Annotated in this window: 99 protein-coding genes, 1 tRNA gene, 1 other RNA gene, 4 pseudogenes and 1 riboswitch (1 of these 106 only partly in view); of the genes and pseudogenes, 59 read left to right on the top strand and 46 right to left on the bottom strand. The window is 58.5% G+C overall.

Annotated features, from left to right (window positions below; genetic code table 11):
- The 3 genes from ACVWZF_RS03960 to nadC form a co-directional block, all read right to left on the bottom strand.
- Positions 1–1,214, bottom strand: partial view of an L-aspartate oxidase gene (locus ACVWZF_RS03960; protein ID WP_457410886.1) — the 5' portion only. Its footprint begins 280 nt before the window's first position; the window shows 1,214 of its 1,494 coding nt (coding positions 1–1,214); the start codon lies at positions 1,212–1,214; the stop codon falls past the left edge of the window.
- 29 nt (positions 1,215–1,243) lie between these two features.
- Positions 1,244–2,332 carry a quinolinate synthase NadA gene (gene nadA / locus ACVWZF_RS03955; RefSeq protein ID WP_011434042.1) on the bottom strand — a complete coding sequence of 363 codons (1,089 nt, stop codon included), beginning with the start codon at positions 2,330–2,332 and terminating at the stop codon, positions 1,244–1,246.
- A 198-nt stretch (positions 2,333–2,530) separates the two neighbouring features.
- Entirely contained in the window at positions 2,531–3,388 is an 858-nt protein-coding gene (nadC, locus tag ACVWZF_RS03950) for a carboxylating nicotinate-nucleotide diphosphorylase (protein ID WP_011434043.1), read from the bottom strand.
- 174 nt (positions 3,389–3,562) lie between these two features.
- On the opposite strand from nadC, the pseudogene ACVWZF_RS03945 reads away from it, so the two are divergent.
- The 7 genes and pseudogenes from ACVWZF_RS03945 (at position 3,563) to ACVWZF_RS03915 (ending at position 9,534) form a co-directional block, all read left to right on the top strand.
- Positions 3,563–4,805, top strand: a pseudogene (locus ACVWZF_RS03945) (RNA-guided endonuclease InsQ/TnpB family protein).
- A gap of 38 nt (positions 4,806–4,843) precedes the next feature.
- On the top strand, positions 4,844–5,701 hold the full coding sequence (locus tag ACVWZF_RS03940) for a hypothetical protein (protein WP_187147238.1): 858 nt from the start codon (positions 4,844–4,846) through the stop codon (positions 5,699–5,701).
- Positions 5,702–5,729: 28 nt separating this feature from the next.
- On the top strand, positions 5,730–6,035 hold the full coding sequence (locus tag ACVWZF_RS03935) for a hypothetical protein (protein ID WP_011434047.1): 306 nt from the start codon (positions 5,730–5,732) through the stop codon (positions 6,033–6,035).
- Between the two features lie 27 nt (positions 6,036–6,062).
- On the top strand, positions 6,063–7,241 hold the full coding sequence (locus ACVWZF_RS03930) for a tetratricopeptide repeat protein (RefSeq protein WP_011434048.1): 1,179 nt from the start codon (positions 6,063–6,065) through the stop codon (positions 7,239–7,241).
- 440 nt (positions 7,242–7,681) lie between these two features.
- The gene (locus tag ACVWZF_RS03925; RefSeq protein ID WP_255344540.1) at positions 7,682–7,816 is read left to right on the top strand and encodes a hypothetical protein; all 135 of its coding nucleotides are present in this window, start codon (positions 7,682–7,684) and stop codon (positions 7,814–7,816) included.
- Entirely contained in the window at positions 7,806–8,573 is a 768-nt protein-coding gene (locus ACVWZF_RS03920; protein WP_041436760.1) for an RNA polymerase sigma factor SigF, read from the top strand. Before ACVWZF_RS03925 ends, ACVWZF_RS03920 begins: the two co-directional genes overlap by 11 nt.
- Positions 8,574–8,940: 367 nt before the next feature.
- A complete protein-coding gene (locus ACVWZF_RS03915) occupies positions 8,941–9,534 on the top strand; it encodes an SAM-dependent methyltransferase (protein WP_457387526.1) in 594 nt (197 codons plus the stop codon).
- On the opposite strand, the gene ACVWZF_RS03910 is transcribed toward ACVWZF_RS03915, so the two are convergent.
- Positions 9,531–9,944, bottom strand: coding sequence for a VOC family protein (locus tag ACVWZF_RS03910; protein ID WP_457410884.1), 414 nt, complete (start codon positions 9,942–9,944; stop codon positions 9,531–9,533). The genes ACVWZF_RS03915 and ACVWZF_RS03910 overlap by 4 nt on opposite strands.
- A gap of 456 nt (positions 9,945–10,400) precedes the next feature.
- On the opposite strand from ACVWZF_RS03910, the gene ACVWZF_RS03905 reads away from it, so the two are divergent.
- The 4 genes from ACVWZF_RS03905 (at position 10,401) to ACVWZF_RS03890 (ending at position 13,487) form a co-directional block, all read left to right on the top strand.
- Positions 10,401–11,429 carry a rod shape-determining protein gene (locus ACVWZF_RS03905; protein ID WP_414419661.1) on the top strand — a complete coding sequence of 343 codons (1,029 nt, stop codon included), beginning with the start codon at positions 10,401–10,403 and terminating at the stop codon, positions 11,427–11,429.
- Between the two features lie 67 nt (positions 11,430–11,496).
- Entirely contained in the window at positions 11,497–12,249 is a 753-nt protein-coding gene (gene mreC, locus ACVWZF_RS03900) for a rod shape-determining protein MreC (protein WP_011434053.1), read from the top strand.
- The gene (mreD, locus tag ACVWZF_RS03895) at positions 12,227–12,871 is read left to right on the top strand and encodes a rod shape-determining protein MreD (RefSeq protein ID WP_011434054.1); all 645 of its coding nucleotides are present in this window, start codon (positions 12,227–12,229) and stop codon (positions 12,869–12,871) included. The genes mreC and mreD overlap by 23 nt, the downstream gene beginning before the upstream one ends.
- Before the next feature lie 388 nt (positions 12,872–13,259).
- The gene (locus ACVWZF_RS03890; protein ID WP_011434056.1) at positions 13,260–13,487 is read left to right on the top strand and encodes an indolepyruvate ferredoxin oxidoreductase subunit alpha; all 228 of its coding nucleotides are present in this window, start codon (positions 13,260–13,262) and stop codon (positions 13,485–13,487) included.
- Positions 13,488–13,685: 198 nt separating this feature from the next.
- On the opposite strand, the gene ACVWZF_RS03885 is transcribed toward ACVWZF_RS03890, so the two are convergent.
- On the bottom strand, positions 13,686–14,210 hold the full coding sequence (locus ACVWZF_RS03885; RefSeq protein ID WP_041436767.1) for a YIP1 family protein: 525 nt from the start codon (positions 14,208–14,210) through the stop codon (positions 13,686–13,688).
- An 86-nt stretch (positions 14,211–14,296) separates the two neighbouring features.
- Between ACVWZF_RS03885 and ssrS the strand changes: the two genes are divergently transcribed.
- Positions 14,297–14,483, top strand: a non-coding RNA gene (ssrS, locus tag ACVWZF_RS03880) — 6S RNA.
- A gap of 65 nt (positions 14,484–14,548) precedes the next feature.
- On the opposite strand, the gene ACVWZF_RS03875 is transcribed toward ssrS, so the two are convergent.
- From ACVWZF_RS03875 to ACVWZF_RS03865, 3 genes are all read right to left on the bottom strand, one after another.
- Positions 14,549–14,743 (bottom strand): IS630 transposase-related protein, encoded by a 195-nt coding sequence (locus ACVWZF_RS03875; RefSeq protein WP_071818172.1) that lies wholly within the window; start codon positions 14,741–14,743, stop codon positions 14,549–14,551.
- A gap of 324 nt (positions 14,744–15,067) precedes the next feature.
- The gene (gene cbiB / locus ACVWZF_RS03870; RefSeq protein WP_457410883.1) at positions 15,068–16,096 is read right to left on the bottom strand and encodes an adenosylcobinamide-phosphate synthase CbiB; all 1,029 of its coding nucleotides are present in this window, start codon (positions 16,094–16,096) and stop codon (positions 15,068–15,070) included.
- Entirely contained in the window at positions 16,086–16,541 is a 456-nt protein-coding gene (locus ACVWZF_RS03865) for an Rrf2 family transcriptional regulator (protein ID WP_011434059.1), read from the bottom strand. The genes cbiB and ACVWZF_RS03865 overlap by 11 nt, the downstream gene beginning before the upstream one ends.
- A gap of 219 nt (positions 16,542–16,760) precedes the next feature.
- On the opposite strand from ACVWZF_RS03865, the gene rsmI reads away from it, so the two are divergent.
- Positions 16,761–17,750: a 16S rRNA (cytidine(1402)-2'-O)-methyltransferase gene (gene rsmI / locus ACVWZF_RS03860; protein ID WP_011434060.1), complete on the top strand. Its 990-nt coding sequence runs from the start codon at positions 16,761–16,763 to the stop codon at positions 17,748–17,750.
- A gap of 28 nt (positions 17,751–17,778) precedes the next feature.
- Complete coding sequence (gene rppA, locus ACVWZF_RS03855) at positions 17,779–18,480, top strand: two-component system response regulator RppA (protein ID WP_011434061.1); 702 nt, start codon at positions 17,779–17,781, stop codon at positions 18,478–18,480.
- 184 nt (positions 18,481–18,664) lie between these two features.
- On the opposite strand, the gene atpD is transcribed toward rppA, so the two are convergent.
- Complete coding sequence (gene atpD, locus ACVWZF_RS03850; protein ID WP_011434062.1) at positions 18,665–20,098, bottom strand: F0F1 ATP synthase subunit beta; 1,434 nt, start codon at positions 20,096–20,098, stop codon at positions 18,665–18,667.
- A gap of 190 nt (positions 20,099–20,288) precedes the next feature.
- Between atpD and ACVWZF_RS03845 the strand changes: the two genes are divergently transcribed.
- The 3 genes from ACVWZF_RS03845 (at position 20,289) to ACVWZF_RS03835 (ending at position 22,847) form a co-directional block, all read left to right on the top strand.
- The gene (locus ACVWZF_RS03845) at positions 20,289–20,951 is read left to right on the top strand and encodes a GerMN domain-containing protein (protein ID WP_457410882.1); all 663 of its coding nucleotides are present in this window, start codon (positions 20,289–20,291) and stop codon (positions 20,949–20,951) included.
- A gap of 10 nt (positions 20,952–20,961) precedes the next feature.
- Positions 20,962–21,729 (top strand): MlaE family lipid ABC transporter permease subunit, encoded by a 768-nt coding sequence (locus ACVWZF_RS03840; protein WP_457410881.1) that lies wholly within the window; start codon positions 20,962–20,964, stop codon positions 21,727–21,729.
- A gap of 86 nt (positions 21,730–21,815) precedes the next feature.
- Complete coding sequence (locus ACVWZF_RS03835; protein WP_457410900.1) at positions 21,816–22,847, top strand: succinate dehydrogenase/fumarate reductase iron-sulfur subunit; 1,032 nt, start codon at positions 21,816–21,818, stop codon at positions 22,845–22,847.
- On the opposite strand, the gene ACVWZF_RS03830 is transcribed toward ACVWZF_RS03835, so the two are convergent.
- Complete coding sequence (locus tag ACVWZF_RS03830; RefSeq protein ID WP_414329706.1) at positions 22,844–23,950, bottom strand: peptidylprolyl isomerase; 1,107 nt, start codon at positions 23,948–23,950, stop codon at positions 22,844–22,846. The two genes, ACVWZF_RS03835 and ACVWZF_RS03830, sit on opposite strands and share 4 nt — an antisense overlap.
- A gap of 891 nt (positions 23,951–24,841) precedes the next feature.
- A complete protein-coding gene (locus ACVWZF_RS03825; RefSeq protein WP_187147239.1) occupies positions 24,842–25,720 on the bottom strand; it encodes a vWA domain-containing protein in 879 nt (292 codons plus the stop codon).
- 447 nt (positions 25,721–26,167) lie between these two features.
- Here ACVWZF_RS03825 and ACVWZF_RS03820 point away from each other — a divergent pair, with 447 nt between their 5' ends.
- A complete protein-coding gene (locus ACVWZF_RS03820; RefSeq protein ID WP_011434070.1) occupies positions 26,168–26,878 on the top strand; it encodes a hypothetical protein in 711 nt (236 codons plus the stop codon).
- Positions 26,879–26,917: 39 nt separating this feature from the next.
- On the opposite strand, the gene tyrS is transcribed toward ACVWZF_RS03820, so the two are convergent.
- Positions 26,918–28,159, bottom strand: a complete 1,242-nt coding sequence (gene tyrS, locus ACVWZF_RS03815) for a tyrosine--tRNA ligase (RefSeq protein ID WP_011434071.1) — start codon at positions 28,157–28,159, stop codon at positions 26,918–26,920.
- 202 nt (positions 28,160–28,361) lie between these two features.
- Between tyrS and ACVWZF_RS03810 the strand changes: the two genes are divergently transcribed.
- The 3 genes from ACVWZF_RS03810 to ACVWZF_RS03800 all read left to right on the top strand — a co-directional run bounded on the left by ACVWZF_RS03810 (position 28,362) and on the right by ACVWZF_RS03800 (position 31,570).
- The gene (locus ACVWZF_RS03810) at positions 28,362–30,350 is read left to right on the top strand and encodes a transglycosylase domain-containing protein (RefSeq protein WP_457410879.1); all 1,989 of its coding nucleotides are present in this window, start codon (positions 28,362–28,364) and stop codon (positions 30,348–30,350) included.
- Entirely contained in the window at positions 30,347–30,706 is a 360-nt protein-coding gene (locus ACVWZF_RS03805) for a hypothetical protein (protein WP_457410878.1), read from the top strand. The genes ACVWZF_RS03810 and ACVWZF_RS03805 overlap by 4 nt, the downstream gene beginning before the upstream one ends.
- 264 nt (positions 30,707–30,970) lie before the next feature.
- Positions 30,971–31,570 (top strand): superoxide dismutase, encoded by a 600-nt coding sequence (locus tag ACVWZF_RS03800; RefSeq protein WP_457392986.1) that lies wholly within the window; start codon positions 30,971–30,973, stop codon positions 31,568–31,570.
- 97 nt (positions 31,571–31,667) lie between these two features.
- On the opposite strand, the gene ACVWZF_RS03795 is transcribed toward ACVWZF_RS03800, so the two are convergent.
- Complete coding sequence (locus ACVWZF_RS03795; protein WP_011434075.1) at positions 31,668–33,311, bottom strand: serine/threonine-protein kinase; 1,644 nt, start codon at positions 33,309–33,311, stop codon at positions 31,668–31,670.
- A 262-nt stretch (positions 33,312–33,573) separates the two neighbouring features.
- Between ACVWZF_RS03795 and ACVWZF_RS03790 the strand changes: the two genes are divergently transcribed.
- Positions 33,574–35,652 (top strand): cation:proton antiporter domain-containing protein, encoded by a 2,079-nt coding sequence (locus ACVWZF_RS03790; protein ID WP_457410876.1) that lies wholly within the window; start codon positions 33,574–33,576, stop codon positions 35,650–35,652.
- 179 nt (positions 35,653–35,831) lie between these two features.
- On the top strand, positions 35,832–38,024 hold the full coding sequence (gene glyS, locus ACVWZF_RS03785; protein WP_457410875.1) for a glycine--tRNA ligase subunit beta: 2,193 nt from the start codon (positions 35,832–35,834) through the stop codon (positions 38,022–38,024).
- Between the two features lie 72 nt (positions 38,025–38,096).
- Here glyS and ACVWZF_RS03780 read toward each other — a convergent pair whose 3' ends face one another.
- From ACVWZF_RS03780 to ACVWZF_RS03770, 3 genes are all read right to left on the bottom strand, one after another.
- The gene (locus tag ACVWZF_RS03780; protein ID WP_457410874.1) at positions 38,097–39,020 is read right to left on the bottom strand and encodes a fructosamine kinase family protein; all 924 of its coding nucleotides are present in this window, start codon (positions 39,018–39,020) and stop codon (positions 38,097–38,099) included.
- Positions 39,021–39,181: 161 nt separating this feature from the next.
- Positions 39,182–39,451 (bottom strand): IS630 transposase-related protein, encoded by a 270-nt coding sequence (locus ACVWZF_RS03775; protein WP_414328998.1) that lies wholly within the window; start codon positions 39,449–39,451, stop codon positions 39,182–39,184.
- A 224-nt stretch (positions 39,452–39,675) separates the two neighbouring features.
- Complete coding sequence (locus ACVWZF_RS03770; protein WP_457410872.1) at positions 39,676–40,968, bottom strand: D-alanyl-D-alanine carboxypeptidase; 1,293 nt, start codon at positions 40,966–40,968, stop codon at positions 39,676–39,678.
- Between the two features lie 629 nt (positions 40,969–41,597).
- Here ACVWZF_RS03770 and ACVWZF_RS03765 point away from each other — a divergent pair.
- The 4 genes from ACVWZF_RS03765 (at position 41,598) to ACVWZF_RS03750 (ending at position 45,428) form a co-directional block, all read left to right on the top strand.
- Positions 41,598–42,095, top strand: a complete 498-nt coding sequence (locus tag ACVWZF_RS03765; protein ID WP_011434080.1) for a MarR family winged helix-turn-helix transcriptional regulator — start codon at positions 41,598–41,600, stop codon at positions 42,093–42,095.
- A 45-nt stretch (positions 42,096–42,140) separates the two neighbouring features.
- Positions 42,141–43,334, top strand: coding sequence for an RNA-guided endonuclease InsQ/TnpB family protein (locus ACVWZF_RS03760; protein ID WP_011434081.1), 1,194 nt, complete (start codon positions 42,141–42,143; stop codon positions 43,332–43,334).
- Positions 43,335–43,435: 101 nt separating this feature from the next.
- A complete protein-coding gene (locus tag ACVWZF_RS03755; protein WP_457410871.1) occupies positions 43,436–44,758 on the top strand; it encodes a dihydroorotase in 1,323 nt (440 codons plus the stop codon).
- Positions 44,759–45,026: 268 nt separating this feature from the next.
- Positions 45,027–45,428, top strand: coding sequence for a SaoD/DsrE family protein (locus ACVWZF_RS03750; RefSeq protein WP_414331634.1), 402 nt, complete (start codon positions 45,027–45,029; stop codon positions 45,426–45,428).
- Between the two features lie 15 nt (positions 45,429–45,443).
- Here ACVWZF_RS03750 and clpB read toward each other — a convergent pair whose 3' ends face one another.
- The 3 genes from clpB to phoU all read right to left on the bottom strand — a co-directional run bounded on the left by clpB (position 45,444) and on the right by phoU (position 51,280).
- On the bottom strand, positions 45,444–48,086 hold the full coding sequence (gene clpB / locus ACVWZF_RS03745; RefSeq protein ID WP_457410869.1) for an ATP-dependent chaperone ClpB: 2,643 nt from the start codon (positions 48,084–48,086) through the stop codon (positions 45,444–45,446).
- A gap of 199 nt (positions 48,087–48,285) precedes the next feature.
- Positions 48,286–50,571: a ribonuclease R family protein gene (locus tag ACVWZF_RS03740; RefSeq protein ID WP_457410868.1), complete on the bottom strand. Its 2,286-nt coding sequence runs from the start codon at positions 50,569–50,571 to the stop codon at positions 48,286–48,288.
- Between the two features lie 67 nt (positions 50,572–50,638).
- Positions 50,639–51,280 (bottom strand): phosphate signaling complex protein PhoU, encoded by a 642-nt coding sequence (phoU, locus tag ACVWZF_RS03735; RefSeq protein WP_414357802.1) that lies wholly within the window; start codon positions 51,278–51,280, stop codon positions 50,639–50,641.
- A 209-nt stretch (positions 51,281–51,489) separates the two neighbouring features.
- Here phoU and ACVWZF_RS03730 point away from each other — a divergent pair, with 209 nt between their 5' ends.
- Both ACVWZF_RS03730 and ACVWZF_RS03725 read left to right on the top strand, forming a co-directional pair.
- On the top strand, positions 51,490–52,812 hold the full coding sequence (locus ACVWZF_RS03730) for a four-carbon acid sugar kinase family protein (protein WP_457410866.1): 1,323 nt from the start codon (positions 51,490–51,492) through the stop codon (positions 52,810–52,812).
- Positions 52,813–52,831: 19 nt separating this feature from the next.
- The gene (locus ACVWZF_RS03725; RefSeq protein WP_011434089.1) at positions 52,832–54,358 is read left to right on the top strand and encodes an NAD(P)/FAD-dependent oxidoreductase; all 1,527 of its coding nucleotides are present in this window, start codon (positions 52,832–52,834) and stop codon (positions 54,356–54,358) included.
- Here the strand turns inward: ACVWZF_RS03725 and treZ are convergent.
- Positions 54,355–56,178 (bottom strand): malto-oligosyltrehalose trehalohydrolase, encoded by a 1,824-nt coding sequence (gene treZ / locus ACVWZF_RS03720; RefSeq protein ID WP_457410899.1) that lies wholly within the window; start codon positions 56,176–56,178, stop codon positions 54,355–54,357. The genes ACVWZF_RS03725 and treZ overlap by 4 nt on opposite strands.
- Positions 56,179–56,330: 152 nt before the next feature.
- On the opposite strand from treZ, the gene ACVWZF_RS03715 reads away from it, so the two are divergent.
- A complete protein-coding gene (locus ACVWZF_RS03715) occupies positions 56,331–58,394 on the top strand; it encodes a prolyl oligopeptidase family serine peptidase (protein ID WP_011434091.1) in 2,064 nt (687 codons plus the stop codon).
- On the opposite strand, the gene eno is transcribed toward ACVWZF_RS03715, so the two are convergent.
- Together eno and ntcA are read right to left on the bottom strand one after the other, a co-directional pair.
- On the bottom strand, positions 58,391–59,674 hold the full coding sequence (eno, locus tag ACVWZF_RS03710; RefSeq protein ID WP_457410865.1) for a phosphopyruvate hydratase: 1,284 nt from the start codon (positions 59,672–59,674) through the stop codon (positions 58,391–58,393). The two genes, ACVWZF_RS03715 and eno, sit on opposite strands and share 4 nt — an antisense overlap.
- Before the next feature lie 238 nt (positions 59,675–59,912).
- Complete coding sequence (ntcA, locus tag ACVWZF_RS03705) at positions 59,913–60,587, bottom strand: global nitrogen regulator NtcA (protein WP_011434093.1); 675 nt, start codon at positions 60,585–60,587, stop codon at positions 59,913–59,915.
- 301 nt (positions 60,588–60,888) lie between these two features.
- Here ntcA and ACVWZF_RS03700 point away from each other — a divergent pair, with 301 nt between their 5' ends.
- On the top strand, positions 60,889–62,760 hold the full coding sequence (locus tag ACVWZF_RS03700; protein WP_457410863.1) for a M61 family metallopeptidase: 1,872 nt from the start codon (positions 60,889–60,891) through the stop codon (positions 62,758–62,760).
- 50 nt (positions 62,761–62,810) lie between these two features.
- The gene (locus tag ACVWZF_RS03695) at positions 62,811–64,139 is read left to right on the top strand and encodes a hypothetical protein (protein WP_414418767.1); all 1,329 of its coding nucleotides are present in this window, start codon (positions 62,811–62,813) and stop codon (positions 64,137–64,139) included.
- A gap of 21 nt (positions 64,140–64,160) precedes the next feature.
- On the opposite strand, the gene ACVWZF_RS03690 is transcribed toward ACVWZF_RS03695, so the two are convergent.
- On the bottom strand, positions 64,161–65,048 hold the full coding sequence (locus tag ACVWZF_RS03690) for a hypothetical protein (RefSeq protein WP_414343577.1): 888 nt from the start codon (positions 65,046–65,048) through the stop codon (positions 64,161–64,163).
- Between the two features lie 330 nt (positions 65,049–65,378).
- Between ACVWZF_RS03690 and psbV the strand changes: the two genes are divergently transcribed.
- A complete protein-coding gene (gene psbV / locus ACVWZF_RS03685; protein WP_457396398.1) occupies positions 65,379–65,921 on the top strand; it encodes a photosystem II cytochrome c-550 in 543 nt (180 codons plus the stop codon).
- A 26-nt stretch (positions 65,922–65,947) separates the two neighbouring features.
- Positions 65,948–66,418: a photosystem II cytochrome PsbV2 gene (gene psbV2 / locus ACVWZF_RS03680; RefSeq protein ID WP_238376794.1), complete on the top strand. Its 471-nt coding sequence runs from the start codon at positions 65,948–65,950 to the stop codon at positions 66,416–66,418.
- Here psbV2 and ACVWZF_RS03675 read toward each other — a convergent pair.
- From ACVWZF_RS03675 to hpf, 3 genes are all read right to left on the bottom strand, one after another.
- Entirely contained in the window at positions 66,390–67,583 is a 1,194-nt protein-coding gene (locus ACVWZF_RS03675) for an RNA-guided endonuclease InsQ/TnpB family protein (protein WP_011434099.1), read from the bottom strand. The two genes, psbV2 and ACVWZF_RS03675, sit on opposite strands and share 29 nt — an antisense overlap.
- Before the next feature lie 134 nt (positions 67,584–67,717).
- Complete coding sequence (locus tag ACVWZF_RS03670; RefSeq protein ID WP_148202769.1) at positions 67,718–68,458, bottom strand: urease accessory protein UreF; 741 nt, start codon at positions 68,456–68,458, stop codon at positions 67,718–67,720.
- A 12-nt stretch (positions 68,459–68,470) separates the two neighbouring features.
- Positions 68,471–69,043, bottom strand: coding sequence for a ribosome hibernation-promoting factor, HPF/YfiA family (gene hpf, locus ACVWZF_RS03665; protein WP_011434101.1), 573 nt, complete (start codon positions 69,041–69,043; stop codon positions 68,471–68,473).
- Positions 69,044–69,988: 945 nt separating this feature from the next.
- On the opposite strand from hpf, the gene ACVWZF_RS03660 reads away from it, so the two are divergent.
- From ACVWZF_RS03660 to ACVWZF_RS03645, 4 genes are all read left to right on the top strand, one after another.
- A complete protein-coding gene (locus ACVWZF_RS03660; RefSeq protein WP_457410897.1) occupies positions 69,989–71,215 on the top strand; it encodes a methionine gamma-lyase family protein in 1,227 nt (408 codons plus the stop codon).
- A 165-nt stretch (positions 71,216–71,380) separates the two neighbouring features.
- Positions 71,381–72,187 carry a PPC domain-containing protein gene (locus ACVWZF_RS03655; protein ID WP_457410862.1) on the top strand — a complete coding sequence of 269 codons (807 nt, stop codon included), beginning with the start codon at positions 71,381–71,383 and terminating at the stop codon, positions 72,185–72,187.
- A 329-nt stretch (positions 72,188–72,516) separates the two neighbouring features.
- Entirely contained in the window at positions 72,517–72,723 is a 207-nt protein-coding gene (locus ACVWZF_RS03650) for a hypothetical protein (protein ID WP_238376795.1), read from the top strand.
- A 27-nt stretch (positions 72,724–72,750) separates the two neighbouring features.
- Entirely contained in the window at positions 72,751–73,068 is a 318-nt protein-coding gene (locus ACVWZF_RS03645) for a TMEM14 family protein (RefSeq protein ID WP_457410861.1), read from the top strand.
- Here the strand turns inward: ACVWZF_RS03645 and hypA are convergent.
- The 3 genes and pseudogenes from hypA to argJ all read right to left on the bottom strand — a co-directional run bounded on the left by hypA (position 73,065) and on the right by argJ (position 75,339).
- Positions 73,065–73,463 carry a hydrogenase maturation nickel metallochaperone HypA gene (gene hypA, locus ACVWZF_RS03640; protein WP_011434106.1) on the bottom strand — a complete coding sequence of 133 codons (399 nt, stop codon included), beginning with the start codon at positions 73,461–73,463 and terminating at the stop codon, positions 73,065–73,067. The genes ACVWZF_RS03645 and hypA overlap by 4 nt on opposite strands.
- 3 nt (positions 73,464–73,466) lie before the next feature.
- A pseudogene (locus tag ACVWZF_RS03635) lies at positions 73,467–73,991 on the bottom strand (arginase family protein); the annotation flags it as partial.
- A gap of 130 nt (positions 73,992–74,121) precedes the next feature.
- The gene (gene argJ / locus ACVWZF_RS03630; RefSeq protein ID WP_457410896.1) at positions 74,122–75,339 is read right to left on the bottom strand and encodes a bifunctional glutamate N-acetyltransferase/amino-acid acetyltransferase ArgJ; all 1,218 of its coding nucleotides are present in this window, start codon (positions 75,337–75,339) and stop codon (positions 74,122–74,124) included.
- A gap of 196 nt (positions 75,340–75,535) precedes the next feature.
- On the opposite strand from argJ, the gene ACVWZF_RS03625 reads away from it, so the two are divergent.
- Positions 75,536–76,354 (top strand): ABC transporter ATP-binding protein, encoded by an 819-nt coding sequence (locus ACVWZF_RS03625; protein WP_011434108.1) that lies wholly within the window; start codon positions 75,536–75,538, stop codon positions 76,352–76,354.
- A gap of 261 nt (positions 76,355–76,615) precedes the next feature.
- Entirely contained in the window at positions 76,616–77,413 is a 798-nt protein-coding gene (locus tag ACVWZF_RS03620; protein ID WP_011434109.1) for an ABC transporter permease, read from the top strand.
- A gap of 258 nt (positions 77,414–77,671) precedes the next feature.
- Here ACVWZF_RS03620 and ACVWZF_RS03615 read toward each other — a convergent pair whose 3' ends face one another.
- Together ACVWZF_RS03615 and ACVWZF_RS03610 are read right to left on the bottom strand one after the other, a co-directional pair.
- Positions 77,672–78,679, bottom strand: coding sequence for a phosphate ABC transporter substrate-binding protein (locus tag ACVWZF_RS03615; RefSeq protein WP_011434110.1), 1,008 nt, complete (start codon positions 78,677–78,679; stop codon positions 77,672–77,674).
- Between the two features lie 103 nt (positions 78,680–78,782).
- Positions 78,783–80,843, bottom strand: coding sequence for a ribonuclease catalytic domain-containing protein (locus ACVWZF_RS03610; protein WP_011434111.1), 2,061 nt, complete (start codon positions 80,841–80,843; stop codon positions 78,783–78,785).
- Positions 80,844–81,360: 517 nt separating this feature from the next.
- Here ACVWZF_RS03610 and ACVWZF_RS03605 point away from each other — a divergent pair.
- Complete coding sequence (locus ACVWZF_RS03605) at positions 81,361–81,999, top strand: response regulator transcription factor (protein ID WP_011434112.1); 639 nt, start codon at positions 81,361–81,363, stop codon at positions 81,997–81,999.
- A gap of 411 nt (positions 82,000–82,410) precedes the next feature.
- On the opposite strand, the gene ACVWZF_RS03600 is transcribed toward ACVWZF_RS03605, so the two are convergent.
- Positions 82,411–83,292, bottom strand: a complete 882-nt coding sequence (locus ACVWZF_RS03600; RefSeq protein WP_011434114.1) for a LysR family transcriptional regulator — start codon at positions 83,290–83,292, stop codon at positions 82,411–82,413.
- 174 nt (positions 83,293–83,466) lie between these two features.
- Here ACVWZF_RS03600 and ACVWZF_RS03595 point away from each other — a divergent pair, with 174 nt between their 5' ends.
- Positions 83,467–83,931, top strand: coding sequence for a hypothetical protein (locus ACVWZF_RS03595; protein ID WP_011434115.1), 465 nt, complete (start codon positions 83,467–83,469; stop codon positions 83,929–83,931).
- An 18-nt stretch (positions 83,932–83,949) separates the two neighbouring features.
- Here the strand turns inward: ACVWZF_RS03595 and ACVWZF_RS03590 are convergent, their stop codons facing one another.
- Positions 83,950–85,167 (bottom strand): RNA-guided endonuclease InsQ/TnpB family protein, encoded by a 1,218-nt coding sequence (locus tag ACVWZF_RS03590; protein WP_457410860.1) that lies wholly within the window; start codon positions 85,165–85,167, stop codon positions 83,950–83,952.
- Positions 85,168–85,279: 112 nt separating this feature from the next.
- Between ACVWZF_RS03590 and deoC the strand changes: the two genes are divergently transcribed.
- The 3 genes from deoC to rpaB all read left to right on the top strand — a co-directional run bounded on the left by deoC (position 85,280) and on the right by rpaB (position 88,032).
- On the top strand, positions 85,280–85,975 hold the full coding sequence (gene deoC, locus ACVWZF_RS03585; RefSeq protein ID WP_457410858.1) for a deoxyribose-phosphate aldolase: 696 nt from the start codon (positions 85,280–85,282) through the stop codon (positions 85,973–85,975).
- Positions 85,972–86,829 (top strand): DNA repair protein RecO, encoded by an 858-nt coding sequence (gene recO / locus ACVWZF_RS03580; RefSeq protein ID WP_457410856.1) that lies wholly within the window; start codon positions 85,972–85,974, stop codon positions 86,827–86,829. The genes deoC and recO overlap by 4 nt, the downstream gene beginning before the upstream one ends.
- 462 nt (positions 86,830–87,291) lie before the next feature.
- Complete coding sequence (gene rpaB / locus ACVWZF_RS03575; RefSeq protein ID WP_011434119.1) at positions 87,292–88,032, top strand: response regulator transcription factor RpaB; 741 nt, start codon at positions 87,292–87,294, stop codon at positions 88,030–88,032.
- Here rpaB and ACVWZF_RS03570 read toward each other — a convergent pair.
- The 3 genes from ACVWZF_RS03570 to ACVWZF_RS03560 form a co-directional block, all read right to left on the bottom strand.
- Entirely contained in the window at positions 88,005–89,825 is a 1,821-nt protein-coding gene (locus ACVWZF_RS03570) for a tetratricopeptide repeat protein (RefSeq protein WP_457410854.1), read from the bottom strand. The genes rpaB and ACVWZF_RS03570 overlap by 28 nt on opposite strands.
- Positions 89,826–89,963: 138 nt before the next feature.
- Complete coding sequence (locus tag ACVWZF_RS03565) at positions 89,964–90,164, bottom strand: DUF2811 domain-containing protein (RefSeq protein WP_041436785.1); 201 nt, start codon at positions 90,162–90,164, stop codon at positions 89,964–89,966.
- Positions 90,165–90,783: 619 nt separating this feature from the next.
- A complete protein-coding gene (locus ACVWZF_RS03560; RefSeq protein ID WP_414399463.1) occupies positions 90,784–91,452 on the bottom strand; it encodes a RibD family protein in 669 nt (222 codons plus the stop codon).
- A 124-nt stretch (positions 91,453–91,576) separates the two neighbouring features.
- Between ACVWZF_RS03560 and ACVWZF_RS03555 the strand changes: the two genes are divergently transcribed.
- From ACVWZF_RS03555 to clpS, 3 genes are all read left to right on the top strand, one after another.
- Positions 91,577–91,972 carry a hypothetical protein gene (locus tag ACVWZF_RS03555; protein WP_457410853.1) on the top strand — a complete coding sequence of 132 codons (396 nt, stop codon included), beginning with the start codon at positions 91,577–91,579 and terminating at the stop codon, positions 91,970–91,972.
- Positions 91,973–92,112: 140 nt separating this feature from the next.
- Positions 92,113–93,954: a hypothetical protein gene (locus ACVWZF_RS03550; RefSeq protein WP_457410852.1), complete on the top strand. Its 1,842-nt coding sequence runs from the start codon at positions 92,113–92,115 to the stop codon at positions 93,952–93,954.
- 177 nt (positions 93,955–94,131) lie between these two features.
- Positions 94,132–94,437 (top strand): ATP-dependent Clp protease adapter ClpS, encoded by a 306-nt coding sequence (clpS, locus tag ACVWZF_RS03545; protein WP_011434126.1) that lies wholly within the window; start codon positions 94,132–94,134, stop codon positions 94,435–94,437.
- Here the strand turns inward: clpS and cobT are convergent.
- A complete protein-coding gene (gene cobT / locus ACVWZF_RS03540; protein ID WP_041436788.1) occupies positions 94,386–95,513 on the bottom strand; it encodes a nicotinate mononucleotide-dependent phosphoribosyltransferase CobT in 1,128 nt (375 codons plus the stop codon). The genes clpS and cobT overlap by 52 nt on opposite strands.
- A gap of 150 nt (positions 95,514–95,663) precedes the next feature.
- On the opposite strand from cobT, the gene ACVWZF_RS03535 reads away from it, so the two are divergent.
- From ACVWZF_RS03535 to ACVWZF_RS03520, 4 genes are all read left to right on the top strand, one after another.
- Positions 95,664–95,987 carry a DUF1825 family protein gene (locus tag ACVWZF_RS03535; RefSeq protein WP_011434128.1) on the top strand — a complete coding sequence of 108 codons (324 nt, stop codon included), beginning with the start codon at positions 95,664–95,666 and terminating at the stop codon, positions 95,985–95,987.
- On the top strand, positions 95,984–96,466 hold the full coding sequence (locus ACVWZF_RS03530) for a Fur family transcriptional regulator (protein WP_457410850.1): 483 nt from the start codon (positions 95,984–95,986) through the stop codon (positions 96,464–96,466). Before ACVWZF_RS03535 ends, ACVWZF_RS03530 begins: the two co-directional genes overlap by 4 nt.
- Positions 96,463–96,966: an AbrB family transcriptional regulator gene (locus ACVWZF_RS03525; protein ID WP_414330730.1), complete on the top strand. Its 504-nt coding sequence runs from the start codon at positions 96,463–96,465 to the stop codon at positions 96,964–96,966. Before ACVWZF_RS03530 ends, ACVWZF_RS03525 begins: the two co-directional genes overlap by 4 nt.
- Positions 96,967–97,098: 132 nt before the next feature.
- A complete protein-coding gene (locus tag ACVWZF_RS03520; protein ID WP_457410848.1) occupies positions 97,099–97,794 on the top strand; it encodes a chorismate pyruvate-lyase family protein in 696 nt (231 codons plus the stop codon).
- A 125-nt stretch (positions 97,795–97,919) separates the two neighbouring features.
- Here ACVWZF_RS03520 and ACVWZF_RS03515 read toward each other — a convergent pair whose 3' ends face one another.
- Positions 97,920–99,491 carry a photosystem II high light acclimation radical SAM protein gene (locus ACVWZF_RS03515; RefSeq protein ID WP_414343837.1) on the bottom strand — a complete coding sequence of 524 codons (1,572 nt, stop codon included), beginning with the start codon at positions 99,489–99,491 and terminating at the stop codon, positions 97,920–97,922.
- 134 nt (positions 99,492–99,625) lie between these two features.
- On the opposite strand from ACVWZF_RS03515, the gene ACVWZF_RS03510 reads away from it, so the two are divergent.
- The 3 genes and pseudogenes from ACVWZF_RS03510 to ACVWZF_RS03500 all read left to right on the top strand — a co-directional run bounded on the left by ACVWZF_RS03510 (position 99,626) and on the right by ACVWZF_RS03500 (position 102,495).
- A complete protein-coding gene (locus ACVWZF_RS03510; RefSeq protein ID WP_457396056.1) occupies positions 99,626–100,990 on the top strand; it encodes a serine/threonine protein kinase in 1,365 nt (454 codons plus the stop codon).
- Positions 100,991–101,088: 98 nt separating this feature from the next.
- Positions 101,089–101,642, top strand: a pseudogene (locus ACVWZF_RS03505) (IS5 family transposase); the annotation flags it as partial.
- A gap of 94 nt (positions 101,643–101,736) precedes the next feature.
- Positions 101,737–102,495, top strand: a complete 759-nt coding sequence (locus ACVWZF_RS03500) for a TIGR00297 family protein (RefSeq protein ID WP_011434135.1) — start codon at positions 101,737–101,739, stop codon at positions 102,493–102,495.
- A 185-nt stretch (positions 102,496–102,680) separates the two neighbouring features.
- Here the strand turns inward: ACVWZF_RS03500 and ACVWZF_RS03495 are convergent, their stop codons facing one another.
- From ACVWZF_RS03495 to clpP, 4 genes are all read right to left on the bottom strand, one after another.
- On the bottom strand, positions 102,681–103,013 hold the full coding sequence (locus ACVWZF_RS03495; RefSeq protein WP_011434136.1) for a ribulose bisphosphate carboxylase small subunit: 333 nt from the start codon (positions 103,011–103,013) through the stop codon (positions 102,681–102,683).
- An 8-nt stretch (positions 103,014–103,021) separates the two neighbouring features.
- Entirely contained in the window at positions 103,022–103,429 is a 408-nt protein-coding gene (gene rcbX / locus ACVWZF_RS03490) for a RuBisCO chaperone RbcX (RefSeq protein ID WP_414349604.1), read from the bottom strand.
- 66 nt (positions 103,430–103,495) lie between these two features.
- Entirely contained in the window at positions 103,496–104,920 is a 1,425-nt protein-coding gene (locus tag ACVWZF_RS03485) for a form I ribulose bisphosphate carboxylase large subunit (protein WP_414355962.1), read from the bottom strand.
- Between the two features lie 508 nt (positions 104,921–105,428).
- Complete coding sequence (gene clpP / locus ACVWZF_RS03480; RefSeq protein ID WP_011434140.1) at positions 105,429–106,031, bottom strand: ATP-dependent Clp endopeptidase proteolytic subunit ClpP; 603 nt, start codon at positions 106,029–106,031, stop codon at positions 105,429–105,431.
- Between the two features lie 390 nt (positions 106,032–106,421).
- Between clpP and ACVWZF_RS03475 the strand changes: the two genes are divergently transcribed.
- Positions 106,422–106,494: transfer RNA gene (locus ACVWZF_RS03475), tRNA-Glu, on the top strand.
- A 310-nt stretch (positions 106,495–106,804) separates the two neighbouring features.
- Here ACVWZF_RS03475 and ACVWZF_RS03470 read toward each other — a convergent pair.
- Positions 106,805–107,152: a DUF1815 family protein gene (locus tag ACVWZF_RS03470; RefSeq protein ID WP_011434143.1), complete on the bottom strand. Its 348-nt coding sequence runs from the start codon at positions 107,150–107,152 to the stop codon at positions 106,805–106,807.
- A 485-nt stretch (positions 107,153–107,637) separates the two neighbouring features.
- On the opposite strand from ACVWZF_RS03470, the gene ACVWZF_RS03465 reads away from it, so the two are divergent.
- Positions 107,638–108,885 (top strand): URC4/urg3 family protein, encoded by a 1,248-nt coding sequence (locus tag ACVWZF_RS03465; RefSeq protein ID WP_457410846.1) that lies wholly within the window; start codon positions 107,638–107,640, stop codon positions 108,883–108,885.
- On the opposite strand, the gene ACVWZF_RS03460 is transcribed toward ACVWZF_RS03465, so the two are convergent.
- Both ACVWZF_RS03460 and cobO read right to left on the bottom strand, forming a co-directional pair.
- On the bottom strand, positions 108,882–110,285 hold the full coding sequence (locus tag ACVWZF_RS03460; RefSeq protein WP_457410845.1) for a cobyrinate a,c-diamide synthase: 1,404 nt from the start codon (positions 110,283–110,285) through the stop codon (positions 108,882–108,884). The genes ACVWZF_RS03465 and ACVWZF_RS03460 overlap by 4 nt on opposite strands.
- A gap of 16 nt (positions 110,286–110,301) precedes the next feature.
- On the bottom strand, positions 110,302–111,036 hold the full coding sequence (gene cobO, locus ACVWZF_RS03455; RefSeq protein WP_414380934.1) for a cob(I)yrinic acid a,c-diamide adenosyltransferase: 735 nt from the start codon (positions 111,034–111,036) through the stop codon (positions 110,302–110,304).
- A gap of 128 nt (positions 111,037–111,164) precedes the next feature.
- Between cobO and ACVWZF_RS03450 the strand changes: the two genes are divergently transcribed.
- Together ACVWZF_RS03450 and metK are read left to right on the top strand one after the other, a co-directional pair.
- Positions 111,165–111,533 carry a hypothetical protein gene (locus tag ACVWZF_RS03450; RefSeq protein ID WP_011434147.1) on the top strand — a complete coding sequence of 123 codons (369 nt, stop codon included), beginning with the start codon at positions 111,165–111,167 and terminating at the stop codon, positions 111,531–111,533.
- 67 nt (positions 111,534–111,600) lie between these two features.
- Positions 111,601–111,712: riboswitch (SAM riboswitch) on the top strand.
- A 297-nt stretch (positions 111,713–112,009) separates the two neighbouring features.
- Positions 112,010–113,269 carry a methionine adenosyltransferase gene (metK, locus tag ACVWZF_RS03445; protein ID WP_041436796.1) on the top strand — a complete coding sequence of 420 codons (1,260 nt, stop codon included), beginning with the start codon at positions 112,010–112,012 and terminating at the stop codon, positions 113,267–113,269.
- 28 nt (positions 113,270–113,297) lie between these two features.
- On the opposite strand, the pseudogene ACVWZF_RS03440 reads toward metK, so the two are convergent.
- Positions 113,298–113,469 (bottom strand): annotated as a pseudogene (locus ACVWZF_RS03440) (IS5-like element ISSoc13 family transposase); the annotation flags it as partial.

Below are 113,469 nucleotides of genomic sequence, written 5' to 3'. Positions count from 1 at the left end.
CCAACTCGATGCCTGAGAGCCGGCAGGATGTCGGGAGACGTCGCCAGAACGGGTAGCCTCTGCAGCTGTCGGGGAAAGCTCACCTCTCCCAAATCTTGCAAGGCAGCCAAGGCGGCCCGCTTGCCCATGACCAGCCCTTCCAAAAGGCTGTTGGAAGCCAAGCGATTGGCTCCGTGCAGACCCGTGGAAGCCACCTCCCCAGCAGCATAAAGGCCCGGCAGGCCGGTGAAGCCGAAAGCGTCCGTTCGGATCCCACCCATCACGTAGTGAGCGGCGGGAACAACCGGGAGCAGATCCTTGGTGGGATCCAGCCCCAAGGCGCGGGCAGAGGCAACAACGGTGGGAAAGCGCTCCTCCAGATGTTCGACGACCCGCAGATCCAGGTAGGTTCCCCCTGTCTGCTGCCGCTCCCAGAAAACGGCTCGAGCTACCACATCCCGCGGCGCCAGCTCTCCCAGCTCCGCATAGCGAGGCATAAAACGCTCCCCCAAGGCGTTGAGGAGAACAGCCCCTTCTCCTCTTACTGCCTCGCTCACCAGCGCTCCATTGGGCAAAGCCGTGGGGTGAAATTGCACAAACTCCAGATCCCTGAGAGTGGCCCCTGCCCGCCAAGCCAGCACCATTCCGTCGCCGGTGGCCCCCGAGGGAGCTGTCGAGACGGGGAAGAGGCTGCCAAATCCTCCCGTAGCCAGGAGAACTGCCCCGGCCCTCACCTCCACCGGCCCTTCAGGGCCAAGCAGCAAGGCCCCCGCCACCCTGTCCCCCGCCAGCAAAAAGCTGAGGGCTGTGTAGCCCTGCAAAGGCAGCCTGTTGAGGCGAGCCAGCAAACCTCTCAGAAGCCACAGTCCGCTCCGATCCCCCCCCAGATGGCGTACCCGCGCTTGGGAGTGGCCCCCTTCCCGGACGGGTTGGGGATGGAAAGGAAGGCCCCAGCGCAAAAGTCTCTCCAGGTGCAAGGGTGCTTCCTCCACAATGGAGCGAGCCACCTTTTCTTCCACCAGGCCGCGGCCCGCTTGCAAGGTGTCTTGGATATGGGCTTCTACGTCCGCCTCATCCGCAGGAAAAGCCACCCCACCCTGCGCCCAAGGGGTAGAGCCAGAGGGAAGGGGATCCTTGCTTACCACCAGAGTTGTCGCCCCCTGGGCTTCGGCCCACAGGGCTGCGTACACCCCCGCCACCCCTGCTCCCAGGATCAACAGGTCTGTTTCTAACAAGGGCGGCGCCCCGTTCTTCCCCTCCACCTCTAGGCTCCGGCGGGCACTGCCAGCATGGCCAGGATGGAACGGCGAGCCTTCTCAGCCACCTCCTGGGGCACCTGGATCACGTAGCGCATCTCCTGCAGGGAGCGGTAAATCTTTTCCAAGGTAATCTTCTTCATGTACTCGCAGACGGCTTCTGCCTTGACAGGGATGAACGTTTTGTCTGGAGCTTCTTTCTTGAGCCGGTGAAGAATGCCCACCTCGGTGGCCACCACAAACTCGCGGCTTTCTGAAGCTTTGGCGTAGCGCACCATGCCCTCGGTAGAGAGCAGCTTGGCATCCGGTTTGAGAAAGAGACAGCTAGAGCCGCAACTGCACTCCGGGTGAATGAGGAACTCTGCTCCAGGGTGCTCTTCCACCATCGCCTTGAGGTGCTCTTCCCGGATGCCAACATGCACGTGGCACTCTCCCGGAAAGAGATCCAGCTCCCTTCCGGTTACTTGAGCAACGTGGGCTCCCAGAAACATATCCGGCACGAAGAAGATGGGGCGATCCGGGGGCAGGCTGGCCACCACTTGAACTGCGTTGGCGCTGGTTACGCAGACATCTGCCAGAGCCTTGATCTCGGCAGCGGTGTTGACGTAGGCCACCACCAAGCCCTCAGGGCAGGCTGCCTTCCACCGCAGCACATCTTCTGGGCGAATGCTGTCGGCCAAGGAACAGCCCGCCTCCAGATCCGGCAGCAGCACCGTCTTTTCCGGGTTAAGGATGGCAGCCGTCTCCGCCATAAAATGCACGCCCGCAAAGACGATCACCTGGGCGCTCGTCTTTTGAGCCTCCCGAGCCAGTCCTAAGGAGTCTCCCACAAAGTCCGCCACCTCTTGAACTTCGGGGAGCTGATACGAATGCGCGAGGATAACTGCCTGCCTTTCCTGTTTGAGCCGGGCAATCTCCTGGACGATTGTGGCAGTGTTGTGTAGCAATGGGGTTTCTCCCTTCATTTTCGACTTCTTGTCGCGACAGCGTTGCGTAGCAATAACGGTTTTGTTCCTCTGGAGGCTGGACACGATCTGAGGACTTTGTCCCGCTAATGCGTTTGCAGGAGCAGCGCGCAGCAATAACGGAAAGCCCATCTCCTGGAGTTGGTCGACTCTGCTTTGGGGGGTATCTGAGCCGGCAAGAGAAGCAACCCCCAACCCAGATGCCCGGCGAAGCCTTTCGCGGCGCCCGGTTGAGCTGGAGCTGGGCTTAGGTTGTCTTCTCAAAGTAGCATCAGTCGCAACAGCGTTGCGTAGCAATAAAGCAGTGTCCAGCGAGGACTTGGCTCAGGGTCACACCACCAGCAAAGAGAGATCCAAAGCCTTGGCCGAGTGGGTGAGCGCCCCGACGCTGACGTAATTCACGCCTGCCTCGGCCACTTGCCTGGCCCGTTCTGGGGTCATGTTGCCGCTGGCCTCCAGGGGAACTCTCCCTCCCACCCGTTGGACGGCGGCCTGGGTTTCTTCCAGGGTGAAGTTGTCCAGAAGGATGAGATCGGCTCCTGCTGCCAAAGCCTCTTCCAGTTCCTGGAGATCCCGCACCTCCACCTCCACCTTGAGGTGGTGGGGAGCACCTTCCTTGGCCCGCTTGACGGCTGCCAAAACGCCTCCCGCGCCGCGGTCGCAACAGCGTTGCGTGGCAATGATGTGGTTTTCCTTGATCAAAATGCCGTCGAACAGCCCAAAGCGGTGGTTTTTGCCGCCCCCTACCCGTACAGCATACTTCTCCAGGGCGCGCAGGCCGGGAGTGGTCTTGCGGGTGTCCAGAAGCTGGGTTGAGGTTCCCCGGAGAGCCTCTACATAGGTGCGGGTGAGGGTGGCAATGCCGGACAGCCTTTGGAGAAGATTGAGCGCCAGCCTCTCCCCCGCCAGAATGCCCTTCAGGGATCCCTTGAGGTGGGCCACCTCTTGACGGACAGCCACCCTGGCCCCTTCCTCCACTCCAGGGATGAACTCCACCTGGGGATCCGCCAGCCGAAAAACCCGCTTGGCAATCTCCAGGCCGGCCAGGATCCCTGTCTCCTTGGCCAGGATTACCGCCTCACCCTCCAGTCCTGGGGGTAGGGTCAGCTCTGTGGTGAGGTCGCCGTGCCCCAGGTCTTCCCACAGCCAAGCGCAAAGGGTCTCCTCTGGTAAGTAAACTTCTTCCATTTTCGGTTTGGTTTTAGCTAGACCGCCGGGAAGCCCCGCCCTCCGTTAGTGACTAGTGGCTGGTCACTATCCACTCACCACTATCCAGGGTGAGGGTCGGGATGAAAGGCGAGGACACAATGCTTCGTCCTTACTGGTGCTATGACCGGCGTAGCAGGATTTTATACCCTCATCATGAGAACTGCTTACCAGTATCGCTTACGCCCTACTTCTAGCCAAGTTGCTCTGATGGACCAATGGCTAGACTTGTTACGGAAGCAGTATAACTATCGCTTGGCAGAGCGCTTTGCGTGGTGGGAACACAATCGCTGTGACATCAATGCTTGTCCCTTAATCTGTCACTTGCCCAAGCTGAAAGACAAGCCCGATTTCTACTCCCAGAAACGGGACTTGGTGAAGACGAAAGCCCTGTTTCCGGAGTACAGAGCAGTCCATTTGCAAGTCCTCCAGAACTGCATAGAGCGAGTGCACAAAGCATTCGACCGCTGGCTGAAGGGGGACGGTAACGGCAAGCGGGCAGGGAAACCCAGATTCAAGGGAGTTGGGCGGTATCGCTCCTTCAGTTTCCCCCAGATGAAACAAGACTGCATTTGCGGGCAGTTTATCCATCTGCCCAAAATCGGTGCTGTTCGCATAATTCAGCACCGTCCTTTGCCTGACGGTTTTGTCATCAAGACTGCTACCATCACCCGCAAGGCAGACGGGTGGTATGTGACCTTGAGCCTGCAAGATTCGTCCGTCCCTGAGTTTACTCCTGAGCCTGCAACACTGGAGAACACGATGGGGATCGACGTGGGACTAGACTCCTTTTTGGTGACCGATGCGGGGGAGTCTGTTCCAGTTCCCCAGTATTACCGCAGAGCCCAAAAGTGGTTAAAGAGACTGCAGCGAGCCTTGTCTCGCGAGAAGAAGGGGTCAAACCGCCTATGGCTAGTGACTAGTGGATAGTGACCAGTAGATAGTGAATAGTGGCTATCCACTAACCACTATCCACTAACCACTATCTCAGCGCAAAGATTTTCATGACAAAACAGCGAACTGGCTGGTAAGCAAGGGCAAACATATTGGGTACGAAGCCCTGAATATCAAAGGTGTTGCTAGAACCCGACTAGCAAAATCTACCTATGATGCTGGGTGGGGACAATTTCTGCGAATTCTGGCAGTCAAGGCTGAAAGAGCTGGGCTGAGGGCGATTGCAGTGAACCCCAACGGCAGCAGTCAAAACTGCTCTCGGTGTGGTCAAAGAGTACCGAAAGCGATTCAAGACAGGTGGCATTCTTGTTCCCATTGTGGGCTAGAACTAGAGCGCGACCACCATGCGGCCATCAACATCAAGCACAGGGCGGTGGGGCATCCCGTTCTTTTCGCGTCAGCGGGACGTAGTCCTCAAGCGCAGGAAACGTCCTTTTCGCGCTAGCGGCGCGGAGCGCTTTGCATCAGCATGAGTGCGGGAGTATGTCACGACGGAAGGTGAGGCAGATGGGGGGCTGGCTCAGGCAAAACTGGCTGTGGCAACTGGGGAGAGCCCTTGTGGCTGTTTGGATCGGCTGGGCGGAGGGGAGCGCTGCCTGGGCGAGGGACATGGCGCCGGCTGCCCCTGGAGTCTCCTCTCCCCCTACTTTGCCCATCCCTTGGGAATGGGTGTACGACTTGCAGGAGCAAGCCCGGCAGCGGCAATGCACATTGGTTGGCCTGTTGCGCAGCGATCCCTTGCCGGCGCCGGATCCCCAGTGGCAGGTGTACACACGGCTAGATTTGGTGGCCACGCCTCAGGCTGGTCGGTTGACCAGTGTGTTGTTTGCCGAGAACACCCGTACTCGGGCCTTGCAGGTTATCTATCAAGCCTCAGGGTCGGTATACGACCCCGTTGAGGCATTGGATTTTGCCATGATCCTGCCTCTAGCCTGGCAGGGGAACACTTTGCTGGCGCGGGAGTACGAAGGCTGGTTCCAGACCGATTTGAGCTGGGATCGGGCGGTGGTCTGGCCTTTGCCCACTGGCTCGACAGGGATCCCACCGGTGCAAATCTGGGATCCGCCGCCGGCGCTGGGGTATGCTGAGCTGCTGGGCTGGGATCCCCAGGCGCGAGAGCGGGTGCTGTTTGCGGTGGCCGATAGCCTTGGAGAGATGCCCCGCTTGGTGAGCGTGGGCCCAGACCGCCAGGTGTTGCTGCGAGCGCCTGCCGTTGCCCTTTCCCCAACTCCCTCTTCTCTACAGGGGTGGCAGGAGATCCGGCCCAAGGGGGGAGAGCCTCTCTGCCACCAAAGCCGTTTTGGGCTGGAGCAGGGAGGGGAAAATGAAAAATTAAACTGAGATGCAGAAGCCTGTGGGAGCGACAACCATGTCCAAACCGGTGGTGCGGCGGGGCTGGCCTCTGGAGGCCTTTGTCGGGGATGTAATCGTCTGTACCCTAGAGGGATCCCATCTGGATCAGGTGACGGAAATCCGAGTCAGCCCGGCGGGTAAAGGGATCCGAGTCAGCTTTGGGGATCCCTTGGGACGCTCTAAGGAACCGGTGCAGGCCAACGCCGAGGCGCTGACGGTTACCTTTGAGATCGATCCCAGCACCTACCCTGGCGAAAAGCGCATTGAGCTGATCTCGCCGGCAGGGCCCAGCGATCCCCTGCCGTTTTTGGTGATGATGTAGAGGCGCGCAGAAAAGAGGAAGTGGGTCATGCCGTTTGTGATTGCCCCGACCGACGTGGGCGTGCTGGTGCTGGGGGCGAGCCTGTTGCTTTTGGCCGGGGGTTGGGCCTGGTGGCTGCGGCGGCAGAAGCGTGCTGCCTCCCCAGAATCTACAGCCGTTTCGCCGGCCCCGGCGGTTGACCCATCTGCCCTTTCGGCGGAACAGGCGGCTCAACTACAGCCCTTCGAGCAGGCGGTGGGAGATCAGCCGCAGGATCCCATTGCCTGGTACAACCGCGCCACCACCCTCGACCACCTGGGGCAAGCCCAAGCTGCCCTGGCCAGCTACGACCGCGCCCTGGAGCTGAAGCCGGACTTCCCCGAAGCCTGGAACAACCGTGGTTCTCTGCTGGACGATCTCGGTCGCCATCAAGAAGCTCTGGCCAGCTATGAGCGGGCTCTGCGGCTGAAACCGGATTTTTTTGAGGCCCGCTTTAACCAGGCCAACACGCTGCGGCAATTGGGCCGCTACGAAGAAGCCCTACGTGCCTACGAACGGGCCCTTGCCCTCAGCCCCGACAGCCCGGAAACGTGGTACCTGCACGGGCTAACCTTAGCCTCTCTGGGACGGTGGCAGGGATCCCTAATCAGCTACGAGAAAGCCCTCGCCATCAACCCCGTCAATGCCCAAGTTTGGCAGAGTCGGGGCCTGGCTCTGTTTCACCTAGAGCGCTACGTCGATGCTCTGGCCAGCTACGAACGAGCCCTGCAACTGGGCTCCGAATCGGCCTCTCTCTGGGCCGGCCATGCCCTTGCCCACCACCGCCTCGGCAACCCGATGGAGGCCCTCAACAGCTATGACCGTGCCCTGGCGCAGGATCCCAAACGCCCTCAGATCTGGGTGCAGCGCGGCCTGGTGCTGATGGACTTGAACCTCTACGAGCTGGCCATCCAGAGTTTTGATCGGGCCCTGCAGATGGATCCCAGCAATGCCGAGGCTCACTACGCCAAAGCCTGCTGCTACGCCTGGGAAGGCCAAGTGCCTCAGGCCCTACAAGCTTTGGAGCAAGCCCTACGCCTGGAGCCGGAACGCTACCGCCCCTTGCTCTCCTCTGAGCCCTATTTCGACCTCATTCGCGAGGAGCCGAGTTTTGCATCCTTTTTGGCAGCCCTTGCCGGCACGGATCCCCCCAAGAACCCCCCGCCGCTGTCACGAACAGCCTCTTGACGTTCTCACCTCCCAGAAGGAGAGGAGAGGCTGGAATGCACAGGCTGTTTCACCGCCAACCTGACCCAATCACCAATAACCACGAGAGCACGCCAACAACAGAAATCCGGCAATTTCGTTGGGTCTTACGGGGGGTCTTACGGGAAAATTGCGCTCTTTTGCCGATGAAACCCGCCGATTTTCCGTGGAGATGCTGTTGCTTGGGTCAAGAAACCTGGTCAAACTAAGAACGTTCCAGCTCTTGGCAAATCTCAACAGTGTCCGGTTGTGCTTCTAACGCCATCCCTGTAGCCCTGTAGCACCTGCTTGCGCAGGGTCTGGCTGGGCAAAAGCGTCTCTTGACTGGATGGGTGTTGGTTATGGGTGGGATCCTCAACCTTTGAATGGTTTTCGAGTTCCTTGAGTGCTTGTTCTACAGTTATTTTCGGCAAATCGGTAAAGTGGTTGTCTATGATAACGGCCCCTCGCCTGACCTCTCCCAAGAACTCCGTCTCCCTGAGGCGACCGGCGGCCCCCCCTCCATTGCCTTTGGCCAAGACCGGATTCCCAGCCGCATGTGGATCTATGGCATCTAGTGAGGATGTTAAAGCCCGAACTGCCGAACTGTTGCGGCTGTACCACCAGAATCGCGATCCAGCCCTGCGCAACCGGCTGGTGGAAATGAACTTGGGCTTGGTGCGCAAAGAGGCCCACCACTGGCGCAACCAATGCAATGAGGGGTACGACGACCTGGTGCAAGTTGGCTGTTTGGGTTTGATTCAAGCTATCGAACGCTTTGACATCAGCCGAGGCCTGGCTTTTAGCTCCTTTGCCCTGCCCTACATTCGCGGAGAAATTCAACACTACCTGCGGGACAAAAGCCCCACCATGCGGATCCCACGCCGCTGGACGACCCTGCAAAGACAAGCCAAGAAGGTGATTGCCCGTCTGCGGCAAGAGTTGGGCCGTTCTCCCTCTGAGGCCGAGGTGAGGGAAGCCCTGCAACTGACGGAGCAGGAATGGCGAGAGCTGGAGCTGGCCCAACAAAACAGCCTTTTGCTCAGCCTGGATGCTCCGATTCAAACTGAGGAAGACAGTGTTGCTCTGGGGGAGGTCGTTCCGGATCAGCGCTACCGCAGTTTTCAACTGGCTGAAGAAGATCGTATTCGCCTACAACATGCCTTGGCTCAGCTGGAGGAACGTACCCGCAAGATTTTGGAATTTGTCTTCTTCTATGACCTCACGCAAAAAGAAACGGCAGAGCGGCTAGGGATCAGTGCCGTTACCGTTTCCCGCCAAGTCAAAAAGGGGCTGGAACGCCTGGCTAAGTTGTTGAATCAAGATATTTTTTGAGATACAGCCCGTTACAAATTAAGGGATATAAAAGGGTATAAAAATCGTGTTTCCGAGGCTTGACCCCAGTGAGGTTTAGAACAAGCAGGTTCATAGTCATTCCAGACTCGATTGAGATACTCCCGCCGCTGCCCAGACGCTCCGCGCCGCTTCCCCCAGCCCCTCCAGAGGGAGAGGGGAGTTAGAGAGCAATGGAACGGAGATGTTTCATTCCTGTTGAAAATGACCATACAGGTGTATCCCATAACCCCTTAGTAGACTGTACTTGAGCCGACGCAATTGGCGGTGACTTTCCACCCAGTAGAACGGCAGGGGCTCTGTACTGCGACAGGTTGATAGACTGATGGGAAATTGATGAGAATATTTGATGAACAGAGAAAACCGCTCTTCTCGGAATCAACCCTTGGTGCCCCGCGGTTTCAAACCTAAGCTGGGTCAGAACTCGGTGGGCAGGGATCCCTTCTTCCAATGCCAGCCCAACCCGCAAAGTCCAGAGGGAATCCGCTTGGCCCCCTATGTGCGCACCTTGCCCTTGGTTGTGGATGCCATGCTGGATTTGGCCCAGGTGGGGAGCGAGGATACTCTCTACGACTTGGGCTGTGGGGATGGCCGCATTCTCATCCGGGCGGCGCAGCGCTTTGGCACACAGGGCATGGGAGTGGATATCGACCCGGAGCGCATCCTGGAAGCCCAACAGCGGGCCCGAGAAGCCCAAGTTCAGGATCGAGTTACTTTTCTCCAGCAGGATCTGCTCACTCTGGACTTAACCCCGGCGACGGTGGTGAGCTGCTATTTGCTGCCCCGCTCCCACCTGCTGATCCGAGACAAGCTGCGCTCCCAGCTTCGGCCCGGCGCTCGTCTGGTCACCCACTCCTTCGACATGGGAGATTGGCTCCCCACCGCCACCACCACTGTATCGGATGTTATCAACACCTACACCATCTATCTCTGGCGAATCTAACCCTGGGGATCCCAGGCCGTCGCTTCCTCAAAAGCAGCAGAGGGCTGGTGCAGCACAATCCGGTTGCCATCGGGATCCCGAAAATCCACCTCCTGTCCATGAAAGGCTTGCCGCAGGGGGGAAATGGAGAGCTGATAAGCTCCCGCCAACCCTTCCAGTGTTGTCAGGGATCCCTGTAAATCCTGCACCTGCAGGCAGAGGCTCACCGCTGCGGCTTGGGCACCACCATCGAGATGACGGCTGCGATAGAGGCCCAGCCGCAACCCTGGCAGACGAAACTCTACGTACACCGGATCCCCCTCTGTCGGGAGCTGGACTTGGGGAGAGATCCCCAAGAGATCCCGATAGAAGCGTTGTAGACGAGGCAAGTCCGGGGTAGCCACGCTAACCAAGGCACCAGAGAGCTGCATCGCAACCGCCAAAAGACCGGGTTGGTCTATCTTAGCTAAACTGCCGAGAAGCCCCGCGCTGTACCCGCAGGGTGAGCGTCGGGAGGATGTCACTCAGCTCCAACACCACGCGAGTCTGGGTGGCGATGTCGGATCCACCGTCTTGCCCTCCGGATCCAGGGCCAATGTGCCCGAGATGTAGAGGGTATTTTGCCCACCTTCACGCCGGGAGAATAGGGGGCGATGGCCGGATAGCCGGCTGGAGCAATGGCAACCTTAGGCACGAGGGATCCCGAATCACAACAGGATTGCACCTTAGCGGCGAATTCGATCTTCCACAGCTGGCTGGGATACAGCCATAGCCGGTTTCTCTGGAGCAGATTCCCACTCTTCGGGGGAGATTCTCTTGCAGAACTAGACTATAGTAGGTACCAAAGCTTGCTGCTTCTTCCCAAATCAAGACTGGAGCGACTTACCGTGGGGTTATTCAGCCGATTTTCCCGTGATATGGGCATTGATTTGGGCACTGCCAACACGCTGGTCTACGTGGCCGGGCGAGGCATTGTCCTGCAAGAGCCCTCTGTGGTCGCCATCGACCAAAACACCAAGCAACCCCTGGCTGTGGGGGAAGATGCCAAAAAAATGTTGGGCCGTACCCCCGGCAACATTGTAGCGGTGCGTCCTCTGCGAGATGGGGTGATTGCCGATTTCGACACGGCGGAGATGATGCTAAAACACTTCATCCACCGCGTACACGAGGGCCGGTACCTGATTGCTCCCCGCATTGTGATTGGGATCCCCAGCGGTGTGACTGGGGTGGAGCGACGGGCGGTGATGGAAGCCGCTCTCCAAGCTGGGTCGCGGGAGGTGTATTTGGTGGATGAGCCGGTGGCAGCAGCAATCGGGGCCGGGCTGCCGGTGCAAGAGCCCACTGGGAACATGATCATCGACATTGGCGGCGGCACCACTGAGGTAGCCGTCCTCAGTTTGCAGGGGATCGTGCTGAGCGAGTCCGTGCGGGTAGCGGGAGATGAGCTGAGCGAGGCCATCGCCCAGTACATGAAAAAGGTTCACAACCTCACCATCGGGGAGCGCACCGCTGAAGAGATCAAGATTCGGATTGGCTCCGCCTACCCAATTCAAGAGGAACTGACCATGGAAGTGCGCGGGTTACACCTGCTCTCGGGTTTACCCCGTACCGTCACGGTGAAGAGCACCGAAATTCGCGAGAGCATGGCCGAGCCCCTCTCGGTGATTGTGGAAGCCATTAAGCGCACCCTGGAGCGCACTCCACCGGAATTGGCTGCCGACATCATCGACCGAGGCATCATGCTGGCCGGGGGAGGAGCCTTGCTCAAGGGTCTGGATGCCCTGATCAGCCATGAAACCGGGATCTTGGTTCACATTGCCCCGGATCCCCTCAGTTGTGTGGTGCTGGGTACAGGGCGAGTTCTAGAGGATTTCAAAACCTTGGGTCGAGTGTTGAGCGGCAGCTTCAAGGGCTAGAGGCGCTTCTCCCTCTCCCTGATTTCCTGATTTGAGGTGTGAGTCGAGTGGGTCGGAGAGGTATTGCTTGAATCGGCTACGCCAATGGTGGAGGCGCTACGGCTTGGGGTTACTCCTGTCTGCTTTGGCGATGGGGGTAGCATTGGGCCTGCGCCAAACCCAGGGATCCCTATTGGTGGAATTGTACAGTTGGATCACTGCTCCAGCCCGTCCGCCTGTGGATCCCGCTGCGGTGCTCAGCCAGGCCGCTAACCGTGAGCTGCAAGCCCTGGTAGCCGAGTTGCAGTACCAAAACCGCGAGCTGAAGCGACTGCTGCAATTTACCGAGCAAATGCCCCAAGCGGGGATCCCGGCAGCCGTGGTGGGTCGCAGCGCCGATCACTGGTGGCAACAGCTCACCCTCAGCCGCGGCAGCCGGCATGGAGTCAGGGTGGGAGATGTAGTCATGGCGCCGGGCGGGTTGATCGGGCGAGTCGAGTCGGTCACGCCCAACACCAGCCGAGTGCTCCTGATCAGCGATCCCACCAGCCGTGTTGGGGTGATGTTGAGTCGCAGCCGACACATGGGCATCCTGAGGGGTACGGGCACCCAGAGCGCCATTTTGGATTTTTTCGACAAGGCTCCCAAAGTAGAGGTGGGGGATGTGGTGGTGACCTCGGGCCTGAGCAGCTTTTACCCAGCCGGGGTGGTGGTGGGAACGGTTCGAGCGGTCAACTTGGATGCCAGCCCTGCCCCCCAAGCCACTGTCGAACTGTCGGCGCCGCTGGGCCTCTTGGAATGGGCCTTGATCTACCGCTATGCTCAACCCTCTGATTCTTAAGCTCAAGTCTCACCTCAACTGGGTGGTGACTGCCCTATCAGGATTGCTGGCAGCAGTGGCCCCTTGGTGGCGCGGGCCGGGCTTGGAGCTGGCAGGCTTAACCCCAGATTGGCCCTTGATCTGGGTGGTGTGCTGGAGTGTGCGGCGTAAAGCTTGGCAGGGAGCTGTTGCCGGGGTCACCCTGGGTTTTCTGCAAGATGCGCTGACCAGCCCTTGTCCTACCCATGCGCTGGGGCTGGCCGTAGTCGGGATCCTCACCGCCAAGTTGCAAAAACAACGCTACATGCAAGAAGACTTTATCTCGGTGGCCTTGATCGTTTTTGGTATGGTGGTGATCGCCGAAACCTTGATGGCACTGCAATGGATGTGGCTCGTGGCCTCGCAGGGATCCGATGACCTGGATCCAGCAGGAACGCAAACCTTGCTGGATGGATTGGAGAACTCCCTTCGGTTTTTCGGCAACATTGGTGGCGATGGCCCCCGTTCTCTGGAGAGCATCTGGTGGAACCATCAACGCAATGCCCTCACGTCTGCTATTTTAAGTAGCCTCTGGGCACCCGCTTTGTATTGGCCCCTCAGCCGTTGGTGGCAGTCTCAAGAGCGGGATCCCAGAGAGATTTAGCCCCTGTTTTATGCCAAATCATCCTATCTTTCGGTTAAAACCCAGGTCACAGCAGAGTATGTCCCTTGCCATTTTTGGCAAGAGAGAACTCTCGAGGCGGTGGGAGCCCATTTGCCGGCTCGCTCCGGCATTCTACTTCTTTTGCATTGGCGCTGCGCTGGTCAGAAAAAGCGACGATCTGGAAAACTTCTCGTCGGGGGGGAGCAATTTTGGCCTAAAATGAACCCCAGGACTGGGATATAAGCCCCATCTTTTTCAGACAGCTTTGGGCTAATGTCGCGCATCTCAATCAAAAAGTCAAAAGCATAGGAAGCGCAGGCGACGTCAAGGCTGACCTTGTGGCAACTGCACTTAGAATTTGACTTAGAGCAATCATTGGGAGGGATCCATGCCGCATACAATTGTCACCGATATCTGTGAAGGTGTGGCCGACTGTGTAGAGGCTTGCCCTGTTGCCTGCATCCACCCCGGCGATACCAAAAATGCCAAAGGCACCGACTACTTTTGGATTGAGTTTTCCACCTGCATCGACTGTGGCATCTGTTTACAGGTCTGCCCCGTAGAGGGCGCTATTCTGCCGGAGGAAAAGCCGCATCTGCAGCGAGTGCCCCGCTAATTCCAGGGAAGCATCCCTGGCCACACGCCGGGATTCAACGAGAATTACAATCATTTCAATTCCAACCAGGACGCTGCACCCACACCTAAAGCCCTGGTCGCATCGTCGCGTCAGCGTTGCGGAGCAACAATACGCAGAACCAGAAGGCTTTTCTTGGTAGCCCAGGCGTCTCACCCTAACCTGAAACAACTATAAGCTTTAGCCCAAGGAAGCCAAAGCAACGACGCTGCTGGTCAGCCAGCTCAGGGCCAAGATCCCCCCCAGGAAAGCCAATGGGATCAGGCCCAGCAGCCGCCACCACTCCAAATCCAGCGCTACAGCTACTGCCCGCACCTGCCAAACCACAAACCACAGCAGAGCTGACAAGCCCAGCAGGGATCCCACCACCCCACCCAACGATTGAGCAGGCCCCAGCAGCAGCCACGGCAAACCGGCAAACCCCGTCAAGCACAGCAGCGCTGAAAAGGAAGGGACAGCCCGACCCAAACAAAAGGCCAGCAATTGCAACACAGCCGCCAAACCCACCCAGCCCAGGGATCCCATCAGCACCGCCAGCACCATGCTCGGCAGGCTTACCCCAGAGCGGCGAATCGCATCCAGGACGTTGAGCAGCCCCACCACCCCAAAGGCTTGCCAGAGAACAGGCTGTTCCCGCAACGCCCGAAAGGTGCGCTCCGGCAGAAACCAAGCGCCGTAGATGTTGTCTAACCAGGAACCAAGCATGGCCAGCAACCCGTCAAGCTGTCTTTTATCCTAGCCCTTGGTGAGCACTTGACGGGCACACCCCAAAAATGGGGTATGATTGGGAGAGGATTCTGCGGCGTTGGTGACTGCCGTTATGTTTTTGCGATCTATACCCTTCGACAATTAGGATGGGAAGTGGATGTGAGAGCAGTAGGCCAAACTTGATTTGGAAACTATCGACAATCATCCCCGGTATCCTATACTGGATTTTCCAGGTCGAAAACCACGGTAAAACGGCGCAACAGTATCCTCAAAAAAGCCCTCGAAAGGGGGCCTTTTTGTTGTTTGGATATTGTCGGATATTGTCAATGCTGCAGTTAATGGGTATTGCTCTGGCGCTGGGCTCCATCCTTTAGTCGAGCTTCTGGGCACTGGTCTACGTCTTGCTGCAGGGCAGCCAAGTCTGTCTTTCGCTTGCGGGTCTTGACTTTTGTTGTCGTGAGGTCTGCTCGGCTCAGCCAGCGATAAACGGTTGCACAAGTGACATAACTCCCGCACTCATGCTGACGCAAAGCGCTCCGCGCCGCTAAAGCGAGAGAGTGCGAGCTTCAAGGACTCCGTCCCGCTGACGCGAAAAGGACGGGATGCCCCACCGCCCTGTGCTTGATATCTGTAGCAGCTGCTGTTTTTATCATCGTTTATTTCAGCGGTTCTAGGTTCACGGCAGGTTGACAGCAGCTACGGTTTTTGTTGCCGCCGATCTAGTTAGCTTTGCTAACTCTACCTCAAGTTCTGGGGGAAGTTGCGCCTGTGGAGATTCCTCTGCCGGGGTTGAGTCAAAAGCTCAGCTAGGTAAGGGTCGTAGAAGCAGGAAGCAACCGGTTGTTTAGTTCATCCTAGGGGGTGAAATAAACGACCATGAGTTGCAGAACGGTCAACAGGAGAGTTGCTCCCACCATCAAACTCCCCCAAATCCATACAACCTGTCGCAGCAGTCCCAAGCTTTCCCGCACCACTTGCGGGGTCAAGGGGCGAGCTGGGATCCCCAATTTGGGTTTCACCTTCGGGATCCCCTGATAGAAATTGGTTCCCCCCAATTGGATCTGCAGCCGCCAGGCAAAAGCCGCTTCGCTCCACCCGGAATTGGGGCTGGGATCCGCTTGCGCGTCCTGACGACACCGCTGCCAGAACCCCCAAGGATCCCGGCTGAGCAGCGCCAGCGTGAGCACCGTCAGGCGGCAGGGCAGCCAAGTCAGCCCATCCTCACAGCGGGCCGGCACCGTGCCCAAATGGGTGAAGGGGGGATGGCGGTAGCCCACCATCGAATCCAGCGTGCTGCTGGCCTTGTAGGCCAAGGCCAAGGGTGCCCCTCCCAAGAAGGCGTAGAACAGAGGGGCAGTTGCTCCGTCGGGAGTATTTTCGGCCACCGTCTCAATCAGCGCCCGCAAAATCTCCGATGCCGTCAGGTGCTCTGTATCCCGCCCCACGTAGCGGCTGAGACGTTGACGGGCCTCCGGCAGATCCTCTTTTTCCAAGGGATCCAACACCTCCAAGGCGGCAAAGCGCAGGCTGCGCCCTCCCAGACAGCTGGCCATCAGGATCACCTGCACGAGGATCCCTGCCCAGGGGTGGATGGTATTGCCGATGGCGACCAGTCCCCAGCCCACGCCGTAGGATCCCCCCACCAAAGTTAGGGTGAGAACTGCCCCGCCCCACTGTTGTGCTCGCGGAGTTGAGCAGTGCTTGAGGATATAGCCTTGCCCCCAGGCAATAACAGCCCCCATCACCCGCACCGGATGAGGCCAACCCCAGGGATCCGCCAGCAGATAATCCAAAGCCAAAGCTGCCGCCAGCACCAGCCCGGCAGTCGGTTGGGCCGGAAAAAACAGCGATGACTCCATCCCGCCAGCAGGCTCAAACCACAAATCCACTCTCCTGATCCTGAGCCGCCTGCCAGCTCCGAACATCAAAATACAGATCTTCCAAGGTGGTTTCCTCCAGCACCTGCTGCACTTGCCGAGCGATCCGCTTCCACAGGGCTTCCGTCACCCAGTCCAGCCGCTCCGCCGAATACACGGCTGTGGCGTCAGAACTCTCCACAAGAGGATCCAAGGATTCTCCCACTGCCGCCAAAATGGCGCTGATCGGGATCCGCCGCGGCGCCCGTGCCAACCGGTAGCCTCCCTGGGCCCCCCGTTGGGAACAAACCAAGCCGGCCTGGCGCAACTCAATCAGCAACTTTTCCAGGTAGGGAGCTGGGATCCCCTGTCGCTGAGCAATGGCCCGCACCGAAGCCATTTGCCCGGAGCCGAGCATCGCCAGATCCAACAAAGCTTTGATGCTATAGGTGGCCCGCGTTGTCAAGCGCACCGGGATCCCTCTCCGCAGCACTTCTCGATCCTGCCATAGGACTCCGTCCCGCTGACGCGAAAGGACTCCGTCCCGCTGACGCGAAAGGACTCCGTCCCGCTACCGCGAAAGGCAGATGCTTGGGTATCGGGGCACCGGCCAAGAGAGGTTAATCTGGGGATCCGAGGTGATCTCCAATTGTTGGCAGCAAGCCCTTGGAGCGGAGAATAGGTTATCGGGATGGAACACCCCACCGCCAGCCTTTATTTGGTGGCTACCCCCATCGGCAACCGCGAAGACATCACCCTGCGGGCGCTGCGGGTTTTGCGGGAAGTGGACTGGGTGGCGGCAGAAGATACTCGCCACTCCGGCCAGCTTCTTAAACATTTTCAAATCTCCGCCCGCCTCATCAGCTATCACGAGCACAACGCTGCCCAACGGATCCCGCAACTCCTGAAGTATCTGTCGGCGGGCCAGTCGGTGGCCCTGATCAGCGATGCCGGCACTCCTGCCATCTCCGATCCGGGAGAAGAGTTGGTGCGCGCCTGCATTCAGGCCGGGATCCCGGTGATCCCTGTGCCGGGGCCGGTAGCTGCTGTTGCCGCCTTGACCGCTTCGGGCCTGCCTACAGGACGATTCGTGTTCGAGGGATTTTTACCTCTTAAACCCAGCCAACGACAAGCCCGCCTGCGGCAGTTGGCCCAAGAAGAGCGCACCGTCGTTCTCTATGAAGCCCCCCATCGCCTGCGCCAAACTCTGCAGGATCTGCTGGATCACTGCGGCCCAGAGCGGCAGATCGTGCTGGCGCGGGAGCTGACCAAGCTGTATGAGTCCTTCTGGCGGGGATCCCTGGCAGCAGCTCTGGAGCACTGCGCTGCTCAGCCGCCCCGAGGGGAGTTCACCCTCTTGCTTGAGGGATATGTGGGTGCCGTTCCCAGCCCTAACCCTGCCAGAGGCGGGACGGAGTCCTTGAATGGGCGGGGAGACAGTGAATCGGAAGCGGAAATTCGTCAAGAAATGGCCCGATTGCTGGCCGAAGGCCTGTCCCGGTCTGCAGCCAGCCGCCGGTTGGCCCAGCGTCTGCAGGGATCCCCCATCTGGACGCGGCGCCGCCTTTACAATCTATCCTTGCAGCTTGAGCCGCTCCCCAGTTCTGGCGGGACGGAGTCCTTTTCTGAGTACGTCAGCGCTCCACATTGTTTCCAAGACAACAGCGAGACCGAGTCCTGAGGTGTTCGCGTTAGCGGGACGGAGTCCTATGGCACGGATTTTATTGGTGGACGATGAAGTGGAGTTGGCCGATTCTCTGGCCCAGCAACTGAGGCGAGAGGGCTACACGGTGGACGTGGCCTACACGGGGGGGCGAGCCTGGGAACTGCTGCAAAAGACGGGATCCCTGCCCTACAATCTGCTGGTCTTGGATTGGATGTTGCCGGAGCTCTCCGGGCTTTCCCTCTGTCAGCGGGTACGGCAGGTGGATTGCACCACCCCTATCCTGTTTCTGACGGCCAAAGATACCCTAGACGACCGGGTGGAAGGGCTGGATGCCGGGGCAGATGATTACTTGGTGAAGCCGTTCGAGCTGCGGGAACTGCTGGCGCGGGTGCGGGCCCTCTTGCGGCGAACCACAGGTACTGGAGAAGGGATCCCTCGCCTACAGATAGGGGATTTGGAGCTGGATCGGGAGAACCAGGTGGCCTACCGGCAGGGGCGGATGATCCACCTCTCCCAAAAAGAGTTTCGCCTGCTGGAGTACTTCATGACCCACCCCGGCCAGTTGCTCACCCACGACCAGATCTACGAGCAGGTGTGGGCCGGAGAGGATCCCCCCAGCAGCAACGTCTTGGCAGCCCAGGTGCGCCTGCTGCGGCGCCGCCTCAGGTTGCCCGGGGCAGCAGAATTGATCCACGCCGTCTACGGCAAGGGCTATCGCTTCGGGCCTGTCGCCGGGGATCCCTAGCAGCCGTCCCACCTGTAGATAAAACCAAGGCTCCCCCGAAAAGAAGGAGCCCTGCCGGGTCTGGGGAGCGCTTTCAGTCAGCAATGCCACCAGGGCGTTCCCCCCTTCAACCCTGGGGAGCCCAGTCGCCGCGCTATCGGCAACTCCCCTCTCCTCCTGTGGGAAAGGGGCTGGGGGTGAGGGATCACTTGGACTTGAGCTTCTCCGCTTTCTCGATGGCCTCTTCGATGGTGCCCACCAAGTAGAAGGCTTGCTCCGGCAGATTGTCCAATTCCCCCGACAAAATGCGCTGGAAGCCCTTGATGGTGTCTGCCAATTTCACATACTTGCCGGGGGAGCCAGTGAATACCTCCGCCACGAAGAACGGCTGGGACAGGAAACGCTCGATGCGGCGGGCGCGGGCCACCACCAGCTTGTCCTCTTCCGACAGCTCGTCCAGCCCCAGGATGGCGATGATATCTTGCAGCTCTTTGTAGCGCTGCAGCGTTTGCTTCACTGCCCGGGCGGTGTTGTAGTGCTCTTCGCCCACAATGTCCGCCTGCAGGATGGTGGAAGAGGAATCCAGGGGATCCACCGCCGGATAGATACCCTTGGCTGCCAAGCTGCGGGACAATACCACCGTCGAGTCAAGGTGGGCAAAGGTGGTTGCTGGGGCCGGATCCGTCAAGTCGTCAGCAGGCACATACACCGCCTGCACCGAGGTGATGGATCCCTGTTTGGTAGAGGTGATGCGCTCTTGCAGGTTGCCCATTTCGGTAGCCAAGGTGGGCTGGTAACCCACCGCCGAGGGCATGCGGCCCAACAGCGCCGACACTTCCGACCCGGCCTGCACAAAGCGGAAGATATTGTCGATGAACAGCAGCACGTCCTGCTTGTTAACGTCGCGGAAGTACTCTGCCATGGTCAGGGCAGTCAGGCCAACCCGCATGCGGGCACCCGGTGGCTCGTTCATCTGGCCATAGACCAGCGCCACTTTGTCCAGCACACCGGATTCTTTCATCTCGTTGTAGAGGTCATTGCCCTCGCGGGTGCGCTCTCCCACGCCCGCAAACACCGATAGGCCAGAGTGCTCCTCAGCGATGTTGTGGATCAGCTCCTGGATGAGCACTGTCTTGCCGACGCCGGCACCGCCAAACAGGCCCACCTTGCCCCCCTTTTTGAAGGGGGCCAGCAGGTCAATCACCTTGATGCCGGTTTCAAAGGGCTCTGGCTTAATCGTCAAATCGACAAGTGGAGGCGCACTGCGGTGGATGGGGGCAAATTCTTGGGCTTGAACGGGCTCTCCTTGGTCAACCGGCTCTCCCAGCACATTGAAAATGCGCCCCAGGGTGGGCTGCCCGACCGGCACAGTAATCGGAGCGCCCGTATCCACCACCGGCATGCCCCGCACCAGGCCGTCGGTCGAGGACATGGCCACCGCACGCACGCGGTTATCCCCCAAAAGCTGCTGCACCTCAAAGGTGACGTTAACCTTCAGGCCGCTTTCGGTTGTGCCCTCCACCTTGAGGGCATTGTAGATTTCGGGCAGCTTGCCGCTGGGAAACTCGGCGTCGATCACAGGCCCAATGACCTGAGTGATGTAGCCAACATTGGTGGCAGTAGCGGTGGCAGTAACCATGATTGAGGCTCAGCTCCTTGTGTGCTCAGTTATCGACTCAGCAATGCCGGGTGTAAATCATTATCATCATACAAATAAAGGGATCCCAGTTGCTGCCGCACTTTTGCCTGTCCAGCCTATGGGGGATCCCCGGCAGAGTGGGCTTTTCTTCGCTACCCTAGAGCTAGGTTAGAGAGGGGGATCGCCAGCGATGAGCCACTACGGAGGCCGTACCGCACAGCTCAGCTCCGTCAGGTTGGGAGGACGGCGTCGCTGCCCACGTCGCGGCCGGGCCCTGCAATTGGGGATCCTTGGCTTCTTGCTGGGGTTAGGGGTGATGGGGGGAGCTTGGTGGTACAGCATCGGGCCCCGGCAAACCCTTTCCCTGTATTGGCTGACCAGTGCTGACAACTCTATTGACTACGTGCAGCAGGAGCGCAGGGTTCGCGCCTTTGACACTCAAGAAGCCATCCGCCTGGCCTTGGAGGAGCTGATTGCCGGCCCCCGGGATCCCCACCTCACCACGGCCATTCCCCCCCAGACGCGGGTGTTGGATGTGCGGGTGGAGGGCGACGATATTTTCCTCAACTTCTCCCCCGAATTCACGCAAGGGGGGGGATCCACGGCGATGATGAGCCGGATTGCGCAGGTGCTCTACACCGCCACCAGCCAAAACCCCGGCGCCCGGGTTTGGATCTCGGTGGAAGGCCGTGCCCTAGAAGTGCTGGGGGGAGAGGGGCTGATCCTGGATCAACCCCTGACACGGGCCTCGTTTGTGCCCGGCTTTCAGCTGCCAGCGGAGCCGGCAACCCCGAAGGACTCCGCCCCGCTAACGGGGTCGCCAAAGCGTCGCCTAGCGATAACGGCCTCTTGAGGCGGAAACCATGAACTGGTTCCAGCGGGTGGGCAGCAGTTTTCTCCTGGCCGGCCAGGTGATTTTGCATCTGATGCGGGGCCGTATCCATCGCCGCAACACCCTGGATCAGTTGGCGGCGGTGGGTCTGGAGTCGCTGCTGATTGTTTTGATTACGGCGGTGGTGATCAGCGGCGTTTTCACCATCCAGTTGGCGCGGGAGTTCATCAACTTTGGCGCTTCCTCCCTAATTGGGGGAGTTTTGGCGATTGCCCTTGCCCGCGAGCTGACACCGGTGGTGACGGCGGTGATCTTGGCCGGACGGGTGGGATCCGCCTTTGCCGCCGAGCTGGGCACCATGAAGGTCACGGAGCAGATCGACGCTCTGCTGTTGTTACGCACCGATCCGGTGGATTATCTGGTGATCCCGCGGGTGCTGGCTGCGGGGCTGATGCTGCCGGTGCTCACCATCCTCTCCCTGCTGACGGGGCTGGTGGGGGGGATGATCATCTGCGCTTCGGCCTACAACATCTCTCCTGCAGTGTTTCTCAACTCGGCGCAAACCCTTCTGAGCTCCTGGGATTTGCTCGTCTGTTGTTTGAAGGCGATGGTGTTCGGGTCTTTGATCGCCATTGTCGGCTCCAACTGGGGCCTTTCCACCAGCGGGGGAGCCAAGGGGGTGGGTCGCTCCACCACCGATGCGGTGGTTACGGCGTTGCTGGGCGTGTTTGTCACCAACTTCCTTATTTCTTGGCTGTTGTTTCAGGGGCCGGGGAGCGCCCTCAGCCGCGCGTTGTAGCCACTTCTGCTGTCCCGTTAGCGTTGCGGAGCAATAGGGAGAGAGCTAGGATGGGATCCCCTTTCCCTTCAGCGGTGCAGAGCACTTTGCGAGTAGAATTTCAGATTTTCCGACAGTTGCCGCCGGAGCCGCCCCGCTGGCAGTCCTTCTGGCTGGAGACATCCCCTGGCGCCACCATTCTCGATTGCCTCAACCAGATCAAGTGGGAGCAGGATGGCAGCTTGGCCTTCCGCAAAAACTGCCGCAACACCATCTGTGGCAGTTGCGCCATGCGCATCAACGGTAGGGCAGCCTTGGCTTGTGGCCGACATGTGGGCGAAGAGCTGGATCCCCGCAGCCCCCAGCCGCAGCCTATTCGCATCGGCCCTCTGGGAAACCTGCCCGTTCTGCGGGATCTGGTGGTGGATATGCAGCCCTTCTGGAACGATCTCAGCCGGGTGGATCCCTTTGTCAGCACGGCGGGGCGACGCATCCCGGAGCGAGAGTTTTTACAGCTGCCTGCCGAACGGGAGCATCTCAACGCTGCCGGTGGCTGTATTCTCTGCGGAGCCTGCTATTCCGATTGCAATGCCAAAGAGGTGAACCCAGAGTTTGTCGGCCCCCATGCTCTGGCCAGAGCCAACCGCCTCGTCCAAGACAGCCGCGACAGCCAACGGGAACAACGCCTGCAGGCTCTGGATAGCTTGGCTGGTGTCTGGGGCTGTACCCGCTGCTGGAACTGCAACAGCGTCTGCCCGATGGGCGTGGCACCTCTGGATCAAATCACCGAACTCAAACAGGGGATCCTCTCCCGCCATGCAGACAAGACCGCTGCTCTGCCCACCGACCGTTCCCGCCAGCACGCTGTTCGCGCTATTCGGACGGAGTCCTTGCCCATAGCCATCCGCCACCGCAAGACTCTGGTGCAACTGGTGCGCTCCGGTGGTTGGATAGATGAGCGCCGCTTTGCCCTGCAGGTGGTGGGCCGGGATCCCAAAGGGCTGCTCAGCTTGGTGCCTTTGGGTCTGCGCCTGTTGGCCAGGGGCAAATTTCCCTTTCGCTTCCAGCCCTCTTCAGGGGCGGCGACGGTACGGCGGCTTATCGACACGGTTAGGCAGGAAGGAAGGGATCCCCTCTAGGCTCCAGTTTTGAGGTTGTCTTGGCCGGAAATCAATCTGGCACTCAAAATCCGATCCCCCACTTTGATGTGGCGCAGCACCTCCGTTCCCTCGGTAACGTAGCCGAACACCGCATAGCGGCCATCCATCAGGTTGAGCCCAGCGGGGGTGAGATCCGGTTCGGCCATGAAGATGAAAAACTGGGAAGAAGCGCTGTTGGGATCGTCGGGATAGCGGGCCATGGCCACCGTCCCTTCGGCAGAAAAAGGCAAGGCCGGCTCCACATCCCACAGGCCCATCTGATCAAAAGTTTGGCCGTAGCGGGGCATCACCTCGCCTTTGGCGCGAATCTCCATGGGGATGGTGCGAACCTTGCCCGTGGCCGGATCCACATAGCCATCGGCAGGGCCAGGGGGATCCCCGGCCTGCGCCAGGAAGAAGGTCTCCACCCGGTCAAAGGTCAGGCCATCGTAGAAGCCCCGCTGCACCAGGTCAGCAAAGTTGCCGGCAGTGATGGGGGCGCTGTAGCCATCTAAGGTGATCACCATGCGCCCGGCAGTGGTGTTTAGCTCCACCTCTGCCCGCCCCAAGAGCTGAGGTTTGTCGGCATACTCAGCAGGCACTGTGTAGGGGAAAGCCCCCACCCAGTTGTTTTCGAGGGATCCCAACTCGTCCACTAGACGGTCGTAGGCAGCGCGGGCCTCTTCTTTGCCTTTGGATTTGCGCTCGCTGGCTTGGCCGATCACCCGCAACTGCTCCCGCAGCGCAGCCATCTGTTCAGAGGCTGGGGTCACCCGATCCGGGGGCAAGCCGGCCAGCAGGGAATCTCCATAGCGATCCAAGAGGTGCTCTACCTGGCGCACATCTCCCCGCACTGCCGACCAGCGGTTGTACTTCAGGTCGGCGTCGATTTTGGAGATGGCCTCATCAATTTCCAGCAGCTTCGTTTCCTGAATAGGCAACGCCCGCCGCAAGAGGGTACGTGGATCGGTAATGGCATCCCCCTGGGGCAGAGCCAAGGCCGGGATCCCCCAGAGCGCCACCCCGCAGAGCAGAGCAGCTACGTAGAGGCCAATCCGGCAAAGGGATCCCCATTGCCAAAATCCTTGGGCACGCTGCGTCATGGTTCCTACCGACTGCAAAACCACTCCTGTCTCAGCCTGACATCCCACCGTCACAGGCGGCAAGCGCTGTCAGACCTCGATTGAGATTTCAACGACTGGCGTGCTCCACCCGGGGGAAAGCCGTCATCGCTACGCAACGCTTTTGCGACCGCAATAGCGGGACCAACTTCTCCAAGGGCATGGCTACACGGCTCTGATACATTCACGCTGAACTCCCCTGAACATGGTTCAGGAAAGAAGCGATCGCATCCTGCCTATCTCTGAGCAGGAAGGCGGTATCCCGCAAAGCCCTGAGGAATACCCCCCGAGCGCTTTCCCCCTTCACTTCCCGGCAACCGTTGCGGTGGACTCAAGGATCAGGGGGAAACTTGGTCTACTATATCCCTCTCAATGACTTTTGCCAAACCGCCTAAAGCTCAGTAAATTCAGCAAAGTTCAGGGTTTTGGGGGTTAGAGGCATGCTCCTACCTAGTTGGTTGGCGTCGGTGTTGGCGTCGGTGTTAGTGTCGGGGTAGAGGCAGGAGTGGGTCGAGGTGTCGGAAAGTCCGTCGGTGCAGGAGGTAGGGGCACCGGAATGCGGAGGCGGCAGGGTTGATCCGATTGATCGCCTTCTGGGGCATAGCAAACGCGAATGAGATCTTCCACAAAGCGAAGCTGATTAAAAGTGACATACTCCCATCACTGACCCTACAGGTACAGCGTGGGCTTCGCGCTTCATCGGGGAGCTACTGCAAGAACCCTCCACGCGCAGACACGGGATGTCCCACCGCGTAGCTGTACCAGATTCCGGCAACGCCGTTTTGTACAGCCATGTTGATTATGGCACAGGATATATACGCCTTTCATCCCGACCCTCCTGCTGTTGCAGAGAGTGCGGGGCTTCCCGGCGGTTTAGCTAAGTTGATCCGCAAACCGTGCCAGCACAAAAGTCCCCTCAGTAGCTGCAGCCAGACGCTGTAACTCCAGAAGATTCAAATCGACCCCCAACCCAACCACATACACGGTGAGTTTTTGTCCTCGCTCTCTGGCCAAAGTTGTCAGCTCCTGAGTAGCTTGGTTGATGGAGCGGGTGCTTTCGTTGTCAATCCCATCGGTGAATACCACCAAGCGGCGGTTGAAACGCTCGGTGGGCCGAAAGTCGCTCAAGAAACGCCCGGCTTCTACCGTGGCATCGTAGAGGGCAGTGTTCCCCCCCGGAACAGCGCGCAAAACGCCTCGTCTCAGCAGCTCTTTGTCGCCGGTGAAGTCCTGCAATAGCTGAGCTGTGCGCAGAGGCTGCCCCAGGGCTGTAAGGCCAAAACCTGCCCCCCGGTTGTCAAAGCGCAGAATGGCGCCCAGATCCAGGGGTGCAGGGCGAAATTGATCCAAGAGCCGAAAAACAGCCAGGAAGCGCCGAGATTGGGGATCCAAAACCAGCAAGCTGCCTGAGCCATCCATCAGCACTGCCATGAGCAAAGGCCGCTGAGGCAGATCCGGCGGGGGGTTCTCGATCCGGGTGGGTGTCAGGGTCAAGGTTACCGGCTGCGGGATCCCTAGCAAATCGGTTACCCGGTTTACCTGCAGGCTGACCTGACTGGCAGAGAGCTGGGTTATTGGTTGGGGCGGATCCCCGCCTTGCAAGAGGGCGATGTTGAACTCCATTTCCCCTTGTGTGCCAGAAAAGGAGCGGGTCAGAGCCCCATTGAACGTCAGGCGAGCTTGGGATCCCACAGCAGACGGATCAATGCCTGTACCGCCGGAAGAGCCACAGCCGACAAGGCAGCTTCCCACGAGCACCAGGAGAAGCAGCCAACCAGCTTTTTGGCTTTTTACTTGACCGGGCTGTATTTTTACAGTCATTGCAGCTGCCAGTGCAAGCATAGTGGGGTGGCATGAAAGTAGGGAGTTACAATACCACCCAGTAATTCCGAAAGCTACTGTAGCGCTTGGTGTAGGCGTAGAGATTTTTACTGCAGTTAGAGGATCTCGAGTTCATCTTTTTTCACAATGCGAGCACAGCGGGTCTCAGCTTTGAGCCTAGTAGGGCGGCTAAAGCCTGTCTGCTCCGAGAATTGCTTCGAGATAAAGACCCCTTTGTTTTGCCACTTGTGGCAAGCGTTCTCGCTGACCAATTGTCAAATAAGCCGGCGCTCTCCTCCGTGGCCTATAGTTCATAGCAGCTCATCAGTGCAGGTGTAAGCTCTAAAAGGATCCCCTGGGTGAGGAGGAGAACTGAACATGGCGGCAAAGCAACTCAAGTTCTATTGGAGCCCCCAACACCAGCTCTTTAGCTGCGATGGCGCCAAGTTGGAGGGGCACGGCTACATCCAAACCAACCCCTCCCATGACCTGGTTCACCTGCTCATTGCCGCCAACGGCAACATGCCCTGGCAGCCGGTGGAAAGCCGCGAGCAAACCTGCTTTGCCGAGTACAACGCGGTAATGCTGGAGCATCTGCTGGTGAACTGTTTTAATGCAGGAGCACTGGGATCCCTGCCTGCCCAGCAGATCATCCCAGAGGCGCGGAAGTTCTTGCGGTGGTTTGTTTCAGAACATTACGCCCCTTTTCCGGTGTCTGAAGAAGAGGCTTTTCGTCGCTTTGCCGAGCACCTGGATATTGAGCGCATTGTGCGTTTGTTCCCCTATTTTTACAGTTTGCGAGCTTGGGAATGCTTCAGCCCCGATTACCGCGCCGAGACCTACGATCTGGAGTTCACCTCCGAGGATGATCCCGTTCGAGAGGCCCCGGAATGGGCGGCGGATCCCAACATTTTGGAGACTCAGGAGCTGGTGCGGCAAAAGCTCTCTGAGGCAGTAGCCGAGGCGGGCTCGATCCGGCCCAAACCGGAGCCCGTTTTCCCGCCAACTTCGTCAGCTTCTCCTCTGTCCGATCCCCCAGCCAAGACCAGGCAGAAAAAAACCGGACTCGGCTTCAAGCCTGCCCGTTGATGGATCCCCTCACCCCTTTCCCGCAGGGAGAGGGGAAGACTAATCTGCGCCTTTCACTAGCCGACGAAAGGCCTTTTTGCCCACCTGCAAAATCCGCCCGGCCAGCTCCGAGGCATGGGCAAACTCCAGGTCGGGATCCTCCACCTTTTGCCCATCCAGCCGCACGGCGCCCCCTTGAATCTGCCGACGGGCCTCGGCGGCACTCTTGCACAGGCCACACTCACGCAGGATGTAGCTGAGTTTAACAGGGTAAGACAACCCATCGATGGCAAAGGTGGGGATGGATCCCGTTTCGGCAAGAATACCGTCTAGCACCAGGGCTTGGGCGGTGCGCTGGGCCTCTTCTGCCGCTGCAGGGGAGTGAAACTGGGCCACTAGGGTCTTGGCTAGGAGGATCTGCCGCTGGCGGGGATCCTGCGGCAGCTCGGCAAGGGGCACTGAGGTGAGCAACTCAAAGTAGCGCTCCACCAGGTGATCCGGCACCTTCTCCAGCTTGGAGTACATGGTGAGGGGATCCTCAGTCAGCCCCACGTAGTTGTTTTTGGACTTGGACATTTTCTGGTACCCGTCCAGCCCCTCCAAAAGCGGCACCGTCAGGCAAAACTGCGGCGCTTGGCCCTTCCAAATTTGCAGATCCCGACCGGTGAGCAGGTTAAAGCGCTGGTCGGTTCCCCCCAGTTCTACGTCGGCTGCCAGAGCCACCGAGTCGTAGCCCTGCAGGAGGGGATAGAGAAATTCGTGCAAGTATACCGGCGTCCCGGCTTGGTAGCGCTGGGCAAAGTCTTCTTTGGCCAGCATCTGCCCCACCGTCATCTGGGCCTGGAGTTCGATCAGCTCGCTGAGAGTCAGGTGGGCCAGCCACTCGCTGTTGCGGCGCACCTCCAGCCGGCCAGGGGTCTCAAAATCCAAGATCTTGCCGGCCTGCTCCAAGTAGGTGCGGGCGTTTTCCTCCACTTCTGCCGGGGTGAGGCGGGGACGGGCCTCCGATTGGCCGGTGGGATCCCCTACCAGAGCTGTGAAGTCCCCAATGAGCAAAATGGCCACATGGCCCGCATCCTGAAACTGCCGCAGCTTGCGCAACACCACCGAATGCCCCAGGTGCAGATCCGGTCGGGTGGGATCGATGCCCAGCTTCACCCGCAGGGGACGATCCGCTTGCGCCAAGCGCTCCGCCAGGGCAGCAGCTCCTCCTGGAAAGATCTCGGCCACTCCCCGCTCAACAATTTGGGCTATCAACGGATCCCGGTACGCTGGCGAAACTGAGGCTGACGATATACTCAAATCCTGCTCCTCCGGCTGAACCCATGAGCCATTTTAAGCCCACGCAAAAGATGCTCGATTCTCAACTCAAGATCTTCTCCCCCTAGCCCGGTTGGAGTTGTCGATGGGCAGGGTTGGCCATCCTGCTGCCCCAATAGACGCCGCCCTATAATGGGTCTGGCTTGTTGTTGCTTTGCAACACGGACGTGACAGGGTTTTTGACGTGACCTACGGTCGCAGACCATTGGCCCGCCGGGCGAGAAAGCCGGGGTTGGAGCGTTTCTCCAATTCCCCCTTTTCCCGATCGGGGTTTGACGAGCATGCCGACTATACCCCACCCACCCGCCCCTCCCGGATTGCCCAGGTTGCCGGTGTGGTGGGCAATCTGTTGCTGGGATCCCTGCTCTTGGGATCCACGGCAACGGCTGCCGGATTGGTGGGGCTGGCCATTAGCTTTCGCAACTTGCCGGACGTGCATCAATTGCGGGATTACGTGCCCATTGCCACCACCCACATTGTCGATATTCGGGGCGAGCCCATTGCCAGCCTACACGGGGAGGCCAACCGGGAAGTGATCTCCCTTGAACAGGTCTCGCCGGAGATGAAAAAGGCCTTGCTGGCCATTGAAGACAGCCACTTTTACACCCATCCAGGCATTAATCCGGTCAGCTTGGGCCGGGCGATCCTAGGCAGTGTGGAGGGGGGTATAGGCTCGGCGGGGGGGGGATCCACCCTGACAATGCAGTTGGTCAAGAACCTGTTTTTGAGGCCGGAGCGTACCCTCAGCCGTAAAGTCGCCGAGATCGTGTTGGCGGTGCGCCTAGAACAGGTCTTCAGCAAAGACGAGATCCTGGAGATGTACCTCAACCAGGTGTACTGGGGGCACAATCTCTACGGCATCCAGGCGGCGGCCCGCAGCTACTTCAACAAGGATGCGGCGGAACTGAACTTGGCGGAAGCAGCGATGTTGGCCGGGATCCTGCCGGCCCCGGAAATCCTCAGCCCCTTTCGCAACCTGGAAGGGGCCAAGCGACGGCAGCGGCTGGTGCTGGATCGCCTGGTGGAGCTGAACTGGGTTACCCCGGAAGAGGCCCAGGCGGCACGGGAGCAAGAATTGACCTTGGGCCGCATCACCTCCTTCCAGAGCAACGCCCCGGCGGTTACCGACGCCATCGAGGCGGAGCTGCGGCGCCGCTACGGCGAACAAGCCCTACTGCAGGGAGGGCTGCGGGTGCAGGCCACCATCGACCTGCGGCTGCAACGCCTGGCAGAGCGCATTGTCAACGAAGATGGGCCCCGCATCGGAGCTGCTCGCCGGGCCGACCAGATGGCCCTGGCGGCGGTGGATCCCCGCACCGGCTATGTCAAGGCCCTGGTGGGCGGCATCAACGCCCAACGGGGCCAATTTAACCGCGCCACCCAAGCCTTTCGCCAAACGGGATCCACCTTTAAGCCCTATGTGTACTACGCGGCTCTGGCTACCGGCCGCTACGGGCCCAACAGCATCCTCTACGACACTCCCATCACCTATCCTGGCTCGCCTCCCTACAGCCCGAAAAACTACGACAACACCTTCTACGGCCCCCTCACCTTTGCCCGCGCCTTGGAGCTCTCCCGCAACGTGCCCACCGTCAAGCTGGCAGATGAAGTCGGGATCCGCAACGTCATCGCAGCGGCTCAGGCCACCGGCATCAGTGCCGAGATGTTTCCCAACTTGGCTACAGCTCTGGGCTCGGCCAGCGTCAGCCCCCTGGAGATGGCGGCCAGCTATGCGGTCTTTGCCAATGGCGGATATCGGGTGGAGCCGACCCTCTTGGCCCAGGTGGTGGATCGCAACGGCCAAATCCTCTTCGAGGCCAGGCCTCAGCCGCAGCGGGTTTTGGATCCCTGGGCGGTGGCTACGCTCAACCAAATCCTCAAAGGGGTGGTGACCCAAGGCACCGGGAGGGCAGCTCGTCTGGACGATGGGCGACCTGTAGCCGGCAAAACCGGCACCACCTCTGATTTCCGCGACGCTTGGTTCATCGGCTATGTGCCGCAACTGTCTACCGCCATTTGGATTGGCAACGACAACAACTCCCCCATGCTGCCCGGCACCGCCGGCGGGGCCTTTGTTGCCCCCACCTGGAAGCGCTTTATGACTGAGGCTCTGCAAGGGATCCCACCTCAGGACTTCCCCAGCCCGCATCAATTTCCCCCTCCCCGACCATGACCTACAGCGAGGAGCGGCTGGCGCGCATCGAGCGCACTGTCGAGGCCAACGCTCAGGCCATCGCCCAACTGGCCCGGCAAAACCAAGAGCTGATGCAAACCATTGCCGGCACCGAGGAGCGCATTGCCAGAGCCGAGGAACGCATTGCCAGAGCCGAGGAGCGCATTGCCAGAGCCGAGGAGCGCCTCGAGGCCGAGGTCAAACGGTGGGACGAGCGGTTTTTCCAGCTCAGCCGCGATACCCTCAACTTCACCCGCAATGTGGTTACCATTGCCGCCATCACGGCAGTTTTGATCCCCCTGCTCAGGGATGTCGCTCCCCTGCTGATCGAGCTGCTGCGGGAGGGATCCCGTTAGCGCTTTCCAGCCGGGACGATCTCGCTTTTCCAACCGCTGGCCAACAAGTGGTTATCGGCAATTGCGCTGAGACAGCCGCGATTCCACCTCTCTGGGGTCGAGCAGGGTTCCAACCGGAATCGAGGTGTCCAAGGGATCCCAGCGCGTACTGATTCTGAGTTACACTAAGACTGCAAAGAAAGGTAACGCCTTTTTCTGGTTATCCTGACCCTTCGCCGCGTTCTTTCTTGCATTCCTTGCACAAGACACAGAGGACAGACGATTATGGCTTTTGAACTCCCGGCTCTGCCCTATCCTGCCGACGCGCTGAAGCCCTACATGTCGGCAGAAACGTTTTCCTTCCACCACGGCAAGCACCACGCGGCCTACGTAGCCAACCTGAACAAGCTCATCGAGGGCACCGATCTGGCCAACAAGTCTCTGGAAGAAATCATCAAGGCCACCTTTGGGGATCCCAACAAAGCGGGTATCTTCAACAATGCTGCCCAAGTTTGGAATCACACCTTTTTCTGGGAATCCATGAAGCCAGGCGGGGGAGGTGCGCCTACCGGGCCTATTGCCGACAAGATCAACGCCGACTTTGGCGGCTATGACAAGTTTGCAGAAGCCTTCAAGACGGCAGCCGCCACCCAATTTGGCAGCGGTTGGGCCTGGCTGGTGCTGGACAACGGCACCCTGAAGGTCACCAAAACCCCCAATGCCGAAAATCCGCTGGTTCACGGTCAAACGCCCCTGCTCACCTTGGATGTGTGGGAGCACGCCTACTACCTGGATTACCAAAACCGGCGGCCTGACTTCATCAGCGCCTACCTGGAGCACCTGGTGAACTGGGATGCCGCCAATGCCCGGCTGGCTGCCGCCTGACTCCACCTGTTCTGGGATCCCTTGACGGGGGATCCCATCGAAGACTAGCCCTATGTCTCTGTTTGCGAAGGGATCCTTGGGGATCCCTTTTTTGCGCCTAGTCTTTCCCCAAGCGTTCTCGCTCCTCGCGCAACCGCTCCAGAAAGCCAGGGGTGGGAGGTTGGGTTGGAGGGGCTGCAAGGGGAGCAGAAGTTGGAGCAACCCGGTTCACTTGGGGAAACAAAGGTTGATTGATGGGCTGCGGCGGGAGAGGTTTGGCTGGGACAGGGGCTGGAGAAGGTGGAGCAGGGGGTGTGGGCACTGCAACCGGTCGGGGTGGAGGCACAGCAGGGGCTGGAGGAGGAGGTGACACCTGCTGAGTTGGAGCAGGGGGCTGAGGGGTAGAGGACACTGCCTCTGGAGTTGCCGCTGGCCTGGGTGTGGGCTCGCTTGCGGACTCACCGATTCCCAGATCTGGGGCGGGATCATCCTCAAACACCGGTTTGCCCTCCGGATCCCGCGGCAGCCAGTCCAGCAGGGGTTCAGGAGTGGCTGAGGGATCCCGCTCAGGGTGCTCTGCACCGCCGACTGGAAGGGGGCGTTCGGGGGCAGCAGGCGGTCTTTCGCTGCCTGGGCCCGGATCCAACAGCAGACGCAGGCCCCAGAAGGTGCTCCCCGCAATGACAACAAAAAGGGCTATCCCAGCCCAGAGGGGAAACGGCTTGGCCTCGGGCTCTGCCTGGGTACTGAGCAGGTGTGTGCCCGACTGCCCTGCATCCACCGCCGCCAGGGTGCGCTCGGAGAAGATGGGTGCGGTTGGGGGGGGCGCGAGGGAAGAGCTGGCAGCGCTCTGGGAGTGCAGGGATCCCTCCAATTGGGCGCTGAGAACCTTCATATCTTGGGGCCGCTGGTCGGGATCTTTGGCCAGACAGGAGAGCACCACCTGTTCCAGCTCCAGCGGAATCTCATAGGGCAAATTCGAGCGATCGAAGGGCTGAGGCTGTTGGTAATTGTGGGCCTCGTACCAGCCGGGGAAAGAATCGCTCTTGGGTCGCAGAGGTTGTTGCCCGGTCAACATGCGGTAGAGCACCACGCCAAACGAGTAGATATCCGAGCGGGCATCCAGGGCTTCCCCGCGCACCTGTTCGGGAGAGGCGTAGCGCACCGTACCCAAAAAGCCGGTGGTCTGGGTGCCAAGGGCAAGGGAAACCTCGCTGAGCAGCTTAGCAATGCCGAAATCCAAGATTTTGACGGTTTCCCCCAGGGTTTCATCTTTCAGGACGAAGAGGTTGCTGGGTTTGATGTCGCGATGGATCACCCCCTTGATGAGATGGCCATCCTGCTCGGTCTCTAGGTTGTGGGCGTAATAGAGACCGGCACACACTTGGCGGGCAATCCTCACCACCTGTTGAGGCGGCAGCACCGGCTGCTTGAGCATCAGCTCCCCCAAACTGCGCCCCGTCAGGTATTCCATCACCAGGTAAGGTTGGTCGTTCTCTAGGCCATAGTCCAATACCTTGACAATGGCAGGGTGCTCCCCCAGCAGCGTGCTGATGCGAATTTCCTGCTGAAAACGTTTGTGCAACTGGCGTCGGGTGTTGTCATCGCCTGCTAAGTTTTGGTGCAACAGCTTGACCGCCACCGGACGGTTGAACAGGCGCGTATCGACAGCCTTGAACACCCGCCCCATGCCACCTGCTGCAATGCTGTGAACCAGTTGATAGCGCTGGCCGATTACTTTTCCAGGAGCAAGCTGGTGCATAGGCAGCCTAGGAGCATGTACCCTCTGATTCTAATGCGTGTTTCTCGGGAGTTTCTCTTGCCTTTCTCCGGCCATCCCTGCCCAGCAGTCTTCATTCCCAATGTATTTGATGTGCTTTTAAGTACTTATTAAACGCCCTGCCAGTAATTGAAGGCCGGACAAAGTCTGTGGGGCATCGAGAGCTACTTGGATCTGGAGGGATCTGATAGACTCATGCGGGCGCTTTGCCGGGTCTGTTCATTAGCTGTCTGTCGGGTGATTTATGCTGGCTAACTGGCTGCAAATTTCGGGGATCCCTCTAGCCCTGATCGGCCCTGTTGAGAATCCGGTGCTGGTGTTTTTGATCATCCTGACCATCATGCTGGTGGCTCCCTTGCTATTTGAGCGGCTGCGCCTGCCGGGGATCATCGGGTTAATCTTGGCTGGGCTGGTGGTGGGGCCCTACGGCTTGGGCATCTTGCGGCGGGACGAGACCATCATCCTGCTGGGCACGGTGGGGCTGTTGTTTCTCATGTTCATGGCGGGGCTGGAGACCAGTCTGGAAGATTTGAAGCTCAATGCCGGGAAGGCCACCCTCTTCGGGGCGCTCACCTTTCTGTTGCCCATGCTCATCGGCACAGCAGCCATGTTGGCCATTGGGTATGGCTTTCTGGCGGCGGTGCTGGTGGCCTCTTGTTTTGCCTCTCACACCCTGATCGGTCTGCCCATCATCTCGAAGCTGGGGTTGATGCGCCTGCAGACGGTGACGGCAACTTTGGGGGCCACCCTTATCACGAATGTCCTGGCTTTGTTGGTGCTGGCGGTGGTGGTGCGCGCCCACCAAGGGGAGCTGTCGCTGCGCTTTTGGCTGACGTTGATCCCTTCCATTGCCCTCTACACCTTTGCCACCCTGTGGGGGGTGCCTAAGCTGGGCAGTTGGTTCTTTCAACGCTTTGGTCACGACGAGGGAGCAGAGTTTACTTTCGTGATCGCCACTTTGTTTGTGGTGGCCTACGGAGCGGGGTTGATCGGCATTGAGCCGGTGGTGGGAGCCTTTCTGGCCGGGACGGCCATCACCCCTATCATCCCCCAGCTCAGCCCCCTGATGAACCGGATTCAGTTTATCGGCAACACCCTGTTTGTGCCTTTCTTCTTGATCTCGGTGGGGATGCTGATCAATCCCGGTATTCTCTTGGGGGAGCCGCGCACGCTGCTGGTGGGCGGAGTGATGATCGCAGCGGAGGTGGTGAGCAAGTTTCTGGCCGCTTGGATCCCGGCCCAACTGTTTGGCTGGCGCTTTGCCAGCACGATGATCATGTTCGGTTTGTCGATGGCTCAGGCGGCGGCTACCCTGGCGGCGATCACGGTGGCCTTTCAGGTGGAGTTGGTGGATGAGCTGACGGTGAACGGCACCATTGCCATGATCCTCGTGACCTGTGTTGCCTCGCCTTGGATTGTGGCCCGCTGGGGAGAGCAAATGCAGCCCACCGAGGTGGCCGCAGAGTCCACCGAATTGCCCAAGCCGGATTGGGGAGCTCGCGTCTTGGTGCCGGTGGCCAACCCGGATACCGAAAGCAACCTGCTGCAGTTGGCGTTGATTTTGGCCAAAAAAGATGGGGGAACGCTGCTGCCGCTGCATGTTTTGTCTGACCGTGCTGGGATCTCGCCGGCAGCCCTGGCTCGGCAAGAGCAGTTGTTGACCTTTGCAGAAGCTCTGGCCCACAGCGCCGTGACCCGAGTGGAGCCGATTCGGCGGGTGGATGACTCGGTGGAAAAAGGGATCATTCGCTCGGCGGCGGAACGGCAGGCAACCTTGGTGATCCTGGGCTGGAAGGGCTACTCCACCTATGCGGAGAACTTTTTCGGCAGCATCATCGACGCGGTGGTGCGGCAGGTGGGGATCCCAGTCTTGATTACGCGGTTTCCGGTACCCATCGAGACGGCGCGCCGCATCCTCTTGGTTGCACCGGAGCTGGAGGTCTCTCCCGGATCCCTGCAGCAGACCATTGGGCTGGCGCAAACGCTGGCCGGCGAATTGAAAGCGGGTTTGCAGATCCTGCTGGTGCAAACCCGACCTGGGCGGAAAAGCTCCCCAGCCTTGCCGGCAGAAAGCTATGCTCACCTGCCGGTTCAGCGGGTGCAGGGGGGGGTGGTGGCGGAAGCCTTCAAAGCGCTGCAGCCAGGAGATGTGTTGGTATTGGTTCCCAGCGAAACCGGCAACCGGTCGCGTCTGGGCCGAGAGCCGGAGACCATCGCCCGCAACCGACCCAGCCTTCCCATCATCGTGGTGCATTTGCCACGGGATTCAGCTCATCCCTTGCGCCAAGGAGATGGGGTTCTGGCGGCCGCAGAGCCCACTTGACAGGGATGGCATTGGGGTGTTGTCTGGCGGACTGGAGCTCTTGTCTCAACGACGCCCCGGCTCCCCTGGTAAACTGGGATACCCCAGGTTCGGAGCAGTCGTGAGCCAGAAGGGAGGCCCAGAGCCATAGACTATGTTGATTGAGGAAGTGGGGATAGTGCCCTGCGGAGCACAGGAGTATGGTTGCCTATTTGCTAGAAGTCGGCTGTGAAGAGCTCCCAGCCAGTTTTGTGGATTCGGCTCTGGAGCAGTGGCGAACCGGGATCCCGGCCTCTTTGGCGGAGGCCCATTTGCAAGCGGAGCAGATGCAGCTTTTCGGTACGCCGCGCCGCCTGGCGGTTCTGTTGCAGGGGTTGCCCACCCAGCAGCCGGATCGCACTTTGGAGGTGAAGGGGCCGCCGGTTCAGGTCGCCTACCAAGATGGCCAGCTCACCCCTGCCGGGGAAAAATTTGCCCAAAAACAAGGGGTGGATCCCGGCAGCCTGGAAATCCGGCAAGTGGGCAAGGGATCCTTTGTGTTTGCGGTGCAGCGGGTGCGGGGCCGACCGACGGCAGCCGTGCTCCAGGAACTGGCACCCGCCTGGATTACCAACTTGAGTGGTGAACGGCTGATGCGCTGGGCCTGCGGGGATCTGAAGTTTCCGCGCCCCATCCGCTGGCTGGTCTCCCTTTGGGATGATCAGGTGCTGCCTTTGCTGCTGCCGACCCACGAGGACAATTCCATGCCGGGCTTGGTGGCGGGGCGGGTGAGCCGGGGGCACCGCGTTTTGGGATCCCAGCAGGTTGTCCTGGAGCGGGCCGAGAGCTACGTTCAGCAAATGCAAGAGGCCGGGGTCAGCCCCGATCCAACAGCGCGAGAGGCATACATTCAGGCCGAGGTAACCAAGCTGGCCAGGCAGGTGAATGGGGAAGCGCAGATCCCTGCCCCTCTGCTGCGGGAGGTGGTGCAGTTGGTGGAGTGGCCGACGGCGGTTTTGGGGCGTTTTGAGCCGGAATTTTTGCGCCTGCCGCCGGCGGTGATCGAGACGGTGATGATCATCCACCAACGCTATTTCCCGGTACGGGATGGCCGGGATCCCAGAAAATTGCTGCCCTATTTCATCACCATCTCCAACGGCGACCCCCGGCAATCGGAGCGGATCGGGGCAGGCAACAGCCGTGTGGTGCGGGCGCGCCTGGCGGATGCCCGCTTTTTCTACGAAGAGGATCGGCGGATCCCCTTGGCGCAGCGGGTGGAACGCCTGCAGGCGGTTACTTTTGCCGAAGGGCTGGGATCCATGCGGGACAAGGTGGAGCGCATCCGCCACATCAGCCGCCTCATTGCTGCTGCCTTGAACTTGGATGCCCAGGAACAAGCGCTGGTGGAGCGCACGGCTTACCTGTGCAAGGCGGATCTGGTTACCCAAATGGTGTACGAATTCCCGGAGCTGCAGGGGATCATGGGGGCCGACTACGCTCGGCAGGATGGGGAACCGGAGGCGGTAGCCGAGGGGATTGAGCAACACTACTGGCCTTTGGGAGCGGGGGACGCTTTGCCCACAGCACTGACGGGGCGGGTGGTGGGCTGGGCGGATCGCCTGGATACCTTGGTGGGCATGTTTCGCTTGGGGCGGATCCCCACCGGCTCCTCGGATCGCTTTGCCCTGCGGCGGGCCGCCAACAGCCTGGTGCTGGTTGCCTGGGATGCCGGCTGGACTTTTGACTTCAACTTGCTGTTGCAGAGCGTGGTGCAGGACTATGCCTTTGGCGATGTCCACACCTTGCGAGCCTTGCAGGAGTTTTTGGCCCAACGGATACAGACCCTTTTGCAGGAGGAAAAACGGATTGATTACGACTTGGTCAGGGCTGTGGTGGGGGATCCCGAGTCGGTCAAAGCGGAGGATCCCCAGAAGGCCGAACTCACCTTGCGGGCCCTGGGCAACCTGCCCTTGACTTTGCTGCGGGCGGAGTACCTGCAACACCTGCGGGCCACTGGGGAATTGGCGGATCTCTATCCCACCCTCAATCGCTGCGCCCGCCTGGCAGCCCAAGGGGACTTGGACTACGGTGTAACAGATCCAGCAGCTGCCGTGGATCCCGACCAGTTGCAGGAGGCGGCAGAAAGGGAGTTGTACGAGGCTTGCCAGAAAATCTATCGTCTGGGGGTGGAGCCGGCCTTACGGGGAGATTTTGTTCCCTTGGTGGAAGCTCTGCAAGCGGCAGCCCCTCAGGTAGCCCAGTTTTTTGAAGCCGTTCTGGTGATGGATCCGGATCCTGGTCGGCGGGCCAACCGGCTTAATTTGCTGGGGGTATTGCGCAATCAGTCCCGCCTGTTGGGGGACATGGGGGCTGTGGTCATGGCAGGGGAATCCTCGCCGGAGAAGACCTCCTAGCTGGCCAATCCAGACACGCTTGGAACCCTCACTCCCGGCCCCTCGGGAGCTTGGGAATGGACATGCAACCTATTATCCAAGGAAGCGCAGACATTGCCGCAAAGCCCGCTGCACCGAGGCCAGGTAGCCCTCTCCAAACAGGTTGAGATGGTTGAGCCAGTGGTAGAGCTGGTAGAGGGGCTTGCGGTGGGGATACCCCTCGTCCAAGGGGTAGGCCTGCTGATAAGCCCGATAGAACTCCGGCGGAAAGCCGCCAAACAGTTCTGTCATCGCCAGATCCGTCTCTCGATCCCCGTAGTAGGTGGCCGGATCGAAAATCACCGGGGATCCATCGGCCAAGGCCCCGTAGTTGCCGCCCCACAGATCTCCATGCAACAGAGCGGGTTCTGGCCTGTAGTCCTGAAAAAAGGCTTCCAGCTCCGCCATTACCCGTTCGGCTTGGGCCACCCACGTGCCGCGATACCCCTGTTGGCAAGCCAATTTCACCTGGTAGAGCAGACGCTGTTCCCGATAAAAATCCGGCCAATTCTGCCGCCAACTGTTGATCTGCGGCGTGGAGCCGATGGTGTTGTCCCGCTCCCAGCCGTAGCTGCCGTTGGGGGATAGGGTGCGGTGCAACTGGGCCAACTGGGATCCCAATAAACCCGCAGTGTGCGGACGGGGCGAGGTTAGCTCCAGGTATTCCAGCACCAAGTAAGCCTGCTCTCCTACGGATCCCCAGATGATGGGCTGGGGCACGCGAATGGCCTGGGCAGCCGCTAGGGTTTGCAAGCCCGCAGCTTCCGCTGCAAACATCTCCAGCGCCCTTTCTCCCCCACGGGCCAATTTGACGAAGTAGTCTTTTACCCCTTCTGCAAGAGGGCTTTGGGAAGCGCAGGAAAACCGATAGGTGGCGTTGATGCTGCCTCCGCCCACAGAACGATACTGTAGGGGCTGGATGGGATCCCCTGTTGCTTCTGAAAGGTGCTGGGCGATGGTCTGCCAAAGAGTTTGCATCAGCAGCAAAAGTCAATTGTCGGAGAAAAACAGGTACTTATGGTCATTTCGGGTAGTCATTTCAGGTTAGGGTGAGACGCCTGAGCCATTGCCTGGGCCATTGAGAAAAGCCCTATGGCCCCGTGCATTCAAAGTTTTAGGTGTGGGCGCAGTCTCCTGGTTTAATTGAAATGACCATAACTCTTTTTTTGTGCTACTTTCACCTTCTCATTCTCAAGAGCACAGTCAATAGCGCGAGGACTCCGTCCCGCTGGCAGGACGGGTTGGACGCCAGACCGGGCTCTATCCTTCAGTCGAGCTTCTGGGTACTGGTCTCCGTCTTGCTGCAGGGCAGCCGAGTCTATCTTGCGCTTGCGGGTCTTGACTTTTGTCGGCCTCAGGTCTTCTCGGTTCAGCCAGCGATAAACTGTTGCACGACTAACCTTGTTCATCCGTGCAACTGCTCCCTTCCTGGACATACCCTATGACTCTCTCTCAGGTCTAAGCTTCCTCCTGAGGTCTACCTCCATGCCTTCTTAGCTGCAGGGCCGTCTCATTCTTAAATGAATTGACCCTGTTCCTAACCTGTGGGGCTCTGGGGTCTTGAGCTTCCGCCTCCTATGGGGAAAGTGGGGGGAGAGCTGTATCTCAAATTAAGTTCGAATTGAGGTCAGCATTAGCGGCGGAGAGGCTCAGAAATGGCCACCACATCCTGCAGAAACTGATCCTGTTGCTGGCGCAAAATGCCCAGGTCAGGACCTTGGTTGAGCAGGACAAAGTGGATGCCATTCGGCAGCTGCCCCATCGTCATCAGCCGATCCGCAGCGGATCCCACCTGAGCAGCCGTGCCTGGGGGCAAGGTGCGCGCCCGCAGGGTGCTGTGGCCAGTGCCCGCTCTGGGCAAGATCCGAGTCGGATCCCCATCTGTGAAATCTACCAGGTGTTCCCAGAGATGAGCTAGGGCGCGGGGGGAAAGGTACAGCGCTCGCCCTCTTTGCCCCAGGCGAATGTCTTGCTCGGCGGGGGCCATTTGGGAATCCAGGCGGGAAATGGGCTGAGCCACCAACCGCTGCCGCAGGTACTCCAGCAGGGCTGTTTCGCCCCCCAGTTCCGCCAACAGGGCTTCTGCCATGGCTCGGTCGTTGCTGCCATTGAGGATCTGCAACAGGGATCCCAGCCGTAGCGAGGTGTAGCTGGCCAGGCAGTGGGCGTCCGCGGGGAGGGCTGTTAGGACTGACACCGAGCCGCGAATGACAACCGGATGGGGTTGTTGAGTATTGCTGAGGAGTTCTGCCAAACGCTGAGCGCCGCCCAAAGGATCGGGTTGGCCCAGCAAACGGAAGGGGGGCAACACCTTCACATCCCCGTCGATCTGGCGAATGTTGAGGCTATGCAAATGGCGGGCCAGCTCTGCCACATTCGCTTCCGTGAAATAGGGATCCCCGCCACCCACCAGGATCAAATCTCCCGTCAAGCGATGGCCCAACCGATGGCCTGTGGTGTAGAAGCGGGTCTCAAAGCGATGCTCGTAACCCCAAGTCTCCAGGGCCATCAAGCTGATGGCCAACTGATCCAAGGCTCCCACCGGCAAAGGTCGATCCAGCCCATGCTCCGCCAACAGCTCCCCTTCCGGCGTCCAGAGCAGGATCCCCTGTTGAGAGAGCGCTCCCCCTTGGGCCGCCAATCCTTGCAAAAAGCCGGACAAGACCGAAGCGTAAGGAGAATCTTCCCACTGCGGCGATTGGGCGCGGGGCCACCAAGGGGGAAGGCCCGGAGTCCCACTTGGGGAAGGCAGCGGCGGCGGTGGAGTGGGGATGGGGGGGAAGGGATTCTGAGTCAATGTGGGAGACTCGACTTCAGCACCTGTGGGGTTGCTCCAGCAGGCCCCCAAGGCCAAAGCACCAGCTAACGGGATCCCTGCCCAGAGGAGACGACGATGGGAGCGCAACCCCTGTGGGATAAGCGGCATGATGACCTCACAAAGACACTTGCAAAGGACAACGGGCTGGCAAAAGACTTGACGCTACTCTAGTGCCATCCGAACTGCCTTGGCAAATCTCTGTGCCAGCCTTTTCCAGCGTTATCGACTCCGGCCAAGGCAAGCCCATCTTTTGCTTGTCAGGGATCCCAGTCGGCTGTGACGTAAACTACCCGACACCAACCGCTAGGCGGTACGGAGCGGGCTTTTAGTAGCCCTGCAGTTAGCAAGCCAACCACGAGCCTCTGGGGTGGTTTACAGCACCCCCAATCGACCGTTACCAGTGCCTTAAACAACCGTTTCTGGTGTCCGCAGTATTATTATAGCATTCCTCCCGACACCGACCCTACGGGTACAGTGCGGGGCTCCTGCAATTTCTAGCTGATGGGTAGCCAAAAAATGTTGTGTGGCCTGATGGATATCTTTATGGATATCTTTTGCAACTGTAATGGCCGCAGATCGTCTGTTGGCTGTGCAAGGGCTAGGCCGTACTGCAGATCACACAACCTTCTCGGCAAACCGTAAGCTCCTTCTCTCCTTCTCCTCAGTAAAAGATAAAATAGGGCGATTTAGATTCCGAGCATTCCAGGCCGCCGATGGGAAACAGTCAAACCGGGGAGATGGTTCAATCGGAAAAGCAGGCTTTCCTGGAACGGTGGCATGACATTCTCGCCCCCAACTCCCTGGGCTACCGCATTCGATTGTTGTCTCAATTGGTGCGGCGGAAGTTGCAGTCTCATTTGGAGCCTTTTGGCCTGACCATCTCCCATTGGGTGGTGCTCTGCTGCCTTTGGGAAGAAGACGGGATCCCTACTTCCACTATTTGTGAGCGCTTGCAGCAGTTGGGGGGCACCATGACCGGGGTGTTGGATGGCATGGAAAAACGGGAGCTGATCCGGCGGCAGCGAGATCCTGAGGATCGGCGGATTTGGCGGGTCTACCTCACACCTGCAGGGGAGGAGCTGAAAGACGTTTTACCCCCTCTGATTTGGCAGTTGCGGGAGCAAACCTACGGCTGTCTCAGCCTAGAAGAACAGGCAACCCTCTCGCGGTTGGTGGATCGGCTGATCGCCCATCTGTCAGCTAGAAATCGCAGGAGCCCCGCACTGTACCCGTAGGGTCAGTGCCGGGAGGAATGCGCTTTGATGAAGTACAATGAACTTATGACCCAAGTCCTGACCGTATCCTGCAAGCTCAAGGCGTCCCAGTCGCAAGCCGCCAAATTGGACGCGACTTTGGAGGCTTTTGGCCAAGCCTTGAATTGGGTCAACCAGAACACGCCGGAGAAAGTCGCCAACGCCGTTAAGCTCCAGTCTCTGTGCTACCGCGAAATCCGTGCCCGGTTCGGCTTATCCAGTAACTTGGCTCAGCAGGTCTGCAGACGGCTGGCCGGCGCCCGTAAAGTTGCCCAACAGAAAAACCGCCCCGTCAAAGCGTTCAAAGGGGGCTTCGCTACCTACGACGCTCGTATCTTTTCGTTCCGCGAGAAAGACTGGACGGTGTCGCTGACCACGGTGGAGGGTCGGGAGCGCTTTGAGCTGGCGATTGGCCGCTACCAGAGAGAACGGCTGGCTGGTTCCAACCCCAAATCTGCCACCCTGGTCAAGCGTAAAGACGGCTCCTACTCCATTCAAATCTGTGTGGAAGCGGAGCCATCCCCGCCGCAACGCACGGGCAGAGTGCTGGGGGTGGACTTGGGGAGGACGGATATTGCCCATACGTCAGAAGGGGACAACTGGAATGGACAGCAGTTGAACCGAGTCCGAGACCACTACTCCCGATTGAGGGCGGTACTCCAACGCAAAGCCAGTAAGGGCACACGCAGTTCGCGGCGCAGATGCCGTCAACTGTTGCAACGGCTGTCTGGCAAGGAGAGACGCTTTCAGGCGTGGGTCAATCATCGCATCTCCAAAGCTATTGTCTCTAGGGCAAAAGCTACCAACAGCGCTATCGCCCTGGAAGACCTGACAGGGATCCGGAAAAGAGTCAATCAACAGCCGCGCAGCAAAGCCGAGCGGCGCAGGGCCAACAGTTGGGCGTTCTACCAACTACGCCAGTTTCTGGAATACAAGGCGAGGGTTGCAGGGGTTTCTCTGATTCCTGTGCCGCCTGCTTACACGTCGCAGACCTGTCACCGGTGCTTACACATCCACCCTGAGCAGGGCAAGTCCTACCGCAGTGGCAAGTCGTTCAAGTGTGGGCACTGTGGATGGGAAGGGGATGCGGATTTGAATGGTGCGAATGTGATTGCGCTCTTGGGGGCTGTCGTAAACCAGCCTAGAGGTTCGGGCCTGTTTTGTTCTCTGGTAGAGCAGAACAGGCTCAGGGCTACTGAAAGCCCGCTCCGTACCGCTTAGCGGTCGGAGCCGGGTAGTTTACTGGATCCAGATGCGGCTGTGCTGGCGGAGCCAAGTCAATAGTCTTTATCTTGAGAGCGCCTTTGGGGGAGGGCGGAGCTTTGTCTGGAGATTTGCTGATCCGAAATGCTGAGCTGCTGGTGCCGGAAGGGGATCCCTGGCGGGGAGATGTGCTGGTGCGGGAGGGGCGCATTGCCCAAATCGGCCCAAACCTCTCGCCAGAAGGGGTGGCCAAGGTCATCGACGCCGAGGGCCATACCCTGATGCCGGGGGTTATCGATCCCCAAGTTCACTTTCGCGAGCCTGGCCGCGAGCACAAAGAAGACCTCCAGACGGGATCCTGGGCCTGTGCCCGGGGCGGGGTGACCAGCTTTTTGGAGATGCCCAACACCGACCCGCTGACGATTGACCAAGCGACGCTGGATGACAAGCTGGCCCGTGCGGCCAGCAAGTGTGTGGTCAATTACGGCTTTTTTATCGGGGCCACTGCCGATAACTTAGAAGAGTTGCAAACGGTGCAGGGAGCCTGTGGCATCAAAATCTTCATGGGATCCATGCATGGGCCCCTGTTGGTGGATGATCAGGCGGCGCTGGAGCGGATTTTCGGGGAAACGGATCCCAACTTTTTAATTGCCGTCCATGCCGAAGATTTGTCTCGCATCACAGCTCGTAAGGCCCTGTTTGCCGGACGCACAGACGTAGCTGTTCACTCGCAAATTCAGGACGAGGAATCGGCCCTGATCGCCTCACGGCGGGCTTTGGACTTGGCCACCCGCTACCGCCATCGCCTACACATTTTGCACCTTTCCACCGGCCTAGAGGTCGAGCTGCTGCGCCAGCACAAGCCGGCCTGGGTGACGGCAGAGGTGACCCCCCAACACCTACTGCTCAGCACCGCCGATTACGCTCGTCTGGGATCCCTGGCCCAGATGAACCCCCCCCTGCGGGATCCCGCTAACCTGGCCCAACTGTGGCAGGGGCTGCACGACGGGATCCTGGATTGCATTGCCACCGACCATGCCCCTCATACTTTGGAAGAAAAGGCTCAGCCCTACCCCCACTCCCCTTCCGGTATGCCCGGCGTGGAAACCGCTTTGCCTCTGATGCTGACGGCAGCCCAGCAGGGGCGTTGTACGCTGGCGCAGGTGGTGCAGTGGATGTGTGAGGCGCCGGCCCGCCTCTACCGGATCCCCAACAAAGGGCGGCTGCAGGTGGGCTACGACGCCGACCTGGTGCTGGTGGATCGCCACACACCCAAACCGGTGCGGCGGGAAGAGCTGCTGACCAAATGCGGCTGGAGTCCCTTCGAGGGCTGGGAATTGGTGGGCTGGCCCCTAGTCACGATCGTGGGCGGACAGATTGCCTTTCAAAACGGCCAGGTGGATCCCTCGGTGCGGGGAAAGGCTCTTCAGTTTCAGCGCTAGCCAGGGATCCCTGCTATCCCGCAAGAGCTTCCGATAGCAGCAGGACAGAAGTGGCGCAGTAGCCTATCCTAGCTTCCCTCTCCCTTTGTGGGAGAGAAGCCAGGCCTGAGGGCGGGATGGCGCAAAAGCATCAGGAACGGTCTCAGGCTGGTTTGCCGATCACCACACACCTCGGCCTGCTGGGTCCGGCAACTCTGGCCCAGAAACTCGTGTTACTCTGAAAATGATAATTACTGATAATCAAAATTGAAAACGGCAAGGGGGCCTCATGAAAGTTGCCTACGTGTTCACTCACCCTCGCTGCGGCACCTATAAGTTGGGCCAGATGATCCTGCCTCAGCTAGAAGCAGGGGTGCATGGAGCGCAGGTGGTGGGCATGTTCTTTTTCGACGACAACTGCTTTGTTTTGCGGCAGGGGGATCCCATTGGCGAGCGCTTGGCCAAAGTTGCCCAAGAGCAAAACATCCTGCTGATGATGTGTGACATGTGCGCTCTGGAGCGCAACCTAGCCGAAGGGGAACCCCGCTGGTGCGACGCTCAAGGACGCGGGCGCAGAGAGCCAGCTCGGTGCGTTCCCAAAAACGTCGTCAAAGGAGTGCAGGTGGGCTGTTTCCCTGACCTCTACGAGGCCTTGAAGGACAACCCACCTGACCAAGTGATTACGCTTTGACGGAAGGACCCCGACTTAGCTGACGGCCACAGCCGCCGGCGGCTCTTGGCTGGGCTGAGAGCCGATCTTGCGGAAGATCAACCGCTCGTTGGCTACATCCACCAAAATGCGGTCGCCGGGTAGGAACTCGTTTTCCAGCAGCTTGGTGGCAATGGGATTTTCGATCTCCCGCTGGATCACCCGCTTCAGGGGACGGGCCCCGAACACTGGGTCGTAGCCCACCTCTGCCAGGTAGTCCTTGGCTTCTTCGGTGAGCAGGATCTCGATTTGCTGATCTGCCAGCAGCTTTTCCACCCGCTGCATTTGCAGGCCGACAATCTGGCGAATTTGCTCTTTGGTGAGGGCATGGAAGATGATCAGCTCGTCCACCCGGTTAAGGAACTCCGGTCGGAAGTGGTGCCGCAGCATGGCCAGCACCTGAGTTTTCATCTCCTCGTAGCGGCTTTCATCGGCCCCAATTTCCAGGATGAGGTCGCTGCCGATGTTGCTGGTCATGATGATGATGGTGTTTTTGAAGTCCACTGTCCGCCCTTGGGAGTCGGTGATGCGGCCATCGTCCAGCACCTGCAGCAGGATGTTGAAGACATCCGGGTGGGCTTTTTCCACCTCGTCAAACAGCACCACCGAGTAGGGGCGTCGCCGCACCGCCTCGGAGAGCTGCCCGCCTTCTTCGTAGCCCACGTAGCCTGGAGGAGCTCCGATTAGACGAGAGACCGAGTGCTTCTCCATGTACTCGGACATGTCGATGCGCACCATCGCCTCGGAAGTGTCGAAGAGGAACTCCGCCAAAGCACGGGCCAGCTCGGTTTTCCCCACGCCAGTGGGCCCCATGAACAAGAACGAGCCGATGGGACGATTGGGATCCTTCAGGCCGGCCCGGGCGCGCCGAATGGCTGCCGCTACGGCGGCTACCGCCTCGTCTTGGCCCACCACCCGCTGGTGCAAATGGGCTTCCAGGCGCAGCAGCTTCTGCTTTTCCGACTCCATCAGGCTGGTGACTGGGATCCCGGTCCAGCGGGAGACGATCTCAGCGATATCTTCAGGAGTCACTTGCTCCCGCAGCAGCGGCTCGCCGTTGGTCTGCAGCTTGGCCAGGTGAGCCTCCTGCTCTTGGATTTGCCGCTCCAATTCCATCAGCTTGCCGTACTTGAGCTCGGCAGCGCGGTTGAGGTCATATTTTTGTTCAGCCTGTTCGATTTGAAGCTTGACGGCGTCCCGCTCGGCTTTAAGGCTTTGCAGGCGTTCGATAGCCTCTTTTTCAAATTGCCAGCGAGCATTCAACTCCCGTTGTCGCTCCGTCAGGTTGGCCAGCTCCTGCTCAATTTTGCTGAGGCGATCTCTAGAGGCAGCATCATCTTCTTTTTTCAGGGAGAGCTCCTCCATCTGCAGTTGCATGATGCGCCGGTCGATCTCGTCCAGCTCGACGGGCTTGGAGGTGATCTCCATTTTCAGCTTGGCCGCCGCTTCGTCCACCAGGTCGATGGCTTTGTCGGGCAGGAAGCGCTCGGAGATGTAGCGGTTGGAGAGCACCGCTGCCGCCACCAAGGCGGAGTCGCTGATTTTCACCCCATGGTGCAGCTCGTAGCGCTCTTTGAGGCCGCGCAGGATGGAGATGGTATCTTCCACCGAAGGCTGATCCACGTACACCGGCTGAAAGCGGCGTTCTAGGGCCGCATCTTTTTCGATGTGCTTGCGGTATTCATCCAGGGTGGTGGCGCCGATACAGCGCAACTCGCCCCGCGCCAGCATGGGTTTGAGCAAGTTGCCGGCATCCATGGCCCCTTCGCCGGCCCCGGCGCCGACAACGGTGTGCAACTCGTCGATGAAGAGGATGATCTGGCCTTCGGATTCAGTGACCTCTTTGAGCACAGCTTTGAGGCGGTCTTCAAATTCCCCGCGGTACTTGGCCCCGGCAATGAGAGCGCCCATGTCCAGAGCAATGACTCGCCGGTTTTTCAGAGACTCCGGCACATCTCCCCGGTTGATGCGCTGGGCTAGGCCCTCCACAATGGCTGTTTTCCCCACGCCGGGTTCGCCGATGAGGACGGGGTTGTTTTTGGTGCGGCGGGAGAGCACCTGAATGACGCGGCGGATCTCGTCATCTCGCCCGATCACCGGATCCAGCTTCCCTTCGCGGGCCGCCTGGGTGAGATCGCGGCCATAGCGCTCCAGGGCTTCGTAGCGGGATTCGGGGTTTTTGTCGGTGACCCGCTGTTTGCCTCGCACCTCTTTGATGACCGGTTTGAGGCGCTCTACCGTCAGGCCCAGGGGTGCCAAGACCCGCTTGCCCACCCGCTCATCTTGCAGGGATCCCAAAAACAAGTGCTCCACCGAGATGAAGTCATCGCCGTACTCTTTGCGAAACTCCTCGGCCCGATCCAGGGTGGTTTCCAGGCCGCGACCCAAGTAGAGCTGATCCACCCGCGCCAACTTGGGCTGCTGGTTGATGAAGCTTTCCACTTTATCCCGCACCAGCCTCGGATCGATACCTGCCCGTTGCAGGAGGGTTTGGGTGAGCCCCCCCTCTTGATCCAGAAGGGAGATCAGCAAATGCTCGGTTTCCAACTGTTGCTGCTGGTGCCGCCGGGCCACATCTTGGGATTGGACAATGGCGCTCCAAGCTTTTTCGGTAAATTGGTTGGGATTGGTGGGCTGCATAGGAGTTCGGCAGAGCTTTGCTACTCAGTATAGGAAGGCAATACAGACACAGGGAGCACCCTGGACTCTTTCGGGGCAGTAGAGCTGGGTGCCGGAAGCTCCGGTAGGATCTTCCTGATCTAGGTATCGCCTATTTTGCCAGAGCCAGAGTTCGCAACAACCGTCCTCTCCAGCTGCGATCCATGGAGGGATCCCCGCCTTATTCTTCTTCTTCGTAGGGACGGCCTTCCCCGATTACCGCCAGGTCAATTTGTTGGCGGTAGTAATCCACGTTCTTAATCTGCACCTCCACCCGATCCCCCAGGCGGAACTGGCGCCGACTCTTGCGTCCCACCAGCGCCTGCTGGCGACTGCGGTACTCGTACCAGTCGTTTTTCAGGGTGCTGACCCGCACCAAGCCTTCCGCCAAGATGGGATCCACCTGGACAAAAAAGCCGTAGTTCTGGACGCCGATGATCAGGCCGGGGAACACCTCTCCCAGGTGCTTTTGCATGAACTCAGAGCGCTTCAGGCCCATCAGCTCCCGCTCCGCCTGCTGCCGGATCCGGTACCCCTCCTGAATTTTGGGCAGTTGCGCCTGGAGAAACGCCTGCCATTCCTCCTGCACCTTGGGCGGCAACACCTGCCAGTCGATTTGGCCGTAGCCGCTGGGGCCGTGCAGATCCACCACGGTTTTGGAGCGAGAGCTGCGGCGCTCGCGTCCTTTGCTCAGGGCCAGGTGCAGAGCACGCAAATTGAGCAAGTCGGCATAGCGGCGCAAGGGGGCCGTAAAGGTGGCGTAGGGTTCTTTGAGGCCCAACCCAAAATGGCCGAGTTGCTCTTCCAGAGGCTGGAGGCGATACTCCACCGGGGGCAAGGTGGCCAGCATCTGCGCCACCAAGGCCGGGCTCGCGCCAGAGGCCAACACATCGGGAGCGGTGATGCGGGCACAAATCCGCTGCCAGTCCGCCAGAGTTACGACAGCGGGATCTTGCAAATTCAGATCCAGCTTCATGGCATTGGCCAGGCGCAAAAAGCTCTGCAGGGCCTCGGCGGCAGGGGCAGGCTGCACGCGGGCCAAAGAAGGGATCCCCAACTGGCGCAAATGGTGGCCCAGGATTTGGTTGGCCAGCAGGAGAATTTCCGTCATCAGGGCATGGGCGCCGAGGCGATCGCTGATCAAGAGGGGGCCGTAGCCGCTTTCATCGGCAGAGTGGGGAGTGAGCAAATCCAACAGGGGCAGGTCAAATCCCCCCGCCTGGTGACGTTTGGCCCGCAGGATCTGGCTGAGGCGCAGCAGATTTTGCAGCAGGGCCATCAACTCCGGCACTTCTTCGTCGGGGCCCAAGTCGGCGGTGGTGGCCAAAAGAGCCTGCACCTGACCATAGGACAGGTGAGCCCGCGATTGCACCAGGCTGGGGTAAATCTCGAAGTTTTGTACCACCCCTTCTGGGTCGAGGGTCACTAGCAGTGAATAGGCCAAGCGCTCCTGCTGTGGCAACAGAGCCAGGCGGTTGTGCACCTCCGGCGGAAAGAGAGGCAGCACCATCGTATCGAGGTAGACGGTGGCCGTCCGCTGCTGAGCCTCTTGCTCCAAGGGGTGGTCGGGATCCAGCCAATGGGCCACGTCAGCAATGTGGATCCCCAGCAGCCAGTGGTCATTCTCTTGCCGCTGCAAGGAAACAGCCACGTTGGGTTCCAAGCCGTGGGGATGCTGCAGATCCAAAGGCTCCAAAGTGATGCAAAACCAATCGCGCAGATCGCGGCGGCCCTTTTGGTCAGAGCGGCTGAGCTTTTTGGGCAGAGCTGCTGCTGCCTCCAACACCGGGGCGGGAAACTCCTGCGGTAGGTCGTACTTGCAACAGACCAAATCTGCATCGATGGAGGCCTCTGGGCCGTCGCCCAAAATTTTGCGAATGGTTCCGGTTGGGGGCAGATCCCCCAGCGGGTAGCGATTCACCTCCACATAGGCCACCCGACCTTCCGCCAGCTCGACAGGGGATCCCTCCGTCAGGGCCAGCTCGAACAGCAGCCGGTCATCCAAGGGCACAACCCGAAAACCCTGTTCCGTCTGTTTGAGGCGACCCACCAGGGCAGAATTGGCCCGCTCCACAACGGCCACCACCTCTCCCTCAGGGCTGCGGCGACGGTTGCCATCTTTGGTGACCCGCGCCAACACCTGATCCCCATTCCAGGCGCCGCTGAGGTTGCTGCCGTGGATGTACACATCCTCCACCCCCGGCTCGTCCCGAATGGCGAAGCAAAAGCCTTTGCTGGAACAGCGCAAACGCCCCACCACCAAAGATTCGTCCGGCTTGCGCCGATAACGGGGTGGATCCCCGGATCGTTCCAGAAACCCGGCCCGCACCAGGCCATCTAGGGCAATCTCGAGCATTTCCGGCGCTTCTGGGTCGGGGGACTGCAAGAGGGCAAGAAGAGTATCTTTGTCGGTCAATTGCTCGGGAGGCTGAGAGAGAAAATGCTGAAAAATTCGAGAGAAGTCCATTTTGGGTATTGGCAAAAGAGAAGAGAAGAAGAGGGGTTAAGACATCGCAAGACCCAACCCGTTGGCGTTAGTCACGCTGGCCGGTGACGATAAAAGCTACCCGCTGACCGATGTTGGTGCTGTGGTCGGCCAGACGCTCCAGGTAACGGATCGCCAGCAACATCAATAGAATAGGCTCGACCGATCCGCGAATGTCAGACTGCTGCGCCAACGTATTGTAAAGGTTAGTGTAATCTTCATCAACGGCGTCGTCTTCCCGCTTCAGTTGTCGGCCCAGGTCAGCATCCAATTCCGTCAGGGCCACCAGGCTGTGGCTGAGCATTTTCTGGCAACGCTGCATCATCACCTGAATACGACCCAGCTCCGGGGGCGGCGGGTACATGACCAAGCGCAGGGCCACTTCGGCCAAATCTTTGGCGTAGTCGCCAATCCGCTCCAGATCGCGTACCAGTTGCATCAGGGTACTGATCCAGCGCAGATCCCGCGCCACCGGGGAGCGCAAGGCAATCAAATTAATACAGTCTTTCTCGATTTGACGATAAAAACGGTCAATTTGCTTGTCTTGGGCGATCACCTGTTCGGCGGCGGCCAAGTTCTGTTCAAACAGGGCCTGCTGGGCCAAGACCACCGACTTTTCCACCAGCGCCCCCATGCGCAGCACGTCCTGCTGTACCCGTTTGATGTGAAGTTGCAGCTCGGCTTGCCCCATGGCTTTCTCCCATGAATGTGGGCAGGGGGGAAATGTCTGCAGTCGTTTTGGATTCAACAGAGCCAGTTGATCTCAATCATGGCAAACTTCGCCTGGAATAGGGGCAGGGAAGATGGCCAACTTGGGGGAAGATGAAAATAGCGGTTGCCCTTTGAGGGGGATTCGTCTGTCTGGAGTTCTCGGGTTGCTTTGTCGATTGAGACGGTCTCATGGCTCTCCCCCCTATCGTTGTGTTGGACGATGATCCCACCGGATCCCAAACCGTTCACAGTTGCTTGCTCCTCACCCGCTGGGATCCGGAGACCTTGAAGCTGGGGTTGCAGGATCGTTCGCCGATTCGCTTCATCCTCACCAATACTCGGGCTTTGCCCCCGGCGAAGGCAGCGGAGGTGACGCGGTCGGTCTGCCGGGCCCTCAAGCAGGCCATGGGGGAGCTGGGGTGGGAGCGGGCCCTTTTTGTTAGCCGCTCCGACTCGACGCTGCGGGGGCATTACCCCCTGGAAACGGATGTGATGGCAGCAGAGCTGGGGCCTTTTGATGCCCATTTTCTGGTGCCGGCCTTTTTTGAGGGAGGGCGCATCACCCGCAACAGTGTCCACTACCTACGGGTGGGGGAGCGCTGGGTGCCGGTGCATGAGACGGAGTTTGCTCGGGATGCGGTGTTTGGCTACCACCACAGCTATTTGCCGGACTATGTGCAGGAGAAAACCCAGGGGCGGATCCGGGCTGAGCAGGTGGAGCGATTGACCCTAGAGCAGATTCGCGCCGGCTGTCTGGAGCGGCTTTTGAGTCTGGAGGGGAATGTCTGCTGTGTGGTGGATGGAGAAACCCAGGCGGATCTGGATCGCTTTGCCCAAGATGTTTTGGCGGCAGCCTCTCAAGGCAAACGCTTTTTGTTTCGCAGTGCCGCCAGCCTCCTGACGGCTCTGGCCCAGTTGCCGCCACAACCCGTTCCCCCGGAACAGATGGGGCAGTTTGTTCGCTCCTCTCAACCGGGGGTGGTGATCGTGGGATCCCACGTGCAAAAGTCCAGCCAGCAGTTGGCCCGCCTTCTGCAGGAGCCAGGGATCCAGGGCATTGAGGTGGAGGTGAGGCGACTATTGGATCCCGACGCGGAGCTGCTGCCTGGGATCCTGGCCCAAGTTCACAGCGCCTATGAGCAGGGTCTGACGCCGGTGGTCTACACCAGCCGAGAGGAACTGACGTTCGAAAAGGACGCCGTAGAAATGCGCCTAGCTTTTGGGCAGAAGGTTTCCCGGTTGTTGATGGGTGTGGTGCAGGGGCTGCCAGAAGGGATCGGCTATCTCATCAGCAAGGGCGGCATCACCTCCAACGACACCCTCAGCGTTGGCCTCAACTTGCCGGCGGTGCGTCTGCTGGGGCAAGTCTACCCTGGGATCTCGATGGTGATCACCCCGTCTGATCATCCCCGCTTTCCCAACCTGCCGGTGGTGTTGTTTCCGGGCAATGTCGGCGAGGTGGATACGCTGGTTTTGATTCATCGTCGCCTCAAAAGTCGGGGCTTGGTCTAGAGTGAAGTTCCTCCTGCCGATGGCTGAATTCGTCCCCCCGCCAGAAGCCCTGCCCACCTTGGATCGCTGGTGGGGATCCCTGCGGCAGCCGCAGGCGGAACTGCCCCCGGCAGTGGTTCACCCTTCTTCCGCTCGTTTGGGCAGCCAATCCTGGGATGCCGATGTGGTGATTGCCGGCGGCACCTTGGGGATCCTTCTGGGGGCGGCTTTGGCCAAGCGGGGCTGGCGGGTGATCCTGCTGGAGCGCGGGATCCTGCGGGGGCGGGAGCAGGAGTGGAACACCTCACACCAGGAGCTGCAGGTGTTGTTAGAGCTGGAGCTGCTTACCCCGCCCGAGTGGGAGGCAGTCCAGGTTACCCACTACCCGAGGGGGCGGATTGGCTTTGGGGAGGGCCCCCACTGGTGGGTGGAGGGAGTGCTGAATGTGGGCGTGGATCCAGTCAGCCTCCTGGAGTTCCTCAAGCAGCATTTCCTGGCCTGGGGGGGCCAAGTGTGGGAGCAGACTGCCTTTCAAAGTGCCACCGTTCACCCCGATGGGATCTGCCTCCAGACCACCAAGGGACAGATCCGTGCTCAACTGCTGGTGGATGCCATGGGGCACCGCTCGCCCATCGCGGCCCAGGCTCGCCAAGGGCAGCCGCCAGATAGCGTCTGTCTGGTGGTGGGATCCTGTGCCCAGGGGCTGCCCGACCAACCCACGGGAGATCTCTTCTACAGCTTTACCCCAGCCCAGAATGGCTACCAGCCCTTTTGGGAAGCTTTCCCTGCCCGCGATGGGCGCACCACCTATCTTTTTACCTACTGCGACCGGGATCCCCGGCGGCCTAGTCTAGAGCAGCTCTGGCGGGATTACTGCCGGCTGCTGCCAGCCTACCAGGGGGTGGAGCTGGCCCAGATCCGCTGGGTGCGCAAGCTATGTGGCGTTTTCCCCGCCTACCGCCGCAGCCCGCTGCAACTGCCCTGGGATCGCCTATTGGCGGTGGGGGATAGCAGTGGCAGCCAGTCGCCTCTAAGCTTTGGCGGCTTTGGCGCCATGTTGCGCCACCTGGATCGCCTACAGCAGGGGATCCACGAGGCCCTGGCGCAACGGCAGTTGAACCAGGCAGCCCTGGCCCTGCTGCAACCCTACCAGCCCAACTTGGCCGTGACCTGGCTATTTCAGAAGGCCATGATTCCCCCTCTGCAGAACAAAAGTTGGGATCCCAATAGCATTAACCGCCTGTTGAGCAGGGTGTTTGCGGCCATGTTTGCCGCCGGCCCCCAGGTGGTGAAGCCCTTTTTGCAGGATGTAGTGCAGTTCGGCGGCTTGGCCCAGGCCCTGTGGGGGGCGATGAGTCGGGATCCTCGGTTGGTGGCCGGACTTTTGCCCCGGTTGGGGTTGCCGGAGTTGGTGGAATGGGCGGGCCACTTTGGCGCCCTTGGCCTCTACGAGCTGCTGCAAAGGCTAACAGATCGCCCGGAGCCGGAAACCAACCCCCAGGACTACTTCTGGAGACGGCGCCGCGAGGCTTGGCGCTACGGCTGCGGCCGGGATTACCTCTTTTAGGGGTTCTGACCGTACACCGCCACCCCATAGGGCGGTACCTCCACAAGATCTCCTTGGCTTCCGGCGGGCAGAGAGGATCCCTTGCCCAACCACTGGGTCTCATGGCTGTCCAAAAGTTTTTCCCAGGTGCCGCTGGGCCATTGGGTATAGGTGACTGGCTGATCGGGGCTGAAATTGAAAAGGGCAAGCAAAGCCTGGGATCCCTGGCGGCGGTGCAGAGCTAGGCCAGAGTTGGAAAAGAGCTCCACTTCCACTCCATCCCGCTCCAAGTGCTGGAGGGCCGGTTGGGTTTTGCGCAGCCGGATCAGGGCCTGGTACCACTTCCAGAGAACCTGGTGGTGACCGGCCTTTTTCAACTCCCAATTGAGCTTGGAGCGCAAGAAAGTCTCTTCAGCTTGGGGATCCGGCGGCTCTCCCTGCCAGGCAAAGGCGCTGAACTCGCGGCGGCGTCCCTGTCGTACCGCTTCCACCAAATCGGGATCCCCGTGGCTGACAAAATACAGAAAGGGGGCCACCTCCCCGTATTCTTCCCCCATAAATAGCAGCGGCAGCATGGGAGCTAGCAGCAGGGCAGCGGCAGCCAATTTGAGGCCCTCGAAAGAGGTAAGCTGGCTAAGGCGCTCTCCCAGCCTGCGGTTGCCCACCTGGTCGTGGTTTTGAATGCAGACAACAAATTGGGATCCCGGTCGCCCAACAGCGGAGTTGCCGTGACGCCTGGCGCGGTAGCAGGAGTACTGGCCAGAATAAACGTAGCTCTCCCGGTAAGCCTTGGCCAGGTGCTCCAATTCGCCAAAATCCTGGTAGTAGCCTGTCTTTTCCCCGGTAAGCAGGGTGTGAAGTGAGTGGTGGAAGTCATCGCACCACTGGGCATCTAGCCCGTAGCCCCCTTGCTCTCGGGGGGTGATGAGGCGGACATCGTTGAGGTCGCTTTCGGCAATGAGAACCCTGGGCCGGCCAGTGCGAGCTTCTAGGGCATCCACCTGCTCTGCCAATTCCTGCAAGAAGGGGTAGGCGCTGAAGTCGTAGATGGCATGCACCGCGTCCAGCCGCAGCCCATCGAGATGAAACTCCTCCAACCAGTACTCGGCGTTTTGTAGGAAAAACTCTCGCACGCCGTCAGAATAGCAGTCGTCGAAGTTGAGGGCATCCCCCCAAGGGGTGTGGTACTTGTCGGTGAAGTAGGGGCCAAAATCCCGCAGGTAGTTCCCCTCCGGCCCCAGGTGGTTGTAGACCACATCCAAGATGACGGCCAAACCCAGTTGGTGGCAGGCATTGACTAGGGCTTTGAAGCCTGCCGCTCCTCCATAGCTGGTCTGCACCGCGTAGGGGTAGACGCCGTCGTAGCCCCAGTTGCGCTCTCCTGGAAACTGGGCCACCGGCATCAGCTCCAGCACGTTTACCCCCAACTCCACCAACTCCGGCAGGCGAGGGATCAGAGCAGCAAAGGTGCCCTCGAGGGTAAAGGTGCCTACATGCAGCTCGTAGAGGATCCACTGAGACAGGGGGATCCCCTTCCACCCCTGATCCTGCCAGTCGAAGTGGGGATCCACCACCCGCGAAGGGCCGTGGACGCCGTAGGGCTGGCAGCGGGAAGCGGGATCCGGCCGCTCCACTACCCCTGCTGAGGTGTGCAGGCGGTAGAGGTAGTCCACTGGCCCAGGTGGGATCCCGTCCACCTCCCCCTGCCAATAGCCCTGCTCATCCCGCACTAGAGTAAAGCAACGTTGGACAGGGCTGAGCAGCTTCAGCTCCACCTGCTCAACCAAGGGCGCCCACACCGAGAAGTGATAGCAGCCTGAGCCCAGGGGATAGGCGCCCATCCGCCCGGCCTGGAAGAAAGGAGAAGCCTGCAACACAGAATCTATCCCGCAACTCGGCTTCCACTATAGCGAGCATGCCTGGCAAAGGCCGGAGAGTGGGTTTTTGGCTTCTCCTCTGCCATAGTGGAATGGGTCTCTAGCGCTTAGGTCTCATGCTCAACTACCCGCCCAGCTATCCGGATCCCACCGTTGTCGACATCTACCACGGGCAGGCGGTACCGGATCCCTACCGCTGGCTAGAGGATCTAGATTCGGAGCAGACGCGGGCCTGGATTGAGGCGCAAAACCACCTTACCTTTAACTACTTGCAGCAGATCCCAGCCCGGCAGCGGATCCGAGAACGCCTGACCCAGCTCTGGAACTATGAAAAATACAGCCAGCCCTTCAAAGAAGGGGGCCGCTACTTCTATTTCAAGAACGACGGCCTGCAAAACCAAAGTGTTCTCTATACCCAAGAAAGCCTGGAGGCTGAGGCCAGGGTCTTGCTGGATCCCAACACCTTCTCCGAAGACGGTACGGTGGCTCTAGCGGGCATTGCCATCAGCCGTGATGGGCGGTATCTGGCCTATGGTCTCTCCCGCTCCGGCTCCGACTGGCAAGAATGGAAGGTGCGGGACATCGAAACCGGCGAGGATTTGCCGGATCACCTCCGCTGGGTCAAGTTTTCCGGGGCGAGCTGGACGCTGGATGGGCAAGGATTTTTCTACAGCCGCTACGACGAACCGGCCCCCGGCAGCGAATACGAAAGCGTCAACTACTTCCAGAAGCTCTACTACCACCGCCTGGGCACCTCCCAGTCAGAAGATGTTTTGGTCTATCACCGCCCCGACCAAAAAGAGTGGGGCTTTGCCGGCGGGGTTACTGAAGATGGGAATTACCTCATCATCTCCGTCTGGCGGGGCACGGATCCCAAAAACCTCATCTTCTACAAAGACTTGCGGGATCCCCAGTCTCCTGTAGTAGAGCTCATCCGCGAGTTTGAGGCCGAATACAGCTTCGTGGGCAACGACGGATCCCGCTTTTGGCTGTTGACGGACTGCCAAGCTCCTCGGCGGCGACTGGTGGCCATCGACTTGGAGCAGCCTGACCGGGTGCAGGAGGTGATCCCCGAGGCGGAGGAGACCCTGCAGGGGGTTAGCTTGATCAACAATCAGTTTGTGGCCTTCTACCTCAAAGACGCCCACACCCAGATCAAGACCTTTGCTTTAGACGGCACCTACCTAGGAGAAATCCCGCTGCCCGGGCTGGGATCCGCCAGCGGCTTTGGCGGCAAGCGCTACGACACCGAGACCTTCTACACCTTCACCAGCTTCACCACCCCGCCCACCATCTACCGCTACGATTTCACCAGCGGCACCAGCACCCTGTTCCGTCAGCCCCAGGTGGATTTCGATCCCCAGGCCTACGAGGTGCAGCAGGTGTTCTACACCAGCAAAGATGGCACCCGCATCCCCATGTTTCTCGTCCACCGCCGCGGCCTGACTCGGACAGGGGATCACCCCACCCTGCTGTATGGCTACGGTGGCTTTGGCATCTCACTTACCCCCAGCTTTTCAGTGGGTCTGGTGGCCTGGCTGGAAATGGGAGGGGTTTACGCCCAGCCCAATTTGCGCGGCGGCGGCGAGTACGGAGAAGAGTGGCACCAGGCGGGCACCAAGCTCAACAAGCAAAAGGTGTTCGACGACTTTATTGCCGCTGCCGAGTGGCTGATAGCCCATGGCTACACCAACCCCGCCAAGTTGGCCATCTCCGGCGGCAGCAACGGCGGCCTGCTGGTGGGGGCCTGCCTGGTTCAGAGGCCGGAGCTGTTTGCAGCGGCCCTGCCGGCAGTGGGGGTGTTCGACATGCTGCGCTTTCATAAGTTCACCATCGGCTGGGCCTGGATCTCCGAGTACGGATCCCCGGAGAACCCGGAGGAATTCAAGGCCCTCTACGCCTATTCCCCTCTGCACAACCTCAAGCCCGGCACTGCCTATCCCGCCACCCTGATCACCACCGCAGATCACGACGACCGGGTGGTGCCCGCCCACAGCTTCAAGTTTGCCGCTGCCCTGCAGGTAGCCCAGGGGGGATCCCAGCCCATCCTCATCCGCATCGACACCAAGGCAGGGCACGGGGCCGGCAAGCCCACCAGCAAGCTGATTGAGGAAGCTGCCGACCGCTGGGCCTTTTTGGTGCAGGTGCTAGGGATCCCCTGGGACGGAACGGGAAGTTAGCGAGCTCTAGGACCCAGGCCCACCCGACCGGCATAAACTGCCGCTTCCCCCAGCTCGTCTTCGATGCGCAGCAGTTGGTTGTACTTGGCAATGCGCTCGCTGCGGCAGAGGGATCCGGTTTTGATCTGCCCGGCACGGGTGGCCACCGCCAAGTCGGCAATGGTGGTGTCTTCCGTCTCGCCAGAGCGGTGGCTGATGATGGTGCGAAAGCCGGCTTGAACTGCCAATTGGATGGCCGAGACGGTCTCCGTCAGGGTGCCGATTTGGTTGGGCTTGATCAAAATGGCGTTGGCGGCGGCGCTGTCGATACCCTTTTGCAGGCGGGTCAGGTTGGTTACAAACAGGTCATCTCCCACCAGCTGTACCCGGGATCCCAGTTGAGCGGTCATGGCTTGCCAACCGGCCCAGTCTTCTTCCGCTAGCCCATCTTCAATGGAAAGGATGGGATAGTTGGCCAGCAGTTGCTGGTAGTAAGCCACCATATCAGCCGTGCTGTGGGCTTTGCCCTCAAAGTGATATTGCCCATCCTGCAGCAGCTCGTTGGCGGCCACATCCAAGGCCAAGGCGATATCTGCTCCCGGTTTGTAGCCTGCCTGTTCAATAGCCGTCATCAGCAGATCCAAAGCCGCCGCATTGGAGTCGAGATCAGGAGCAAACCCCCCTTCATCCCCCACACCGGTGGACAGCCCCTTCTGCTGCAGCACTTGTTTTAGTACCGCAAACACCTCAGCCCCGTAGCGCAGCGCCTCGCGAAAGCTGGCCGCTCCAATGGGCACAAGCATAAATTCTTGAATATCGACGTTGTTGTCGGCGTGGGCGCCGCCGTTGAGCACGTTCATCAGCGGCACCGGCAGCAGGTTGGCAAAGGGCCCCCCCAGGTATTTGTAAAGAGGCAAGCCCACTGCTTCCGCAGCCGCTTTGGCTGTCGCCAGAGAAACTGCCAAAATAGCGTTGGCCCCCAGGCGGGACTTGTTGGGGGTGCCGTCCAGGTCGATCAGCAACTGGTCAATACGGGCTTGGTTGAGGGCATCTTCTCCCTGCAGCTCCGACTGGATGGGGCCAAGGATGTTTTCCACCGCCCTCAGCACGCCCTTACCGCCGTAGCGTTTGGGATCCCCGTCCCGCAGCTCATGGGCCTCAAAGGTACCGGTCGAAGCGCCGCTGGGAACCTGCGCCAAGCCCGTCGCCCCATTGGCTAAACCCACCAGGGCCTCTAAGGTGGGGCGTCCTCGCGAGTCGAGGATCTCATGGGCGGTAATCCACTCGATGGCCGTTTCCACAGTTACACCTCAGCAATTGGCTAGATAGCTCTGGCCAAAGCCAGATCCCCCCATAGACTAGTAGATTCTTGCCCGCGATCCGGTCAGCTTCCAGAAAACTTTAAGTCTGTCCTTTAGGTATAGAGATTCTTCAAGGCTGCAGCAGTAGATTGAACATAGGCCGGCCAGAGCTTCAACCAACCATCGAGCGGGGTTTGCCTAGGCAGGGTGCTGCTCAGGAGGTGTTCTCCTCTTCCTTCTAGGCAAAGCGATGGCTCAGCCGCATCGGGTCGTGTACGGTGATCTTCTTCTTGTGAATGGAGATGTACTTCTTCTTGCGCAGCTCTCCCAACAGGCGGGTGATGGTGACGCGGGTTGAGCCAATGGCTTCGGCAATGGCCTGGTGAGACAGCTTGAGATCGATGGTGACCCCATCCGGGCCAGGCACTCCGAAATCGCGACAGAGGATCAACAAAAAGCTGACCAGACGGGATCCCATGTCGCGATGAGCCAGCGTCTCGATCATCATCTCCGTTTGCAAGATACGAGACGACAGGCTTTTAACCAGCAACATGGCCAGTTCGGCGTTCTCCTGCAAGGATTTTTCCACCTGCTCGATCGGCAGAGAGAGCAACTCAGTAGGCGTAAAAGCCACCGAGTGATAAAAGCGGTCGGAGCGCTGTCCTGTGATAAAGGAGAGCACGCCGAAGATGCTGTTTTCCCGCAGGAGGGCAACGGTGATTTCCTCTCCCATTTCGTAGACCCGCGAGAGCTTAACGGCTCCCTTCACCAAAAAGTAAACCCGCTCCGCCGGATCCCCTGGAAAAAAAATGGTCTTCCCGCGCTCAAACGTTTCGATAACCGGAGGATGGTGAGGGCCTCCCAATTGCTTGAAGGCTGTGATCAGAGATTTTTCCGCTACGGCCACCGCCATACTCATCAACCTTTTAAGGTCAGTTTATACCTAAGATCAACCTATTAAGATCAATCTAGAAGCATTAGGCTAGGTTGCAACCCCTTGACTTCAGAATCGATGATGATACCAAGATTTACCCTAAAGTAGAAGGTTCTGCCCAGGCATCTTTGTAGCACGTGCTACATTTTTGAGTCTCGTTTTTGCCCCAGAAAGGGATCCCCAACCGAAAGCAGGGGTTAGGATAAGAGCCATTGTCGCTGGGGGTTGCGTCGGCCCTTGGCGGTAGAGAGTGGAGTGGGTTGGAACATTCTATCTATCTATGGGGATCCCAGAGGTTATCGTTGCTGCACCTTCTCAACTGAGCCGCCAGCATTTCACAGTGCGGATGCCGGATCCGGCCAATCACCTCCTGGAGGTGGAGCTGCTGCTCCGAGAGGTGGAGCCAAAGATGCCTTTGCGGCTGCGACTGCCGGTGTGGACGCCGGGATCCTACCTGGTGCGGGAATATGCCCGTCACGTGCAGGAGTTTCAGGCGGCAACCGAGCAAGGGATCCCTTTGGCCTGGCGGAAGGTGGACAAGAACACCTGGCAGATCGATCCGCCGGGCTGTTCTGCCGTGAAGGTGTGCTACCGGGTCTATGCCTATGAGCTGACGGTGCGCACAAACCATCTGGATTTGACCCACGCCTATTTCAACGGGGCAGCGCTCTTCCTCTACGTGCCCGGTCGCGAGCGGGAGCCCTACACTTTGACGGTGATCCCCCCCAAGCCGGATTGGCACATCGCCACCAGTTTGCGGCCTTTGATCTCCTCTTCTGGGGATCCCGCTTCCGGCCAGTCTTTTGTGGCAGAGGACTATGACGAGCTGGTGGATAGCCCGGTGGAGGTGGGTCCACATCGAGTGCAATCGTTTGAGGTGGAAGGGATCCCGCATTACCTTGTGGTTTGGGGGTCAGGCACTCTGGATGTCGATCGGGCCGTTGCCGATGCCAAGGCCATTGTCAAAACCACAGCCGCGTTTTTCGGTGGGCTACCCTACGACCGCTACTGGTTCATTGTGCATTTGTCGCCGGGAGGATTTGGTGGCCTTGAGCACAAGTACAGCACCACCCTTCTTTACTCTGGGCTGGAGCTGCATCAGCCAGAGTCCTATCGGCGCTTTTTGTCTTTGCTGGCCCACGAGTTGTTTCATGCCTGGAATGTCAAGCGTCTGCGTCCGCTGGCATTGGAAAAGATCGACTACAACCAAGAAAACTATCTGGAATGCCTGTGGTTTTGTGAGGGAGCGACCAGCTACTACGAAAATGTCATCTTGTTGAGGGCAGGGATCCTCAGTGCCGGCGATTTCTTGAAGATTCTTTCCGAACAGATTGGCCGCTTGCAGCGTACTCCGGGCCGGGCCGTGCAATCGCTGCGGGAGTCCAGCTTCGATACCTGGATCAAACTCTACCGCCCCCACGAAAACACCCTCAACAGCCAGGTTTCTTATTACTTAAAGGGGGCTTTGGTCTGTTGGCTGCTGGATCTGCACATTCGCCACCTTTCCGGCGGTCGGGGATCCCTGGATACGGCTTTGCAGGATCTGTGGCAGCGCTTTGGTCGGTCAGAGAAGGGCTACAGCGACCAAGACTTGCGGGAGGCGTTTGAGCGGGCAGCCGGTGCCGATCTTGGCCGGTTTTTCTCCGCCTATGTGGAAGGCACGGAAGAGCTAGACTACAACACTTACCTACACCCCTTTGGCCTCACCCTTAAAGCCCAATTCAGCCGCCCCAACCCCATCCCATACCTGGGCCTCAATTTCAACGGCGAGGGCAATCGCATCAGCGCAGTAGAGATGGGATCCCCGGCGCAAAAAGCGGGCATCTGGGCCGGCGATGAGCTGGTGGCCCTGGATGGGTTCAGGGTGAGCGCTGCCAACTTGGCGGAACGCTTGACGGCCTATCAGCCCCACCAGATCATTTGTTTGAGCGTTTTTCAAGCCGATCAGTTGAAACATTTCTGGATCCCGTTGGATCCCCCTCGGCCCGATGTCTACACGTTGGAGGTGTTGCCTGAACTGACTCCTGCTCAAGAAGCTCTTCAGCAAGGCTGGCTGGGATCCCTTGTCGGCGCCCAGCTTCGGTCAGAGGCAGGTCCCCATCTGCTTGAAAATTCACCTATCTCCTCCTATCATGTTGAGGCAAGCAGGTAATCCAGTTAACTGGAAAGAAAAGTAACAGCAGCAGAGGACAGGAGTATCTGATGGACTTAGTTTTGGTTTTATTGATTGGGGCAGCTGTTGGTTTCTCGGTAGGCATTTACGTTGCTCGCCAGTATGGGGCCAGTCCTAAACTGGAAATCTGGAAACGAGAGATTATCAGAGATATATCTTCGCAGCTAAGCCAACACAGCCAAAAACTCAACGACCCGGACAAAGCACTCATCAAGTTGAGCGAAGGATTGGTAGACAAGATTTCTCAAAAGTTACAGGAAAAGTTACAGGCCGTCCAAGCTACCCTTGAAGAGTTTAAATTTCGCCTTGCTGACAGCCAGCAAAGCTTGCTACAGGACTGGGGCAGAGACTTTCTACAAGCTATATCTGTAAAGTTGGCCGAACATGGCCAGCAACTGAACAATCAGCTAGCCATTCTGGAAAATCTAGTGGAAGAGGCCAAAGATATTTATCGGCAACTACGGGTTACTATTCAAAGTTCTCATGGATCCGAGATATGCCCAACTGCAAATCAGGACTCAAATCAGGACTCCCAGAATGAGCAGGTTACTCAGGTCATTGGTAAAGCACCAGATCCTGAGACACCAGACGAAGTACTAAGAGACAAGGATGGGACAGCTATCGTCGATATATCAAAGATAGAGTCGTTCTTAAACTCAAAAAACATAAAGATAAAAAGCATAGCTGCGGAAGAAAAAGAGGAAAAGCTAGATCAAATAGCCGCCTTTATGGGCAGTCAGTACTCTTTGATCAAAAGATTCTATGGAATGATTAAGTCAAGTATGAACAGCGGAAACTCTTTCTCAATAAACCTTAGAGACGAACCTCAACAAGTAATTGTCACAACTTGCCAGGTTGCCACAGAGCTATACAAGATTGCATTTTTGGAAGAGTATAGATACTTCAGAGCGCCTAGGTGTCTGCTAGTAGCAAGAGCCAGCAGATCTCGACAAGCACTGAATTTTCTCTCAGGAAACTGGCTAGAGAGATACGTTAGGAATAGGTTGATTTGCCTTGCTAAAAGGCAAACTGGAAAGATTGATTTTTCTCACATAGCAAATGCCAAAGTTACTTTGTCAAACGGAGATGATTTTGAGATGGATCTTCTCTTCCACGTTAATGATCAATTTTACTGGGTAGAGTCGAAGACAGGTGGGTACCAAGACAAAGTACAAAAGTACTCCGAGATTGCTTCTGACCTTGGTCTTCAGAGAAACCAAGCCATCATAGTTTTGGCCGACGTTAGTCAAGATGCAAAAACCAGTCTATCCTCTCTCTATCATTTGTCGGTCATCAGTGTTGATGAGGTTGAGGCTACATTTGAGAGGATCTTAAAAAGTCACCTTCGAGAAGTCTGAAAGGCACCCAAGAGCATTAGCTTAAGCCACAATTTTGACAGCTTGTTCCATACACCACCAGGGATCCTCCGCAAAAGCCGGCATGGGCGTGCTGCCCGCCTTGCCCAAGATGGCCAGCCGAACTTCCCGATCCAGGCGGGATCCGGCCCCGTAGGGATCTTCTGAGGGAGGTTCCAGCCGTTGCCCCAGAGGGGGCATCACCATAATGCCTGGCTGCATGCTGGTGCTGCTGACCCAGATTTTGAAGCGATCCACCGCTACGTCTGTTCCTTCTGGCAGCTGCATCTGCAGCAGGTAGCGGGGGCCAGAGCCAATCAGCAGGCTCTCGTTGGGGCGTAAACGGGCAGGCAGATCTGGTTGATAGGGGTAAACCAAATCCACGCTGTACCGCCGCTCGTCAAAGACGGTGACATAAACATGCACTGGAGTGGGGGCTCTGTTTCTCAAGGCAATGGCCAGGTTGCGGCCTGCTTGGATTTGCACTTTCCCTTGGGGATCCCGCGGCAGGGGGCTCACTTCGGCAGGGGCAGAGCTGCTGGCCGGGGTTTCCAGTTGGAGAAATTCCACTTCCAAGATGCTGCTCAGCGCATCGCTGGCAGGTTGCAGGTTCAAAAGATTACCAAAAGCAGCCACGTGCTCCAACAGCCGCACCAGCTTGCGAGGCAGGGCCAGTAGCTTCTTCACCGGGATCCGGAAGGCCGCCAGAGCCACCTCTTCCCCCCGCCGGTAAAAGTGATAAGTGGCATCGGGCAACAGCTCTACCCGCAAGTCCGCTGCTTCCGGGTCTGTGTAGGTCAGAAGCGGTGAGGCCGGCAAGGCCGCCAGCAAATCGGCAACGGGCATTTGCACTTGACTGGGATCCGCACAGGTGAAAGCCACCCGCAACGGCTGGAATCGGATAGAGGACATGGGGAAAACCTGGAACGGAGTCTGCCGTATTCTTCTGCTCTGAGGTTGCCAGGCAAGCAAGCCAAGCTCTATATTACCTGCATTACCTGCTCATTACCTGCTCAGTTCTCTCGACTGGGCTGTGGCCAAGTCAGCTCTCGGCCAACAGACTCCCAACAGGCCATAGCTCCGTAATCAAACTTAACACCAAAGGCAAATGGAACCATTGGGAAACTATCCCGGATCCCATCTGCAAATGATCTCTTAATGGTCTATTCTTGATCCTGTTGTCGGGTTTGTGGCTGGAGTGGAGCCCACCTCTCCTCTTTCTAGGCTGATCTACGGAGAACCATGTTTAGCAAAGCTTTTTCTTTTCAGAAGGTGTTTGCGCCAGCGCGTCGTCGGTTGCTTGTCCTGCTGTTGGCTGCGTTGATGGCTGGGTTTGGCTGGGGTCTGGCTCCAGTGTTTGCAGCTAAGGATATTCCTGCAGTGGCTCTGTCGCCAACTGAGTCTATTACCTTTACCGAAGCCCAGTTGGCCAAAGGGAAGAAGCTATTCAAAACCGCATGCGCCCAGTGCCATGTGGGCGGCCAGACCTATCCCAACCCGGATGTGAGCTTGAAGCTTTCGGATCTGGAGGGGGCAACTCCCCCACGGGATAATGTGCTGGCGATTGTGGATTACATCAAGAATCCGGTCACCTATGACGGGGTGGAGTCTCTGTTGGAGTATCACCCCAACACCCAGCTCACCAGTGAGTATCCACGTCTGCGCAACCTCACCGACGAGGATCTGAAGCTGATTGCGGGCTACATTCTGGTGCAGGCCAAGACCGTTCCCGGCTGGGGTGGTACCAAGAGCGAAAGCCACAGCGACCTATCAGCCTATCTCTAATGCCGCATCTGGATCAGAAGTTGCCTATGAGATGGCGGATCCCGTCTCGCCTCTGGGCCTGGGTCGGGATCCTAGCTTTGTTGTGGCTGGGGCTGGCCAGTCCGGTGGCTGCCCGCATTGATCCTTACGTGAACCAGTATTTGCGGGTGAGTGGCCCTGTGGAATTGCCTCTAGATGCCGCAGGGCATACCCTCACCTTTACCCCAGAGCAGCTCACGGACGGCAAAAATCGTTTTCAGTCCGCCTGTTTGAATTGTCATGTGGGCGGTGCCACTTTGCCGGCTCCCAACATTTCCCTCTCTTTGAAGGACTTGCGCGGTGCCACTCCACCCCGAGATACCCTTCAAGCCTTGATGGAGTACCAGCGGGATCCCCGCAGCTACGATGGCTCGGATTCCAGCTATGGATGCCGACCTGTACCCCCTTCCTGGATGGACGACGAAGCCGTAAACTACCCGGCTCCGACCGCTAAGCGGTACGGAGCGGGCTTTCAGTAGCCCTGAGCCTGTTCTGCTCTACCAGAGAACAAAACAGGCCCGAACCTCTAGGCTGGTTTACGGCAGCCCCCAAGAGCGCAATCACATTCGCACCATTCAAATCCGCATCCCCTTCCCATCCACAGTGCCCACACTTGAACGACTTGCCACTGCGGTAGGATTGCGCAGGGTCGGGATGGATATGCAAACACCGGTGGCAGGTCTGCGACGTGTAGGCAGGCGGCACAAGAATCAGAGAAACCCCTGCAACCCTCGCCTTGTACTCCAGAAACTGACGTAGTTGGTAGAACGCCCAACTGTTGGTCCTACGCCGCTCGGCTTTGCTGCGTGGCTGTTGATTGACCCTTTCCCGGATCCCTGTCAGGTCTTCCAGAGCAATAGCGCTGTTGGTAGCTTTTGCCCTAGAGACAATAGCTTTGGAGATGCGATGATTGACCCACACTTGAAAGCGTCTCTCCTTTCCAGACAGCCGTTGCAACAGTTGACGGCATCTGCGCCGCGAACTGCGTGTGCCCTTACTGGCTTTGCGTTGGAGTACCGCCCTCAGTCGGGAGTAGTGGTCTCGGACTCTGTTCAACTGCTGTCCATTCCAGTTGTCCCCCTCTGACGTATGGGCAATATCCGTCCTCCCCAAGTCCACCCCGATCACCTTGTCGGTATCTTGTTGCTTGGGTGGCTTTTTCTCTACGCAAATCTGGATATAGTAGGAGCCATCTTTGCGCTTGACCAGGGTGGCAGATTTGGGGTTGGAACCAGCCAGCATCCCACGCTGGTAGTTGCCAATGGCCAGTTCAAAGCGTTCTCTCCCTTCAACCGTGGTCAGCGACACCGTCCAGTCTTTTTGACGGAACGAAAAGATGCGAGCGTCGTAGGTAACAAAGCCGCTCTTAAACTCCTTGACGGGACGCTTTTTCTGCTTAGCCACTTTGCGGGAACCCGCTACCCGTCTGCACACCTGTTGAGCCAAGTTACTGGACAAGCCAAACCGGGCTCGAATCTCGTAGTAGCAAAGGGATTGCAGTTTGACCGCGTTGACGATCTTCTCCGGCGTGTTCTGGTTGACCCAGTTCAAGGCTTGGCCAAAAGCCTCCAAAGTCGCGTCCAATTTGGCGGCTTGTGACTGGGACGCCTTGAGCTTACAGGAGACGGTCAGGACTTGGCTCATAAGTTCATTGTACTTCATCAAAGCGCATTCCTCCCGGCAGTGACCCTACGGGTACAGTGCGGGGCTCCTGCGATTTCTAGCTGAACTCCCCTCTCCCTCTGGGAGAAGGGTTTAGGGGTGAGGGTTGACGGCTTTCAAGATTGAAAAAGGCGGGAATAGAGCTGTTGGTGGACTTGACAATCGCGTTCTTGTAGGAGGGTGAAGCTGCCCAAAGCCGGCCAGCTGGGGGAGAGGTTTGGCCTTTCGGCCCGCTTCACAACCGGCAGGATCTCTTGGTGTACCACTGCCTCGATGGGCTCGTACAACTGAGCCAATAGGCTTTGCCCCTCGGTATGCCCCAAAGGTACCAGACGCACCGCTGCCGAGACCAGCCCAGTGAGGGAGGAGAACAAGAAGGCACGCAGGGTATCTTCCAACCCAATGCCCGCCTGAGCGCAGATCCAGCCAAACACCACGGAATGATGCAGTGGATCCCCCTCTGCCTTGGGGACAGAGATTCCCCAGGTGCGTTCTGCCAGTTGAGCTAGGCGTTTCCCCAAATCTAGGCTGGCTTGGCGCGGCTCTGCCGCCCAACGGGTTGCTTGCAGCTGTTGCTGCAGCTTCTCCACTCCCGACTCGGATCCCAATCGGGATAGACGATGGGCCAAGGCACAGGCTCTGCCCTCGGTGGGGGCTAAGCCCATGTGCAAAACCCCCAACAGGTACTGCTGCACCCCAGCCCGATCGCGAAGTTGACCCGCTTGAACGGCAGCTTCCAAGCCCCAGGAGTGGGAATAAGCCCCAATCGGCAGGGCAGAATCGGTGAGCTGTAGCAACAGATAGAAAGTGCCGCTGGATCCTGGAGAAGTAAGTTGGGAGGAGAGCTCACCACGCATCTTCACCAAGCCTTAGCGGGGGCGGATCAGGCCATAGCCGCCATGGTTGCGGACGTAGATAACGTTGATCTCGCCATTTTCGATATTGCGGAAAACGTAGAAGTCGTGATCCACCAGCTCCAACTGGTGCAACGCTTCCTGAACCGTCATGGGTGGCATGGCGAAGTATTTGGTGCGCACCACCTCTGCGGGTAACTCCGCTTGCCGTTCCGTATTTAGCGGATCGGTGACGGGCTGCTGGGCCACTGCCACGGAGGTTTTGGGGGTGTGGCGGACGCGGTGAATGCCGTTCCGTTCTTTGTATTTGCGCAACTTGCGGGCCAGCTTGTCGGCCACACGGTCGATGCTGGCATAGAGGTTTTCGCTGCTTTCTTCCGCCCGGATCACGGTGCCATTGGCGTAGACGGTCACTTCGGCAGATTGGCTGGCACTGATACGGGGGTTGCGGGCTACCGATAGATTGACATCAACCTCACTGGTGATCTGGGCAAAATGACTGACAGCACGCTCAATTTTTTCTTGAACGTAGCTGCGGATGGCGTCGGTAATCTCGACGTTTTTCCCTTGGATCACAAGCTTAGTCATGAGGACTCTCCCAGTCATGTCGGTTTATACCTGAGATAGCGCCTCATCCCCACCTGGGATCCCTCTAACTCTGGAAAGCGATCCCAGCTCACAGGCGACGTCAGCCCTTTAATTGGCAAAAATGGAGCCCTGTCATCAAGGGTGAGCAGATCGGCTTTGGGAGTGGCACTAACCTCTTGGGTTAAGTCTAGGTTAACATCTCGCTCAAGGATCTCTGCCAGAGGTTAAGAATAAATTTAGGCTCTCTTAATGTTTCAGAGATGTTGAATTCCAGATTTTCCCGAATCGCAGGAGCTCTGTAGAGAAGCGGGATCCCCGCCCTGCAAGACATGCACTTCTATTGGCTGTGTTGAGTGTCTTTGGGAAAGGTTTTTTAGAGTTTAAGTTGCAAGTTCCTCAGTCAAAAGCCAAATCTATCATCAAACCCATAGACAGATCTAGCCTGCTAAAAATCTTCCTGAGCTGGATTCTGAGTTGGTTAAACAATGTCTCTAACTCTGACCTGTTTTTGAGAGACTAAACGTGGGCCGTATTGCCCATAAGCTCGGCAATCCAGATGCTTCAGCTTTCCTCCAGGGTATGTTGGTATTATCCTACAGCCTAGCAGCATCTTGATTGGATAGCCATTGACAGCAAAAATGAAGGGATATTGATATAAATTAAGCTTTTTATCGATTTTTTATCAATATGAGGCTTTCGACTTGAGAGATGGTGTTGTTGTCGGTATTAGCTTTGACAAGCCTGTTGTTCACTGTTCCATGCTGTAAGGTTTCTATCGGAGAGCTACATAAGTACATAAGAACTTGGAACTCGGTTCTGCCGCTGCAGTCACCTTGAGGAGCGGTGGGGAGAAGGCCAACTCTTTCCGGGGTGGCTGAAATGCTACCCTCGAAACCAGCTTGGTGTGCAAAAGGTGGGGCAGACTGGGTGGGCGGAGGGATCCCGTTGAAGGCGGCAGAGCTTTTAGACAGAGCAGAAGAGGCTCTACAGGAGCAGTTTCAGGCGGTGGAGAAGACCCTCAGAGAGAACCTGGCGCGGGTGCTGCGGGCCTTTCGCGACCAGCGGGTGGGATCCCATCACTTTGCCGGGGTGTCGGGGTATGGCCACGACGACCAGGGGCGGCAGGTTTTGGATCGGGTGTTTGCCCAGATTATGGGCTGTGAGGCAGCAGTGGTGCGGCTGCAGATGGTGTCTGGTACCCATGCCATTGCCTGTGCTTTGTTTGGGGTGCTGCGTCCGGGGGATGAGCTGCTGGCGATTACCGGCCCCCCTTACGACACCCTTGAGGAGGTTATCGGCCTGCGGGGTTCCGGGCGGGGATCCCTACGGGAGTTCGGCATCGGTTACCGCCAGTTGGATTTGCGGGAGGGAACTGTCGATTGGCAGGCCCTGAAAACCGCCCTCAGACCGCAAACCCGCTTGGTTCACATTCAGCGCTCCTGCGGCTACGATTGGCGGCCCAGCTTTTCCATTGCCCAGATTGCCGAGATGATCCAAATGGTCAAAGCGCAAAACCCCGAAGTTGTGGTTTTTGTGGACAATTGCTACGGCGAATTTGTGGAAACCCAGGAGCCAACCCATGTGGGCGCAGATCTGATTGCCGGATCCCTGATCAAAAATCCGGGGGGCACCCTCGTTCCCGCAGGGGGCTATGTGGCCGGGCGGGCAGAGCTGGTGGAGCAAGCCGCTTGTCGGTTAACGGCTCCGGGCATTGGTTCGGAGGGGGGGGCAACTCTAGATCTCAACCGCCTTCTGTTTCAAGGCTTGTTCTTGGCCCCGCAGATGGTGGCCGAAGCGGTGAAGATCGCCCATCTGGCGGCGCAGGTGTTTTCTGATCTGGGCTACCCGGTCTCGCCTCTGCCTCAAGCTCCTCGCACCGATATCATCCAGGCCATTCAATTGGGATCCCCGCAAAAGCTGCAGGCCTTTTGCCACGCCATTCAAAACAGTTCTCCTGTGGATTCCTACCTCACCCCAGTTCCGGAGGTGATGCCCGGTTATGCAGACCCGGTGGTGATGGCAGCAGGCACCTTTATTGCCGGGAGCAGTGCAGAACTCTCTGCCGATGGGCCGATGCGGGATCCCTACACCGTCTACTTGCAGGGGGGAACCCATCTCTACCATGGGCGGCTGGCCCTAGAAGCCGTCTTGCAAGCTTGGGAGGCCCTGTAGACCAGTATGCTCTCGGCTGGAAAAGCAAGGAAGGGGCAGGCCAACAACCTCAAAACTCAGCATGAAGTTCGGCAGAAGTTGTCGTCTCTGGCCAACTTTTCGCTCAATCAATCAGGGGGTAGGATCAGTCTACAGTTGCCATTCTTTAGAAAGGGATCCCTTTTGATGCTGAGCTTGTACCGTTCTTGCGTGTCTCCTCGCCGTTGGGGATCCCGTTTGACTCTGGCTCTGGTGGCATTGGGGTTGGCCGGCGGCTGTCGGCTGCTGGATCGGGTGGGAGAGAGAGGCTTGCCGGTGGGATCTGCGCTGACCCGTTCTGCTCTGTGGAGAGGCAGCCAAACCGTGGCGGGAGCGCTGGAGGTGGGAGATCAAGTCAGCCGACAGTACGGCAGCTTTTGGGATGGGATCCCCGTCACCGCTGAGCCGGGACAGATTTTGATTGCGGCCCTAGAGAGCGAAGATTTTGATGCTTATCTGGAGCTGGTGGACGGTCAAGGGCGGGTGATTGGCTTTGACGATGACTCTGGCCTGGATGTGAATGCCCTGTTGGCAGTGCGTCTGCCGGAGGGAGGCACCTATACCCTGCGGGCCACCAGCTTTGAGCCGGAATCCACCGGCAACTACCGGCTCACCTATATCCTCACCCAGGTAGATTGGCAGGAAAGCCTATCGGGCCGTCTGCAGGAGGGATCCCTTCAGCATCCCGAGGATGGCAGTTGGATGGACGAATATCCCATTGCCGCCCGCGCCGGCCAGATCCTGATCGCTTCCATGACCAGCTCCGATTTCGATGCCTTTTTGCAGCTGCTGGATCCCAGTGGAGAAGTCAGGGCTTGGGATGATGACCAAGGGGGTGGAACCGATGCTCTGATGATTGCCTTTCTGCCCCGCACCGGCACTTATACCCTGCGGGCCAACACCCATAAGCCACGAGAAGAAGGAGCCTATAGGTTACAGTACGCCTTGCGCTAGCCCCTGCTCGCCCAGATTCCCTGTCTTACAGCTTGGATAAGGGGGCTTGTGAACCTTCTGATGCTGATGTCGAGATTTTGACAGGAATCATCGTTTTTTAACGCCTAATGTTGATATATGTCAGGAGTTGCCAGTTTACCTTCCTAAGATCCTCACAAAGCCAGAAGGGGCACTGCTTGCTGAGCTTTGTGGGAAAGCATAACATCTTATCCTAAGTTGTGACGGAGTTGAAATATTGTCCTCGGGGATGAGGTCTTTTTTCTAGAATCGAATCGATGGCCTAGACCATTCTTTTGCAGTTCAGCCCCTATCTCCACAAAATGGATGCCATGACTCCTGAAATGGTACGCCAGTTTTGGTCTTTGGTCAGCGAGATTGGCAGGCCAGATTGGCTCACAAAGCGTGACGATGACTTGGTGAACCTGCTTCTGAGCGCCTGTCAGAAAAAACACGCCCTCAGCAGTGTCGATGCCTCAATTCTCAATCGCTACATCAGCATTCGCTTGCCCTTGATTCGCGATATCCTCGTGGATTAAACCTAGAGAGGACAAGGTTTTCCCATCATGCTGGCCGCACAAATCACCTTGCTGGTCTACGGGGCACTGCTTTTGGTGGGCGGAGCAATCGGCTATAGCAAAGGCAAAAGCTCCAAGTCTCCCATCGGGGGGCTGGTTGGGGCCGCCCTCAGCGGAGTCAGCTATGGGCTGCTGGGGGTGGATCCCCGCTGGGGGCTGGGCTTGGGCCTGGGGACGACAGTGCTGGGATCTATCGTATTCGCCCTGCGCTACCGCAAAACCCGAACGTTAATGCCTGCCGGCTTGATGTTCATCCTCAGCTTGGGAGCGGCTGTCCTTCTGGGACTTAGCTTTGGAGCGGCCTAGGCGACTTCTGGTTGCGCCGGTGGGGTGAAGTTTGTTGAACATTCGATGTAGTCAATTTCGATGTAGTCAATTTTCAGCTCTCGGCCCGAGCGAATCTCTTCCATCGGGGATCCACAGTTGGGGCAAGCATAGCGCCGGCCTATTTCTGGCTTGTATTCTTGGCCGCAGGGATGGCAATAGGCAATGAGCGGCGTTTCCCGGATGACCAACTGGGATCCCTGTAGGAAAGTACCCTGGGTTTGTGCAGCATAGGCAAAGGTTAGGCTGGCCGGCTCTACACAGGTGAACTGTCCTACCACCAGGTGCACCCGAGCGATCTGAGGCTGTCCCGGCTGACTTTGCCACCAGTCACGTAGTGTTTGGATCAAGGCGCGGGTCATGTCGGTCTCGTGCATCTCTTACCTCCAGTCGCCGGCCATTTCTGGCGTCGCCTCCGGGTGGATGTAGGCGGGCTTCTCTCGGCGCGGCAGCTGCCCAGATACCACCAAATGGGCCAGCGTATCGCAAATAACTCGGGTGGCCATTAGAGCTGTGATATCGCTAATGTCGTAGGGGGGAGAGACTTCCACCACCTCCAGGCCACAGATCGGTGCTTCCCGCACAATGCGCTTGAGCAAGTAGAGCGCTTCCCGCGGCAGCAGCCCACCCGGCTCTGGCCAGCCTGTACCGGGTACAAAGCCGGCATCGATGCAGTCGATATCGAAGCTGATGTACACACAATCGGTGCCGTCTAGGGCTTTTTCGAGGGCGAAATCGGCGGCTGCATCCAAGCCCATTTCGGTGATGTCGGTAACGGTGAGGATGTGGGTGGCCCGCTCCCGGCACACCTTCACCCCTTGCCGTGGCACTTGCCAGCCGCCAATGCCCAGTTGCACCAGGTTGTGGGCCGGTGCGTTGCGGATGTTGGTGGCATGAAACCAAGGCTAAGCCTCGACTCACCTCTTGCTGCCAACCGGATAGGGAAAGCCTCGCTTCCTTGGCCAGAGCCGCTTGGGCTTCGGTAGAAAAGCCGTTATTTGCGTTCGATTCGGTGGTCATGGTTGGGATCCCCCGTTAGGTGGTGTATTCGGCGTTGATGCGCACGTAATCGTAGCTGAGATCGCAGCCCCAGGCCACGCCCTGGCCGGATCCCTGATGGAGATCCACGGTAAAGGTCACCGGATCCCCTTTCAAGTACTCAGAGGCTGCCTTGCGATCGAAAGCCAGGGGCATTCCCGCCTGCATGAGCAGAAAATCCCCCAGACGAATATCCAACCGGCGGCTGTCAAAAGGGATCCCGGCTCGGCCGGCGGCGGCTGCCACCCGTCCCCAGTTGGGATCGTTGCCAAAAGCTGCCGCCTTCACCAAGGGAGAGCTGGCGATCACACGGGCCATATGCCGGGCTGCCCCATCATCCACAGCCCCACACACCCGAATTTCCAGCAGCTTGGTAGCTCCTTCCCCATCGCGGGCAATGGCCTTAGCCAGATGAATGCAAACTTGGTTGACCATCTCCGCCAAAGTCTGGGCAGCTTCTGTGCCGGCTTGCAGGGTTGGGATCCCACTTTGGCCGTTGGCCAGAGCCAAGAGCATGTCGTTGGTGCTGGTATCCCCATCCACCGTGATTTGGTTAAAGCTGAGGTCGGCAGCTTGCTTGAGGATCTGCTGCCACAGGCGGGGATCCACAGCCGCGTCGCAGGTTAAAAAAGCCAGCATCGTGGCCAAGTTGGGGTGGATCATGCCGGATCCCTTGGCAATGCCCCCGACCCTGACGGTGTACCCGTCGATCTCGGCCTGCAGGGCAACGCTTTTGGTCACCAAGTCGGTGGTGATGATGGCGCGGGCGGCGCTCTCCCCCCCCTCTGGAGAGAGGCTGTCGATAAGGCCAGGCAGGGCTGCTTGGATTTTCGGCATTTCCAGTTGTCGCCCGATGACCCCTGTGGAGGCCGTGAGCACCTGATGGGCCGGGATCCCCAACCGTTCTCCCACCCAGAGGGCCAGTTGGGCATTGTTGCGCTCCCCTTCTTCGCCGGTACAGGCATTGGCTTGCCCGGCATTGCAGAGGATGGCCCGCACCGGCTGCTGTTGGGCGAGGATCCCTTGGTTGTAGGTGACACAGGCTGCTTTGACCTGATTGGTGGTAAAAACGCCTGCCCCAACCGCATCGCACTCGGAAACGATCAAAGCCAGATCCGCAGCTCCTGAGGGCTTGAGGCCAGCGGCCACTCCAGCGGCTCGAAATCCTCGCGGGGCTGTAACAGCACCTGCAACCGGTTTAAATAGGGATCCCATGTGTTCCTTGGCCAGAGGGTGGTCGGCAACATCATACCGACTTGCTGCTCCGATTTGGGTCATCGCAAGCTTTCCGTGAGAAACTCTCTGGAAACCGGTTCTGAGGGAAAGAGTTGTAGTTACGCCTACCAAGCAGAGGCGGCAGAGAGGGTTATTTTGAAAGTGTGTGCTTCCTCTGCTCCGGGAGTTGCCAGCCATGCCCACCCCTGTCATCACCCTCAACCATGTCAGCAAGGTCTATTCCAATGGCACGGTGGCTTTGCAGGACATGAATATGACCATCCAAGAAGGGCAGTTCGTTAGCTTGGTGGGGCCATCCGGCTGTGGGAAAAGCACAGTGCTACGGTTGGTGGCAGGTCTGGGGCATCTGACCACAGGCTTTATCGAATGGGGGCAAAATCTTGAGAAGGATGCTCTCCAAGGGGAACCCAAGTTGGCCTTTGTGTTTCAGGAACCGGCCCTTATGCCTTGGGCAACGGTGATGGACAATGTGCGTCTGCCCTTGAAGTTGGCAGGTGAGCCCAAGCCAAAAGCCGATCGAGATGTCTTGGAAGCTCTGCAACTGGTGGGCCTGCGGGGGTTTGAGCGCAGTTTTCCCCGCGAGCTATCGGGCGGCATGCGCATGCGGGTTTCCATTGCTCGCGCCCTGGTAACCAAGCCGCAGGTGTTGCTGATGGATGAACCCTTCGGAGCTCTGGATGAAATCACCCGCAGCAAGTTGAACAGCGACCTGTTGGAGCTGTGGCAAGAAAAGCGCTGGACGGTGATCTTTGTTACCCACAACATTTACGAGGCCGTCTACCTGTCCAACCGCGTGGTGGTGATGGCGGCTCGCCCAGGGCGGGTGATAGCCGATATTCCCATCGATGCGCCCTATCCCCGCTCGGAAGACTTTCGCACCTCTTCCCTTTACAACAACTACTGCCGTGAAGTGTCGGCCCGTCTGCACGAGGCCATGCACGGCTCAGCTCAGGATCCTTATTTGCGCCCCCTCTCTGCCGGACGTTTGCGCTGACGGGATCCCTTGCTTGACAGTGCTCCCTTGACTCTCTATTGCGTATCTCAACTTCACGATATGTTCGACCCGTTTGTCCACCTTCTCGAGCCATGGCGCCGTTGGCTGGGATCCCTTGTTGGCTTGGGGGAGAGCTGGCCTCTCCATTGGCCAGATTGGTCTCTGCCCAAGCTGACCGGCGCGGTTGAAGAAAAGCTCAGACCCCAACCCACGGATGAGGCAGACATACCGAGTGCCGGCTCAGGGGTGCCCGCGAAGGGGTTGAATCTGGGCCGTTGGTTCAACCTGGAAGTGATTGCCCCCGTCCTCGTCGGGATCCTCTTCTTGGTGGGCTGGGAAGTGGCGGTGCGGGTAACGGGAGTGCCCCACTACCTCTTGCCGGGGCCGATTTTGGTGGTGCAAACCCTCATCCGCGACTGGGGAACGCTTTTTCCTTCCCTGTTGATCACTGTGCAAATTACGGTGGTGGCCTTTTTGGCTGCCACAGTGTCGGGGCTTTTGGTCGCGATTGTGTTCACCCAGAGCAAGTGGATTGAGCGCAGCTTTTTCCCCTATGCGGTGATTTTACAGACGATGCCCATTGTCTCCATCGCCCCGCTGATCATCATTTGGCTGCGCAACAACACCTTTGCCGCGATGGTGGTGTGCGCCTGGATTGTGGCTTTTTTCCCGATTCTTTCCAACACCACTCTGGGGCTGAACAGCGTCGATCACAACCTGCTCAACCTGTTCCAACTGTACAAGGCCAACCGCTGGCAAACGTTGATCTACTTGCGGCTGCCCAGTGCCATGCCCTATTTCATGGGGGGCCTGCGCATCAGCGGTGGCCTCTCTTTGATTGGGGCGGTGGTGGCGGAGTTTGTTGCCGGTACCGGTGGGCAACGGGCCGGGATTGCTTACCAGATCTTGATCTCCAGCTTCAACCTGCAGGTGCCCCGCATGTTTGCGGCCTTGATCTTGGTCACCGGCTTGGGGATCCTGATCTTCATTTCCTTGAGTGCTCTATCCGACAGGGTGTTGGGCAAGTGGCATGAGAGCGCTGTGCGCCGAGAGAACTGAAAAATTGAACTTTGGTGAAAATTAGGGCCCCCTCTCTAACATCTAGGGTCATTTGGATTCAAACTAGGACGCTGCACCCACCCCTAAAACGTTGAACGCACGTGGCCAAAGGCTTTTCTCAATAGCTCAGGCGCCTTACTCTAACCTGAAACGACTAAGTGCCTTGAATAGGAGCAGGTGGAAGGCGTCTTCTGGAAAAGCCCAGAGATATCGCTGCGCTTGCTGTCGGCGGCTATCTCAGATGCTATTTTTGGGTTGCTATCGGAGGGGGATGAACTCAGTGCGGCCAATGATTTGCTGGCCTTGATCCGAAAGAGCATAGTTGATGAAGTCGGCCACCACAGGGCTGGTTCTTTGAGGTGCCACCAAAAACACAGTCCGCGCCAAGGGGTAGCTGCCCCTCTGGATGGCCTCACGGGTGGGCATCTGGCCGTCGATGGGCACAATCCGCACCGTTTGCTGGTTTTGCACCTGATCGACAGTGCTGTAGGTGATGCCATCTTCTCCCAAAGCCCGCAGCAGCGGGGTGGTGACATCTTCTGTGGCGGTGGTGAAGTAGGGAGGGTTATCGGGAGCAAAGGGCGACCCCAATAACACCAGCTCTTGGAAAACGCTGTAGGTGCCGCTCTGGGGGGCGCGATTGAGGACCCGAATCCGCCGATCCGGGCCGCCCACCTGGCTCCAATTGGTGATCCGACCCTGGAAGATATCGGCCAATTGCTGCAGCGTCAGTCCTCCTTTGTAGGGGTTGTTCACCCCCACCGCCACCGCCAGGGCATCTTTGGCCACCGGGATCGCCTGTAGACCCGCCTGCACTTCGCTGGCATTGAGGGGGCGGGAGCTAGCGGCCATCTGGATGCGACCTTCCATCAGGGCCTTCAGGCCGGCATTGGATCCATTGGGCTTGCCATCCGGGATCCCATAGGCGAGGGGAATGCCGGGGTTGCGCTGGGTGTAGCCTCCCTTCAGGGCCAAGACGAGCCGGATCATCGTGACGCTGCCATCCATCTGGAGCACTGCTGGGTTGGGCAGAGAAGTATCCAGATTAACGGCGTTGGCAGGCGGGTTGGGTACCTGGGCCTGAGGGGGGTTGGGCGCTGTTGGGGCTTGGGGCTGGGCGACCGGGATCCCTGCTTGGGTGGGAGTGGAGCGATTGAGCAGCGAGTCCAACAGGCCGGAACGATAGGCATACCAGCCGCCGCCTCCCAGTATCGCGAACAAAAGAATGTAAACGATTGGAGGTGGGCCGGAAGGTCGTGCAGTCATGGGATCCCCCCTAAAGAAAATTCACGATCCAGACTTTTGAGACTCCCCCCTCTGTTGTATCAGCTATCCGCGCAGATTGGGTGAGCAGCAGGTTAAGGTGCATCTATCCGCACATGGCCGCCTCTCGTCCCACCTCGCGCAGCTCAATTACGTCCGCACGGGGATCCGCCTGCACAACTTCCAACTCGATCCAAGCCCCCAGAGGAATCTGGCGTTCTAGGCGCACCGGCACCCGAAAGGCGATCTCATCCAGCATGGCCAGCACCAAGTTTTCCTGCTCGCGCAGGTAGCCCAAGACCAAGGCCCGCCAAGTTTGCCCCGGTCGCAGGCGCAGGTATTCGATGCTCCAATAGCGCTTGGATTTCCGCTCCACCTGGTTGGCCTCAGCGGTGCCCGGCTCAATCCCCAGCAGCAGCTGCTGCACATCCGCCTCCGTCAACGGCAAGGGATCCCCACGCAGGAAAGCCTTGATCTGGTAATGGGCCACCAAATCCAGGTAGCGCCGAATCGGGGAGGTAACCTGACAGTAGGCATCGAGACCCAGCCCCGTATGTCGCCCAGGTTGGGTGGCCACTTCCGCCCGCGATAGACAGCGCATGATGGCAAAAGACCGAACTGGCCCCTGGGGATACCTATCCAGCACTTCGGGTGGGGGTAAGTCGGGAGCCGGCTGCAGACGATAGGGCACCGGGATCCCATTTTGGCTGGCGAAGCGAGCCGCCACCTCGCCGGTGAGCACCATCATTTCCGCCACCATCTGCCGCGCAGGAGTATCCTCGATTACCCGGAGGTGGGGGATCTCGTCGATGACCTTGATATCTTGCTCCGGCAGGCCGATCTGAATGGCCCCCTGAGCCATGCGCCACCCATAACGCCACTGGGCTGCCCGGGCAATGGCTGTCAGTTGAGCCTCTGCCCCCAACTCCAACATTTCATCGGCATCTTCGTAGGTGAGGCGGTAGGTGACTTTGATCTGGCTGAGGCAAATTTCGGAATCCCGGATCTGGCCGTCGGATCCCAGTAGAATGCCAAAGCTAAGGGCAGGCCGCACCTCTCCCTGCACCAAGCTCATCGGGCCGGTGGACAACTCCGGTGGGAACATCGGGATCACCCGCTCCGGCAAATAGACGCTGGTGCCACGCTTGCGGGCTTCCAAATCGAGGGGATCCCCCCACTGCACCCAACAACTGGGATCAGCGATGTGGATCCAGAGCTTCACCGCGTCATCCGACCAGAACTCGACGCTGAGGGCATCGTCAATGTCGCGGGTGCTGGCATCATCGATGGTGTAGGTGTGGAGGTGGGTGAGATCCTGCCGCAGGTGGGGATCCCAGAAAGAGGGAGGCTGGCTGAGCAGGGCTTGGGTGTATCGCTCCACCGCCTTCGGGAACTGGGTTGGGATCCCGGTGAGGCGCAGGGCCAGGTTCTCGTGGCGGCTCCACAGGCCCAGGGCCACCAAAGCTTCAAAAGCCCCCTGCGGAGTGTCAGGAAACCCCATCAGCTCCAGTAGTTGCGAGGCCCGTTCCCGATCCGACGGGTTGAGATTGGAAGAGAGATCCTCGTGGCTGCGAATGGCTGCTGCTGCTCCCTGCAGGGCCAGGCGCTCCAGCAACTCCAAACGGGCCCGTTCGGCAGGAGTCCAGGGATACCCTTGACCGGGATGAGCCAGAGCCTCCCGCAGGTGGGCCTCAAACTCTGCTTGTTCCTGCTGCCGTTGTTGGGCGACGGCCATTTGATGGAGGATCTCCTTCACCTGAGCCGGAGTGCGGGGTTCGTAGCTTTCCCCCTTTTGCTTGAAGTAGGTGCGATCCTCGCTCAAGAGGCGGTAGGCGGCATAGGTGGAGACCGGGGAATCATCAGAAAACAACAGCTGAGCCATTTCGGCCAAGCTCAGAGACCGCCGCTCCTCCTGCACCAGTTCCCAGGCCAGCGCCAAGCTTTCGGGATCCAACTTTGCTTGCACCGCCTGCCAAAAGCCGGGAATGTCGGAAGCCGTGAAGCTGGATCCCCCGTTCAAAGCAAAGGTAATCTGGCGAGGGTGAACACTGTGAACCTGCCCAGAAGGCACCCCCAGCAGTAGGTTCTTCTTGCCCTCGGTGCCCTGAACCACTGCCAACACACGGTCGTTATTGTAACGAAACTCCACCAGTGTGCCCTTTTCCACCCGTTCTCCCCATGTCGGCTGTCGTTAAAGCGCAGGCTTTCTTCCATTCTCCATCAGCTCTGCCCGCCTGCCTACGTGGAAACCCCGGCCAGAAGACATACGGACACTATGAACAGGTAGCAGATGTCAGATACATGGGTACTTAAGCATATAGATATATGACATATAGATGAGATACGGGTTCTCAGGTAGATTACGGCTATGTATTGGGTACTGCGAGTCTCAAGCAGAGGCCAGCTCTGCCAAGTTCCTGGGATGAGGTTACCAACTGAAGTCCCTAAATTGCGTAGAGATACTATTGCCAACGTTTCCCAAGTATGTGCTTCCACTTCCATGTGTGATATCCTAGAGACTAGGGGTAAGGCACAGTTATCACGGACTGCTGCCTGATCTAGCGAACAAGAATCGGGCACTTACGGATTGTTTTCCTGCGGTGAAGATCCTCAAAGCAGGAGGGGTTGTGTTTTTTCCCTAGAGCTTCTTAGCACTCAACTTTTTAGCACTCAAAAGGTGAGCTGTGGACAACCCGAAGCGACTGTTGCTCATCGATGACGATCCGAACTTAATCCTGCTGGCCAAGGACTACCTAGAGTTTCGCGGCTACGAAGTGGTGGCGGCAAGCAACGGTCTGGAGGGGTTGGAAGCGATGCGCCATTTCACTCCAGACCTGATCATCTGCGATGTGATGATGCCGGAGATGGATGGCTATACCTTTGTGGAAACCATTCGCTCCAACAGTGCTACAGACTGGATACCTGTGATTTTTCTGTCGGCGCGTGGGCAGACGGCGGATCGGGTGCGCGGCCTGACCACAGGGGCAGATGTTTACATGGTCAAGCCCTTTGAGCCGGAAGAATTGGTGGCGCAGGTGGAATCTTCTCTCAAACATACCGAGCGCCTGTTACAAGTGCAGAATGTGGGCATTCAGCCGGTCATAAAACTGGATCGGGAAATTGAGCTGACGCCAACAGAAACCAAGGTGATCCAGTACGTGGCCAGGGGCCTGTCCAACCGCGAGATTGCCGAAGTTCTTGGGGTGAGCCAGCGCACCGTTGAAAGCCACGTCAGCAACATGCTGGGCAAAACCGGCCTGCACAACCGCACAGAACTGGCCCGCTGGGCAATAGAAAGTGGTTTGGGCAAAAAACCGTTGTAATTCCCGCCACCCCTTTCAACGGCTGGAGAACTCTATCTCCTCGGCGCGATTGGAGATAGGGTAGTGATCGCACTTGAAGGGCAAGGTAACTGGGGTGGGCAAGTCTTTTCAAAAATTGGCGGGGGAGGATCTGCTGGCCTTGCCCCAACGTACATTGGCCGCCGATTTTCACTGCGTTACCCAAAAACTGGGTCTAAAGCCCCGTCCTTCCAGGACAGTTTTTGCCCTAATGATATAGACCTGCAATGAAATAAACCCATGCTGGTCAGGGAAGCCAAACTCCTCAACGCCGCTCCAGCGCCATACCAAGCCTTGGATGAGGCCCTGCCCAGTTTGTCCGCAACCAATGCTTGCGTCACTGGATGGATGAGCGTGGTGTCAACAAAGCTGCCTTGTACTCCCGATGCAATGTTAACTTGGCAACTGGGATGGGTTTCCCCGCAAGGCTTCCAGGAAGGCAAATACTGCAGGCGGGTGCAGCGCAGAGGCCAGAACGGCAGCCCCGATCACCCGCTCCAGTGGGATCGGCAGCCGGCGGATCTGGATCCCTTCGGGAATGGGAATGGCGGCCAAGCGGGGCAAGATGGCAGCCCCCAGACCCTGTGCCACCATGTTCACAATGGTGGAGTCTTCCTTCACCAAGTAGGCCACCTTGAGGGTTTGGTGAGCGGCTTCCCAGTGGTTCCGCACCGCGGTGGTGCATTCGGCGTAGTTGTAGAGAATGTAGGAAAAACGGGAAAGATCCTCCCAGGTCAGGGTTTCCGGCAGGGGCCCAAAACTCAGCGGAACCAACACAATGAACTCATCGCGGGCAATCTCCCACGTCTGGAGATCCTCACCAGCCCGCGGCAGAGGCAATAGACCAATATCCACCTGGCCCGATCGCAACAGATGTTCAACAGTGGCCGGATCTTCCTCTGTAAGGGTGAGGGTAATCTGGGGAAATTGTTGGCGGAAGCGGGCGATCACCGGCGGCAGCAAATGGGTTGCAGCACTGCGAAAAGCGGCAACTCGCACATTTCCCCCCCGCAACCCTTTTTCCAGGTTGGCCTCATAATCCATTTGTTCCCGCAGTTGCAGCATTTTGCGAACATGGCGCAGCAGTCGCTCCCCCACCGGCGTCAGGCGCGCCCCAAAGCGACCGCGCACCAGTAGAGTCACCCCCAATTCTTCCTCTAGGCTGGCAATGGCCCGGCTCACCGCCGACTGGGAAATGTGCAATTGCAGAGCGGCATCGCTGAAATTTCCCCGCTCCACCACAGCCACCAGGGTTTGCAGTTGCGAGATGTTCATGGATCCCATCTATTCGATCTGCGCATAGATGTGATGCTATCTCAGGTTTGAACCCTCCGCCGCACCTGACTAAACTACGACATAGCTTCCCCTTCACACTGCGAAACAGCGGGAAACAGTGTGAAAACCTCTTTATCTTCCTGTCGTTGGTCAAGTGTCCCTATGTCGAGATCCATGTTTGCCCTGCTGCCATTCCATCAATTTCGAGATACTCCCGGCGTGCGTTTTTTTGACATCACGGTTGCGCGATCCAACGCCCGCGATTTGGTTTACCACGATGGGCCGGCCATCAGTCCCCCCAATAATCCTCAGGGCTATTGGCAGTTTTATATGCATCCACACCAAGAGGACAACCTACTGGCTCTATGGGGCGGACGGACGTTTTACCTGGTGAATTTTAGCTGGAGGGATCCCTTCCATATTGTGCGCCTGGAAGCGAACCGAGGCATTTTGCGCATTCCTCCCGGCACTTTTCACCGTTCCGTCTCCAATCCAGAGGGATCCATCGTATTGAACCAGGCGGTGCGCGACGAAAAAGCCATCTTGGAAAAAGAATTTCGCATCTACGACAGCAGCCGCATCCCCCGATTGCTGCAGGTGACCTCGGCGCCTGCACCTTTGCCCCGCATTTGTGCGTAAACTACCCGACTCCGACCGCTAAGCGGTACGGAGCGGGCTTTCAGTAGCCCTGAGCCTGCTCTGCCCTACCAGAGAACAAAACAGGCCCGAACCTCTAGGCTGGTTTACGACAGCCCCCAAGAGCGCAATCACATTCGCACCATTCAAATCCGCATCCCCTTCCCATCCACAGTGCCCACACTTGAACGACTTACCACTGCGGTAGGATTGCGCAGGATCGGGATGGATGTGTAAACACTTGTGACAGGTCTGCGACGTGTAAGCAGGCGGCACAAGAATCAGAGAAACCCCTGCAACCCTCGCCTTGTACTCCAGAAACTGACGTAGTTGGTAGAACGCCCAACTGTTGGCCCTGCGCCTTTCGGTTTTGCTGCGGGGTTGTTGATTGACCCTTTCCCGTATCCCTGTCAAGTCTTCCAGGGCAATAGCGCTGTTTGTGGTCTTTGCCCTAGAGACAATAGCTTTGGAGATGCGATGATTGACCCACGTTTTTGCTACGCAACGCTGACGCGACTGAAAGCGTCTCTCCTTGCCAGACAGCCGTTGCAACAGTTGACGGCATCTGCGCCGCGAACTGCGTGTGCCCTTACTGGCTTTGCGTTGGAGTGCCGCCCTCAGCTTGGAGTAGTGGTCTCGGATTCGGTTCAACTGCTGTCCATTCCAGTTATCCCCTTCTGACGTATGGGCAATATCTGTCCTTCCCAAGTCCACCCCCAGCACTCTACCCGTGCGTTGCGGTGGGGATGGCTCCGCTTCCACACAGATTTGAATGGAGTAGGAGCCGTCTTTACGCTTGACCAGAGTGGCAGATTTGGGATTGGAGCCCGCCAGCCGTTCTCTCTGGTAGCGGCCAATCGCCAGCTCAAAGCGCTCCCGACCCTCCACCGTGGTCAGCGACACCGTCCAGTCTTTCTCGCGGAACGAAAAGATACGAGCGTCGTAGGTAGCGAAGCCACCCTTGAACGCTTTGACGGGGCGGTTTTTCTGTTGGGCAACTTTACGGGCGCCGGCCAGCCGCCTGCAGACCTGCTGAGCCAAGTTACTGGATAAGCCGAACCGGGCACGGATTTCGCGGTAGCACAGAGACTGGAGCTTAACGGCGTTGGCGACTTTCTCGGGTGTGTTTTGGTTGACCCAGTTCAAGGCTTGGCCAAAAGCCTCCAAAGTCGCGTCCAATTTGGCGGCTTGCGACTGGGACACCTTGAGCTTGCAGGATACGGTCAGGACTTGGGTCATAGTTCTATTGTAACCTCGCATTCCTCCCGGCACTGACCCTACGGGTACAGTGCGGGGCTCCTGCGATTTCTAGCTGAAGCTAGAGTAAAGATGGGTGCTGGGGGATCGACCAATGCTCTCTCTGGAGCGCAAGGGCATAGCGGATAGCTCGCTCAATTTGGCGGAGTACATCGACCATACTCTGCTGTTGCCGATGGTTACTCCAGAACAGATTGACGAGGGGTGTGAGATTGCCTTGCGCTATGGCTTCCCCACTTTTTGTGTTCCTCCTTGCTACGTGCCGCGGGTGGTGGAGCGGCTGCATGGATCCCCGGTCAAGGTGAGCACGGTGGTGGGGTTTCCCCTGGGCACAACCACTGCAGAGGCTAAGCTCTACGAGGCCCAACTGGCGGTGGAGCAGGGGTGCCGGGAGCTGGATGTCCGCATCAACTTGGCTTGGCTCAAGGCGGGAGAGCTGGATCGCCTCCATGCCGAGATTGCCCAACTGGTGGAAGAAACGGGGGTCTGCATCAAGGCCATTTTGGAAACGGCTCTGCTGACCGAGGAGGAGAAAAAGCTGGCCGGGGAGATTTGTATCGATGCGGGGGCGGCTTTTCTGATGACCTCCACTGGCTGGATGGGGGGGGCGACGCTGGCAGATGTGCAACTGTTGTGGCAACTCAGCCGCGGCAAAGTGGGGGTGAAAGCGTCGGGCGGCATTCGCACGGTGGCTCAAGCAGAGGCCATGATCCAGGCGGGGGCCAGCCGTATTGGCACCTCTTGGGGGCTGGAGCTGATGCAAGAGCTGCGAGCCAGAGGAACCCCATGAGTGGGCGCACCTATCGGGTTACGGGCATCAACCTCAAAGGGATCCCCCTGGGAGAGGCGGATCGGATTGTTACCATCTTGACTCGCGAGCAAGGGTTGATCCGGGCGGTGGCCAAGGGATCCCGTAAGCAGCCTTCCAAGCTGGGAGGGCGGATGGAGCCTTTTGTCATCAACGACTTGCTGATTGTGCGGGGGCGCTGGTCTGCCCAAGCAGATACCTCCCAGCGTTTACAGCGCATCGTCCAAGCGGAAACCCTCCAGACTTTTCCCCGCCTCAGCCGCAGCTTAGCCCATCTCACGGCAGCGCAGTATTTGGCGGAGGTGGCCTTGCTGTTGGCCTTGCCCGATCAAGCCCAGGAAGAGCTGTTTGTGGTGTTGGTCGAACACTTGGAACGCATCGAGCGGGCTGCTTCGGAACAGGCCGTTCTGCCCTTGCTCACCCATGGGTTGTATCACCTCCTGGCGTTGGCAGGGTTTGCCCCTCAGGTACAAGCCTGCTACTTCTGTCAAGGGGGGTTGGTCGACGGCGTTTTTTTCAGCCCCCAATGGGGTGGCTTGATCTGTGATCCCTGCCGGGTGGCCCAGCGGCCCAGCCCAATTGCCTGGGTCTCCGCTTCTGCCTTACGTGCCTTGGGATCCCTGCCCAGCTCCACACTGCCTCTGCCGGAGGATTCCCTGCCTTTGGCTGCTTGGCTGGAGGCAGAACGTCTGTTGCGGCGTGTTTTGGAGCATCATACAGATCGAGAAATCCGTTCCGCCGAGCTATTGGCCAGTTGCTACGCTGTTCCCACCGCAAACGGCCAGGGATCCTCAGCTTTTCCTGAGGGACATCCCGAAAAATGGGCATCGGTCTGAAAAAGTTGTGAAGGTATGTATCAAGTCCGGCCCAATAGCCGCAAAATAGAGCATCGAGGCGGGTTGGCAGCCGATTTTGGATGATAAATTAGGTTATGGAAAGTAACTTCTTACGAAGGCCTCTCAGGTTTGAGCAATGGTTTGGGGGGAGGAGTGCCTTGCACCAGGTACTGGACAGCATAATCAGGTGGGATTGAAGTTGGAGCTTTTAACAAGATTGAATCGACTGCTGAGAGGGCCTTCTGCTTGGTGCTTGTTTCCCGGAGCTGCATCCCTGGGGTGCGGCTTTGGTTAATTGCAGATGATTGCTTGTGAGTGTTCAATTTCCTCGGTGAGTCTGCCCAACTGAGGAGCAGCCCCTGAGGTTCCTGCATCCGCCCAACTCAAGATAGCGCCCACCTTAGTTCTTTTTCAGATCTCTCTTTTACCGAGTACCGTTAGAAGTTCAGGAGTTGCAGCACCGTGGAAGCACAGCGTAAGGAACGGATTCTGGTGGTCGATGATGAGGCCAGCATTCGACGCATTTTGGAAACCCGTCTGTCCATGATCGGATACGACGTGGTCACAGCTTCGGACGGCGAGGAGGCGCTGGAGGTTTTCCACAAGCAGGATCCCGACCTGGTGGTGCTGGATGTGATGATGCCGAAGCTGGATGGCTATGGGGTCTGCCAGGAGCTGCGCAAAGAATCGGACATCCCCATCATCATGCTGACGGCGCTGGGAGATGTAGCCGACCGTATCACAGGGCTGGAGCTGGGGGCAGACGACTATGTGGTCAAGCCCTTTTCGCCCAAGGAGCTGGAAGCTCGCATTCGGTCGGTGTTGCGCCGGGTGGCGCGGTCGGCCCACGATGGGATCCCCAGTTCTGGGGTGATTCAAGTGGGGGATATTCGCATCGATACCAACAAGCGGCAGGTCTACAAACGGGACGAGCGCATTCGCCTGACGGGGATGGAGTTTAGTCTGCTGGAGTTGTTGGTCAGTCGGTCGGGGGAGCCTTTTTCCCGCTCCGAGATTTTGCAAGAGGTGTGGGGCTATACCCCGGAGCGCCATGTGGATACGCGGGTGGTGGATGTCCACATTTCGCGGCTGCGGGCCAAGCTGGAGGATGACCCCAGCAACCCAGAGCTGATCCTGACGGCCCGAGGCACCGGCTATCTATTTCAGCGCATCGTTCAGGGAGAGGAACAGGCACGGTCTTGAGAGGGGATCCCTCGCAACTTCTCTTCGAGGGCAACCTGGACTCGCCTCAGCACGCCAACCCAGTCTCCCGGTGTGTTTTGTCGAAACAAGCGCATCACCCCAGGGTACCAGGGGCTATCTTCTCGATGGAGGAGCCAGCGCCAATCGGCGGCAAAGGGCAGCAGCACCCATACCGGCTTGCCCATCGCCCCGGCCAAATGAGCAACGGCTGTATCAACGCTGATCACCAGATCCAACTGGGCAACGGCTGCGGCTGTATCGACAAAACTGCGGAAACGGGATCCCAGCTCCAACACTTGGTGCTGCTCCAATAGGGATCCCAGCGGCCTTAGATCTTCCCCCACCTGCAGGCTAACCCACTGGATGGAAGGCCCATGCAAGTGTTGGAGCAACAGATTCAGAGGGCAACTTTTCAGCCTTTGCACGCGGTTGAGCTCAGGATGGGCACGCCGACCGCTGGCCCACACCAGCCCCACCTTCATCCGCTCCTGGGAAAGCTCCGGCCAGTCTTCCCGCCAGGAGAGGCTCAAAGGGATCTGCGGCCCGCCGGCATGAACGGGATAGACAAGATAGGGGATGCGGGCCGGGATCGTCTCCAGGGTGGTACCCAACCGCTGTGGCAAGCTGAGCAAGGGCAGATGGCAATCGAAAGAGGGCAAGGGATCCGTTTCCGAGATCACCTGCACCTGGGGAAGGGGGAAGCACCCTCTGAACAGCTCCACGAGGGATCCCTGGCAGCGAAGGCAGATTTGCGCTTGGGGATGGGCCTCGGCCAGCAGCGGCAAGTAGCGCACAAACTGAATCGTGTCCCCCAACCCTTGTTCGGCGTAGATCAGCAGGGTCTGATGGCTCAGGGGGGATCCCGTCCACAGAGGCGAAAGAAAGCGCGGGTAGGCCGCCTCTTGTCGCTGCAGCCGCCATTCGTATTCCCGCCACCCCTCCTCGTAGCGGCCCAGGGTCAGCAAAGCCGTGCCCAGGTTGTAGTGGATCTCCGGCCAGTGGGGGGCCAGTTGTAAGCCGCGCCGATAGGCTTCAATGGCCGCTTCCAGCCGGTTTTGTTCTTGCAGGATGGTGCCCAAGTTGTTGTGGGGCTGGGCATCCCTCGGCAGCAGCAAGATGGCCCGTTGCAGACAATCGGCGGCCTCCTCCAAGCGATCTTGCAGGTGCAGGCAGTGGCCGAGGTTAACGAGAATTCGCCCCTCCTGGGGTGCAAGGGCGAGAGCTTGGCGAAACCAGCTTTCGGCTTCCTCAGCTTGGCCATCGAGCATCAGGGCATTCCCCAAAGCTGCCAAGGCATAGACCTGGGGAGGCTGGGCTGCTGCTGCCTGTTGCAACACCTCAATTGCCTGGGCCAATTTCCCCAGGGTGAGCCAACAACTGCCCAATCGGAAAAGCAATTGCCCATCACCGGGCGCAAAGGCCAGGCCCTGTTCGTAGGCTCGCGCCGCTTCCTCTGGGTTGCCAAGCTGCATCCAGGCATCGCCCAGATCCTGCCAGGCCGGCACCCAATCCCCCCGCAGGTGCAGAGCCAGTTGCAAGGGGGTCAAAGCTTGGCGGGGATCCCCCATCTGCAGATAAAGGGATCCCAGCAACGCCTGAGCAGCGAACAAACGCGGCTGGGTGCGGGTAAGCTGCCGGCAGAGGTGCAGAGCAGTCTTCAGATCCCCCGCCTGTCGGTAGCGTTGAACCCACGTCAGAGCCGCCTCTGGGGATGGGATCTCGGATCCCCGCTCTGGATTCTGTGACTTAGCCGCTTGCCGATTGTCTTTCCCTCGCCCAAAGCCCCGTGGCACGTCTTTGCCTCTTTTGAGATCCCTTTCACTTCTTAGCGCCCTCCCCCCAGTGTCCAAATGACAGCGGTGGGACAGGATCCCTACCCAGGCTAACAAAAGGTTCCCACTGCCCCGGTTTTCACGGGCCATCCTTGGGGCTCAGTTGCGGCGAAACAGGCTGTCCAAGTAGATGCGTGCCGCCCGCCGGTCGCTCTCCCCGCTTTGGAGCAGGAATAACGAGAGCGCTGCCGTCACCACCCGATCCTGATCCCAGTCGGGATGGCGGGAGAGGTAGTTTTGGAGGGTGTCATGCAGCTCCTCGGGAATTTCACTCAAAATGCTAACGCTGTGAGAACTCATAGTCCAACCACTCACTCGGGGTCAAGAGGGGAGAAAACGGCATCCCGCAAAACCTGCGGCCACAGCCAGAACTTGGGCAGCCCGAACAGAGCGAGCCCGCAACATCAAAACCCAACCTAGATAGGCCAAGAGCCTCAGCAGGCTCGCAAGCAGAAAAGCAAGCAATATAGGTTCATAGCTTGCCCCTATCCCGGCGGATGGGAGGGAGGGCATGCACAACTGTTCCTAAGCCTGTCGTGGGCCGTAGAACAGATGAAGTCTTTTCTTTCTAAGGAGAGCGCTCGGGAAAATCTCCACACCACTCGCCCTCAGGTGGGGCTATTCTGCCCTCTGCCCTATGGGGGATGTCAATCCCAAGTCAGGGATCCAACCGGACAAAAGCCTGCCATTGGCCTTGATGGGATGGGAAAAAATGGCGCGATCCCGTTACGTTTCTCAGGGTGTAGTCGCCTGAACCTTACCGACCTCAACTTTTCCACAGAAACCCCCGATGCCGCCCCCTGAGGGAAAGGCCCTGTGGAAAACAGCCCGCCCGCCTGTGGAAAGCCTGGGGAAAACCTGTGGATTTCCGGGAAATCTGAATTTGTCCAAAAATTTTTGTGTTTGTATAGAGCATTTCTCAGGGCCACTCAACTCCGTAGCGCAAAAACAGCTCCTTGGAACCGCGGCGGCATTCCAGCAGCTCCAACTGGGGCAGGGATCCCTGCACTTGCCAACCCTCAATGCTGGCAGGCGCATCGGCATATCCACTCAGCAGCACCGGAGCGAGGGTAACCCACAGCTCATCCAAGGCTCCTGCCTGCAGAAATGCCCCCAAAAGCCGCCCCCCGCCCAACAACCCCACCCGTTCAATGCCCAAGCTGCGCAGGCGGGCCAGCCGTGCCGGCAGATCCCAATCGGCAGCCACCCAGATATCCTCAAAGCCGGTTCGGTTCTGCCAAATTTGGGATCCCTTGGGAGTTGTCCACAGCCAACGGGTGAGGGGCTGGCGAAAAAACGGCAAATCCTCAGGAATATCTCCGCTGCCAGAGCAGATGATCGTCAGGGGCTGGGGAGAGAGGCCCTGAGCAGTTCTGCGTTGGATCAACTCGGGATCCCGAATACGCAGACTGGTGCCGTAGGCCCGCAGAGTGGCTGCCCCCATGATCAAAGCCTGTTGCTGAGCAGCTTGGGTTTCCAAATGCCGATAGTCCTCAGGGCTGCTGAAGGAGGGCCTCTGCGCTCGATGGGCTGCGATCTTTCCATCCAAGCTCTGGGCAAAGATAGCTACCAAATGGGGACGATTCAAAGACAAGATTGCTGAGAAAGGGTGGGCAAACCCTACAAATTGACCAGAATAGAGTCAGGCATCGCCGGGAGAACCGTGGCACAGACTGTTGTGCCGGTCACCAGCTCGCCCATGCGGAACGGATATGTTAGGAACATTTCAATCATCCACCATCCGGGTTGAAGTCGAGGCCAGTGCATCGACGATGCAGCGCTGTCTGACAGAAGTGGGGTTGCTGCAGCAGTGGATCTGGCCCCAGCAACTGCAGGGATCCCTTCCCGAAAGGCTGGAGCCGGGCAGCACCTTTGCCGCCCAATGGGGCCCCCTCTCGATCATGCACCAGGTGGAAACCCTGCTGCCGGAACGGCTGCGCCTGCTGATGTGGGGAGGAGCCGATGGCTACTGTGACTGGCTGTGGGGGAACGGCTGGGTGCAGTTGCGGGTAGAGGCCGTCTCTCTCCTGCCCTTGGGCTTGGGACAATTGCTGATGCTGCGGCGGCTGCAACAGTTTGCCCAAAGCCAAGAACAGCGCCCCTCTTAGGACTTAAAAAGCGACCTTCCGGCAAAATCCGTGGATCCTCGGCTTGACAAAATGTGTTCCACTTATACCACTCTGCTTTTCTAAGGATTTTCCACTACGATAGCTGTAATAGAGCTTACTCTTCCCATCCGAGAGGCCCGATGAATCCGCCGACCAGCCCCACCTCAGCCACCATTGAGCAGGAAAGGTTCGAGATCCGCTTGGGAGAAGCTCTCAACCGAGCAGGACTGCTCACCCCCGCCCAACTGGCTCAGGCCATGTGGGAAAAGGCCGATACCCCCTTGATGTTGGGGGAGCTGTGTATGCAGCACGGCTGGATTGCCCCCCGAGATCTCTACCCATTGATTCCGGTCGAACTGGTGCGTATCGGCGAGATCTTGGTACTGCATGGGTATCTGGAGCTGGAGCACATCCATCAGGCCCTGATTCAGCAGCGGCAGCACCCGGAGCGCAAGCTGGGGGAGATCTTGGTGCAGCAGGGCTGGGTGCAACCCCACTGGTTGGAATGGGCCTTGGACAAGCAACAGCGGCTGCGGCGCCAGAAAGGAGCTGCCAACAGTTGGGAAGTGATGGTGGAGCAGTGGTCCACCATTCCCGATCAGCCCCCTCTTTACGTCTCACCTCTACAGGTAGCTCAAGAGACTTACAAAGCCACCCAGCAATACAAAGCCCAGCTGGAGCGCTACCAAGAGCAAATTGCCATCTTAGAAGCGCAACTGGAGCAGCAGCGGCAGCAGCAACAGCTCCTGGTCGAACAATCGCTGCAGCAGGTTGCCGACCATCAAGCCCGCCAGCAGGAACAGCAGCAGCGCATTGCCCAATTGGAAGCCCAAATTCAACAGGAGACAGAACAACAAAAGGCTGCCCAGCAGCGCATTCGGGAACTGGAGGAGCAACTCCAAGCTCAGCAAGCTCAGGGATCCGCGCAACTGCAAGCCGCCCAAGCAGAGCTGGAAATCCTACGTCGCCGCTGCCACGAGCTGACAGAATGGCAATCTCAAGCCAAACACAAGCTGCAAGAGCTGGGATCCCAACTGCAGGAGCAGCAGAAGATACAGCAGGCTCAGGCACAGCAGCTCCAAGAGCAGGCCCATCTGCGTCATACTCTGCAGCAAATGGAAGCCCAAGTGGCCGCCCTGAACCAATCGCTGCAGGAGCACCAACATCAACTCCAACTGGCCCAGTCCACGAAACAGCGCTTAACTGCCGACCTAGCCCACGTTCGCCAAGAAGCTGCCGAGGCCACCCACCGCTTGCAGGTGCAGCTCCAAGAAACCCAAGCCCAACTGCGAGAAACTCAAGATCGCTTGCAGGAAGCCCAAGCCCAAGTGAGCCAGCTCCAGGCCCAACTGCAAGCGGCCCAAGCGGAAAACTGTGCTCTAGCCGCAGCGGTAGCCGAAGCCCGGCGAACTTCCCCACCTGCAGCCGCACCGACCTCAGCTTCGGAGAAAGCCCGGCCAGAGGCAGAGGATCTCAAGACCCTGACCGTAGCCGACTGGGCAGCCGAGCTGAGTGCCCCAGAAAGCGAATTGCCCCCGCAGCAATATTTGGGGGAAGAGGACTTGGAAGCTCTACAGCGGGCCACCCCCTGGGTACAGCGGGTATTGACCCAATTGCGGGCGGCTGGCCTGATCGACAATGCCGGCATCGAAACCGTCATTCACGCTTGGGAAAAGGCAGGGGGCACCTTCACGGATGTGCTGGCCCACCACAGTGGCCTCAAGCCGGAGACCGTCAAATTTTTCAGCGAAGGGGGCTACTCCGTTCAACTGGCGGGGGGACGCCACGTGGCCGATTACCTCAAGGCTTCTGGGTTGGTCAGCGCCGCCCAAATCGAACAGATCCAGAAGCACCTGCCGCCAGGCGGATCCCTGTGTCAGGCCCTTGCCCAAGCCGGGATTCTACGCCGGGCCACTGCCCTGTATTTCGAGCGCCACTTCGGCAGGCAAAAGCCCCGCCGCCCGCTGCGGGAAGAGCTTTAGAGGAACCATGCTCTATCGCTGACGCCAACGACCGACAAGGGATCCGAATACAGACACAAGCTGCCAACAAGATGCCAATTAGACTAGAAACTAGATAGAGATAGATCATCAGAAGCGACCGGTTTCTCACCCCTGAGAGACCCAAGTTACTCGGTAGTTGTGTCGATCTCTTCTGCTATGACTACGGAAGCTCCAACTCGACCTGCTCAGCAGTTCTCGCCCTCGAGAACCCAGGTTCGCCAGCCCTACCCCCACTTCAAGGTGATCGTCTTGGATGACGATTTCAATACCTTTCAGCACGTTACGGAATGTCTGCTGAAATACATCCCCGGCATGACTTTGCCCCTAGCGCGGCAACTGACCGTGCAGGTGGATGCCGAAGGGCAAGCAGTTGTTTGGGTCGGCCCTCAAGAACAGGCGGAGCTCTACCATCAGCAATTGCTGCGGGAGGGGTTGACCATGGCCCCCTTGGAGCCGGCCTGAAGCACCAGGCGTTCGTAGCTGCGCTCAACTGCTGCCAACAGCTCCGCTTGGCCCCAACCGGCGTAAAGGCTGCTGGCAATGGCCAGCCCACCCGCCCCCACCCCTTCCTTGACATAGCCCCGCTCGTAAGCCTGTAGAGGCAGATAGCGGCTATTGGCAAAGCTCAGTTGGGTGGCCAAAAGGGGAGCAACCCCCAACAACTCTGCCAAGGCCACCGTATTGCCCGAGGGATCCTCTGCCACCCAGCGGGTGGTTCCCACAACCACGTTCTCTGGGGGCCAAGGGATCCCCTGCTCTTCCCCCCAGCGCTGCATCAAGGCCAGCACTGCCAGCATTTGGGTTCCCCCTGCCAGCAGCACCGCTCCCCGTTGCGCTGCGCCCATCGCTAACCCGGCCACAAAGGGCTGCATGGGATCCCCCACTGCCGCCACCACCTCAGCAGCAGAAGCTCCCCTTGGCAGACGGGCCAATCCCTGCCGGGCCAAGGCCAGCTTTTGGGCGTGGTTGCAGACCGGGTGGCTGCTGTTTACCATGCCCTCTGCTGCCCACCCCAGTCCCAACAACACCGCCAGCGCCGTGGTGGTGCCCCCTGCCACACACTCCCCAATCACACAGTAGCCTTGCTCCAGCCGGGATCCGCGGTCGTACCCTTCTTGCCAAAGGGATCCCACCTGCTCCAAAGACAGAGCCTGTCCTGTGCTCAAGCAGCGGGCCACTCCCCCAGAGCTCACCATTTCTGCCCCCGGCAAAGGTTCCGGCAAGCCACAATCGAACACTCGGCACGGGATCCCCAACTCCCTCAGGATGGCGCAGCTGATCACCACTGGGGAAGGATAGCCATCCGGAGAGGTGGGCAAGCGGTGAGAATGGCCCGCCAGCAACACTTCCCCATCGGCAAGAGCTGTGTAGCGACGCAAGGAGGGGGTAGCGCCGGCAGCCGAAATGCCCGGAACAAGAGCCGTTTCGGTAAACCCCAAGCAGGCCAGAAACAGAGGTCGGGATCCCTGCACCCGTTCGCACCACCGCCGGGCCACAGCCGGCTGAGTGTAAGCCTTAACGCAAGGAAACGGAAGCATACCGGACACCGAGGCAAACAAGCCAGAGTCTATCCTGAGCCAGAAGGGCGGGATCCCGTACTCGCAGGAGGGGTTGCCTCCTGCTGAGGCAATCGGATTCGGATAGGATGGGTATACCCAATGCAGTTTATTCAGGGCAAACGGAAGGCCATGAGCTTCTTCGACTCTGAGATCGTCCAAGAGGAAGCCAAGCAACTGTTTCAGGATTTCCAAAACCTGATGCAGCTTGGTCAACGGTACGGCCAATTCGACCGGGAAGGCAAAAAAATCTTCATCGAACAGATGGAGGAGTTGCTGGAGCGCCAGCGCATTTTCATGAAGCGGCTGGAACTCTCCGACGACTTTATGGCTCAAATGACCATCAAACAACTGCAAACTCAGCTTGGGGGGTTTGGGCTCTCCCTGACCCAAATGTTTGACCAAATGCACCAGACCCTAGAGCGCATGAAAGCTGAGGCAGACGCTGAGCGTTGACCCCCAAGAACGACCTACACGAAGGGATCATGTCTTCTTCCCGCCAGACCCGCAACCAGAAATTGATTCTGGAGGTGCTAGAGCATCGTTCACAACCCCTTTCGGCGCAAGAGATCTTTTTGGAGTTGCGCAATGCCAACCACACCGTCGGTCTGGCCACGGTTTACCGAGTTTTGGATGCTCTGCGCAATGAGGGCAAGCTGCAGGCGGTCAACTTGGGAGACCAGCAGACCTACTACCAGGTTCTGCCCAGCAATGGCCACAACCGCCACCACCTGATCTGCACCGAATGTCGGCGGGTGGTGCCTTTGCCCGATTGTCCGGTGGAAGATTTGGAGGCACAGCTTTCCAGTCAGTACCAATTCGCGATCGAGTACCATGTGCTTGACTTCTACGGCGTCTGTGCCCAGTGCCGTAGAGGGGTTGGGCCAAGCCCGGACTCACAGCGTTCCTCTTTTCTCAAAGCTAAGCCCAAATGATGAGCTATCTCTGGACGGTGTTGATCGGGCTGGCTGGCGCCCTGATCGGGGTCAAGCTGAGGCTTCCGGCAGGAGCGCTGGTGGGCTCCATGGTGGCGGTGGGTCTGGTGAATGTCTGGGGGGCGATCCCAATTCCCGCTCCCCCAGCCGGGATCCGTTTTGCCATGCAGGTGGTGTTGGGCATTCTTTTGGGTACTAAGCTCACTGCCGATACGCTTCTGGCCCTGAAAGATCTGTGGCGACCAGCCCTGCTCTGTACAGTGATTGCGGTGGGCACGGGGGTCTTGTCGGGGTACCTGATCTCCCGTTGGCTGGGGATCGAGCGCTTGACTGCCATCTTGGGCACAGCTCCAGGAGGCATTTCCGACATGAGCCTGATAGCCCTGGACATGGGAGCCCAAACCAGCACAGTGGTGGTCATGCACTTGGCACGCCTGATCAGTGTCGTCGTGGTCGTCCCCTGGGTGGTGCGACTGCTCGTTCAGCCGGGCACGAGTTAGCTAGACCGCCGGGAAGCCCCGCCCTCTGTGCATCAGCATGAGTGCCGGAGTATGTCACGAAAGTCCTCGGAGCAGAGATGGTGGGTGGGTTAGACTAAGGGCGATACAGAACTTAACAACTGAACCGCTGCCTTGGAACTTTCCCCTTCTCCACTCACCTGCCATGCCGACGTTGCCGGATCCCCTTGGAGCGCTACTCTCTGTTCTGCAGATGGCTCTTTGGGGAATGTCTCCTCTGGCCAAGGCGATTGGTGGCCTCTACAGCTGCATTGGCAGGGGGAGCCAGACCCGGTACAGCCTGAGCTGGTGCAGGTGGATCCCGTGCTGCGCTTGCTGCTTTTGGGGGATGGCTTTACCACCCGTAATCTTGCTGCCTTGATCCAAGAGCCGATTCAGGCTCATCTGCTGGACACGGGCCGGGTTGATTTACAGGCAGAGCAGGGCACTGCCCCCAAGTCCATGCAACAGCTGGCCAGAGATTTGGGGCGGCTGGGATCCCCTTTGATGCGGCGGCGGGTTTGGCTGTGCGGAGTAACCTCTCAACAGCCCTTGCTCTATGCCACCTCTTGGTGGAACTCTGAACATTTGGCCCAATACTTGCCCCATCCCGATCGGCCCATTGGCCAAAATCTGATCCAAGAAAAACTGGAGACCTTTCGCGAGCTGCGCGGCCTTTACCACGGCGAGGCAGACCCGGTTGCCCGGCTGCTGCAGTGTCCCGGTCCCTTCTGGGCTAGGCATTATCTTTTGTTGCACAGGGGCCAGCCTTTGACCGTCATCTACGAGGTGTTTTCTCCACGGCTGGCCGCAAGGGCCCTGTCCCGCTAGCGCGACGGAGACCTCCAACGGCGCACGGCTGCGGTGATGGCGGCTGCCACCTGCGGATCCAATTGGGCGCTGGCGGAGATGCGCTGATAGTCCTCCTAAGGTTAGAGAGGCTGCTGGCCCAAGAGCTAAGACACGTAAACCCCTGTTAGAGGCGCGCTCAGGGCTTCTTCCAACTCTGCCAGGCCAAGACGACGCTCCAGGATATCCATCACCTCGCGGCCAAAATCATGGGGGTTGCGATCCCAGGCTTCCAGACACACTTCCCCAAAAAAGGATCCCAGGGGTTCTGGGTTCCAGAGCAGTTTGCGCGCCGTCCAAGGAGTCATGTGCATGGGGTTAAAGCGGTCGTCGATAACACCGATTTTGCGGGCAAAATCTTCTAGATGAGTGTGGGGTTGCAGGCCGATGAAGAAGATGGCCGGCTCAACTTTGTCGCGACCAAAGATGGCTTCCAGCTCGCGATGGTACCGTACTGTTTGCCGAATGGTTTCCGGTCGCTCGTCGATGACATTAAAGGAGTAATTGACCGAAACCAGATCGTTGAACCCTGCCTGTTTGAGGTAGCGGCAGCTCTCCAGTACCGTGCGCAGGTTATAGCCCATGCGCATTTTGCGCACCAGTTCCTGGGATCCGCTGGTGATGCCGATCTCGAAGTAGCTCATGCCAGTTTTCACCATGAGCTCGGCCAGCTTTGGGGTGAGGTTGTCGGCCCGAATATAGGCAGCCCAGCGAATATCGGTCATGCCGGCATCAAGGATTTTCTGCAGCAATTCCTCCGCATCCTCAATGTAGCGGCGGGCAGGGATAAACTGGGCGTCAGTAAACCAAAAGTTTCGCACTCCTCGCTCGTACAACTGCATCATTTCTCGGATCACCTCATCCACAGGGTTGAGGCGCACCTGCTTGCCTTCGATGACGGTGTAGATGCAGTAGCAGCAGTTGTGGGGGCAGCCGCGCTTGGTTTGTACCCCAATGTAAAAGTCGCCCCCTTCTAAGTAGTAGTCAATTTCCGGCCAAATGGCGGTGATGTAGGTGTAATCACAGGCGGTTTTTTGCAGAGGTTGAGGCGGCTCGTGGATCAAACCTGGGCGAGGTTGCTCCAGCTTGGCCCGATAGCAGCGCTCTGTGGCTAGGCTTTGCCCTTGGATGACTTTTTCCAGCAGCGTTTCTCCTTCCCCCACCGAGATGATGGTGCCTTGGGGCAGGTAGCGGCCCAATTGTTCGTAGAAGACGCTGACTGCCCCACCCCCCAACACCGCTTCAGCGTGAGGTTTGTAGCGCCTGGCTCTGCGGATCCCCTGCCAGACCAGCCGGGTGTTGCGCCAAATCTCGCCATAGTAGGCCAGCACCAGCCTGAGGCTATTCAGGGATCCCCGCAATTTTTTCAGGGGGTTGCGGGCGTAGAAAAACTCAAAAGAGTGTTGCAACAGGTTGCCGGCCCGCCCGTTCACCGGCGCATAGACTTGAATATCTCGCCAAGAGAAAACCAGCAAATCCGGCTGAAACTGATCGATTTGCTCCAGCATGCGGCGGCGAAAATCCAAGGGCGGGAAGGTGCCCATATCGAAGATGCGCTGCTCAACTTGGGGGAACAGCTTGTGGACATGATCGGCCAAATAAACCACCCCAATGGGAAAAATGGGATTGCAGGGCAGCCGCACATAGAGGATTTTTTGAATCTTCAGGTTCGAGGCCATATAACCTGAGAGCTTACTTTACATCTCTTCACTCACTCTAATCGCTTTTTGAGGGGCGCGGCGGCAGGGATCCAGAAGGGACAAAGATAAGCTAAAGTTGAAGCAACCAGCAGGGTCGGACCTGAGGAGAGGGTATGACTCCAGAGGGCCCAATTTGGCACAGTCGCTATCGGCCAGAGCGGCGATTGAGCAAGCGCAGCGGCAGACATACCTATCTGGCTCAGGATTTGCTCACCTCGGAACAGGTGGTGATCAAGCTGCTGCTCTTCGGGCCAGACTTTGATTGGGCCGACCTGAAGCTGTTCGAGCGGGAAGCCCAGATCCTGCAGACCCTCTCCCATCCGGCCATTCCTGAATACCGCGACCACTTCGAGATCAGCCTAGAGGGAGGACGGGGCCTAGCCCTGGTGCAAACCTACATCGACGCCCCCTCGCTACAGGAGTGGATGGAGCAAGGGCGGCGCTTTGCCGAGCCGGAGGTGCGGGAGCTGGCGCAAAAGCTGCTGCGCATTCTCGTCTACCTGCACGAACTCCATCCCCCCGTCATTCACCGAGATCTCAAGCCCAGCAACATTCTCTTGGGATCCGACCAGCAGGTGTACCTAGTGGATTTTGGCTCGGTTCAGGCGGCTGCTCCACGGGAGCAGGGATCCTACACCGTGGTGGGGAGCTACGGCTACATGCCCCTAGAGCAATTTGGCGGCAGAACCGTGCCCGCTTCCGATCTCTACAGCTTAGGTGCCACCCTAATCCACCTGCTCACCGGCCAACACCCGGCGGATCTGCCCCAGGAGGGAGCCCGGATTGTGTTCGAGCAAGCGGTGCACCTGAGCCCGCCCTTTCGCGACTGGCTGCGGTGGATGACGGAACCTTTGGCGGCAGATCGTCCCGCTTCCGCCCGGCAGGCCCTGGAGGCGCTGGAGCATTTGGATCGTCGTCCCGCCTTGATTCCCTCAGACGCAGCAGCAGTCCCTACTCGACAGCCAGCAGGCAGCCGGATTCAACTGCACAAGTCTGAACAGACCTTTCAGGTGGTGATCCCGGTCCGGCAAATCGGTGTTTTGGTGTTGCTGCCTTTCGCCATCGCTTGGAACTCCTTCACCACCTTTTTCACGATCATATCGGTTGGGCATGCGCCTTTTCCGGGCAATCTGTTGTTTGGCCTATTCATCCTGCCCTTCTGGACGGTGGGGTTGGTGATGGTGGGCGTGATCCTCTACGGTCTATTCGGCAAAGTCCACCTACGGATCGACACAAAATACATTCGCCTGGTTCACGAGGTGTTTGGCCTGCGCTTTCGCAGAGTTCCCCCCAGTCGGCGATGGGATATTGACCGGCTAGAGCTGATCCCATGCCAAAGCCCACAGTTGAACATCTGGGCGGGCAACCGCAAATACGAGTTGGGAGCGGGGATCCCTTTGCAGGAGCCAGAGCTGGAGTGGTTGGCCTCGGAACTAAGCCGTTGGCTGAAGATCCCAGTTGAACGGCGAAAGGTGTAGTCGTTAGGTTTTTTGCATTTAGTTATGATAAGGACAGTTTTTGGGTAAGGTCTGATGAGTTATCTTGCTGCAGATCACAGCAAATAAAATAGCAAAAAATTATAGCTTTCCTGAAAACAGAATCCAGATCCACATCGGCAAAGAGGCAGGATGCAAACAGTTTATCCAAGGCCTGCTGTAATAGCTCGCTCTGGATCCCCGTGGCGCTACCTCCCAAAAAGATATGGAAAATGATACACCAGAGATTCCATCGCTGGAGTTGCTTGGGAGTTTGGGAAAGACCCTGACTTAGAGCATCTTATCCTTGACTCAACTGTCGTTCGTGCTCACCCCTGGGCAGCCGCAAAAAAAGGGGAGCAAGCTTTGGGGAGGAGTCGAGGTGGATACAGCACTCAGATCCATGTGAGTGTGGATGGTTTGGGGAAGCCGTTAGTGTTTAGAATCACAGCAGGGCAAAGCAGGATATTACCCAAGCAGAGGCATTACCAGAGAGTTGGCAAGAAGAGCATACGAAGGTGATAGGGGATAAGATTCTCAGGAATTCAGGGAGAGGATAGACAAGGGAAGGCCGGGTGCTGATTCCTTCTAAGAGGAATAGGAGGGTGGTGGGAGATTTGACCGGCACGTTTACAGGGAGAGGCATTTAGTCGATAAAAGATTTTTTTGCGATTTAACACGGATTGCTATATTGGTGCTTGTGCTGAGAATTATCTGGCCAAATTGCTGTGGCTAAAGTTTAAGGGTATATGTGGCAGGCGTGGCTTCTGAGTCAGTGGGGGGTGGCACTCTGGCTCAACCTGGCTCTGGTGGTGCTGGGTCTGCTGAGCCCTCAGAAGGCTTTGACGCGAGCAGGGGTCATCCACGCGGGCCTGCTGGGCCTGCTGGTGTGGGGGGGGCTGGGGGGGCGGGGCTACGCGGTGGTAGCTGCCTATTTTTTAGTGGGAACAGCCGTAACCAAACTGGGGATCCGGCGCAAGCAGGCGCAGGGGATCGCCGAAAAGCGAGAGGGGGCGCGAGGGCCGGAGAACGTCTGGGGATCCGCTTTAACCGGGGCAGTATGTGCGCTAGGATACGCTTTCTTCCCGCATCCCCTGTGGTGGTTGGGATACAGCGCCAGCTTTGCAGCGAAATTGGCCGATACCGTCAGCAGCGAGGTGGGGAAAGCCTATGGCCGCAAGACCTTTTTGATCACCACCTTCCAGTCCGTGCCGGCGGGCACAGAAGGAGCCGTGAGCCTAGAGGGATCCCTGGCGGGAGTGGCGGCAGCGGCAGGGATGGCCGGGTTGGCCTGGGGGATTGGCGGGGAATGGGTAGGGGGCAGCCCATTCTGGTTGGTCATCTGCTGGCTGGCCGGGATCCTGGCCACCCTGGCGGAAAGCTGGATGGGAGTGGTGTTACAACCCCGTTTGGCCTGGATGAGCAATGAAGTGGTGAACGGCATTCAAACAACCTTGGCCGCTCTCCTGGCCGTGGGGTTGGGAGCGCTTTTGGGGATCGGATCCTGAGAACAGGGTTGCTTCGGGACAGTTGCCCAACTCTGGCCCAGAGCAACTGCGCCGCTAACGCCAACACGGGACAAACTGTTGCCCTGCAATCGGGAAGGCTCCCGTTGGATCCCCTCGCATAAGAAAAAGGAGAGAGACGCTCCAGAAGCTCTCTCCCCCAAGCTGGTCAAAACTCTGAACCTCTCTCAGCGCAGGCCGCTGGGCTTGTAGACCAGGAAGCTGAGCACCTGGCACTGCTTAATGTTGTCGAACCCCACCACGCGAATGAAACAGTTGGGGTAGGCGCTGCGGCAAGCCTGCACTTCGCTGAGCACCTCCTGGGGAGAAGTGGCGCTGAACAGGGGCAGCTTCCACAGCGTCCAATAGCGAACCGTTGGTTCAGACGATTCGTTGAACTCTATGGCCGGGATGTAGCCCTGATCCAAGATGTACTGCACCTGCTTGATGATCTGCAGATCCGTCAGCGGCGGCAGATAGGAGAGGGTTTCGTAGCGGCGCTCTTTTGGTAAGGTTTGCATGATGGGTATCACTCCGTTTCGGGTCTAGGGTTTTGTGGGGGGGATCCCGCTTCCGGGTGGGTAACGGGTAGGGATCCTGTTGCTGAGGTGATCCGTTCTAGATGATTGCGGCGGTGCTCCATGTTGGCTTGCTGGATGCCGGCTTTGGCCATCTCCGGCAGGTAATCGACCACCTCCGCAGCAATGTGTTCACGAACGGTCATGATGCGATAGGCCAACTCAGGACGCTCAGCCAGCAAAGCCCGCAGGTAGGCTTCCCCATCCTGAAGGTTTTGCCGAGCGGAGAACTGCTGTAGCCAAAGAGCCCTGGGGGGATCTGTTTCGCTCAGTTGAGCCAGCACCGTGCGCATCGCCTGATAAGTCAGGTAGCTGATCAAGGTCTTGGCGGTGTCTTTGGCGATCTGTTTCAGATCCATTGCCGATCCAGGGAGGGAGCCAGTAGGGCAAGAGAACCGTGGGGATCCCCTGCCCCCAGCAGATCTCTAGAGGGTGTCGACGGCCTTGAACTCGAACTTGATTTCCTTCCACAGCTCGCAGGCAGCCGCCAGCTCTGGCGACCACTTGGCTGCTTCCCGGATAATGTCGTTGCCTTCGCGGGCCAGATCTCGACCTTCGTTACGAGCTTGGATACACGCTTCCAAGGCCACCCGGTTGGCGGTTGCGCCCGGCGCGTTGCCCCAGGGGTGTCCCAAGGTTCCGCCGCCAAACTGCAGCACCGAGTCGTCGCCGAAGATTTCCACCAGCGCCGGCATGTGCCAAACGTGGATCCCACCGGAAGCCACTGGCATCACCCCTGGCATGGAAGCCCAATCTTGGGTGAAGAAAATGCCGCGGGAGCGATCGGCCTCTACGTAGTTTTCCCGCATGAGATCCACAAAGCCCATCGTAATGGCGCGGTCGCCTTCCAACTTGCCCACCACCGTACCGGCGTGCAGGTGGTCGCCGCCAGACATGCGCAGGCACTTGGCCAGCACCCGGAAGTGGATGCCGTGGTTTTTCTGCCGGTCGATCACTGCGTGCATGGCGCGGTGGATGTGCAGCAGGATGCCATTATCGCGGCACCACTTGGCCAAGCTGGTGTTGGCAGTGAAGCCAGCTGTCAAGTAGTCGTGCATGATGATAGGGGCGCCCAACTCCTTGGCAAACTCGGCCCGCTTGAACATCTCTTCGCAGGTGGGCGCCGTCACGTTCAAATAGTGGCCCTTGATCTCGCCGGTTTCCGCTTGGGCCTTGTGGACAGCCTCCATCACGAACAAGTAGCGATCCCGCCAGCGCTGGAAGGGCTGGGAGTTGATGTTTTCGTCATCTTTGGTGAAGTCCAAGCCGCCCCGCAGAGCTTCATACACGGCCCGCCCGTAGTTTTTGGCAGAAAGGCCCAACTTGGGCTTGATGGTGCAGCCCAGCAGCGGACGGCCATACTTATTCAATTTGTCCCGCTCCACCTGAATGCCATGGGGAGGGCCCTGGAAGGTTTTCAGGTAGGCCACCGGAATTCGTACATCTTCCAGCCGCAGCGCCTTTAGGGCCTTAAAGCCAAAAACGTTGCCCACAATCGAGGTGAGCATGTTGGTCACCGAGCCTTCCTCGAACAGATCCAGCGGATAGGCGACGAAGCAGAAGTACTGGTTGTCTTCGCCGGGAACCGGCTCGATGTCATAGCAGCGGCCTTTGTACCGATCCAAGTCGGTAAGCAAATCGGTCCATACCGTTGTCCAGGTGCCCGTCGAAGACTCAGCCGCCACGGCTGCCCCCGCCTCTTCGGGAGGAACGCCCGGTTGAGGGGTAACTCGGAAACAGGCCAAGACGTCGGTATCCTTAGGTGTGTAGTCGGGAGTGTAATAGGTGAGTCGGTAATCCTTCACCCCGGCTTGATAGCCGCTTTTGGATTGGGTTGCTGAGTAGGCCACGTTGATCTCCCTCTGAACGAATTACAGAACCAGAAAATGCCCTTCACGGATGCAACCAAGAGGAAAAACTCAGGGCCAAAACTCGAGACCGCCGAGTTTCCGTGAATAAGACCGCCCCACAACCATGAGGCCAAAGTTGGGCTTTAAGACACTCTTCATCCCGGCGGATGGAAGCCCTAAACCCTTCTTTTCGAGCGCCTTCAATTACTAGCTTCGACTCCCTGGATTTGCAAACCCAGCGGAAAGGAATTTATACAGCGCCTAAGCTAGAATCTCGGCAAACACAACTCTATATAGGTTTAATCCTAAGCTACCATCCGCAATAATGGGCTGATCATTACTTTCTTTATGAGTTTGATTAGTTTAATTAAAGTAAGACCCCCTGCTTCCCGCTGAGAATACAGATTTCTTTGGCTTTCTTAATATCTTTTGGGTGGAATCCCCGGCCAAAACCAAAAGCTCCCTTCTTTGAGGGAGCAGAGCAAACCCACCCGCAGGGCCTGGACGGTCAAGAAACGGCTGCCAGGGTTGGCTGGGGTCTCTTGCTGATCACCTGGTCGATAAGGCCGTACTCTTTGGCTTGTTCTGGAGTCATGAAGTTGTCGCGGTCGGTATCTCGTTCGATGCGCTCTAGAGGTTGGCCGGTGTGGTAGGCCAGCAGGCTATTGAGGCTGTTTTTGATGAAGAGGATCTCTTTGGCCTGAATTTCAATATCGGTAGCTGGCCCCTGAGCTCCACCAAGGGGTTGGTGGATCATGATGCGGGCGTGGGGAAGGGCAATGCGCTTGCCTTTGGTGCCCCCTGCCAGCAGAAAGGCTCCCATGCTGGCAGCCAAACCAATGCAGATGGTGGAGACATCCGGCTGAATGTGCTGCATGGTGTCGTAAATGGCCATGCCAGCATAGACAGAGCCGCCGGGGGAGTTGATGTAGAGGTAGATGTCTTTTTCAGGGTCTTCGGACTCCAAGTAGAGCATCTGGGCCACAATCAGGTTAGCAATGTCGTCGTCCACCTGGGTGCCCAAGAAAATGATCCGATCCCGCAAGAGACGCGAGTAAATGTCAAAGGCGCGCTCGCCTCGCGCAGATTGCTCAATAACGGTGGGAATCATGCCAGTCCAAACGATGGGTCAGCCCTTACTAGTGTAGTCTAAGCCACTGGATGGATGCTTTGCTCAGGACGACTCACCGGCCCGCCTCCGTACGGGGCTCGATGGGGTGTGAGCCAGCCAGAGCAGCAAGGAGACGGGGTGGTTATAGCGGGATCCCTCTTCTTCTGGGATGTGGAACGGGTCTGAGGTGTGGCTCTTTGTGATGTGGTGAGGTGAAGCCAAGATGGACGTGATCCCAGATGAACCGATTGTGATTGCCAGCCTGCTGAGCCTGGCTTTGCTGGGGATCTTGATTCTGAACTTGGCAGGGCGTGGGTCTGGGGATGCAGATTAAAAGGTTGACAAGCTTACTTATCCTTCTTTAGGATTAGAATCGCCTTGTCGGAGAGCGCCCCCATCGTCTAGAGGCCTAGGACACATCCCTTTCACGGATGCGACAGGGGTTCGAATCCCCTTGGGGGTATTGGGTCAGAGTTATAAGATAAAGCCGTCAACAGGGGATCCCTGGCAGCGGTGACACCTTACTCAGACTTTACTCAGAGAGGCTTTGCCGCCACAAACCACTCCAGATACAAGCTGGGAGAGCGGGTCATCTGGGATCCCCATACAAGCGGCATGGGCAGCCGGCCAACTGCCACTCCGTCGAGGGGGATCCCTATTCCACCCTTACTCCTCAACAGGGGAAAAATCTCCAAAGCAGCGGCCTAGAAGGTTAGGCTTAGTTGTCCAATCGGCTACGGCTTGGGTTTGAGCAGACCTAGGGCCTGCCAGGATCAGGTGCTGGCCACCAGAGCTTCAGCCGGCGTGGCGGCGACCAACAGCTCATCTTTGATAAGCTCTGCCAGCTCCTGCAGTTGGCGAATTGCCTCTGCTCCTTCCAATTTCATGAGCTCTCGGTCATCCCGCATTTCTGTCCAGCTAATGGAGCATTCGGAAACCAAAAAGCGAATCAGGTGCCCCTCTCGTAAGCTGACCATAAACGAGGCACTCTCGAAAGACGTACCACAGGTGTAGCAAGAGGCTGGGTAGCCCCGCTTCTCCAAAACGATGGCCAGAGCCTGCAAACTCATCACCAGATCTTGAACATAGCTGCGGTATTGTTCCGCCAACCGTGTGAACATCACACTCCTCCCTAATGAATTGGCCTCTGTGGGGCTCCGCCTAGCTGCAAATGACCTAACTAGTAATTTATGCTTAGAGCTAGGTTTACATCTATCATAACAATCGACAATCCCTCAAGGAAGTGATTAAGGCCACAGAGTAGGCGAAGTCTACCTCAGTGAAATGTAGTATTCAACACTTCTCTTAACAAAGACATCAAAATTTACCTCGAGTCAATGCTCTTATCTATCTGGATCCTCACCCAGTGCTTGGCCCAGTCTTTTCTCAAAATGGCTCAGGGCTGCTCGTGTCAGCAGGACAGTTGCTTCAAAGCTTTCTCTTGCAAGGGTCTCACCGATCGCGAAGTAAGACGCGGTCTTTTGACAAGAGACCGGCGGGAGTGTCAAGTGGGCCAAGGCTTGCAGACGAACGCAGATCAAGGTGGGTTCCCGCCCGATTATGCTGAGAAAATTCTCGGCATGGACAATTGAGAAGGAACGGCTTGATGCTGACACCTGTTGATCTGGAAAAACGAGTGGTTTATTTGCAGAGTCCCCAAGCCATTCGGGATCGCTGTCGGTTGCTATTGGAAAGGGTTTTGGCCGGTGAATCAGAGCATTTTCGCCTCGACCTGAACCGGCTGGGATCCGTAGCCGACTATGTGATCACCACAATGCGGGCCCATTATCCCAACGGGGAAATTCCCTTCCACAGCCGCTGGCAACATTTTCAGGTGGGATCCGGGGAGCGCCTAGCCCGTTTGGAAAATCGACTTAAAGACATGGATCCGCTGGAGCGGCTGCGATGCAAGTGGGATCTGGCCATCGTCAGCGTGTTGCTGGACGCAGGCGCAGGCTCTGCCTGGAAGTACTGGGATCCAGAAAGTCAGACGGTGGTGGGTCGTTCCGAAGGTTTGGCCTTGGCCAGTTTCGACTGGTTCTGGCAAGGTGGGTTTTCCAGCGATCCCCAGCAGCCTCTGCAGGTGGATGCGGCGGGCCTGGAGCGGATCACCTTGGCTGATTTGGCAGCAGCTTTCCAGGTGGGGCCGGAAAATCCTTTACTGGGACTGGAGGGGCGCTGGCAACTGCTGCAAAGGTTGGCACAAACTTTGCGGGCTCAACCTCATTACTTTGGATCTGGTCACAATCTTCCCCGTCCTGGCCGGTTGTGGGACGCTATCCAGCCTGAGGATCCCAGCGGTGGGATCAAAGCAGCACAGGTCTTCCAGGCAGTTCAGAGGGGGTTTAGCTCCATTTGGCCTGGGCGAGTCTCGCTGGCCGGGATCCCTCTGGGGGATGTCTGGCCCTATCCCCACCTGCCCCAAACAGAGCCGGGGAGCCATTGGGTGCCTTTTCACAAGTTGTTGCAGTGGATGATCTATTCCCTGCTGGAGCCGTTGCAGCAGGAGGGGATCCCAATCGGGGGTTTGGATGAGCTGACGGGTTTGGCGGAGTATCGCAACGGGGGGCTGTTTGTGGATTTGGGGGTGATCCAGCTCAAGCAGCCGGAGATTGGGCAGCAACCGCATCCCCCAGATTCGACGGTGATTGTGGAGTGGCGAGCCCTGACGGTGATTTTGCTGGATCAAGTTGCCTCCTTAATCCGGGAAAGGCTTGGCTGCTCTGCCCAAGAGTTGCCCCTGGTGAAGATACTGCAAGGGGGAACCTGGACGGCAGGACGGCAAATAGCGGCCCAGCTTAGGCCAGATGCTTCCCCTCCCATCCAACTGCTCAGCGATGGCACGGTTTTTTAGGGATCCCCTTTCGAGATTCTTAAGAAGTTCTGTAATAATCTCAGGGCCAAATCAGGACGGGATCCCCAGTGCAGATGCAGGTACGAAGCGTGAAGACGCTCGGTGGCCCATCCTTCCTGTTGAAGCTGGGCGGGGGATCCCCAGCTGTAGATTGGGCTGGGGGAGATGGGGGTGCTGCGGGAGCGGTGAAATTCATGCCCGCGCAGGCGATCCCCGGCTGGGGCCAGCAGGGTTGGGCGCAAAACCGCAGCTGCGCGGTAGCCCAAACATAGCCGGTTGGCCATGTCTACTGTGATGGGCAACAGCCCGGCCATCGGGTAGGTCTTTCCCTGAAAATCGGTAAGGGATTGGCCCAGCACCATCAGTCCGCCGCACTCGGCGTAGAGGGGTGGGTGGGTGGGCGGGGGAGGTTGTTGGTTAATCCTCTCAGATAGAGGTGCTGCAAACAATTCCGGGAACCCTCCCCCCAGCAGCACGCCGTCGCAGGGCTCCGGTGGCCATAGCCCCACCTGGAGGGGGGAATACTCCAGCAGCTCGGCTCCACAGGCCCGCAACAGATCCAAGTTGTCGGCGTAGTAGAAGTTAAAGGCGTGGTCTTGGGCCACCGCCACCCGTACCTGTTCGCAGCGGCGGGGCGGAGTCCTTTCGGTGAGAGGGGGGATCCCTGGCCACAGCTCTCCTACCGCTGGAGGAAGCCTCCGAATGAGGGGCAATAGGCTATCCCAATTGACGTGTTGCTCGGCCAGCTCGGCCCAGGCAGCTTGCCAGTGGGGGAAGTGATCCAGTTCTGAGACAGGCACCAACCCCAGGTGTCGGCTGGGCAACCGCAAATCCTCCCGCCGGGGAAACTGGCCCAAGACCGGGATCCCCACTGCAGCCGCCGCCTGCTGCAAGATTTGTCCATGCCGCTCCGAGGCCACCCGGTTGAAGATCACCCCGGCAATGGAGAGGCGGGGATCCCAGCGGCTCAAGCCGTAGAGCAAGGCGGCCACCGTCGTTCCCATGCCACTGCCATCGATCACCAGCACCACAGGGATCCCGAGCAGGCGGGCCACATGGGCGCTGCTGGCAAAAAAAGGCTCCGTTCCGCCCTCGGGGAGGGGCAGGGATCCCGGCGCTCGTCCATCGAAGAGGCCCATTACCCCCTCCACAATGGCTCCATCCTTGCCCTGGCAATGGTGGCGAAAGCAGCGCTGCACAAAGTCCTCGTCGGTCAAGAAGGGATCCAAAGTGCGACAGGGGATCCCGCTCACCGCCGTGTGAAACAGAGGATCAATGTAATCCGGCCCCACCTTGAAAGGTTGGATGCGCAGGCCCCGTCGCCTCAGAGCGGCCAACAGAGCCAGAGTGATGGTGGTTTTGCCGCTGCCGCTTGCTGCCGCCGCCAGCAGAATGGCCATCTTTCCTGCCCAAGGGTTAGAACTCGATGCCGATTTGCGCCTTGATCCCCTGGTCACGGAAGGGATGCTTGACCAAAGTCATCTCCGTCACCAGATCGGCTCGGTCGATCAACGCTGCCGGCGCGCCCCGCCCCGTCAAGATCAGGTGAACCCGCTCCGGTTTCTCCGCTAGCCCGGCCAACACCCTGTCCGGCGAGAGATATCCCAACTTGAGGGCGACATTGATCTCATCCAGAAGCACCAACTGAAACTCCCCGCTGGTGAACAGCTCCCGCCCCTTTTCCCAGGCCGCCTGTGCATGGGCGATGTCTCGCTCCCGGTCTTGGGTTTCCCAGGTAAAGCCCTCTCCCATGGCGTAAAAAGCTATTTTCCCCAGGCCCAGCTCTGGATGCTCGGCCAATTTCCGCAATAGCTTGGCTTCTCCTGGATCCCAGGCCCCCTTGATAAATTGCACCACCCCCACCGACAATCCCTGGCCGAGGGCGCGGAAGATCATGCCAAAGGCAGCCGTGGTCTTTCCCTTGCCCTGCCCGGTGTGTACGATGATCAAGCCCTTGTCATCTCGCATGCCCGACAGACGCTGCCGCTGCCGCTGCTGGCGTTTTTGCATTCTTTGGCGGTGCCGCCAGTTTGGGTCAGCCTCTGTGCCCGGTGAGCTATCGCAAGCAGCCTCAAGTTCTGTTGTCGAGGGGGGCAGGGGCTGGGATCCCGAAGCCGGTGCAGGCCAGCCAGACAGGGCGGGTTGGGCCATAATCAAAAGGAATCGAGATTCGCCACACAGGCTGAGGGGAACTGCACCACTGGCGCGACCGTCGGGGCAAACCCAAGTTCCCCACAGTGAACCGCCTTTATCCTAATCCGGTTTCATTCGGCTGGGATATGAGAGAACCGGCTGCCGCTTTCCGAGATAGCCTGCTAATGTACTGCTTCATCTGGGCAGTGCTGGCAATAGGGTGTTTTCAAGTCTTGCCCCGCATCCAAGTCGTATCTGCCGCCGAGTTGCAACCGTGGCTAGCGCCCAGCTACTTTGCAGGTCTGGGGGGATCCCTATTGGCAGCCTTGGGATCCCTGTTGGCCATCTCAGCCGAAACGACGCCAAATCCTGCCGACAAAAAGCATCTGCACCGCTTGGCTTGGGGATTGGGGACAGTTGGCTTTCTCGGCGTTCTCTCCCCCCTGGGCTTGGCCGGCGCATTCTTTCTCAAAGCCGCTCAGGGGACAGACTGGTGGCAGGGTCTGTTTGGCTGAAGCCGCCCACAGCTTATTTTTTTGACAAATGGGCGGAGGTTGGGGGTACTATAGGGACAAGTTCCGTTCTTTATCCAGAGCAGACTGAGGGACCAGGCCCAATGAAGCTGCGGCAACCCGGCGGAAGCCTCCGCTACGGTGCCAATTCCTGCGGTTAGTCAGTAACCGAAAGATAAAGGCAATAAAGTTTTCTCTAGAGGATAGCCCTCTTTGGCGGGGGACTTTTCTGGCAACTTTATCCTTTAGCAGCTCCCATAGCTCTGGTCGCGGCAGCGGGGCAAGGCCTTCGCGGCAGTGCTGGTGCGTCAGCGGTGCAGAACGCTTGCTGGTTGCTGGGCCTTTCCTCTGGCTGAGTTGGGGCTGGTGCGGAGCACCTGGGGATCCCTGGTTGGCTCTTTCTCCCACGGATGATGAACGAGCGGGTGAGCATTGTTTTTTGTTCAGGTTCTCAGTTCTAGCTTTAAGGAGAAGGTTCGTTGTCCAAGTCGTTTTTGTTTTCCTCGGAGTCGGTGACGGAGGGGCACCCCGACAAAATCTGCGATCAGATCTCCGATGCCATCGTGGATGCCCTCTTGACGGCGGATCCCCTCAGTCGGGTGGCCGCCGAGGTGGTGGTCAATACGGGCCTGGTTTTGTTGACCGGGGAGATCACCTCGCAAGCGCAGGTCAACTTCACCCGTCTGGTGCGGGACAAGGTGGCCGAAATTGGCTATACCGATGCCAAGAATGGGTTTTGTGCCGAAAGCTGCGCGGTGTTGGTGGCTTTCGATGAGCAATCTCCCGATATTGCCCAAGGGGTGAACATGGCCCTGGAAAGTCGCGGCTCCCAGGAAGATCAATTCGACTTGGTCGGGGCCGGGGATCAGGGGTTGATGTTTGGCTTTGCCTGCGATGAAACTCCCGAGTTGATGCCCTTGCCCATTAGCTTGGCCCACCGCCTCAGCCGCCAGTTGGCCACGGTTCGCAAAAACGGCACCTTGCCCTATCTGCGCCCGGATGGCAAAACGCAGGTGACTGTGGCCTATGAGGAAGGTCGCCCGGTGGGCATTCACACCCTGCTCATCTCCACCCAGCACACACCCACGATTGGCGCCATTACGGAAGAGGCGGCGGTGCAAGAGCGGATCCGCGCCGATCTCTGGGAGGCAGTGGTCACGCCGGTGTTTGCCGAGCTGCCCATCAAGCCGGATAGCCACACCCGCTTCCTCACCAATCCCACCGGCAAGTTTGTCATCGGCGGCCCTCAGGGAGATGCGGGCCTGACCGGACGCAAGATCATCGTCGATACCTACGGCGGCTATTCTCGCCATGGGGGCGGGGCCTTCTCCGGCAAGGATCCCACCAAGGTGGATCGCAGCGCTGCCTATGCGGCTCGTTACGTGGCCAAGAACATCGTGGCAGCTGGCTTGGCGCAAAAATGTGAAGTGCAGGTGAGCTACGCCATTGGGGTAGCCCGCCCCATCAACATTTTGGTGGAAACCTTTGGCACAGGGCGCATCCCCGACGAAGAGCTGTTGCGGCTGGTGCAGCGCCACTTCGATCTGAGGCCGGCAGCCATTTTGGCCCAGTTCCAACTGCGGGAGCTGCCCCGCCAACGGGGGGGACGCTTCTACCAAAATGTAGCGGTCTATGGTCACTTCGGGCAAACTCACCTGGATCTGCCCTGGGAGCGCACCGATAAAGCCGCTCTGCTGCGGGAGGAGGCTCTTGCCAAGGCGACTGCCCTCTTGGCCTAAGAGGGGATCACTAGGTTGTGTTGATCTTTCATTTGAGCCAAAAGAGAGCACTGACGAGATAGAGAAAACTCAAGAAGTTCCTGGCCAATTTGTCAAAACGAGAAAATAGATGCCGGTACTGCTTTAACTTATGAAAAAAGCATTCGATTAAATGCCTCTCTTTATACAGATGCTTGTCATAATGCCGCTGCGTCTTTCTA

This window comes from Thermostichus sp. OS-CIW-30, assembly GCF_054060215.1.
Note: the sequence above shows the minus strand (reverse complement) of the source record. Positions and strands in the feature narration are given on the sequence as shown.

Coding starts and splice junctions, on each gene's coding strand:
- ACVWZF_RS03930 (WP_011434048.1), top strand. CDS start 6,063: ATGCCGTTTGTGATTGCCCCGACCGACGTGGGCGTGCTGGTGCTGGGG.
- rcbX (WP_414349604.1), bottom strand. CDS start 103,429: ATGGATCTGAAACAGATCGCCAAAGACACCGCCAAGACCTTGATCAGC.
- cobT (WP_041436788.1), bottom strand. CDS start 95,513: ATGCTTCCGTTTCCTTGCGTTAAGGCTTACACTCAGCCGGCTGTGGCC.
- ACVWZF_RS03470 (WP_011434143.1), bottom strand. CDS start 107,152: ATGTTCACACGGTTGGCGGAACAATACCGCAGCTATGTTCAAGATCTG.
- clpS (WP_011434126.1), top strand. CDS start 94,132: ATGACTACGGAAGCTCCAACTCGACCTGCTCAGCAGTTCTCGCCCTCG.
- ACVWZF_RS03910 (WP_457410884.1), bottom strand. CDS start 9,944: ATGCAGCTCTCTGGTGCCTTGGTTAGCGTGGCTACCCCGGACTTGCCT.
- treZ (WP_457410899.1), bottom strand. CDS start 56,178: ATGGGCGCCTATCCCCTGGGCTCAGGCTGCTATCACTTCTCGGTGTGG.
- psbV2 (WP_238376794.1), top strand. CDS start 65,948: ATGAGATGGCGGATCCCGTCTCGCCTCTGGGCCTGGGTCGGGATCCTA.
- ACVWZF_RS03600 (WP_011434114.1), bottom strand. CDS start 83,292: ATGAACATCTCGCAACTGCAAACCCTGGTGGCTGTGGTGGAGCGGGGA.
- ACVWZF_RS03675 (WP_011434099.1), bottom strand. CDS start 67,583: ATGAGCCAAGTCCTGACCGTCTCCTGTAAGCTCAAGGCGTCCCAGTCA.
- ACVWZF_RS03690 (WP_414343577.1), bottom strand. CDS start 65,048: ATGTCCTCTATCCGATTCCAGCCGTTGCGGGTGGCTTTCACCTGTGCG.
- ACVWZF_RS03550 (WP_457410852.1), top strand. CDS start 92,113: ATGAATCCGCCGACCAGCCCCACCTCAGCCACCATTGAGCAGGAAAGG.
- hpf (WP_011434101.1), bottom strand. CDS start 69,043: ATGACTAAGCTTGTGATCCAAGGGAAAAACGTCGAGATTACCGACGCC.
- ACVWZF_RS03655 (WP_457410862.1), top strand. CDS start 71,381: ATGCTGAGCTTGTACCGTTCTTGCGTGTCTCCTCGCCGTTGGGGATCC.
- ACVWZF_RS03800 (WP_457392986.1), top strand. CDS start 30,971: ATGGCTTTTGAACTCCCGGCTCTGCCCTATCCTGCCGACGCGCTGAAG.
- ACVWZF_RS03700 (WP_457410863.1), top strand. CDS start 60,889: ATGGGGATCCCAGAGGTTATCGTTGCTGCACCTTCTCAACTGAGCCGC.
- ACVWZF_RS03790 (WP_457410876.1), top strand. CDS start 33,574: ATGCTGGCTAACTGGCTGCAAATTTCGGGGATCCCTCTAGCCCTGATC.
- ACVWZF_RS03715 (WP_011434091.1), top strand. CDS start 56,331: ATGCTCAACTACCCGCCCAGCTATCCGGATCCCACCGTTGTCGACATC.
- ACVWZF_RS03670 (WP_148202769.1), bottom strand. CDS start 68,458: ATGCGTGGTGAGCTCTCCTCCCAACTTACTTCTCCAGGATCCAGCGGC.
- hypA (WP_011434106.1), bottom strand. CDS start 73,463: ATGCACGAGACCGACATGACCCGCGCCTTGATCCAAACACTACGTGAC.
- cobO (WP_414380934.1), bottom strand. CDS start 111,036: ATGGCCCAACCCGCCCTGTCTGGCTGGCCTGCACCGGCTTCGGGATCC.
- ACVWZF_RS03565 (WP_041436785.1), bottom strand. CDS start 90,164: ATGAGTTCTCACAGCGTTAGCATTTTGAGTGAAATTCCCGAGGAGCTG.
- recO (WP_457410856.1), top strand. CDS start 85,972: ATGAGTGGGCGCACCTATCGGGTTACGGGCATCAACCTCAAAGGGATC.
- ACVWZF_RS03555 (WP_457410853.1), top strand. CDS start 91,577: ATGTTAGGAACATTTCAATCATCCACCATCCGGGTTGAAGTCGAGGCC.
- ACVWZF_RS03775 (WP_414328998.1), bottom strand. CDS start 39,451: ATGAACAAGGTTAGTCGTGCAACAGTTTATCGCTGGCTGAACCGAGAA.
- ACVWZF_RS03730 (WP_457410866.1), top strand. CDS start 51,490: ATGGCTCTCCCCCCTATCGTTGTGTTGGACGATGATCCCACCGGATCC.
- ACVWZF_RS03535 (WP_011434128.1), top strand. CDS start 95,664: ATGAGCTTCTTCGACTCTGAGATCGTCCAAGAGGAAGCCAAGCAACTG.
- deoC (WP_457410858.1), top strand. CDS start 85,280: ATGCTCTCTCTGGAGCGCAAGGGCATAGCGGATAGCTCGCTCAATTTG.
- ACVWZF_RS03760 (WP_011434081.1), top strand. CDS start 42,141: ATGACCCAAGTCCTGACCGTATCCTGCAAGCTCAAGGCGTCCCAGTCG.
- ACVWZF_RS03515 (WP_414343837.1), bottom strand. CDS start 99,491: ATGGCCTCGAACCTGAAGATTCAAAAAATCCTCTATGTGCGGCTGCCC.
- argJ (WP_457410896.1), bottom strand. CDS start 75,339: ATGGGATCCCTATTTAAACCGGTTGCAGGTGCTGTTACAGCCCCGCGA.
- ACVWZF_RS03695 (WP_414418767.1), top strand. CDS start 62,811: ATGGACTTAGTTTTGGTTTTATTGATTGGGGCAGCTGTTGGTTTCTCG.
- ACVWZF_RS03805 (WP_457410878.1), top strand. CDS start 30,347: ATGACCTACAGCGAGGAGCGGCTGGCGCGCATCGAGCGCACTGTCGAG.
- ACVWZF_RS03765 (WP_011434080.1), top strand. CDS start 41,598: ATGGTTCAATCGGAAAAGCAGGCTTTCCTGGAACGGTGGCATGACATT.
- ACVWZF_RS03625 (WP_011434108.1), top strand. CDS start 75,536: ATGCCCACCCCTGTCATCACCCTCAACCATGTCAGCAAGGTCTATTCC.
- ACVWZF_RS03465 (WP_457410846.1), top strand. CDS start 107,638: ATGCTGACACCTGTTGATCTGGAAAAACGAGTGGTTTATTTGCAGAGT.
- nadA (WP_011434042.1), bottom strand. CDS start 2,332: ATGGGCTTTCCGTTATTGCTGCGCGCTGCTCCTGCAAACGCATTAGCG.
- clpB (WP_457410869.1), bottom strand. CDS start 48,086: ATGCAGCCCACCAATCCCAACCAATTTACCGAAAAAGCTTGGAGCGCC.
- psbV (WP_457396398.1), top strand. CDS start 65,379: ATGTTTAGCAAAGCTTTTTCTTTTCAGAAGGTGTTTGCGCCAGCGCGT.
- ACVWZF_RS03830 (WP_414329706.1), bottom strand. CDS start 23,950: ATGACGCAGCGTGCCCAAGGATTTTGGCAATGGGGATCCCTTTGCCGG.
- rsmI (WP_011434060.1), top strand. CDS start 16,761: ATGGAACACCCCACCGCCAGCCTTTATTTGGTGGCTACCCCCATCGGC.
- ACVWZF_RS03450 (WP_011434147.1), top strand. CDS start 111,165: ATGAGAGAACCGGCTGCCGCTTTCCGAGATAGCCTGCTAATGTACTGC.
- ACVWZF_RS03615 (WP_011434110.1), bottom strand. CDS start 78,679: ATGACTGCACGACCTTCCGGCCCACCTCCAATCGTTTACATTCTTTTG.
- ACVWZF_RS03935 (WP_011434047.1), top strand. CDS start 5,730: ATGTCCAAACCGGTGGTGCGGCGGGGCTGGCCTCTGGAGGCCTTTGTC.
- ACVWZF_RS03740 (WP_457410868.1), bottom strand. CDS start 50,571: ATGGACTTCTCTCGAATTTTTCAGCATTTTCTCTCTCAGCCTCCCGAG.
- ACVWZF_RS03510 (WP_457396056.1), top strand. CDS start 99,626: ATGACTCCAGAGGGCCCAATTTGGCACAGTCGCTATCGGCCAGAGCGG.
- ACVWZF_RS03770 (WP_457410872.1), bottom strand. CDS start 40,968: ATGCCGCTTATCCCACAGGGGTTGCGCTCCCATCGTCGTCTCCTCTGG.
- ACVWZF_RS03725 (WP_011434089.1), top strand. CDS start 52,832: ATGGCTGAATTCGTCCCCCCGCCAGAAGCCCTGCCCACCTTGGATCGC.
- ACVWZF_RS03590 (WP_457410860.1), bottom strand. CDS start 85,167: ATGACCCAAGTCCTGACCGTATCCTGCAAGCTCAAGGTGTCCCAGTCG.
- rppA (WP_011434061.1), top strand. CDS start 17,779: ATGGCACGGATTTTATTGGTGGACGATGAAGTGGAGTTGGCCGATTCT.
- ACVWZF_RS03915 (WP_457387526.1), top strand. CDS start 8,941: ATGAACAGAGAAAACCGCTCTTCTCGGAATCAACCCTTGGTGCCCCGC.
- ACVWZF_RS03885 (WP_041436767.1), bottom strand. CDS start 14,210: ATGCTTGGTTCCTGGTTAGACAACATCTACGGCGCTTGGTTTCTGCCG.
- ACVWZF_RS03780 (WP_457410874.1), bottom strand. CDS start 39,020: ATGCAAACTCTTTGGCAGACCATCGCCCAGCACCTTTCAGAAGCAACA.
- atpD (WP_011434062.1), bottom strand. CDS start 20,098: ATGGTTACTGCCACCGCTACTGCCACCAATGTTGGCTACATCACTCAG.
- ACVWZF_RS03595 (WP_011434115.1), top strand. CDS start 83,467: ATGTTTGCCCTGCTGCCATTCCATCAATTTCGAGATACTCCCGGCGTG.
- ACVWZF_RS03650 (WP_238376795.1), top strand. CDS start 72,517: ATGACTCCTGAAATGGTACGCCAGTTTTGGTCTTTGGTCAGCGAGATT.
- ACVWZF_RS03795 (WP_011434075.1), bottom strand. CDS start 33,311: ATGCACCAGCTTGCTCCTGGAAAAGTAATCGGCCAGCGCTATCAACTG.
- phoU (WP_414357802.1), bottom strand. CDS start 51,280: ATGGGGCAAGCCGAGCTGCAACTTCACATCAAACGGGTACAGCAGGAC.
- ACVWZF_RS03460 (WP_457410845.1), bottom strand. CDS start 110,285: ATGGCCATTCTGCTGGCGGCGGCAGCAAGCGGCAGCGGCAAAACCACC.
- mreD (WP_011434054.1), top strand. CDS start 12,227: ATGCTCAACCCTCTGATTCTTAAGCTCAAGTCTCACCTCAACTGGGTG.
- glyS (WP_457410875.1), top strand. CDS start 35,832: ATGGTTGCCTATTTGCTAGAAGTCGGCTGTGAAGAGCTCCCAGCCAGT.
- ACVWZF_RS03500 (WP_011434135.1), top strand. CDS start 101,737: ATGTGGCAGGCGTGGCTTCTGAGTCAGTGGGGGGTGGCACTCTGGCTC.
- ACVWZF_RS03890 (WP_011434056.1), top strand. CDS start 13,260: ATGCCGCATACAATTGTCACCGATATCTGTGAAGGTGTGGCCGACTGT.
- ACVWZF_RS03840 (WP_457410881.1), top strand. CDS start 20,962: ATGAACTGGTTCCAGCGGGTGGGCAGCAGTTTTCTCCTGGCCGGCCAG.
- clpP (WP_011434140.1), bottom strand. CDS start 106,031: ATGATTCCCACCGTTATTGAGCAATCTGCGCGAGGCGAGCGCGCCTTT.
- ACVWZF_RS03750 (WP_414331634.1), top strand. CDS start 45,027: ATGAAAGTTGCCTACGTGTTCACTCACCCTCGCTGCGGCACCTATAAG.
- ACVWZF_RS03525 (WP_414330730.1), top strand. CDS start 96,463: ATGATGAGCTATCTCTGGACGGTGTTGATCGGGCTGGCTGGCGCCCTG.
- ACVWZF_RS03495 (WP_011434136.1), bottom strand. CDS start 103,013: ATGCAAACCTTACCAAAAGAGCGCCGCTACGAAACCCTCTCCTATCTG.
- ACVWZF_RS03645 (WP_457410861.1), top strand. CDS start 72,751: ATGCTGGCCGCACAAATCACCTTGCTGGTCTACGGGGCACTGCTTTTG.
- ACVWZF_RS03940 (WP_187147238.1), top strand. CDS start 4,844: ATGTCACGACGGAAGGTGAGGCAGATGGGGGGCTGGCTCAGGCAAAAC.
- ACVWZF_RS03820 (WP_011434070.1), top strand. CDS start 26,168: ATGGCGGCAAAGCAACTCAAGTTCTATTGGAGCCCCCAACACCAGCTC.
- ACVWZF_RS03920 (WP_041436760.1), top strand. CDS start 7,806: ATGGCATCTAGTGAGGATGTTAAAGCCCGAACTGCCGAACTGTTGCGG.
- nadC (WP_011434043.1), bottom strand. CDS start 3,388: ATGGAAGAAGTTTACTTACCAGAGGAGACCCTTTGCGCTTGGCTGTGG.
- ACVWZF_RS03845 (WP_457410882.1), top strand. CDS start 20,289: ATGAGCCACTACGGAGGCCGTACCGCACAGCTCAGCTCCGTCAGGTTG.
- ntcA (WP_011434093.1), bottom strand. CDS start 60,587: ATGGCGGTGGCCGTAGCGGAAAAATCTCTGATCACAGCCTTCAAGCAA.